This window comes from uncultured Aquitalea sp. (genome assembly GCF_945957525.1).
Taxonomy (GTDB): domain Bacteria; phylum Pseudomonadota; class Gammaproteobacteria; order Burkholderiales; family Chromobacteriaceae; genus Aquitalea.
In genome coordinates this window covers 57,672-168,786 of the sequence record NZ_CAMFLA010000008.1, presented here as the reverse complement: position 1 = coordinate 168,786, position 111,115 = coordinate 57,672, and the positions used below count along the sequence as shown (strand labels likewise).

Here is a 111,115-nt window from a genome sequence, read left to right as displayed (position 1 = left end):
TCGTAGTTGACGCGAGCGATGCGCAAAATGGGCGATCCTTCGGCCAACATCAGCGCCTGCGCCACTTCGCCGCGCGCCGCGGTGGGGAAAATGTCGAAACGCGAACGCCCGTAGCGGATGTCGTAAACCTGCTCGTACAAGCCGGTGAGCGAAGCGGAAAGGTCATAAGCCATGATGCCGGGAAAGCATTCCGGCTTCAGGTAATGCTCCACGTACAGCACCACCCGGCCGTCCAGACTGCGCACTCGGCGCAGTTGCAGTACGCGCGCCAGCGCCGGCATGCCCAGCAGTTGACTCACCTGCGGCGCGGCCACCATGCCCAGCGCCGATACCACGCGCGTGTCCACCTGCCGTCGCTGTCGCTCGGCCATTTGTTGAAAATGCACGCGAAACTGCGGGTTGTACTCCAGCCTCTCCGGCGCCACGAACCAGCCGCGCCGGTCCTCCCGGTAGATGCGTCCCTCGGCTTCCAAAGCCAGCAGGGCATCCTTCAAAGTGATGCGCGTGGTATCGAACAAACCGGACAAGGTACGCTCGGAAGGCAGCTTGCCACCGGCCGGCAACAGGCCACTGTCCATTTGTTGCAACAAAGATTGTCGTATTTTTGCGATTTGCGTTCGGTTGTTTTCCGTTTCCGTCATCTGGTCTAGCCCATGCTTTTGCTGGATGTTTTTTACTGTGTAGCAAAGCCGCGTGACATTGTGGTGACTGCAGGTCGGGATTAGACAACAAAGCGTCGGGCACAAGACTTCATCTAATAGACACGAAACTGAAACTTGCCGCTAACGCAGCCGTCATCTTCGCTGCCTAAGATCGCCCAGGTTGTATTGACCTAGTCCAAACGAAAGGGATGGAACATGAACAAGAAGCTGATGGCCAAGGTAGTGATCGGCGCACTGAGTCTGGGTGCATACACTGCGCACGCGCAGGATTTGAACAGCCTGATCCAGGCCGCGAAGAAGGAAGGCGAGCTGACCACCATCGCCCTGCCGCACGATTGGTGCGGTTACGGTGATCTGATCGCCGGCTTTAAAGCCAAGTACGGCATCAAGGTGAACGAACTGAACCCCGACGCAGGCTCCGGCGACGAAGTCGAAGCCATCAAGGCCAACAAGGGCAACAAGGGCCCGCAAGCCCCGGACGTGATCGACGTGGGCCTTTCCTTCGGCCCGCAAGCCAAGGACGCCGGTCTGATCCAGCCCTACAAGGTTTCCACCTGGAACAGCATCCCGGCCAACGTGAAGGACAAGGACGGCTACTGGTACGGCGACTACTACGGCGTGCTGGCGTTTGAAGTGAACACCGACATCATCAAGAAAGTGCCGAGCGACTGGGCCGATTTGCTGAAGCCGGAATACAAGAATGCCGTGGCCCTGGCTGGCGACCCGCGCACCGCCAACCAGGCCATCATGGGCGTGTACGCCGCTGGCCTGTCGCAAGCCAAGGGCGACGCCAACAAGGCCGCCGACGCCGGCCTGAAGTACTTTGCCCAACTGAACAAGAACGGCAACTTCGTGCCCGTGATCGGCAAGGCCGCCTCGCTGGCGCAAGGCACCACCCCCATCATCATCCGCTGGGACTACAACGCCCTCTCCGACCGCGACACCCTGAAGGGCAACCCGAAAGTGGCGGTAGTGGTACCGAAGACCGGCGTCGTGGCCGGTGTGTACGTGCAAGCCATCAGCGCTTACGCACCGCACCCGAACGCCGCCAAGCTGTGGATGGAATACCTGTACTCCGACGAAGGCCAACTGGGCTGGCTGAAGGGCTACTGCCACCCGAGCCGCTTCGCCGACCTGAACGCGCGCAAGAAAGTACCGGCTGACCTGCTGGCCAAGCTGCCGGCCGCCGCCAACTACAAGAACGCCGTGTTCCCGACGCTGGAACAGCAGGAGGTCTACAAGGCCGCCATCACCAAACAGTGGGACAGCGTCGTCGGCAGCAACGTCAAGTAAGCCGCCTCCCCGCCTTGGCCGTCGCGGCCCGGTTCGCCGGGCGCGGCGGCGTTCTTCACTACCCGACATACCATGACTCCCCGCCCCGGCGCGCCCGCGGGCAGCAGAGCATCATGCCCGTCTTCGGCCAACGGCCGACGGCGCGGCGAATGCCGCCGGGAGCAAACCAAACGAGGTTGTGCCGCAGATGGCCACATCATCTGAATCCTTACCGCAAGACCCGGCCTCCAGCCGAGGACAGACCCGCAAGGGGCTCACCCTGTCTTCGTTCAACTGGCTGGGCGTGCTGCCTTTCTTCCTGTTTGCGCTGATGTTTCTCATCCTGCCCACGCTGACCCTGATGGTGGGCGCGTTTCAGGACGCCAACGGGCATTTCACCCTGGCCAACATCGGCAAACTGTTCGACAGCAATATCCTTAGCGCTTATCAAATCAGCATTGAAGTCAGCGCGGCGTCCGCCTTGGGCGGCAGCGTGATCGGCATGCTGCTGGCGCTGGCCGCCATCCAGGGCGGCCTGCCGCAGTGGATCCGTCCCACGCTGATGACCTTCTCCGGCGTGGCTTCCAACTTTGCCGGCGTGCCGCTGTCCTTCGCCTTTCTCTCCACGCTGGGCCGCATGGGCCTGGTAACGGTGCTGCTGCGCACTTACGCCGATATCGATCTGTACGGCACGGGCTTCACCATCCTCAGCTTTCTCGGCCTCACCCTCACCTATCTGTATTTCCAGATTCCGCTGATGGTGCTGATCGTCACTCCGGCCATCGACGGCCTGCGCGCCGAGTGGCGCGAAGCCTGCGAAAGCCTGGGCGGCAGCGGTTTCCACTACTGGTGGCATATTGCGCTGCCCATTCTGTGGCCCAGCATTCTGGGCTCGGCGTTGCTATTGTTCGCCAACGCTTTCGGCGCTGTGGCCACGGCTTACGCCCTCACCGGCAGCTCACTCAATATCGTGCCCATCCTGCTGTACGCGCAGATTCGCGGCGACGTACTGCACGACCAGAACCTGGGTTACGCGCTGGCGCTGGGCATGGTGGTGATCACCGGTCTTTCCAACGCCGGTTACATCTGGCTGCGCAGCCGCGCTGAAAGGGGCCGCGAATGAAAACCTCACGCATCGGCGCCTGGGTGGCCATCGCCATCGGTACCCTTTACTTTCTGCTGCCGCTGATCGCCACTTTCGAGTTCAGTCTGAAGATGAACCGGGACGGCTACAGCTTCGAAGCCTACAAGGTGGTACTGTCCGACCCCGGCTTCCAGGCCACCTTCGGCTATTCCACCCTGATGGCGCTGCTGACCATCATCGTTGGCATCCTGCTGGTGGTGCCTACCGCCTACTGGATCCAGCTCAAGCTGCCGCGCCTGCGCCCTGTGGTGGAGTTCATCACCCTGATGCCGCTGGTGATTCCGGCCATCGTCATCGTGTTCGGCTACCTCAAGCTGTACAACAGCAGCTCCTGGCTGCCGCTCACCGGCAACGACCGCGCCACGGACTTCCTGCTGATGTGCAGCTATGTAACGCTGGCCCTGCCCTATCTCTACCGCTCCATCGACACCGGCCTGCGCGCCATCGACGTGCGCACGCTGACCGAGGCGGCGGAGAGCCTGGGCGCCAGCTGGCCCAACATCCTGTTCAAAGTGATCTTTCCCAATGTGAAATCGGCCATCCTGTCCGGCGCCTTCCTCACCTTTGCGGTGGTGATCGGCGAATTCACCATGGCCAGCCTGCTGGGCCGCCCGGCGTTCGGCCCCTATCTGCAGCTGATCGGCGCCAACCGCGCCTATGAGCCTTCGGCCCTGGCCATCATCGCCTTCCTGGTTACCTGGGCCTCCATGGGGCTGATCCAGGTATTCGCACGCAATGCCCGCGGCACGCGCAAAAGCGCCTGACGCAGCAGAAAAGAACGGAAAACATCATGGCATTCCTGACCATCGCCAACCTGCACAAGCGCTTCGACGACCACGTCGTGGTACACGACTTCAACATGAGCATCGAGCAAGGCGAGTTCATCACCTTCCTCGGCCCGTCTGGTTGCGGCAAGACCACCGTGCTGCGCATGATCGCCGGCTTTGAAACGCCCACCTCCGGCGCCATCACCGTGGGCAAGGACGACATCACCCATCTGTCGCCGCAAAAACGCGGCATCGGCATGGTGTTCCAGAGCTATGCGCTGTTCCCCAACATGAACGTCACCGACAACATCGCCTTCGGCCTGAAAATGCGCAAGCTTTCTTCGGCCGACATCAGCCGCAAAGTGGCCGAGGTGATCAAGTTGGTGGAGCTCAAGGGCAAGGAAAACCACTACCCCCACGAGTTGTCAGGCGGCCAGCGTCAGCGCGTGGCGCTGGCGCGCGCGCTGGTGGTGGAGCCGCGCATCCTGTTGCTGGACGAACCGCTGTCCGCGCTAGACGCCCGCATCCGCAAAAACCTGCGCGAGCAGATTCGCGACATTCAGCGCCGCCTGGGCCTGACCACCATCTTCGTCACCCACGACCAAGAAGAAGCGCTCACCATGTCCGACCGCATCTTCGTGATGAACCAGGGCCGGGTGGAGCAAGAAGGCCGCGCGGAAATGGTGTACACCCAGCCCGCCACCGAATTTGTCGCCCGTTTCATGGGCAACTACAACCTCCTGGGCGCGGCCGACGCGCACAAGCTGCTGGGGCTGGATATCCAGGGCCACATGGCCATCCGTCCGGAGTCCATTCACGTACTGGACGCTTCGGCCAACCAGGAAGGCGCGCTGGACGCCACCATCCGTCAGCACCAGCTGTTGGGCAGCATCATCCGTTATCAGGTGGAAAGCCAGGGCATCACCCTGCAGGTAGACCGTCTCAACCGCACTGCCAGCGACCTGATGCCGGCCGGCACCGCCGTCAAGCTGCAAATCAGCCGCGACGACATGCGGGAGGTGCGCTGATGCTGGCCATTTTCGATCTGGACGACACCCTCACCGACGGCGACAGCTCCAGCCTCTGGCTGCGCTTCATGGTGGAGCAAGGGTTGGCCGAAGCGGGCATGCTGCCGCGCGAGGCGGAAATGATGGCGGCCTACCGGCGCGGCGAGTTGCGCATGGAGGAGTACATGGATTTCACCCTGCAACCGATGAGCGGTCGCAGCGTGGCCGACATCGCCGAGTGGGTGGAGCGCTTCATCGAAGCCAAGATCGCCCCCATCGTGTTTCCGCAAGCACGCGAAACGCTGGCCCGCTATCGCAAGGAAGGCCGCAAGCTGCTGGTGATTTCCGCCACCGGCGAGCATCTGGTGGGGCCGGTATCCCGCTTCCTCGGCGCGGATGATTTCCTCGCCATTCAGCTGGAAACCGAAGCTGGCAGCTACACCGGCCGCACCACCGGCGTGATGACCTATCAGCATGGCAAGGTGATCCGCCTACAAGACTGGCTGGAACAGCATCAGGAGGACCTCAGCGGCAGCCATGGCTACAGCGACTCCATCAATGATGTGCCGCTGCTGGAGTGCGTGGACGTGGCGCATACTGTCAACGCGGACAGCAAACTGGCGGCTGTGGCGGCGCAACACGGCTGGACACAGTTGCACTGGACGCGCTAAGCGCAAGCAGCCAGCAAACAGAACAGCCCCGACGGGGCTGTTCTGTTTTGACATACGCCTGCTGAGCGTTAACGGTAGTGCTGCAACAGACGGGACAACCCGCCGCTGGATTGCAGCAGGCTGATGGCGTGATTAACCTCGGCCAGCGTCACCTGTCCCTTGCGCGACACCGCGCAGCGGGTGTTGTACTCGGCCACGGCCAGCCAGGGGTGCAATGGCGGCAGGCGCAAGCCGTGCGCCAGTTGATATTCCAGAAACTGCCGGGCAATCACCACATGCCCCAAATGACCGGCTTGCAGTTTGTGCAGATTGTCCAGCGCGGTGCGCGCATCGTCGCGCCAGTCGGTGCCGCCCAGTTCGCGCTCTAGCTCCGGGTAGGCGTAGCCCAGCAAAGTGCCCACGGCCTCGCCTTTCAGATCGGCCGGATGATGCGGCTCCGGCAGGCTCTTCAGCGTGAGCAGCACGTCTTCATTGCGCAAGAAAGGCTGGCTCCAGTCAAAAGGTCCTGGCAGCCACTCCGGCAGAGCCAGACACAGCAGGTCGGCCTGGCCGCTGCTCAATGCGGCCGTCAGGCGCTTGCGGGGCAACACCAGAAAGCGCGCCTCCCGCCCTAAGCGAGCGGCCAGATCGTAGCCCAGATCGCGCTTGATGCCGTCCTGCAACTCGCCGTTGCGAATCAGCGCCAGCGGCATCTCGCTGCTGTCGTCCAGCAAAACGGTGAGCGTAGCAGCCGAGGCCGGTATTGCCAGCAGCCCAGCCGCCGCCCAGATCACCACTCCCCGCATGCCGAGCATGTCTCCCCCTCGCATCCGATCCGCCAGAAACCGCCCGCAGCCGAAACCCGCCACCACCTGGAAACCGGCTCCATCGTGTTTGTGCGTCTGATATGCATCCCGCCGTTTGCGCCGCCTGCGTTCTACCGTGAACAGACTCTTCAGCCTAGACCATGGCCGCCGGCTCAGGGATGAAAACCGCCCCGCTCAAGGCACTTTTGATAACGGCCGTCCACCCTGCGGGCAAACCATTCGGTAGTGAGCTGGTGAGTGAACTTGGGGCTGACCAGCACAATCTGCGGAATGATCTGGCGCGGCGCGGCCTTGCCGGATTGCTCGGCCAGCGCAAACACCCGTTTGTAGGTTTCCGTCTGCGAGAAGCCACTGTATTTTTCCTGCTTCAAATCGCGGGTGATTTCGTCGCCGGACAAATGCAGGCGTGAAGCCTGGCCGAACAAGGCGCGCTGCGTGGCGCTCACCTCGCCGGACAACTCCCGGTTCATCTTGTTGTTGTACAGCATGATGTCGCCGTCCAGCGCCAGCTTTTGCCCCGACAGGCGCGCCACCGCCTGCTGGAAAGCAGCGTTGCGGCTGGCGTAGCGGCCGGCGTTGTAGTCGGCGAAGCGGTACACCATCTCCGGATAGTTCACCGCGTATTGCAGCAGAATGGCCGTGCCGAAATACACGCTGCCGCGCCGGGTAAACACTTCGTCGCGCAGATTGCCGTAGCTGTAGGGGTAAGGCCAGGCGCGAATATGCGTTTCGGCAAACGCCACGCTCACCTGCATCGGCCCGCCGTCGCGGATGGGATTCTTGTGTTCGAAGATGGTCTGGCCAAAAGGCAGCTCGCGGATCATGTCTTCATACAGCGCGTTCATCTGCCGCTTGGTGCGCAGCGCGTCCACCCGCTCTTTATAAGTGCGGCCATCCGGCGACTTCTTCAGCATGGCGGCGTCCACCACCACCGAAGGGATGAAATACTTCTGCCGCCGCTCTTCAATCTGCCCCCAAACGATTTTGGACAGATTCGGCACCACCGGGTCCGGGCTGAAATTGGACTCCTGCTCGGCCACGGCCATCACGGCGCAGTAAAACTGCGGCGTGTAGGGAATCTTGAGCGCGGTGAAAGCGTTGAAAATGTCGTTGTACCAGCCCTGCCGATCGGGAATGCCGCGAGGCAGCAATTTTTCCAGCAAGGCCTTGCCTTGTTGCTGGTTGGTATACGACGGCTGCTCGGGCACCGGCACCGGGGCTGGCTTGGGCACCGGCGCCGGTGCCGGCTGGGGAGTGGGCGCCGGCGGGGCGTTGCTGGTCTGGGCGTTCAACACCTGCGCCGCGCTGGCGGGGTTGGCCGAAGGGGCGGCAGGCTGGGACACAGGCGGTACGGCGTTGCTGGCGCAACCGGCCAGCGCCAGGACGGCGCAGGCCGTCAGTAAGCGTTGCATGACAGGAGTCCTTCAGACGCCCGGCCGCCAACGGCGGCGGCCGGATCAATGATTTCTGGCATTAGGGTGTTTGGGATGCGGCAGGATACCCTGGCTCAGCAAATGGAACACCAGCCAGCCCAGCGCGCACACGCCCACCACCACGGCAATGGCCAGCATCACCTTTACCAACAGCGCGAGGCGCGGCGAGTTCAGCATGCCGTCGCGACTGGCGCGCGCGGGACGCTCGGCCGGCCTGATTTGCGGCTCGGCTTCCACTGCCGCAAGCGGCGTGGCCAAAGGGAGCTCTGGCGCGTCTGCGGACGGGAGCATGGCGGGCGCATTGCCGCCAGCCAGCTCGGCAAACGCGACAGGCTCCGACGGTTTGGCCATGGCAGCGTCGCTCGCCGTCGCTTGGGCGGCAGCCGGTTGCGGTGAAGCGGCCTCGCCCATTTGCGCCAGCTTGCGACCCAGTCCGTCAAACAGCCCCAGCGGAGGCGGAGCTTCCAGCCCGGGGGATTTGTCGCGAATGATGCGCGCCTGCGCCAGCACGTACACCACGCACAGCGCCGGCACCACCACTTGCAAGGCCGGCGACTGGGTATTCACCCAGTCGGCGATCAGCGGGTCGCTGACGGCCAGCTGACCCGCCACCCAGCCCAAGAGCCCCGCGCCCGCCGGCACCAGCAAGGGGTAGTCGCCCAGTATTCGCGAGATGAACAGGCTGCCATACATCAGCAAAGGCACGCTGAGCAGCAGGCCCAGCACGAGAAACAGCACACTGCCCTGCGCGGCGGCAGCCAGCGCCACCACATTGTCCAGGCTCAGCACCAGATCAGCCATGACGATGACCGACACGGCGGACCACAAATGCCGGCTATCGGAAAACTGCCGGCCATCGCCATCATCGTCCTCGCCCAGCAGCAGCTTGATGGCGATGCTGATCAACAGCAGCGCGCCCACCAGCTTGAGCAGCGGCACTTGCAGTAGAAATCCCACCACCACCGTCAGCAGGACGCGCAGCAGGATGGCGAAGCCAGTGCCCAGCATCACCGCCTTGCCCATCAAGTGGCGCGGCAGCGAACGACAGGCCATGGCGATCACCAGCGCGTTGTCGCCGCTGAGAATCAAATCCAGAAAAAACACTTGCAGGGTCAGGCCCAGCATGTGCATCAGGCTATCCATTTCCATTCAGTTTCTTCTATCCAAGTCGAGGGGACAGACCATTCAATTGCCCAAAGCGCCGGCAATGCCCGCATACAAGCCGATCAGCGAGGTCAGCAAAAAAGCCGCGCCCAACACTGCGCCTTGCCAGCCATGCAGCCGGTGCCGTTCGGGCAGCGCGGTACGCGCCAGCCAGTACAGCACGCCCAGCACCATGGGCAGCATCACCGCGTTGAGCACAGCGGTGGCGATGGACAGCCTCACCAGACTGTAGCCGCTGGACACCAGCGCGGCGGCGGCGGCCAACATGAAAACGAAGGTACCGTAAAACCACGGGGCCTCGCGCGGGTGCTTCTCCAGCGCGTGATGCGAACCGGTAATCTCGCCCAGCGCCCAGGCCGCCGACAGGCACACCACGATGGTAGCCACCAGCGCGCCGCCGCTCAGCGCCAGCGCAAAAACGAAATGCCCGGTGCCGGGCCCCAGCACATGGGCGAAGGCCTCGGCGATTTCCGGCACGGTATCCAGCGTGAAACTGCCTCGGCCGGCAAACGCCGCCGCCGCAGCCACCAGAACGGCGGCGGTGATTACCTGGCACAGCACCGCGCCCAGCAAGGTATCCAGCCGCGCGGCGCGCAAATCGCTTTCGTCCAGCCCTTTGTCTATCAAGGCGGACTGCTGATAAAACACGGTCCAGGGCATGATGCTGGTGCCCAGATTGGCTGCCAGCAGATAGAGGTAATCGCGGTCATGCCAGGGCGCTTCGGCCAACTGTTGCCGCACCACGCCCCAATGCGGTTCGGCGCGCCAGGCCACCAGCAGGAAGGCCAGTTCGAACACGCCGAACACCATGGCGGCGCGCTCCACCGTGCGGTAGCTGCCGGTGCACACCATCGCGAGGATCATCAGCGACAGCAGCGACGCCGACTGCCACACCGGCACGCCGTAAATCTGCCCCACGCCGGCAAGCCCGCTCAGCTCGGTCACCAGCGCGCCAAAACAGCTGACCACCAGCATAGCGGTGGATGCGCCGGCCATGGCGCGGCCAAACCGCTCCAGCACCAGCTCGCTGTAGCCCTTGCCGGTGACCAGCGCCAACCGCACGGTCAGCTCCTGCACCAGATACATCAGCGGAATGATGAGAAACTGCAGCAGCAGCAGGCGGTAACCCCACTGCGCGCCGCTTTGCGCTGCCGTAATCACGCTGCCGGCGTCGGTATCCGCCAGCATCACCACCACCCCCGGCCCCAGCGTTGCAAGAAAGCGCTTGCACCGGGGCCAGACGATGCGGGGCATGGCCATGATGTCGCCGTTGGCCAGGGTCATGGTTTGCCCGAAGCCGGCCCGTTGCGGAAGTCGTGCAGCAAGGCGGAATCAGGCGACAGCAGCAAGGTGGGAGCCGAATCGGACAAGGCACCGCGATAGGTCTGCAAGGAACGGTAGAACTTGTAAAACTTCGGGTCCTTGCTGAAAGCCGCCGCCAGGATGCGGTTGGCCTCGGCGTCGCCCTCGCCGCGCGCGATGGCGCTCTGCTTCTGCGCCTCGGACAGGATGACCGTGCGCTCGCCATCCGCCTTGGCCTGGATTTCCTGCGCCCACTGCACGCCTTGCGCGCGCAGCTCCTTGGCTTCCTGCTGGCGGGCAGACTTCATGCGGTCGTAAATGGCCTGGCTGGTTTCCAGCGGTAGGTCGGCGCGATGCAGGCGCACCGCAGTCACCTCGATGCCCAGATGGCGCGCGCGCTCCGCCACATCCTGCTGGATCTGCATCACGATGTGGCCGCGCTCTTCGGACAACAGCGCCTTGAGCGGTACCTTGCCCAGACCACGCCGCAGCGAAGTGCTGACCAGCTGGGTGAGTTGCAGTTTGGCCTGATCCTCGGTGCGCAAAGCCTGATAGAACTGCAGCGGATTGGCGATGCGGTAGTGCGTGTAGGTTTCCACCTCCAAGCGCTTTTCATCGCCAAGGATGATCTGCTCCGGCGGCGGCGCCAGCGTCTGCAAGCGGGTATCGTAAAACTGCAGCGTATCCACCAGCGGCAGTTTGAACTTCAGGCCCGGCTCTTCATTGACATCGATAGGCGCGCCAAGACGGATCACCAGCGCCTTCTGCCCCTCGCCCAATGTGTAGATGGCGGAACTGGCCAGCCAGACAAGCCCCAGCGCGGCGGCAATGCCGACGCCTTTCCATTGGCTACTCATCAGCGGCCCTCCTTGACGTTCTTGCCCTTGTCCTGCAACTGCAACAACGGCAGCACGCTGCCGCCGTTCTTGCCGGAGGCGTCCACCACCACCTTGCTGGCTTTCTTCAATGCCTCGTCCATGCTGTCCAGATACAAGCGCCAAGCAGTAACGTCCTTGGCTTGGGCATAACTGCCGTATACCGAATCAAACCGCCGCGCCTCGCCCTCGGCCAGATTCACCACCTGGCTCTTGTACGCCTGTGCCTCCTGCAGGATGCGCGCCGCGTCGCCGCGCGCCTTGGGCAGGATGTCGTTGCTGTAGGCCTGCGCTTCGTTGCGGGCCCGTTCCTGATCGGCGCGGGCGCGTTGCACATCATTGAAAGCATCGATCACCGCAGCCGGCGGGTCCACCCGCTGCAACTGCACTTGCGTCACCAGAATGCCGCTTTGCGCCTCATCCAGCCGATCCTGCAACAGGAGGCGCGCCTCGTCCGCCACTTGCTGACGGCGGTTGGACATGGCGGCTTGAATGGGGGTGCGGGAAATCACTTCGCGCAGCGCGCTTTCCGCGGCGATGCGCAGCGAGGTTTCCGGATGACTGACTTTGAACAGAAACTGGCCGGCATCCTTGATGCGCCAGAACACGGCGCAATCGGCTTCGACGATGTTTTCATCGCCGGTCAGCATCTGTTTTTCGCGCGGGTCGGCCGAATCGGCGGCCGCGCCGTCATACAGATTGGCCAGCTTGAGCTGGTTGATCTGCGTCACCTTGGGCAGCACCACGCTCTCGAAAGGCCAGGGCAGGTGATAATGCAAACCGGCCTGTGTGGTATCCACCCACTTGCCCAGTCGCAACACTACGCCCTGCTCGTCCGGTTGCACCTTGTAAATACCGGACGCCACCCAACCCGCCAGCGCCAGCCCGCCCAGCAAAGCCAGCCCCTTGCCGCGCATGCCCATCAGTTCCAGCCAGTAATCCACCCGCTGCCGCACGCTCACGCGACGCGTCCCTGGCGTCGCCGCGGCCGAGGACGTTTCCGTCCGCTGTTCGCTCGTCATTGTTCTGCCCTGATTCATTCACGACGGTCATCATGCCGTCGGTCTTTAGTATTCAGCAACGCAGTCGCCCGCAATCGGATGACCTCGCCGCCAAACCGGCTTCGGCCAACCTTACAACCAGGTGGAAATCGCGATGCCGATGCCGGCCAGCGCCGACCCCACCGATCCGGTAAGCAGCCAGTGCTTGCGCGTCAGCGCGGTAATGGAAGCCAAGGCCACCGCAATCTGGATCAGCGTCATCGCCAGCGCCATGCGCTCGTGCGGGCGCAGTACGCGTTCCGACTCTTCATTCAGGCGGCGCGCCTCGGCCTGCAGGGCCTGCGCCTGTTTTTGCAGTTCGGCCCGCTGTTTTTCCTCTTTCGCGAGGTCTGCGGCAAAAGCTTCACGCTTGGCCGGATCAGTGACAATGGCCAAGGCCATTTGATCAATATGCGCTTTGGTGGATTTGGCCTGATAGTAGGCCCAGGCATCGGAAGCTTCCGACTGTTTGAGAATGCCCTGATTCTTGAGGAACAACGCTTCGTTCTGCGTTGCCCCGCTCTGATAACTGAAGATAGCGCCAATGGTGGCCAGGATCGCCGTCAACAAGGCGATCTTCTGCGCTATCTGGCTGCGTTCCGCTTCTTCTTCCAGCATTTTCTCGTGCATGCCGCTGATTTCGTACTCTTCTTCCGCCATCACACTCCCCCTTGCGCAAGCCCTTGCCGCGCCGGGCAATAGTGTGCTCGCCAAGCCAATGACATCACTCGGCATTATTGTGCGAGTTGTGTGACAGAGCGCTTTGCAACAGCCCGACGCCTATCAGCTCAATTTGATCAAATAATAATTGCGACGGTCGGCTTGCACCCGATAGACTCATCCGGTTCGCTTGCCGCGCTCGGCAGGCAGGACTGCCGGGACTCCATGCAGGGCATCCCTGATTGATCAGGAAGGATGGCCCTGCCAATCGTTTCATGTGATTTGCCAATGGCACTGAAGTGGCGGTTGCGCAAGACCTGAAGGTAATCGTGCTGCGGACTCGGAGGGCCGCAGGATTTCATCAGCTTCGTAACGGAATCAGTGGTATGACAGCACAACGCGTACATTCGTATTACAGCGCCACCCTTAATCAGCACATCCGCCATCCCCGCCTTGAAGGCGATGTGCGTGTCGACGTCGCCGTCATCGGCGGCGGTTTCACCGGCGTGGCCACCGCGCTGGAACTGGCGCAAAAAGGCATGAAAGTGGCGCTGGTGGAAGCCCAGCGCGTCGGCTGGGGCCAGTCCGGCCGCAACGGCGGCCAGGTTACCGGCAGCCTGTCGGGCGACGGCGCCATCCGCAAACAACTGGCGGCGCGCATCGGCGGCGATGCGGCCGACGACTTTGTCTGGCATCTGCGCTGGCGCGGACACGACATCATCCGCGAGCGCGTGGCCCGCTACGACATCCAGTGCGACCTCAAACACGGGCATCTGCACACTGCCTACACCCCCGGCCACTTGCGCGAACTGCGCCAGGCCTATGACGAAGGCTGCCGGCGCGGCATGAGCGCTCAGCTGGAATGGGTGGAAGCGCGCGACATTCCGCGCTTTCTCAACACCCCGCTCTATCACGGCGGCATTTACAACCGCAACAACATGCACCTGCACCCGCTCAATCTGTGCGTGGGCGAGGCAGCGGCATTGAGCGGTCTGGGCGGACTCATTTTTGAAGACTCGCCGGTGCTGGACATCATTCACGGCGACACGCCACAGATCGTCACCGCCCACGGCCGGGTGACCGCAAACCAGATCATGCTGGCCGGCGATGTCTATCACAAACTGGAGCGGCGCAAACTCAGCGGCATGATCTTCCCCGCCGCCGGCGGCATCATCGCCACCGCGCCGCTGGGAAAGTTGGCCGAAGAACTCAACCCGATGGACACGGCGGTGTACGACTGCCGCTTCGTACTGGATTACTACCGCATGACCGCAGACGGCCGCCTGCTGTTCGGCGGCGGGGCCAACTACTCCGGCAAGGAGTCGCGCGACATCGCTGCCGAGCTGCGCCCCTGCATCGAACGCACCTTCCCGCAGCTCAAGGGTGTGGACATCGACTTTGCCTGGAGCTGCAATATGGGCATCGTCATCAACCGCATTCCACAACTGGGCAAGCTCTCTCCCAATGTCTGGTACGCGCAAGGCTACTCTGGCCACGGCGTCGCCACCTCGCATATCGTCGGCGAAATCATGGCCAACGCCATCACCGGCCACATGGAGCGCTTCGACACCTTCCAGCTGTTCCGCCATGTGAGGGTGCCGCTGGGCGACCGTTTGGGCAACCCTCTGCTGGCGCTGGGCATGTGGTACTACCTGATGCTGGAAAACTTCCGCTGAAAGAAAACGACAGGGGATCAGGCGCGCCAAGCCGCGCCGCCCCTACCATCCGGCCGCCAACCCTGTTAGAATGCGCCGCACGCGGGCGTCGTATAATGGTAATACCCAAGCTTCCCAAGCTTGTGCCGTGGGTTCGATTCCCATCGCCCGCTCCACACCGAATTCCCGTAGATCCTTGATCTGCAAAAGAAAAAGCCAACCGTCACCGGTTGGCTTTTTTCTTGTCTGGTCGATATCTGGTCAGAGCGGGGTCAAGCCCATCTCCGCCTCAATTTGAGCAGCCGTCATCCCCGGATCGATGTTCTTGGATCATGATGCTGTTTGCCCGCCAACAGGCAAAATGTTACACTGCAGCATAAGATAACCCGTTGTTAAAGAAGGCTTTATCACTGCAACAAGCATTCCACACAGTCCAGCACGACCTCACCGCGCCCTCGCCCTTATCCCGTCAAAACCGGCAGTCAGCTGCTCAGCAGGTTTTTTATTCCCTGTTTATGCCGTTGCCCCTGAATTTTGCAGGATGTTGACGAAGCGATGCCTACCATGGCGAGACATGCCGTTTGCCGGAGTCCCGAGATGGTTTCGTCGCCTTTCCCGCGCTTGTTGCGCAAGCTGGTCCGCCCTGTTCTGCTGCTCGCCGCTTGTCTTCTGCTGGGCGCTTGCCTGAACCCCTTGCTGAATGCCGCCCGCCTGTCGCCGGAAGACCCGGCCCGCTGGCTGATCGACATTCTGCTGGGCATTCAGGTGTACAGCCTCTCCGTGTGGCTGGATCAGCGCTTCCGCCTTCGTCGCAACACAGATTCACTCAGGTAGCCATCAAGATGATCGCCGTCATCCTTGTCGTATTCATCGCGCAACTGGCGCACTACATCACTGAAGCTTGGCAGGAAATGCAAGCCGCCAAGCAAAGTGCCGAATCTCATCCGGCCAAAGCGCCCGCCTCGGTGCGGGATGTGCTTGCCGGCCCCGTGCGGCCGGGCAGCTTGCCTGCCCCGATGCGCGACAGCTTGTCCAGACTTTACCGCCAGGGCAGTTTGCGCGGCGTGGAGCTGCGCGATATCGCCCTGCAAAAGCGCGCCCTGCAACCCAACGAAGTGCTCTGCGTTTTTGAACCCTCCTCAGGCGTGGAACAGGCCGCCCTGCTGCCGGCCAAGGAACTGGACGGCTTTCTGCATCGTCTGGGCGCCGCTCCCCGGCACAGTTGACCCGTCCCCATGCCCGGCATGGGCACTTTCAGACGATTCGACCATCGAAGCGTGGTAACATCCGCTTTTCGCGTCTGATCGGCAAACCCATGCCCGGCGCGGCATTGGCGCCCTACCAACCCGCTTACGCATAGCCCCCGACACTACGCTCATGAAATGGAATTCCGGCCGGCTGTGGCTCCGCATCTCCGTTTACAGCTCGATCTGCGCGATCGGGCTGTTTGTACTGATCCAGTCCCTGCTGTTCTGGCAATTTGACGAAGGCGCCATTCGCCGCGCCTTGTCCACCTCATTGCAGGACATCCATCGCCAGGTCACGGTGGAGGGCAAGATCGCCCCCCGCCTGTTTCCCTCCCCCGGCGTCTCCATTCACCAGCTGAAAATCAGCGAGCCCGGCAGCAGCGCCGCGTTCGCCAGCATCGAAGAGCTGGACCTCTATCTGTCTTGGCTGCCGCTCATCACCGGCAACAAGGAAATCAAGGCCGTGGAGATGCATGGCGTTTCGGCCAACCTGGTGCGCACACCGGACAACACCCTGTCCATCTCCGACTTTCTGCTGCATCGTTCGCAAGGCGGCGTCAGCATGAAGCTGGACCGCTTGCAGGTGCGCGAAGCCACGCTGTTGTATTCCGACAGGGTTGCCGGCGCGGACCACAAGCTGGAAGACTTCAGCCTGGACGCCGACGAGCTGCGCGGCAACGCCACGCTCAGCGCCGGCGCCGTGCTGCAAAACGGCAAGCGCCCGGTGCGTCTGGCCATCAACACGCCGATGACCATCCAGGACGATCAGGTCAGCCTGGAAAAACTGGAGGCGGTAGCCATTTCCGAAGTACCGGGCCTTGGCGAGAGCAAATTTGCCGCCCTGGGACAGTACAAACTCAACTTCGCCACCTTGCAGACCACCGGCAAGGACCTCGAATTCAGTCTCACCAGCGAGCGACCGCAAAGCGAACTGGTGCTGAAAGTGCCGGAACTCAGCGCCAGTTTCAATGAAGTATCCATGCCCTCCGGCCATGTGCGCGGCAAGCTCAGCTATGCCCACAGCCAGTATCAGCTGGCCGCCGCCATGGACAACCTCAAGCTCACCGAGGGCGGCCTGTCGGCGGACAAACTCAACGGCAACTTCACATGGCAAGCCGGCGATACCCGGCTGGATTTCAAGATGGACGCCCCGCTGGCGCTAGCCGGCATGAAGGAATTGCGCATGCAACCCTTGCGCATGACAGCGACCGTCGCCACGCCGCTGCTGCCGCGCGGCAAACTGGTGGCCAATCTGGAAGGCGCGCTGGACGGCGACATGGACGAACCGCGTCTCAACCTGCGTGTGGGCGGCAAGCTGGATGGCTCGGACATGTCGGTCACCGTCAGCCAGTACGGCCTGATCAAGCCTCGCCATGAGGCCACCCTCTCCATCGGCAAGCTCGATCTCAACCGTTACCTGCCGGAAAGCAAGGGCGACCCGGTGGCGGTATTCCTCAATAACAAACCCATCCCGCTCGACTGGCTGGACTACTTCGACCTCACGGGCAAAGTGGCGGTAGGCGAACTGGCCATGGGCCGCTTCCGCATGAACAATGTCAGCACCAGCGTGCGCATCAATCCGCGCGAGCTGGAGCTGGACCAGATGTCGGCCGACATCTACGAGGGACGGCTGCAAGGCGATATCCTGCTGGCGCGACGCGACACGCCACATCTGGAAGTGAAGCAAACACTGAAGGACATGAACATCCAACCGCTGCTGGTGGATTTGCTCAGCTTCAACCGGCTGGAAGGCAAGGGCAACGGCAAAGTGGATATCAGCGCGGACGGCAAATCCTTCCTCGATTTGCGCAACACGCTGACCGGCGATGTGGAAACCAGTCTCAACAAAGGCGCGCTGACAGGTATCGACCTGGTAGCCGCGCTGAAAAACCTGCCGGGCGAACTGAAAGAATGGAACGCCAAGGCCTCTGCCGACCAGAAAACCACCTTCTCAACCCTGTCCACCGCCTTCCGTCTGGACAAGGGCATTGCTCGCAGCCAAGACATGCGCTTGGCTTCACAACTGGTGAACGTCAAGGGCAGCGGCAAGGTGGACCTTGTGCAAAGCATTGTCGACTACAGCATGGACGTGCAGGCCAACCCGCAGGCTTTCACCAAACTGAAGGACGTCAACATTCCGCTGAAAATCACCGGGCCGATCAATGCGCCGGTGTACGCGCTGGACTTTAACGCCATGGTGAAGGGCAAGAAAACCGAAGGCGAAAAGCAACAAGCCCTGAAACAGGAACTGAAAAAGCAGATCACCACCATCCTGCCCTAAACGGCGGATAGCGCATGAAAAGACAAGGCCGCCCACATGGGCGGCCTTGTCTTGTCGGCTGTCTCGCTCCCTGCCTGATTGGCCCGCAATCCGAATACCCCAAAGCTCAGCCTTCCAGAATCCTCGCCTCCGCCAGCGCCAGCTGCTCCGGCGTACCCAGCAACACCAGCACATCGCCGGATTCGATCTCAAAATCGCCGTCGAAATCCGTGCGCCGCACACTGTTGCGACGAATGGCCTTCACCTCCACCGACAAACCAGCCAGATCCAGCGCGCCCAGCGGGTGGCCAATGGCAAAAGCGCCTTCGCAAGCTTGCACGCTGAGCAGACGCGGCACGGTGGCCTCATCCAGCCCCTCCGCATCGTCCGATGCGCCGCGGAAGAAACCGCGGAACAGGTTGTAACGCTCCTCCCGCACCGAGCGGATACGGCGCAGCACGCGATTAAGCGGCACCCCCAACACCATCAGCGCCTGCGAGGCCAGCATCAAGCTGCCCTCCATCACCTCGGCCACCACTTCGTCGGCCCCAGCGCGACGCAACTGGTCGATATCGCTATCGTCTACCGTGCGCACAATCACCGGCAAATCAGGCCGGGCCGCCTGCACCGTATGCAGAATGCGCAGCGCGGCATGAGTATCGGCAAACGTCACCACCGCCACCTTGGCCCGCATCAGGCCCGCCGCCACCAATACCTCTTTCTTGCCGGCATCGCCAAACACCACCGGGTCGCCGGCTTCGCCCGCCTCGCGCACCCGCTCCGGGTCCATGTCCAGCGCAAAAAACGGAATATTCTCCGCCTCCATCAGCCGCGCCAGCGCCTGACCGCTGCGGCCATAACCGCAAATCAGCACATGGTCGCTCTTGCCCATGCTTTCCACCAGCAGGTGGTGCAGATTGAGCGCCTGCATCATCCAGTCCTGCTTCACCAGTTTGCGGGTGATCTTTTCACCATTCATGATGATGAAAGGCGCCGCCAGCATCGACAGCAAAATGGCGGCAATGGCCGCCTGCACCGTGACACCGGAAATCAGCCCCAGATTGCCGGACAAGGCGAGCAAGACAAAGCCGAATTCGCCGCCTTGCGCCAGCGCCAGCGCCGCCCGCATCGAATGATTGGGCTGATGGCCGAACAAACGCCCCAACCCGAACACGATGCCTACCTTGGCCACCAGCAGGATGAACAGCAATACAGCCACTTCGCCAAAGCTCTGATACAGCGCCGACAGCTGCAGCTTCATGCCTACGGTAACGAAGAAAAAGCCCAGCAGGATGTCGCGGAACGGCTTGATGTCCTCTTCCACCTGATAGCGGTATTCCGTTTCGGAAATCAGCATGCCGGCCACAAAAGCGCCCAACGCCAGCGACAGGCCGGACAGCTCGGTCAGCCAGGCCACGCCCAGCGTGATCAGCAACACATTGATCATGAACAGCTCGCCGGAGCGCTGGCGCGCCACCAGATGAAACCAGGGCCGCATCAAACGTTGGCCGAAGAACAACAACAGCGCCATCACCACCACCACTTTCACCGCCGCCAGCGCCAGATCCATGGCCAGCGTATCGCTGCCCCCGGCAAATGCCGGTAGCAGGATCAGCAACGGCACCACGGCGATGTCCTGAAACAACAGTACGCCGATAGCCAGCTGACCATGCGGCTGCGCCAGTTCCAGCCGCTCAGTCAGCAGCTTGCTCACGATGGCGGTGGAAGACATCGCCAGCGCGCCGCCCACGGCAACGCCTGCCAGCACGCTGCCGCTGATCCAGCCGATGGCGCCTGCCACCAGCAACATGGTGACCGCCACCTGGGCGAAACCAAGCCCGAATACCAGATGCCGCATGGCGCGCAGCTTGGGAAGAGAAAACTCCAGCCCGATGGTGAACATCATGAAGACAATGCCGATTTCGCCCAGAAATTGGGTCTCTTCTCCCTCAGGAATCAGACTCATCACACCCGGCCCAGCCAGAAAGCCCACCACCAGATAGCCCAGCATGGGGGGAACCTTCAAATACCGGCACAGCGTGACGGACAGCACGGCGGCCAGCAGGACCAGAACGATTGGGGCGAGCGAATGCATCGGCTAAAGGGACTCCCGCGGATGGAATTAAGGTATCTTGCTGCCGAAACCCAACAACGGCAGGGCTTGCGGCAGCGGGTCGGAGATCGGCAATCAGGAAAAGGTAACAGATGTTGACAGACAGGCAAGCAAAAGTTGCACCAGCTTTGCCTCCACCGATTATAACCTTTGATATACTTTTACCTTATGGAAAAAGCTCAATCGCCGTCGCGGCTCGACCTGGCCCGCGAGGTACTGCATACCGAAGCCGATGCGCTGCGCGCTCTGGCCGGCCGTCTCAACGGCGCCTTTCTCAATGCGGTGGACGCCATTCTCGCCTGCAAGGGACGCGTGGTGGTTACCGGCATGGGCAAATCCGGACACGTTGGCCGAAAGATCGCCGCCACGCTGGCCAGCACCGGCACGCCCGCCTTCTTCGTACATCCGGCCGAAGCCGCTCATGGCGATCTGGGCATGATCACCGCCAATGATGTGGTGATAGCCCTTTCCAATTCCGGCGAAGCCAACGAAGTGGTGGCCCTGCTGCCGGCACTCAAGCGCAAAGGCCTGCTGCTGATCGGCATGACCGGCAACGACCAGTCCGCGCTGGGCCGCGCCGCCGACATCTGGCTAGACTCCCATGTTGAGAAAGAGGCCTGCCCGCTGGGCTTGGCTCCCACCACCAGCACCACCGTGCAAATCGCGCTGGGCGACGCGCTGGCGGTCACGCTGCTGGACGCGCGCCAGTTCAGTCCGGAAGACTTCGCCCTTTCCCATCCCGGCGGCAGCCTCGGCCGCCGCCTGCTGGTGCATGTGCGCGACGTAATGCATACCGGCGATGAGCTGCCGCTGGTAGCGCTGGGCACACCGCTGAAGGAAGCCTTGCTGATCATGTCGCAAAAGCGTCTGGGCATGGTGACGGTGGCTGACGGCGACGGCAATATCCTCGGCATCTACACCGACGGCGACTTGCGCCGCACGCTGGAACGTTCCGGCAATATCTACGACCTCGCCATCGACGACGTCATGAGCCGCAATCCGCTCACCATCTCACAGGAAAAACTGGCTACCGAAGCCGTTCACCTGATGGAACAACGTCGCATCACCAGCCTCTTGGCGGTGAACGCGCAAGGCAAGCTCGCCGGCGTCGTGCACATGCACGACCTCTTCAAGGCCGGCATCGTCTAGCCCCGACCAAGGAAACCCATGCAAGCGCTGACCGAACAGGCCCGCAAGATCAAACTGCTCATCATGGATGTGGATGGCGTCATGACCGACGGCCGCATCTACTACAACGCCCAGGGCGAAGAGAGCAAATCCTTCTACGTACAGGACGGCCTTGGCCTCAAACTGTTGCAATCCACCGGCGTGAAACTGGCCATCATCTCCGGCCGCGCCGACCGCTGCGTAGAACACCGCGCACAAGCGCTGGGCATCGACTACTACTTCGGCGGCGTGAAAGACAAGCATGAAGCACTGAAAGAGCTGCTGAATCGCGCCGGCGTCACAGCCGAACAATGCGCCTTCATCGGCGACGATCTCATTGATCTGCCGGTACTGCGCCGGGTAGGCCTGGCCGTAGCCGTACCCGCCGCCCCTGCGCTGGTGCGCCAACACGCGCATTACGTCACGGGCTTCCCCGGCGGCCAGGGCGCGGTGCGCGAGCTTGCCGAGCTCATCATGCAAGCCCAGGGCACCTTCGACGCCATTGTCGACAGGTTTCTCGCATGATCCGCTCCCACAGGCTGTTTCCCATCCTGCTGGTGCTGCTCACCGGGCTGCTCACCGTCTGGCTGGACACCATCTCGCGCTGGGAACCCAACAAGCGCGAGCTTGATCCCAACAAGCCGGAATTCATCGCCGACGGCGTCAGCGCCACCCGCTTCACGCCGCAAGGCCAGCTGCAGGAAAGGCTGATCGCCAGCCGCATGTGGCAATACCCGGCCAAGAGCGACCTCTTTTTCGAACAACCGGATCTGCGCAGCTACAAGAACGGCACGCTCAGCTATCAGGCCATTGGCGAAACCGGTCGTTACAACAACAACACCAAGCAAGCCCTGTTCGACAAAAAAGTCACCCTGATCCAGCCTCCGGCCAACGGCAAGCCTGAAACCCGCGTCCTCACCAGCAATATGCAAGTGGACACCCTCAAGCATGTCGCGCGCTCGGCCGCGCCCACCCAGTTCTACTACGGTAAATCGAACGGCAGCGCGGTGGGTTTCATCTACCAGCAGCAAGAAGGTATTCTCAGCTTGCTGTCCCATGCAAAGGTCACATATGAAAAGAACTAGCCTCGCCCTGCTCGGCCTGCTGGCCGCCGGACTGACGCTGACCCAGCCGGCTCGCGCCGAAAAGGCCGACCGCGACAAACCCATTGAAATCACCGCCGACCGCGGCAACCTCGACCAGCAAAAAGGCGTTACCGTCTGGGAAGGCAATGTGGTGGTGATCCAGGGCACGCTCAAACTCAACTCGGATCGCGCCGTGGTCACCCAGGACAAACAAGGCAACCAGACCCTGCAGGCCACCGGCCGCATCGTCACCTTCCGGCAAAAGCTGGACAACAAGAATGAATGGGTTGAAGGCCAGTCCAGCCAGCTCGACTACAACACCGTGACCCACCTGGCGGTGCTCACCGGCAACGCGCGCGTCAAGCGCGGCAATGATCTGGTGATCGGCAATATCATCACCTACAACACGGAAACCGAGCTCTATGATGTGTCCAGCGGCCCCTCCCAAGGCCGCGTCACCGCCATCATCCAGCCCAAGCCCAAGGCCGACGCCTCCGCAGGCAACGCAGCCAAACCGGCAGGAAAACCCCAATGAGCGGCAGCAGCCTGTTGAAAGTGGAGCGCCTGAAAAAGCGCTTCAAAAAACGCACCGTAGTCCGTGATGTCGCGCTGGAAATCCGCAGCGGTGAAGTGGTCGGTCTGCTCGGCCCCAACGGCGCCGGCAAAACCACCAGCTTTTACATGATCGTGGGCCTGATCGGCGCCGATGAAGGCGACATTAGCCTGGACGGTTCCAGCATCACCCATCTGCCCATTCACCAGCGCGCGCGCATGGGGCTGGGCTACCTGCCGCAGGAGGCCTCCATCTTCCGCAAAATGACGGTGGAGGAAAACATCACCGCTGTGCTGGAAATCGCCGGCTTCAAGGGGGAAGCGCTGGAGCAGGAGCTGCAACTGCTGCTGGACGACCTCAACATCGCCCATCTGCGCGACAGCAACGCCCTCGCCCTCTCCGGCGGCGAGCGCCGTCGCGTGGAAATAGCCCGCGTGCTGGCCACCCGTCCGCGCTTCATCCTGCTGGACGAACCCTTCGCCGGCGTCGATCCCATCGCCGTGATCGACATCCAGAAGATCATCACTTTCCTGCAAGAGCGGGGCATCGGCGTCCTCATCACCGACCACAACGTCCGCGAAACCCTACGTATCTGCGACCGCGCCTACATCATCAGCGAAGGCTCGGTGCTGGCGTCCGGCGTACCGGAAGAGCTGGTCAACAACGAGAAAGTGCGCCAGGTTTACCTGGGTGAGCACTTCCACCTGTAAACCATGAAACAGACTCTCCAGCTCAGGGTTTCGCAGCAGCTCACCCTCACGCCGCAACTGCAGCAATCCATCAAATTGCTGCAGCTGTCCACGCTCGACCTGCAAGGCGAAGTGGAGCGTTTCCTGCTGGACAACCCCATGCTGGAACGCGCCGACGAAGGCGCTTCGGCCAACGCCTCCGGCGGCGATGCACCGGAAGCCGCGCCCGCCCGTGATGAGGCCCCGAGCAGCGAAAGCGATACCCACGACAGCCCGCAAGAAGGCGGCGGCAGCGAACTGATGGACTGGGGCCATGGCGGCGGCCACCGGCACGACGGCGACGACGAGTACGATCCCATGCTCAACGTGCCTTGCCCGGTCAGCCTGCGCGATCACCTTATCGCCCAACTGGGCGAGCTCACCCTGCCGCAGCGAGATCAGGCCATCGTCCAGTTGCTGATCGAAGAACTGGACGACGACGGCTTTCTCATCGTGGATATGGAAGAGCTGGCCAGCAATCTGCCGCTGGAGCTGGAAATCGACAGTGACGAACTCATGGTGGGCTTGCGCCTGCTGCAGCAGTTCGATCCTGCCGGCGTCGGCGCGCGCAGTCTCTCGGAATGCCTGCTGCAGCAGCTGGCACGTTTGCCGAAGGACGAACCGGGCTATGCGCTGGCGCGCGCCATCATCGCGGACCATCTCACCTTGCTGGGCAACCGCGACTACACCCGTCTCAAGCGCAGCCTCGGCGTGGACGACGAAGCCATCCGCCAGGCTCAGCAGCTGATTTCTCGACTCACCCCGCGTCCAGCCGCCGGTTTCGGCGGCGAAGATGTCCACTATGTCATTCCCGACGTCACCGTGCGCAAGCGCAAGGGTCGCTGGGTAGCGGAACTCAACAACGGCGCGGTGCCCCGCTTGCGCGTCAACCAGCTTTACGCCCAGATGCTGTCGGAAAACCGCAGCGGCGCGGGCGAGCTTGCCGGCCGTCTGCAAGAAGCAAAATGGCTGGTCAAAAACATCCAGCAGCGATTTGACACCATACTGAAAGTGTCGGAAGCTATAGTCGAAAGGCAGCAAGCGTTCTTTGAACATGGAGAAGTGGCCATGCGCCCCCTGATCCTGCGAGACATCGCAGACGAGCTCGGGCTGCATGAATCCACGGTTTCCCGGGTAACCACGCAAAAATACCTGCTGTGCCCGCGCGGCCTGTTCGAGCTGAAATACTTCTTCGGCAGCGCCCTTGAAACCGATAGCGGCGGAGAATGCTCCGCCACCGCGATCAAGGCGCACATCCGCCGCCTCATCGACGGCGAAAATCCCGCCAAGCCGCTCTCCGACAGCGCCATTGCCGACGAATTGGGCAAGCAGGGCATACAGGTTGCAAGACGTACCGTAGCCAAGTATCGTGAAGCCATGCAGATTCCGCCGGTCAATCTCCGCAAAGCCCTATAAAAGCTGCCATCAGCGACCAAGCATTCGTCTCCCGGCCACCCGACCGGGCAGTCAACACAAGAAGGAGTTAGGGTATGAACCTCAAAGTAACCGGTCTCCACCTCGAAGTAACCCCGTCCCTGCGCGAATACCTGGAAAGCAAGCTTGAACGCGTCACCCGTCACGTGGACCACGTTATCGACGTCGCCGTGACCCTGTCCGTGGACAAGCTGGTGCAGAAGGCCGAGGTTAATGTTCACCTGTCCGGCAAGGACATTCATGTAGAGGCAACCGACTCCGATATGTACGCCGCCATCGACGCGCTGATGGACAAGCTGGACCGCCAAGTGCTCAAGCACAAGGAAAAGCTGACCGAGCACCGCGCGGCCGGTCAGGGCCAAGGACAGCAGGAAGCTTCTGTCTGATCTTCCGCGTCTGACCACGGGAACCTTCGGGTTCCCGTTTTTATTTTCAGCAAGCCTTTTTCAGTGGACGAAAGGCAACGTAAAATGCACAGTAATCGCAACCTCCGTCGCAAGCGCATTCGTCTATGAGCCTGATCGGCAAAATCCTGAACCCGGAACACATCCTGATCGACCTGGATGTCACCAGCAAAAAACGCGTTTTCGAGCAGGTGGGACTGCTCATCGAAAACTCGCACGGCATCGCCCGCAGCGAAATCTTCGACTGTCTGTTCGCCCGCGAAAAGCTGGGCTCCACCGGTCTGGGTCAGGGCGTGGCCATTCCGCACGGACGGGCGCGCGGCCTGAAAGAGGCTGCCGGCATCTTCATCCGCCTGGCCAATCCCATTCCTTTCGATGCCCCGGACGGCAAGCCCGTGCAGAGCCTGTTCGTGCTGCTGGTGCCGGAACAGGCGACTGATTTGCACTTACAGGTACTGTCCGAACTGGCGCAGCTGTTCTCCAGCAAGCAATTGCGCGAGCAACTGCTGAGCGCCCCCGACCGTCAGTCGCTGTATCAGCTGCTGACCGGCTGGAGCCAACATGCCTAGCATCAGCGTCCGCAAGCTGTATCAGGACAACCAGCAAAAGCTGAACCTGACCTGGGTCGCCGGCACCGGCGGTGCCGACACCCCGATCGGCAACGATGAACAGCGCCCAACGCTGGCGCTGGTGGGCCATCTCAACTTCATCCACCCCAACCGCGTGCAGGTACTGGGCTTGGCCGAAGTGGACTACCTCAATCGACTGGAACAATCAGCCGCCAAAACCGCGCTGGACCAACTGTTCCACAAAACCATGTCGGTGGTGATGGTCGCCAATGGCCAACCGGTGCCCAAACTGCTGCGCGACTACTGCCACACCCACAACGTACCGCTGATGAGCACCCCGCTGGAAAGTCCTTACCTGATGGATGTGTTGCGCATCTATCTGGCGCGGGCGCTGGCGGTATCCACTGTGTTGCATGGCGTGTTCCTGGATGTGCTGGAAATCGGCGTGCTGATCATGGGCGATTCGGCCATGGGCAAGAGCGAGTTAGCGCTGGAGCTGATTTCCCGCGGCCACGGCCTTGTGGCCGACGATGCGGTGGAGCTGTACCGCATCGGACCGGAAATGCTGGAAGGCCGCTGCCCGCCCCTGCTGCGCGACTTTCTCGAAGTGCGCGGCTTGGGCATTCTGAACATCCGCACCATTTTCGGCGAAACCGCCGTTCGCCCGAAAAAAGTGCTCAAGCTGATCATCCATCTGGTGAAAGCCAACGACCAGGCCATGCAAGCGCTGGACCGGCTCAATATCCAGTCGGAAACGCAAGACATCATCGGCGTCACCGTGCGCAAAGTGGTGCTGCCTGTCGCCGCCGGCCGCAACCTGGCCGTGCTGGTGGAGGCCGCCGTGCGCAATTACATTCTGCAATTGCGCGGCATCGACAGCACCCGCGAGTTCATCGAGCGCCACACCAACTTCCTTCGGGATCAGGAACATGCGCCTGATATTGATTAGCGGCCTGTCCGGCTCCGGCAAATCCATCGCGCTGCGAGCGCTGGAAGACGCGGGCTTCTATTGTGTGGACAACCTGCCGGCCACCATGCTGAACGAAGCGATGTCGCTCTATGCCGATTACGGCTATGAACAAATCGCCATCAGTGTGGACACCCGCTCCAGCCCATCGCTGGGCGCGCTGCCACTGGAAATGGAAAAGCTGCGACAACAAGGCGCAGATGTGCGCTTGCTGTTTCTGGAAGCCAAGGCCGAAACGCTGGTCAAACGTTTTTCCGAAACACGCCGCCGTCATCCGCTCTCCGGTTCCGGCGCCACTGTCGAGGAGTGTATTCGCCTCGAGCAGGAGTTGCTGGCCAATATTCAGGAGATGGGTACCCGCATCGATACCAGCGACCTTTCGGCCAACGCCCTGAAAAGCTGGATCAAGGATCTGGTGGAAGCCGACAGCAGCCGACTGACCCTGCTTTTTGAATCCTTCGGTTTCAAACATGGCGTGCCGCTGGATGCGGATTTCGTCTTTGACGTCCGCTGCCTGCCCAATCCCTATTACGATGCCGCCTTGCGCCCCTTCACCGGCCGCGACCAACCCATCATCGATTTCTTCGCCGACAAGCCGCTGGTCGCTGAAATGGCGGAAGACATCCGCCGCATGGTCGCCAAATGGCTGCCGGAATTCAGCCGGGAAAACCGCAGCTACCTTACCGTTGCCGTCGGCTGCACCGGCGGTCAGCACCGATCGGTCTACATTACTGAATATCTGGGCAAAGCTTTTCAAGGCGAACAAGTGCTGGTGCGACACCGCCAGCTGTTCCGCGAAAGCTGAGCCCGCCGTCGCAGCGCACTGCCCTTCCCGGTCCGTCCAAGGCCGGTCCGGCAGAAACATCAACGCCAGCGGCGAAACCCATCCGTTGGAGCCTCGCATGATCCCACCCCGCACCGTTACCGTCGCACTCACCGGCGCATCCGGCCTGCCATATGGCCTGCGGCTGATCGAGTGTCTGATTTCCGCCGGTGTTCGCGTCTGGGTGCTCTACTCCCAGGCAGCCCAGGTCGTTGCCAAGCAGGAAATGGATATTGTCCTGCCCTCTCGCCCCTCTGAGGTGAAAGGCTGGCTGCAACAACGCACCAGCGCCGAAACTGGCATGCTGGAAGTCTATGGTCGGGAAGAATGGTTCGCACCGGCCGCATCCGGCTCCAACCCGCCCGACGCCATGGTGGTATGCCCCTGCTCCATGGGCGCGCTGGCCGCCATTGCTCAGGGCATGAGCGACAACCTGATCGAGCGCGCCGCGGATGTCTGCATCAAGGAACAGCGCAAGCTGGTGCTGGTGCCGCGTGAAACACCGCTGTCCGCCATTCATCTGGAAAACATGCTCAAGCTGGCCCGACTGGGCGTGGTGATTCTGCCGCCCGCGCCGGGCTTCTACACCCATCCGCAAACTGTCGGCGACATGGTGGATTTTGTCGTCGGTCGCGTAATGGATCAGATCAGCGTTCCTCATACGCTGACGCCTCGCTGGGGCGAATAGCCGGAGCCAAAAATGCGTGAACTGCCCCTGTTAAGCCTGGCCGCGCTGCGGCAACTGGAGACGTTGGCCGAAGAAGCCGGCCTGGACCTGATGCAACGCGCCGCTCGCGCCACGGCTGACTGGGTAATCAAGCACTATCCGGCCGGCTGCCGGATTCTGGTAGCCGCCGGGCCAGGCAACAACGGTGGTGACGCCTTGTTCGCCGCCTTGCTGCTGATGCACGAAGGCTTCAGCGTGGATGTGCTGGTGCCCGCCACGCCCTCCAGCACGGCAACCCGCGATGCGCTGCAAAAAATACGCGCTGAAGGCGGCATTCCCCTGATACGGTTGGCGGATGCCTATCCTCCGCCCGCCCTGATCATTGACGGCCTGTTCGGCATCGGTCTCGCCAGGCAGTTTGACGACGACTGGGCCGCGCTCATCCATCAGCTCAACCATCTGGGCGCGCCCATTCTGTCGCTGGATTGCCCCAGCGGGCTGGACGCCTGGACCGGCATGCCGCTCAACGCCGCCATCCACGCCCGCCACACCCTGACTTTTCTCTGCCACAAACCCGGCTTGTTCTTTGCCGCAGGGGCCGACCTCGCCGGACAAGTCGCCTTGGCCGCGCTGGACTGCCCTGCACACTTGTTGCCGCAGGCGGACGGCCTGATCAATCTGACCGATGCCAGCGCCCTGGCTCGCCCCAGAGACAGCCACAAGGGCCGCTTCGGCACCGTCGCGGTCATTGGCGGCAGCCGCGGTATGCTGGGCGCCGCCCTGCTGGCAGGACGCGCCGCTCTGGCCGGCGGCGCCGGCAAAGTACTTCTGCTGACGCTGGATGACCGATTGCCGGTGGACCCGGCTTGGCCTGAACTGATGATACAAACCACCAGCCAAACCAATGCGCTACCAGCCGCCGATGTGCTGGCCATCGGCCCTGGGCTGGGCCAGAGCGAGGCGGCGCGTCAAATGCTGATGCAGGCGCTGGACAGCACGCTGCCGCTGGTACTGGATGCCGATGCGCTCAACCTGTTGGCGGCGCACCCCTCCTTGCAAGCAAAATTGAATACCCGGCAAGCCGCTTCCATCCTGACACCCCACCCGACCGAAGCCGCCCGCCTGCTGCAGCAAGAAACCCGCGCCGTACAAAGCGATCGTCTTGCCGCGCTGAATGAGTTAACGCGGCGCTACCATTGCGCCGTGGTGCTGAAAGGCGCAGGCAGCCTGATCGGCCAGGCCGGCAAGCACTATCGGCTGAATACCGGCGGCGGACCTGCGCTGGCAGTAGCTGGTCAGGGCGATGTGCTGACCGGCCTGATCGCCGCCATGCTGGCCCAAGGGCTATCCGCAATCGATGCCGCCAGCCTGGCGGTAAAAATCCACGGCATGGCCGGCGACGCTTACGAGCAGGAACAAGGCGGCCCCATCGGCCTGACCGCCTCCGAAACCACCCATCGTTGCAGCGGCCTGCTCAACCGCATGCTGGCCAGCACGCCCTGACACAGCCGCTTTATTTGTATCCAGAATTCACATGACGGCAGCACGTCCCTGCCGCTAAAATATCGTTCTCTTCGCAGGAGTTCGATGTGCAGCAGCAGAAAAAAGCTTACTTTTTAGGACTTTCCGCCGTTTTGGCCTGGTCAACCGTCGCCACCGCCTTCAAGATCAGCCTCAGCTTCCTCTCCCCGGCGCAGCTTGTTTTGTATGCAAGCCTGGCTTCTTTGGCCAGTCTGACTACCATTTTGGCCGTGCAAGGCAGGTTGGCCGAACTCTGGCCGGCCATGCGCCGTCACTGGCGGCGCTCCCTCTTGCTGGGCGCCGTCAACCCGGTGCTCTACTACCTGATCCTGTTCAAGGCTTATTCGCTGTTGCCCGCCCAGGAGGCGCAAGCCATCAATTATACTTGGGCGCTTACCATGACCCTGCTGGCCGTGCCCGTGCTTGGGCAAGCCCTGCGCTTGCAAGACCTCGCCGCCGCGCTGGTTTGCTATCTTGGCGTACTGGTGATCGGCACCCACGGCCAGCTGTTCTCGCTGCACTTTTCCAACGTCAATGGCGTGCTGTACGCGCTAGCCTCAACCCTGCTGTGGGCAGGCTACTGGCTGATCAACACCAAAGATGAACGCGAGCCGGTCATCGGCCTGACGCTGAACTTCCTGCTGGCCCTGCCCCTGATCGGGCTTTGGTGCCTGTGGCAAGGCGAATTCAAAGCGGTTGCTTGGCAAGGACTGGCCGGCGCAGCCTATATCGGCGCGCTGGAAATGGGTTTCACCTTTGTCCTGTGGCTGGCGGCGATGAAGCTAACCGATAGCGCGGCCCGCATCGCCAACCTGATTTTCCTGTCGCCGCTACTGTCACTGCTGTTGATCCACTTCATCGTGGGTGAAGCCATCCTGCCCTCTACTCTGTTCGGTTTGGCATTGATTCTGGGGGGTTTGCTGTTGCAGAAAATCCCCATGCCGGGACAACGCTCCGCCAAGATGGAAACCGCCAGCACCTGAGACACCCCTCCCTGCCACAAGAAGCCCTCGCCCAAGCGGGATGCGGCCGCCTCGCTCTTCGTGAAATTGTCATGACCGGTGGTGACAGAACGCCCACCCGGTGCCAACATAGCCGAATCGAGAAGTGGCATTTCTCAGCCAGTCTTCCTAGGATTCAAGCAGGGCCATAGGGATAATTACATCAATGAAGAGTATCAAAACCAGACTGAGCATTTGGTTGATGGCGGGGGTGACGATCATCGTGGCGGCGACCGGGCTGATCAGCTACAGCCAGAACCGCCATCAGGATGAAGAAGACTACCTGGCCCAACGCAGCTCGCTGAAAGAACGCCTCTCCCTGTCTTTGCCCCACGGCGTGTGGCAGATGGACGATTCCTATACCCGACTCACCCTGGATGCCGAACTGGGATGGAGCTCGGTCGAGGCCATCCGCATCACGGGCGATGCCGGCTTGAATATCGGCCGCGCCCGCAGCGACAACGGCAGCCTGCGCGACATGGCCCCGTCGGAAACGCCCAAGGGCGACGATCAGCTGCAAATCCCCATTGTCTATCAGGGCCGGGAAAAGCTAGGCACCGCCACGGTCTATCTTTCCAAGGCTCAGCTGGAACACCGGCAGCTGGTGCACTTGCTGGAAATCCTGCTGGAAATCGTGGTGCTGGACGTGCTTATCTTCATAGCGATGACCTTCAACCTGAATCGCTTTGTCTTTGTGCCGCTCAAACAACTGCAGGATGCCTTGAACCAGGCCGCCAGCAGCGATGACGCAAAATCCAGCCGCATCTCCCAGCTGACCGATGACGAATTCGGCGCCGTGGCCCGCAGCTTCAACCGCATCGTCGACCGCATTTCGGCCGACCTTGCCATGCGAACGTCGGCCGAAGCGCAAGCCCGCCAGGAAAAGGACAACGCTGAAGAGGCCCTGCGGCAACTGGTGCAAACCCAGCAAACCCTGCTGGAAACGGAACGGCTGGCCTCGCTGGGCGGGCTTGTCGCCGGCGTTGCGCACGAAATCAACACCCCGGTTGGCATCACTCTGACCACCGCCTCGCACTTGGCCACCGCCACCCAGCACATCCATGACAAGCTGGATGAGGGCGCAGTGAAAAAGAGCGACTTCCAGTCCTACCTAGACACAGCCCATGAGTGCTGCGAGCTGATTCTCTCCAACGCGGAGCGCGCCGCCAACCTGATTCACAGTTTCAAGCAAGTGGCCGTAGATCAAACCAGCGAAATGCGGCGCGACTTCCAGCTCAACGATTACCTCAATGAAATTATCACGAGCTTACGACCGCGCTTCAAACGCGCGCAAACCGACATTCAAGTGAATTGTGAAAACGACATGCTGCTGGACAGCTACCCGGGGGCGCTGTCGCAAGTGGTGACCAACCTGGTAGTCAACGCGCTGGTTCATGGTTTTGATGAAAAGCCGGGTGGCGCGATCCGCATCGAGGCCGCCCGCGTTGCCGGCAATCAGGTGGGACTGACCATCCACGACAACGGCAAAGGCATCCCGCCCGAATATCTTGGCCGCATCTTCGACCCCTTCTTCACCACCAAACGCGGCAGCGGCGGCAGCGGCCTCGGCCTGCATATCGTCTACAACATCGTACGGCAACGTCTGGGGGGAACCATCGACGTCGCCAGCGAGCCGGGCAAAGGCACCACCTTCACCATCCTCATGCCCTGCATCGCACCGGAAAGACAGCACAAGGAGAACGTCAAATGAGCACTCCGCAGAACGAAGAAGACGACTGGCTGCTCGATGATGACCCTGCGGCGGAGACCCGGGAGGAGCAAGGCTTCGCCAAAAAGCCCTGGAAGATCCTGATTGTCGATGACGAGCCCGATGTGCACAGCGCCACCTCGCTCGCTATTCGCGATATCCGCTACAAGGAACGCAGGCTGGAACTGATGAGCGCCTTCACCGCGTCGGAGGCGGAGGCCCTGTTGCGCCAGCACCCGGACACCGCGCTCATCCTGCTGGACGTGGTCATGGAAACCGACGATGCCGGCCTGCGTCTAGCCCGCGCCATTCGCGACGATCTGCACAACAACGTCTCGCGCATTGTGCTGCGCACCGGCCAGCCAGGTCAGGCGCCGGAGCAGGAAGTCATCCTCAACTACGACATCAACGATTACAAGACCAAGACCGAGCTGACGGTGCAGAAGCTGTTCACTACCGTCATCGCCTCGCTGCGCGCCTACGAAAACCTGATCACCATCGAGAAAAACCGTCAGGGCTTGGCCAAGATTCTGGAAGGCGCGGCCGATCTCTACCAGATGCGTTCGCTGAAAGAGTTCGCCTCCGGCGTGCTCAAGCAGATCAGCGCCATTCTCGATGTAGGCACCGACGGCATCCTCTGCGTGGAAATCGCACCCGATCTCACCGGCCGGCCACAGCTGGAAATCCTCGCCGCCGCCGGCAACTACGAAAGCGTGCTGGAAACCGGCACGCTGGATGCCTACCCTGCGCTGGCGGACGCCATTTATCTGGCGCTGAAAGAGCGCAAAAGCCTGTACCAGCACCCCTTCGACGTGCTGTGCATCACTTCGCAGAACGGTCGCGTCTTCGCCGTGCACTTCTCGCCGCCATGGCCGCTGGACGATGTGGAGCGCGATCTGCTGGAAGTATTCTGCCAGCGCATCTCGTCGGCCTATGACAATCTGTATCTGTACAACCAGCTGCGCCACTCCCAGGAGGCCACGGTAGTAGCACTGGCGGCGCTGGCGGAGTACCGGGATACGGATACCGGTGCGCACGTGATGCGCGTGCAAAAACTGACTGACGCCATTGCGGAAGAAATCCGCCAGGCCGGCCATTATCCCGACCTGCTGACGGCGGAATTCATGGACATGGTCGGCATGGCGAGCATCTTGCACGATGTCGGCAAGGTTGGGACCCCGGATCACATCCTGTTCAAGCCAGGCCGCCTGGACCCGGAAGAGCGCCAAATCATGGAGCAGCACGCCGGCATCGGTGCGCAGATTCTGGCCAAGTCGGCCCAGATGGTGGAAGGTCAGAGTTATTTGTCGCTAGGCTCCGAGATAGCCGGTGGCCATCACGAGTACTTTGACGGCAGCGGGTACCCGCAAAAACTCAGCGGTCAAGCCATCCCCTTATCGGCCCGTATCGTGGCGGTGGTGGACGTGTTCGATGCCTTGTTGAACAAGCGCCCTTACAAAGAGCCTTGGCCTATGAATGAAACCATGGACTATATCCGCGGCCGCGCCGGCAGCCAGTTCGATCCGGTGGTGGTGGACGCGCTGATGCGTCTGATCGAGGAGGATCGCCTTCCCGTCAGTTTCAACGAAGACTAAGCCCGTGGAAGCCGTGCTTCGCCATAAAAAAACCGGATTGAAATCCGGTTTTTTTATTGTCCTGGCGCCTGCAAGGCCTACTTGCTCCGCATCAGGCCACGTAACCCATGACACTGACGAACTGGCAAGCGCTGCCCGCCAGTACGAACAGATGCCAGATACCGTGCCCATGACGGATCTTCTCATCATTGATAAACCAGTAAATGCCCACGCTGTAGATCACCCCGCCCAAGGCCAGCCAGAACAGGCCCCAAGGCTCCAGCCGCTCAACCAGCGGCACAATCGCCACCAGCACCAGCCAGCCCATCACCACATACAGGATCATGGACAGCACCCGGGTGCGACGCCCCAGCGTCAGCTCCTGGACAATGCCGAACAAAGCCAAGCCCCACACCAGTCCGAACAAGGTCCAGCCCCATGGGCCTTGCAGGGTTACCAGCGAAAACGGCGTGTAACTGCCGGCAATCAAGAGATAGATGGCCGAGTGATCGCACTTTTGCAGAATGGCCTTGGCCCTGCCCTTGACGCTGTGATACAGCGTCGACACCAGATACAGCAGCACCAGCGTGCCACCATACAAACTGAAACTGACAATCTTCCACGGATCGCCTTGCAAAGCGGCCACCACCACCAACCAGACCAGCGCGCCAACTGCGAGCAACGTGCCCGCCAAATGGCTCCAGCCATTGAATCTTTCACCGTAATACATATGCCTGCCTCGTCGCCTTGAATTCGTGCATCAGGATTGGTACATCGCGCACTTAGCGAGGTTCCCAGTTTGCCGAAGAAAATTCCTAGCGACCATGCGCCAACGCAAATGCGCGAGCGCATGAAAAAGGCGGGCTTGCGCCCGCCTTGTCAGTCCGGGCCACCCTTTCAGGCACCCAACGCTTTCAACACATTGCCGCGCACCACATCTACCGCTTGCGTGCCGTCGATCTTCACGTACTTGGGCGCTTTGGCGTCGCCGCTGGCGGCGCGCTGACCATAGAAACCCACCAGTACTTCGGTTTGCTCATGATAAACGGCCAAGCGCTTCTTGACGGTTTCTTCCTTGTCGTCGTCGCGCTGAATCAATTCTTCGCCAGTCACGTCATCCTTGCCAGCCACTTTGGGCGGGTTGAAAGCGATATGGTAAGTGCGGCCCGAAGCCACGTGCACGCGACGACCGGCCATGCGCTCAACAATGGCAGCGTCCGGCACATCGATTTCCACCACGTAGTCGATATCCACGCCGGCGGCGATCATGGCCTCGGCTTGCGGAATGGTGCGCGGGAAACCGTCAAACAGAAAGCCATTGGCGCAATCGGCTTCCGCGATGCGCTCTTTTACCAAGCCAATGATGATGTCGTCGCGCACAAGGCCGCCGGCATCCATGATGGCCTTGGCTTCCAGCCCCAGCGGGGTGCCGGCTTTTACAGCCGCGCGCAGCATGTCGCCGGTGGAGATTTGCGGGATGCCAAAAGCTTCACGGATGAAGTTGGCCTGGGTTCCCTTGCCGGCGCCCGGAGCGCCCAACAGAATCAATCGCATATTTACTCCCGTCAGTTTGTATGTCGTTTATGTCGATACTTTGTCTGACCGTCTCTCGCGGTCTGTTCGCTGGCGACGTCAAGCGCCGGCGAATATGGCGCGCACCCGCTCCAGGTCTTCCGGCGTATCCACGCCGGCAGCCGGAGCCTCGTCCACCGTGGCCACCATGATGGCGTGGCCGTGCCATAGCACGCGCAGCTGTTCGAGCGCCTCGAAGGTTTCCAGCGGCGCAGGGGCCAGCGAACTGTAAGTCTTGAGAAAACCAGCCTGATAGGCGTACATGCCGATGTGCCGCAACACGGGTAGGTCGGGCGGCAGCGCGTTCGTATCGTGTGCGAACGCGTCGCGAGCATAGGGAATGGGCGCGCGGCTGAAATACAGCGCGCGGCCAACGTGGTCCAGCACTACCTTGACCACATTGGGATTGAACATGTCGGCGGCCGCGTGAAAGGGGTGCGCCACCGTGGCCATCGGCACGCCGCTATCGGCCATCAGCCGGGCCAGGCGGTTTATCAGGGCCGGGTCGATCAGCGGCTCGTCGCCCTGCACGTTCACGACGATGCGGCCATCATCCCACGGCTGGGCAGCCACGACTTCGGCCAACCTGTCGGTGCCGCTGGCGTGGTCCGGGCGCGTCATGACCGCCTGTATGCCGTAACGGGCACAGGCGGTAAGAATATCAGGGTGATCCGTCGCCACCAGCACTTGACCGGCGGCGCTCTTCGCAGCCTGCTCGGCCACGCGCACCACCATCGGCTTGCCGCCGATGTCGGCCAGCGGCTTGCCCGGCAGACGGCTGGAGGCCATGCGGGCGGGGATCACCACACTGAACGGGGTCATTGAATCTCTTCTTCCGGTGCCAGCTCGCGGGCTTCGGCTTCCAGCATCATGGGGATGCCGTCACGGATCGGATAGGCCAGACGGTCGCCCTTGCAGATCAGCTCCTGGCGGGCCTTGTCGAATACCAGCGGGCCCTTGCACAGCGGGCAAACCAGAATGTCCAGAAATTTAGCGTCCATGTTGTATCTTCAGTTGCGTGAGTATCCAGTCGGCCAGATCAGGCTCCAACCGGGCCGTGACCGGCAAGACCCATAGTCTAGCACGCTGCGTCGCATCATGAATCACCGCCGACAATTTCACCGCGTCCTTGGCGGTCACCAGAATCGCGTCGGCATCCTCCGGCAAATCCGCGGCGCTGAAATCATGATGATCGGGAAAAGCCAACTCGCGCTGCGGTGCGATACCAAGCGCTTTCAAGGTGTCGAAAAAACGCTCCGGGTGGCCGATGCCGGCCATGGCGGTCACGCGCAAGGTGGAGAATGCGGAAGCAGGCCGAGAAGGGGTTCCTAGGTCCAGTGGATGCAGCCTGCCCGGCGTCAGCGACATGCCGAACACCGGCGGCATGCCGGGCTCACTGGCGAATGCAGGCGCACCGCCGCCATTGACCACCACAGCCTGCACGCTGCGCAGGCGCGATACCGGCTCGCGCAGCGGGCCGCCAGGCAACAGACGGCCATTGCCCACCCCCCGCCGGCCATCCAGTACGGCGATTTCCAGATCGCGCGCCAGCCGATAGTGTTGCAGGCCGTCGTCGGTGAGGATCAGCCGTAGCTCGGGGTGGCGCGCCAACAGCAGACGCCCGGCGGCCACGCGATCTCGCCCCACGGCCACCGGCGCGCCCGAAGCCGCCAGCAACAAAGGCTCGTCGCCCACCTCCTTCGGCAAACTGCCTCGCGACAACAACACCGGCGCAGCATGATTACCGCCGTAGCCTCGGCTGATGACGCCCACCGGCACGCCGGCAGCCTGAAACTGACGCAGGAGGGACAGGGTCAGCGGGGTTTTGCCCACCCCGCCCACATTAATGTTACCGATTACCACCACAGGCACCGGCAGCTTCTGCGCCCGCAACAGGCCTGCGCGATAGAGTCCACGCCGCAGGGCGGACAAGAGAGCAAACAGCCCTTCCAGCGGAGCCAGAAGGGCTGTCATCCACCACACTGGCTGATACCAGTGCCGTTCGATGCGTTGTGCTAAACCGCTCACTGGCTCGGCGTCTCCGTCGCGAAAGTCAGCTGGGTGAGGCCGGCGCTGCGCGCGGCCTCCATGACAGAAATCACGGATTGGTGCGTGGCGCGACCCGATGCGGCCACAATCACCACCGGGTCTTTTTTGCCGGCCGAGGCATCCTTGAGCTGCGCGACCAGCCCAGGCTTGTCGCCGGCCGCCAAGCGGTGGCCGTTCACCGACATTTCGCCGGTTTCCGCTACTTCCACCGTGATTTCAGTGGGCTTGTCCTGTACAGTCTCGCCCTGCGCGGTGGGCAGGTTGATCTTCATTTCCGAGAAACGGGAATAGGTAGTGGTCACCATCAGGAAAATCAGGATGACCAGCAATACGTCGATGAGCGGAATGAAGTTGATTTCCGGCTCTTCACGATGGCGTCCGCGACGAAAATCCATGCTGAGTTATCCGTGACCGTTGCTGCGTTCGCCGTGCACCACTTCCACCAGCTTCACGGCTTGCGACTCCATCTCCACCAGCAGGCTGTCGACGCGAGCGCGGAAATGGCGGTAGAACATCATGCTGGGAATAGCCACGATCAAGCCGAAAGCGGTGTTGTAAAGCGCGATGGAGATACCGTGCGCCAGCTGTTGCGGGTTGGTGCCACCGGGCGCTTGCGAGCCGAAGATCTCGATCATGCCGATCACGGTGCCCAGCAGCCCTAGGAGCGGCGCCATGGCGGCGATGGTGCCCAGCGTGGTCAGAAAGCGCTCCAGTTGATGCGCCACCACGCGGCCCTCGTCTTCGATGGCCTCTTTCATGACGTCGCGGCTGACGTTGACATTGCGCAAACCGGCGGCGAACAGGCGGCCCAGCGGGGAGTGATTGACCAGCTGATGCAATAATTCGCCGGACGCGCCAGCGCGGCGGTATTCGGACACGGTCTGGGCCAGCAGGCCTTCCGGCACGATCTGCGCGGCGCGCAAGCTGAAGAAGCGTTCGAAGATGATGGCCAGCGAAATCACCGAGGCCGTGATGATGGTCCAGATCGGCCAGCCGGCCGCTTCAATGATTGACCACACGAAACTTTCTCCACAAGGCTGTGCTAAACGCTAGACTTTAGCGGGTATCAGGGGTGCTCGGCAACCTTGGCTTGTTGGCGGGCCTTCTCTTTTTGAGCACATTGGCGCGCGGTTTTAAGTAATCCGCCTAAGCCGTGAATTTGTAAGGATTTTTTGCCGACATCCACAATATCTGTGGATAACTTTGTTGATAAGCTTGTGAAAAGCGGCGGCAAAACCCGCCAGACAAGCTTTCCGCTGCGAGTGCCCGCAAATTGGGCTTAAAACGCAACTTATTGATTTATATGGACATTCACTTGCGATATCAAACGCTATCGCATTGCATTGTCCGACAGTTTACAAGCGGCAAAATACTGAATCGCCGCTGTGGATGACTTGACAAACATGAATTTCAACAGTCCTGCGCAAGATGTCATCAGTGTCTCCTCGCTTAACAGGATGGCGCGCGACCTGCTCGAATCCGGCCTGCCCCCGATGTGGATAGGCGGAGAAATTTCCAACCTGACGCTGGCGGCCTCCGGCCACGCCTACTTTTCTCTGAAGGATGGCGGCGCTCAAGTGCGCTGCGTGATGTTCCGCCACAAAGTGTCGCTGCTGCCCTTCCGCTTGAGTGAGGGCCTGCAGGTGGAGCTCAAGGGCCTGGTGACATTGTACGAAGCCCGCGGGGATTTCCAGATCAATGTAGACACCGCCCGCGCCGCCGGCCTGGGCCGCCTCTACGAAGCCTTCGAGCGGCTGAAGCAGCAATTGGCGGCGGAGGGGCTGTTTGACAAGACGCGCAAGCGGCCGCTGCCCACGCATCCGGCCGCCATCGGCATCGTCACCTCGCCCGCCGCCGCCGCGCTGCGCGATGTGGTCACCACCCTGCGTCGCCGCATGCCCGGCATCCCGGTCATTCTCTACCCTGCGCAAGTGCAGGGCGACGGCTCGGCAAGGCAGTTGGCCGAAGCCATCGCCACCGCCGGCCGGCGGCGTGAGGTGGAAGTGCTGATCGTCTGCCGGGGAGGCGGCAGCATTGAAGACTTGTGGTCGTTCAATGAAGAAATCGTCGCCCGCGCCGTGGCGGCCTGCCCGATTCCCACCGTCAGCGGCGTTGGCCATGAAACCGACTTCACCATCTGCGACTTCGTCGCCGACCAGCGCGCCCCCACCCCCACCGCCGCCGCCGAACTGGTCTCGCCCAGTCGCGAGCAATTGCGACTGCAAGTGGACAACGCTCGCCGCCATCTGGAACGCGCGCTCTCGCGCCTGCTTACCGACAAGAGCCAGCGGCTGGACTTTCTCGCGCGCCGACTGGCGCACCCTGGCGAAAAGCTGCGCCAGCAGCAGCAGCAAGTGCAACAGGCACGCCTGCGCTTGAGCCGCCGCATGAACGAGCTCTTCGGCCAACGTCGTTGGGCGCTGCAGTTAGCCTCCACCCGGCTGGCGCGCCACCAACCCCGCCCTGCAGAAACCGCGCAAGCGCTGGAGCGACAGGCGCTGCGGCTGGCCCGCGCCGCCAGCCAGCAGCTGACCGAGCGTGTGCAAAAACTGCAGCGACTGGAGGCCACGCTGACCGCGCTCAATCCGGAGGCTGTGCTCAGCCGCGGTTACGCCATCGTGCAAAAGCGCAATGGTCAGGCCGTGAAATCGCCCGCAGATCTTACCCAGCGAGAACGCGTAGTACTGAGGTTGGCCGAAGGCGCTACGGAAGCGGTGGTGGATCACCCGGTAGGCGCGCAGCCTGAGCTGCCCTTCTAAGACGGGCCTTGGCACGCTGACTGCCTGGTCAGGCGTTCATACCGCCCCGGTTAAAACGGCGCCTGCGCAGGCCACACCGATGCGGAGAAACCGGCGATTTGCTTGACATGGGTCAATAAATCGCCAAGCATGATGTTCAAACAACCGTTTGAACCTGCCATGAAAATCACTCCCCGCTGGGTCAAGACCATCATCAACCTCTGGCCGCCCTTTCTCGGCGCCGGCATCAAGGTGTGCCATATCGCACCGGACTGGAAGCAGGTGGACGTCAGCCTGAAACTGGGCCTGACCAACCGCAACTACGTCGGCGTGCATTTCGGCGGCAGTCTGTACTCCATGACAGACCCCTTCTTCATGCTGATGCTGATGAACACGCTGGGAAAAGATTACTACGTGTGGGACAAGGCCGGCGCCATTGACTATCGCAAACCGGGCAAGGGCGTGGTGACGGCGAGCTTCCGTGTGAACGACGCATTATTGGACGACATCCGCGCCGCGACAGAGAACGGGGACAAATACTTGCCGGAACTGCAGGTGGATGTGGTGGACGAAAGCGGCGAAGTCGTCGCCACCGTACAAAAAACGCTATACATCAAACGCAAGAAAGGCCGCTGAAAGCGGCCTTTTTCACATATTTTCGAGCTGGCGATCCTGTCAATCGACAAAACCACAGAACACTTCGCGCATCATCTTCAGCACTTCCAGTGTGCGGATATCGCCCACCCGGTAGTAAACGCGGTTGGCGTCCTTGCGGGTGCGCAGCACGCCCTTGTCGCGCATGATGGCCAAATGCTGGGAGATGTTGCTCTGCGAGGTGCCGACTTGTTCAACAATGTCTTGCACACTCACTTCCTGGTCCCCCAGAACCGAAATGATCTTCAGACGCAGCGGATGCGACATGGCCTTCATGGCCCGCGATGTCTGCTCGATCTGATCGTCGTTGAACAGCAAGCTTCGCTCCTAAGATAGTAATTCGTATTTATATTGGTTTGACTACGGTACAATGGTACTGAAAAAAATCAACATTATCAAGAATTTCTAATATTCTGATTGTGGACATCATGAACCCCATTACACCGGTATTACTCCTCATCCTTGATGGCTTCGGCCATCGTCTCGAAGGCGACGACAACGCCATCCTCCACGCCGAAATGCCCGTCTGGCGCAAGCTGTGCAAGGATTTCCCCTATGGCGTGATCGATGCTTCCGAGGGCTTTGTCGGCCTCCCCGGCGGCCAGTTCGGCAACTCGGAAGTGGGGCATTTGAATATCGGTGCTGGACGGATTGTCCAACAAGACATCAGTCGCATCGACTGCGATATCGAGTCCGGCGACTTCGCCAAGAACCCCGTTTTGCAGCAAGCCATCGCCGCTTCGGCCAACGGTACGCTGCACATCATGGGCCTGCTGTCCGACGGCGGCGTGCACAGCCATGAAAACCATATCCACGCCCTGATCCGCGCCGCTCAGGCCGCAGGCGTGCCCCGCATTCTCGTACATGCTTTCCTGGATGGCCGGGACACGCCGCCGCGCAGCGCCGAGCTCTATCTGAAGCGCCTGGACGCCGTGCTGGCCGACTGCCCGAACGCGCGTCTGGTCGGCGTCACCGGCCGCTACTGGGCCATGGACCGCGATAAGCGCTGGGAGCGCGTAGAACCGGCTTACCGTTTGCTAGTGGAGGGCGAAGGCCTGCATCACGCCGACAGCGGCCTGGCCGCGCTGGCCGCCGCCTATGCCCGTGAGGAAAACGACGAATTTGTCTCCGCCACCGCCATCGGCGACAAGGCCTCGATGCAGGATGGCGATGTGGTGGTGTTCATGAACTTCCGCGCCGACCGCGCCCGCCAACTCAGCAGCGCCCTCACCGACCCGGCTTTCAACGGCTTTGCCGCGCGCCAACCCAAGCTGTCGCTGTTCGCCACCCTCACCTCTTACGGCGAGGCCTACAGCAACCCGGTAGCCTACCCGCCGCAGAAAATCAGCAACGGCTTCGGCGAATACCTCGCATCGCTGGGCCTGAACCAGTTGCGCATCGCCGAAACCGAAAAGTACCCGCACGTCACTTACTTCTTCAACGGCGGCGAAGAGCAGGTTTACCCGGGCGAAGACCGCATCTTGGTGCCGTCGCCCAAGGTGGCCACCTACGACCTGCAGCCGGAAATGAGCGCGGAGCAGGTTACCGACCATATCGTCGAAGCCATCGGTTCCGGCAAATACCACGCCATCATCTGCAACTACGCCAACGGCGACATGGTGGGCCACACCGGCAACTTCGCGGCGGCCGTCAAGGCGGTGGAAGCACTGGATCACTGCGTGGATCGTTGCGTGCAAGCCATGCGCGCCGCCGGCGGCGAAGTCATCATCACAGCCGACCACGGGAACTGCGAGCAAATGTACGACTCTGTGCACCACCAGCCCCACACCCAGCATACGCTGGACAAAGTGCCTTTCCTCTACGTTGGCCGAAAGGCGACCATAGAAGAAGGCGGCGCATTGCGCGACATCGCGCCTTCGCTGCTGGCCATGATGGGCTTGCCGCAACCGGCGGAAATGACGGGTCGCTCCTTGATCCGCTTCGCCTGATACGGCAGTCGGCATGCATAAAGGGCAGGCCCGTCCTGCCCTTCCATCGTTTCACCCTTTTGCCCGGGAATGGCATGAAACCGTATTTGTTGATCGCCCTTGTTTCCGGCCTGGCCCAGGCGGCCACGCCTTCCGCATCCACCGCACTGTCTACTGCGCCGCAACAGCAGAACCTGCAATCGGTGCGCAAGGAAATCGACAGCCTGAAAAAAGACCTCGCGCAGAAACAAGCGGTGCAGCAGGAAGCCAAGTCGGCCATCAAGGAATCGGAACAGGCCATCGCCCGCACCAATGCCGCGCTGGCCACGCTGGAAAACAAGCAGAGCGCCTCCGCCCAGCAACTTGCCGAGCTCAAAGCGCAGGTGCAGGCCACCCAGCACAAACTGGCAGAAACCCGTCAGCGGGTCGGCCAGATGCTGGCGCGTCAATACAAGAACGGCGAGCATGACGCGATGAAGCTCATGCTCAACCACGACGACCCCAATCAAACCTCGCGCGATCTGGTGTACTACCAGCATATCGCGCAAGCCCAGCAACAACTGGTGGCGCAACTGATCACCCACCAGCACGAACTGGAAGCCTTGTCTTTCCAGCTGGAGCAAGAACTGTCCCGCCTGGACAAACTGTCCAACAACAAAAGCAAAGAGAAGAACGCGCTGGTGCAAAGCAAAAGCGCCCAGCAGCAGCAAGTCAGCAAACTGACCTCCGACATCCAGGCTGGCCAGAGCCGGCTTACCAAACTGCAGGAAGACGAGAAACGCCTTACCAGCCTGATCGCCCAGATCAACAAGGAAATCGAACGCCGCCGCAAGGAAGCCGAACGCAAGGCGGCGGAAGAGCGCAAAGCCAAACAACTGGCCGCCCGCAAGGAAAACGAGCGTCGCCGCAAGTTGGCCGAAAGCGCCAAGAAACAAGGCAAACCGGTGCCTGAAGTAGCCAAAAAGCAAGTACCGGTGCCGGAAGACAAAACCGTTGACGATGTGGCGGACACCAGCGCGGCCGGTAAAGCGTTCGCCAGCCTGCAAGGCCGCATGAAAATGCCGGTGGCCGGCCAGCTGGCCGGTCGCTTTGGCGCAGCGCGCAGCGAAGGCACCTCCTGGAAGGGCGTCTTCATCCGCACCGCCGCCGGCCAACCCGTGCGCGCCGTGGCGGACGGCACCGTGGTTTACGCCGATGCGCTGCGCGGATTCGGCAACGCTGTCATCATTGACCACGGCGGCAACTACATGACCGTGTATACCGGATTGTCGGCTATCGGCCGCGCCAACGGCAGCAGCGTCAAGGCCGGCGACAGCATCGGCAGCACGGGAGCACTGGACAGCGGCGAAGCCGGCCTGTACTTTGAAATCCGACACATGGGACGACCTCTCAACCCGCAAGCCTGGGTACGCTAACACAGGCCCCGGAGACCAACATTCAACATGACTAGTCAACGCATGAAGAAACTGGCCTGGCTGTGCGCCGGCGCTTTTGCCGGCGCGGCGCTCACCCTGAGCGTACAGGCCTTCGCCGACAAAGAACCCACCGTTCTGCCACTGAACGAACTGCGCACGTTCGCCGAAGTGTTCGGCCGCATCAAGCAGGACTATGTCGAGCCGGTCGACGACAAGAAGCTGATCAACGAAGCCATCAAAGGCATGCTGACTGGCCTCGACCCGCACTCGGACTACATGGACGCTGAGGCCTTCAAGGAGCTGAAGGAAGGCACGCAGGGCGAATTCGGCGGACTCGGCATCGAGATCGGCGCAGAAGACGGCCTGGTGAAGGTGGTGGCGCCCATCGAAGACACGCCGGCGCAGAAGGCCGGCGTGAAGAGCGGCGACCTGATCGTCAAGATCGACGACACGCCGGTGCGCGGCCTTAGCCTCACCGACGCCGTCAAGCGCATGCGCGGCAAGCCGGGCACCAAGGTGACGCTGACCATCGCTCGCAAGACCGAGACCAAGCCGCTGGTAATCCCCATCACCCGCGCCGTCATCAAGACCAAGAGCGTCAAATACAAGCTGCTGGAACCGGGCTACGGCTATGTGCGCATTACCCAGTTCCAGGAACACACCATCGAGAATCTCGCCGATGGCGTAGCCGCGATGTACAAGGAAAACAAAGCCCCGCTCAAAGGCCTGGTGCTTGACCTGCGCGACGATCCGGGCGGTCTGCTGACCAGCGCCGTGGGCGTCTCCGCCGCCTTCCTGCCCAAGGATGCGCTGGTGGTGTACACCGAGGGCCGCACCGCCGACGCCAAGATGCGCCTTACCGCGAATCTGCAAAACTACAATCGCCCCGGCGTTGCCGACCCGCTGGCCAAGCTGCCTGATGCCACCCATCAGGTGCCGCTGGTAGTGCTGGTCAACGGTGGCTCGGCCTCCGCTTCCGAAATCGTGGCCGGCGCGCTACAGGATCACAAACGCGCTGTGCTGGTGGGTACGCAAACCTTCGGCAAAGGCTCGGTACAGTCCATCCTGCCGCTGGGCAACGCCGGCGGCATCAAGCTGACCACCGCGCGTTACTTCACCCCGAGCGGTCGCTCCATCCAGGCCAAGGGCATTGTGCCCGACGTGGTGGTGGAAGACGCCACCCTGACAGCGGCGGAGCAGGCCTTGCGCGTGCGCGAAGTTGATCTGGAAAACCACTTGTCCAATCCCAACGGCGATGAAAGCCCGGCCAAGGCCGCCAAGCCCGCAGCGGTGAAACCGGCAGCCCCGGCGGTGGTTCCGCCTGCGGCCCCGGCGTCGCCCAAGCCGGAGGACAAGAACGCCAAACCGGACAATCCGCGCGAACCCAACCCGAAAAACGACTACCAGCTGTCCCAGGCGTTGAACATCCTCAAGGTTCAGCAAATCATCACCAAGCCAGCCAACTGAGTCGAACGCTGCCCAAGCCCGTCCCCGCCCTGCCAGGACGGGCTTTCTCATTCGGCCCAACCCGGTTTTTCTGCCATTCTGGCGTCATTCCTGCTAGGCTTGACGCTTGGTTTTCCTTATTCCTTCTCGCAGGAGTTCACCGCAAGATGTTGAACCGGGAGTTCGTCCTCTCATTCCGGGAAGCCGCCCCTTACATTAATGCCTTCCGTGGCAAAACCTTTGTCCTCGCCGTCAGCGGCGAGGCTGTGATGGAAGGCGGCTTCAGCAAGCTGTCGCAGGATATCAACCTGCTGGTCAGCCTGGGGGTGCGCGTGGTGCTGGTGCACGGCATACGGCCGCAGATCGAAGCGCTGCTCAAACGCTTCGGCATCGCCAGAATGTTCCACAGCGACCGACGAGTGACCGACGCCAACACCATGGACATCGTCAAGCAGGCGGCCGGCGCCACCCGCTACGAAATTGAAGCGCAGCTGTCCATGGGCATGCACAACTCGCCGATGCACGGCGCGCATCTGCGCGTGGCGGGCGGCAACTTCATCACGGCCCAGCCGCTGGGCGTGCTGGACGGCGTGGACATGCAATACACGGGTCAAGTGCGCCGCATCGACACAGAAGCCATTCGAACCCGGCTGGAAGCCGGCGAACTGGTGCTGCTCTCCCCGGTGGGATTCTCGCTGACCGGCGAAGCCTTCAACCTCACCATGGAAGAAATGGCGGCACAGCTGGCTTCCGCATTGAAGGCCGAAAAACTGATTTTCGTCATCGAAGGTCGTGGCGTGGTCAATCCGGAAGGCGAGTTCGTCAGCACGCTCACCGCCCAGCAAGCGGAAAACCTGCTCAAGGCCGGCCATTTGCAGCGCGATGTCACCGCCTACCTGCCCTACGCCGTCAAGGCCACCCGCGACGGCATTCCCCGCGCGCATCTGGTCAGCCATCATGAAGACGGTTCGCTGCTGAGCGAGCTCTTCACCAGTGGCGGCACCGGCACCATGATCGCGCGCGACGCGCTGGTAAAAGTGCGCACCGCCACCATCGACGACATCGGCTCGATTCTCAACATTGTCCGCCCGCTGGAAGAAAAAGGCATTCTGGTCAGACGCAGCCGCGAGCACCTGGAAATGGACATCGCCCGCTACTCCGTACTGGAGCACGATGGCAAGATCTACGGCTGCGTCGCCATGCATCCCTTTCCAGAAGCCGGCATGGCCGAACTGGCCTGCCTGGCGGTGTCGTCGGAAAAACGCGAGCACGGCTTTGGCGAGTCTCTGCTGCACCATGTGGAATACAAGGCGCGCACCCAAGGCCTGAAAGCCTTGTTTGTACTCACTACGCAAACTGCCCACTGGTTCATCGAACGTGGGTTTGCCGAAGCGGACCGGGCCACACTGCCCATGGCGAAACAGGCCTTCTACAACCACCAGCGGCGCTCGAAAATCTTCGTCAAGCCGCTGTGAGCCGCGCTTTTCCACGCCGCCGCCAAGGTTGGAAGGCTGTCATGACTGTGACACAATACTGAAGTAAATTCAGTCCACCATTTTGCAAGGAATGGCAATGACAAGAACTGTCAATTGCGTGAAATTGGGTCGCGAGGCGGAGGGCCTCGACTTCCCGCCGCTGCCGGGCGAACTCGGCAAGCGCGTATTCGAAAACGTCTCCAAAGAAGCATGGCAAGGCTGGCTGCGTTATCAGACCATGCTGATCAATGAAAACCGTCTCAGCCTTGCCGATGCCCGCGCCCGCCAATATCTGGCGTCGCAAATGGAAGCGTACTTCTTCGGCCAAGGCGCCGAAGCGCCGGCGGGCTACACGCCGCCGCAAGCCTGATTCATCGAACCAAGCCCTCCTTGCGAGGGCTTTTTTATCGCAATCCGTTTTTGGGCAAGATCAACGTATGTCACAAACCCACGAGTTGCTGCTGAACCGCGAACTGGGCCAGATCGAATTCAACAAGCGCGTACTGGCCCAGGCCGAAGACGCCAGCCTGCCGCTGCTGGAGCGCCTCAAGTATCTGTGCATCGTATCGTCGAATCTGGATGAGTTCTTCGAGGTGCGCATCGCCTGGCTGAAGGAAACCGCCCAGCTGACACCGGACCGCATCCTGGCCGATGGCGCCACGCCTTTGCATGTACTGGATCAAGTATCCACCGCCAGTCATGAGCTGGTGCGCCGCCAGTACGCCATCATGAGCGATGTGCTGTTCCCGGCGCTGCGCCAAGAAGGCATCGTCTTCCTGCGCCGCAACGAATGGACCGAGCAGCAGCAAGAGTGGGTGAAAAACTTCTTCGCCAACGAACTCAAGCCCATCCTGACCCCCATCGGTCTGGACCCGTCGCACCCCTTCCCCAAGGTGTTGAACAAGTCGCTCAACTTCGCGGTGGAGCTGGATGGACGCGACGCCTTCGGCCGACAGTCCGGCATCGCCATCGTGCAGGCGCCTCGCATCCTGCCGCGCGTGATCAAGGTACCGCCGGAAGTATGCGGCGGCCATCCGCACACCTTCGTATTCCTCTCCTCCATCCTGCACTCGCATGTGCATGAGCTGTTCCTCGGCATGACAGTGAAGGGCTGCTACCAGTTCCGCGTCACCCGCGACAGCGAACTGACAGTGGAAGACGAAGACCTGAAAAACCTGCGCACCGCCCTGCAGGGCGAATTGCGACAGCGCCAGTTCGGCGACGCGGTGCGGCTGGAAATCGCCGACACCTGCCCGGCGCACATGGAAGAATTTCTGCTCACCCAGTTCAACCTGCAAAAGAAGGACGTTTACCGCGTCAACGGCCCGGTGAATCTGGTACGCCTGATGCAGGTGCCGGATCTGGTGGATCGTCCGGATCTGAAATTCCTGCCCTTCCTGCCTTCGCTGCCGGATGCGCTGAACAAGAAACTCCCCCTGTTCGACGCCATCCGCAAGAGCGACATCCTTTTGCACCACCCCTTCCAGAGCTTTCAGCCCGTCATCGACATGCTGAACCTGGCGGCTACCGACCCGCAGGTGGTGGCCATCAAGATGACCGTCTATCGCACCGGCACCGACTCTGTGCTGATGGAATCGCTCATTGCCGCCGCCCGCGCCGGCAAGCAGGTAACCGTGGTACTGGAGCTGATGGCGCGCTTCGACGAAGAAGCCAACATCAGCTGGGCCAGCCGGCTGGAAGACGCAGGCGCCCACGTGGTGTACGGCGTGTTCGGCTACAAGGTGCATGCCAAGATGCTAATGGTGATCCGCCGCGAAGAACACGGCTTGCGCCACTATGTGCACCTGGGCACCGGCAACTATCACCCGCGCACAGCCCGCTTCTATACAGACTTCGGCCTGCTGACCTGCAACGAAGAAATCGCCAGCGACGTCAACGACATCTTCGTGCAACTCACCGGCCTTGGGCGCGCCAGCCAGCTCAAACAGCTGTTCCAAAGCCCGTTCTCGCTGCACAGCATGCTGCTGGAAGCCATCGAGCGCGAAGTGGAGCACGCCCAGCAGGGCAAGCCGGCGCAGATCATCGGCAAGATGAACGCGCTGCTGGAGCCGCAAGTGATCCACGCGCTCTACCGCGCCAGCCAGGCCGGCGTAAAAATCCAGCTGATCGTGCGGGGCGTCTGCGCCTTGCGCCCCGGCGTGCAGGGCCTGTCTGACAACATCACCGTGCGCTCGGTGGTGGGTCGCTTTCTGGAACACCCCCGCGTCTATTACTTCCGCAACGATGGTGAAGAAAACGTCTTCATCGCCAGCGCGGACTGGATGGGGCGCAATCTGTTCCGCCGTATCGAAACCTGCGTGCCCATCCTTGATCCCAAAATCAAGCGCCGCGTGATCAAGGAAGCGCTTAAGCTGTATCTGGAGGACAACGTCAATGCTTGGGACATGCAGGCGGACGGCAGCTACAAACGCCATAGCAGCCGCGGCAAGGACCAGTGCGCGCAGATGATCTTACTGGAAGAGTACGCCCGCTGACAGCGGCATCCGGCCTTCGGCCAAGCTCTGACTCAAGCCTGGCGGCCATCCGATGGAACTCTCCTCGGATGGCCGCTTTCTTATGAGGCTGCAGCCTGTTCGCGCGACCTGGCCGCCATGCCTCCACTTGCGAACAGGTTCTCGTCTTCTTAATAGTCGCTGACTACACCTCGCAGAAACCCTGAGCCACGACGCGCCGATGCAGGCAGCACGACAAGGCGACGCAACGCAGGAGCAGGGGTGTTGTTAGCGGATCTTCATTCAGGAATAGACCTATGGAAGCTCTTGGATATGCCCTTGCCGGGTTGATGCTGCTGATCGGCCTTGCCGGCACGCTTTTCCCCGCCCTGCCCGGCCTGCCGCTGATGATGGGCGGCTTCCTGCTCTTGGGCTGGCTGGACAACTTCCAGCATCTGGGCAGCCTTTCACTCACCATTCTGGCGCTCATCACCTGCCTGGGCATGGCCGTGGACTTTATTGCCGGACTGCTCGGCGCCAAACTGACCGGCGCCAGCCGACAAGCCCTATGGGGCGCCTTCATCGGTAGTCTGGCGGGTATTTTCATGGGTCTTGTCGGCGTCATCATCGGCCCCTTGCTGGGCGCGATGATCGGCGAGTTTCTCGCCCGCCGCGATGCCTTTCAGGCCGGCAAAGTGGGATTGGGCACACTGATCGGTTTTCTGATCGGCACCGTCGCCAAAATCGGCTGCGCTTTTGCCATGCTGGCCACCGCCATCTTCGCGCTGGTCTGGTAGCAGGCTGCCCCCGACTGCCGCTTTTGGTAGAATCAGCCGGTTAACGAATGCAATGGATAAGTCATGGCTCAATACGTGATGTCGATGCTCCGCGTGAGCAAGGTGGTGCCGCCCAAGCGCCAGATCATCAAGGACATTTCCCTGTCCTTCTTCCCCGGCGCGAAAATCGGCCTGCTGGGTCTGAACGGCGCGGGTAAATCCACCGTGCTGAAAATCATGGCCGGGGTGGAAAAAGAATACGACGGCGAAGTGCAATGGCAGCCCAACCTCAATATCGGCTACCTGCCGCAAGAGCCGCAGTTGGACGCGGAAAAGACCGTGCGCGAAGAAGTGGAAAGCGGCATGGGCGAAGTGATGGGCGCGCAAAAGCGCCTGGAAGAGGTTTACGCCGCCTACGCCGACCCGGATGCCGACTTTGACGCCCTGGCGGAAGAACAGGCCCGCCTTGAAGCCATCATATCCGCCGGCGCCGGCGACAATGTCGAACTGCAACTGGAGCTGGCCGCCGACGCGCTGCGCCTTCCTCCTTGGGACGCCAAAATCGGCCCCCTGTCCGGTGGTGAGAAACGTCGCGTGGCGTTGTGCAAACTGCTGCTTTCCAAGCCCGACATGCTGTTGCTGGACGAACCCACCAACCACCTGGACGCCGAATCGGTCGAATGGCTGGAGCAATTCCTGGTGCGCTTCCCCGGCACCGTGGTGGCCGTTACCCACGATCGTTACTTCCTCGACAACGCCGCCGAATGGATTCTGGAACTGGACCGCGGCGAAGGCATTCCCTGGAAAGGCAACTACTCCGGCTGGCTAGAGCAGAAGGAAGCCCGTCTGGCGCAGGAAGCCCGTGGCGAAGCCGCCCGCCAGAAAGCCATGAAGCTGGAACTGGAATGGGTGCGTCAGAACCCCAAGGGCCGTCAGGCCAAATCCAAGGCGCGTATCGCCCGCTTCGAAGAACTGTCCAGCTACGAAACCCAAAAGCGCAACGAAACCCAGGAAATCTTCATTCCCGTGGCCGAACGCCTGGGCAATGAAGTGATCGAGTTCGACAACGTTTCCAAAGGCTTCGGCGATCGCCTGCTGATCGACAACCTCAGCTTCAAGGCCCCGCCGGGCGCCATCGTCGGCATCATCGGCCCCAACGGCGCCGGCAAGTCCACGCTGTTCAAGATGATCGCCGGCAAGGAGCAACCGGACAGCGGCAGCGTGAAGATCGGCCAGACCGTGCAAATGGCCTTCGTCGAGCAAAGCCGCGAAGGCCTGGACGGCGAGAAGACCGTCTTCGAAGACGTGGCCGCTGGCGCGGACATCCTCACGGTGGGCAAGTTTGAAATGTCCAGCCGCGCTTATCTTGGCCGCTTCAACTTCAAGGGCGCGGACCAGCAGAAAAAGGTCGGCATGCTGTCCGGCGGCGAACGCGGCCGTCTGCACCTGGCCAAGACCCTGCTTAAGGGCGGCAACGTATTGCTGCTGGACGAACCGTCAAACGACCTTGACGTGGAAACCCTGCGCGCACTGGAAGACGCCCTGCTGGAATACGCCGGCACCGTGTTCGTGATCTCCCACGACCGCTGGTTCCTCGACCGTATCGCCACCCACATTCTGGCGGCGGAAGGCGAATCGCAATGGACCTTCTTCGACGGCAACTATCAGGAATACGAAGCCGACAAGAAAAAACGCCTGGGCGAAGAAGGCGCCAAGCCCAAGCGTATCCGCTACAAGCCGATCACCCGCTGATCCGCCGCTGATCCGCCGCTGCCGCAGCAAAACAAAACCCCGGCGTGGCCGGGGTTTTATTTTTGTTTCAAGGCCCAAGGTTGGCCGAAGGGCTCACTCGTCCTGACTGTGAGTACCATCGCATAAGGGCTGGCCTGCCGTGCGTTTGCAACCACAGAAATAGACCGTGCCGCTCTGCTCCGCCGTGTACTTTACCGGCGAAAAATCCGACCCTTTGTGCGAACCGTCGCAAAACGGCTGGCTGTTGCTCTGGCCACAGGCACACCACCAGTAGTCCTGCCCCGCCTTGACCTCAACGGCGTAGGGAAAGTATTGCGGCGCGAAGGGTTTGTCTGACATGACGGACTCCTGATGCGGTGGGGGAGGTTTCAGCTTAGTTGGCCGAAGGCACTCTTCCAAACCGATTGTCTCCGTCCTGGCTCGGAAGCCTTGCCCGGTCAATGCTAGAATGACCCGCATGACTTTGCGCCGCTTTTTGTCCGCCATGCTGCTTTGCGGCCTTGCCGCTTGCAGCAGCGCGCCCTCCTATCCGCCCGCACCCGATGGTTTCTATCGCGTGCAACCGGGCGACACGCTCTACCGCATCGCGCTCAACAATAAACAAAGCGTCGGCAATCTGACGCGCTGGAACGGGCTGAAAGACGCGTCCAGCATCGAAGCGGGACAACTGTTGCGCATCCGGCCACCAGCCGCAACGGCCTCGGCCAGCAGCGGCAAACAGCCCCCCGCACCGCGCAAGGAAGCACCAACGCCCGCACCCAGCCGCAAACCACCGGTCGCCATTTCGCTGCAATGGCCGGCGCAAGGCAAACTGCTGTCGCGCTACGACGGCAGCCGCAGCAAGGGGATAGACATCGGCGGCGCCGCCGGCAGCCCGGTCAAGGCAGCCGCCGACGGCAAGGTGGCCTACGCGGGCAAAGGCATACGCGCCTACGGCAACCTGCTGATCATCAAGCACAACAACGATTACCTCACCGCCTACGCCCATAATCAGAATCTGCTGGTGAAGGAGGGCCAAAGCGTCAAGGCCGGCGACACCATCGCCACCCTCGGCCGCACCGGCGCCACCCGCGACCAGTTGCACTTCGAGCTGCGGCACCAGGGCCAGGCCATCGACCCGCTGCCCTATCTGCCGGCTCAATAACCCCGGGCCCGCTCCACCAGCCCGGCGGGCTTTTCTCCACGCACCAGCGCCGCCAGATTGGCGGTGATTTGAGAGACCGCCTCCTCCGGCAATGTCATGGCGGCGATATGCGGCGTCACCAGCACGGCCGGGTGCCGCCAGAGCGGATGAGAGACGGGCAGCGGTTCCTCACTGAACACATCCAGCAGGGCGCCTGCCAGGTGGCCGCGTTCCAGCAAGCCCAGCACGGCATTCTGATCCAGCTGCTCGCCCCGGCCGGCATTGATGATGAAGGCCCCCTTCGGCAAACCTTGCAGTCGGCGTTCATTCAGCAAACCACGCGTATCGGCCGTTGCCGGCAGGATATTCAGCAGGATGTCGCTATCGGCCAGCAGATCCTCCAGGCCGGTTTCCCCCTTACAGGCCGCAACGCCCTCCAGGGGCTTGCCGCTGCGACTCCACCCCCGCACCCGATAACCCAGCGTGGCCAGCCCCATCGCCACCTTGCCGCCGATCTCACCCAGACCCAGCACCCCGATGCGGGTTTGCGACGCAAGGCGTGCCGGCAATGGCCGCCACTGGGCCGCAGACTGCTGATGCTGGTACTCGCCCATGCGCCGTTGCGCATGCAGCACCCCGTACAAGGCATACTCCAGCATCTGCTGCGCCATGCCGGCATCCGTCAGCCGTACCACGGCGACAGACGATGGCAGATCGTCGCGGGCCATCAGCTTGTCCACTCCGGCGCCCAGCACGAATACGGCCTCCAGCCTGCGCATGCCGGCGAAAAAACCCGGCGGAGGCCCCCACACTACTGCATAGCGCACCGAGGCCGCATCCACAGGCTCCGGCCATACGCGCACTTCCCTGCCCGGCATGGCGCGGGACAGCAAAGCCTGGTAGACGTCCGCCTCTTGCGGCGCATAGAGATACAACATGGGGAATCCTTCCTGCCGCCGGAGCCGCCTGAAAACGGCCCGGCTTGATCATGAGCAAATCCGTTACAACGCGAACGGCTTGAATTCAGTGTCATAGTGTCGGACGATTAAGCACGTCCTGTCCATGCTCGCTCGCAGGTTCCTCATGCGCATACTGCCTACCCTGCTTCTGTTTCCGCTGCTGCCGCTGATACTGCTCACGGCCCCCGCCCGTGCCGCGGACACCACGGTGCGGATCGCCTTTGGCGAATCGCTGGAACCCTATATCAACCATGACGGGCAATCCGGTCTGGAGGTGGACATCATCCGTGCCGCACTGAGCGAACGCGGGCTGTTTCTCAAGCCGCTGACCGTATCCCAGCCTCGCCTAGGCAAGGCCTTGCTGCAGACCGATGTCGACGGCGTCGCCACCGTACTACCCGAGTCCTATCCGAAGGCGGCCTTCTCTGATGTTTACATTCACTATGAAGATGTCGCCATTGTGCTGGCCGACAGCCACATCCGGCTGGACAGCATTGCGGACCTTGCCCGTTACCGGGTGCTGGCGTTTCCCATGGCTCGCCAGTATCTCGGGCCGGAATTCGCCGCCATGGCCAACGCCAACCCCCGTTACGCGGAAGCCGCCAATCAAATAGACCAAAACCGTTTGCTCTATCGCGGCGCCATTGATGTTGTTGTGGCTGATCGCAATATTTTCGCCGGCATGGATCAGAAGCTTCGGCAAACCTATCTGGAATCACCGGCACTGGTTAAGGAATACCACCTGTTTGTCCGCATCCCCTATCGCATCGCTTTCAAGAACGACCGGCTGCGCAATGAATTTAATCAGGGTCTGCAAGCCATTCAGCGCAATGGCGTATATCAGAAACTGACCCGTCGCTTCCGCCTGCAAAGCGAAAGCAACTCGCCCATGGAAACACAGGCACCACCCCGTTGAAGTACAGCCGGCCCCTTGCCAGCGGCAGGGCTTTTGGACCACCATGCGGCTTTCGCGTTGCCGGATGGACCATGAACCTTCGCCATACTCCACTGCTGTTGGTTTCGCTGTTGCTGACCGCCTGCGCTACTGCGCCAACACCGCCGCCGATCGACACATCCAGCAGACCCGAACCCGTGCCGGTAGCGCCACCACAGCCAGACACGCCCCCACCAGCCATCCCCCCCGTGCCCGTGCAAGCAACGACTCCGACACGGCCCACCGTGCAGGAGGTTCCACCCCGCGCCATGGTGGAGCGGATGCTGCCGGCCAAGATCGCCGACCGCAAGGGTTGGACGGAAGATATCTACAATGCCTTCACCTATCTGAAGCTGCCGTTCACCGCGGATAACCTGTGCGCCGTCGGCGCGGTGATCGAACAGGAGTCCAGCTGGCAAAGCGACCCCAGCGTGCCCAATCTGCCCGCCATCGTTTGGGAGAAAATCGGCGAACGGGCGCATAAATACCTCGTGCCACTGCCGGTAGTAAAAGCGGCGCTGCTCAAGACCTCTCCCAACGGCCAAAGCTACAAAAGCCGCATCGACAACTTGCGCACCGAACGCGAAATGAACCTGCTGTTTGAGGACATGGCCGCGGAAGCCAGCAAGCTGGGCCTGCCGATGAACATGAAAAACCCCATCCGCACCGGCGGTCCCATGCAAGTGAGCGTTGAGTTTGCCGAAGCTCATGTAAAAGTCTGGCCCTATCCCTACCGCACCGGACAGAGCATTCGCAACGATGTCTTTACCCGTCAGGGCGGCGTGTATTTCGGCAGCGCCATCCTGCTGCAATACCCGGCGCCCTATTCCAACATGCTGTACCGTTTTGCTGACTTCAACGCCGGCCGCTACAGCAGTCGCAACGCAGCCTTCCAGCAAGCATTGACCCGCCTGGGCGGCGGCAAACTGGCACTGGACGGTGACTTGATGGACTACACCGGCGGCAAGGCGGACAGTAGCACCTACCGCGCCGCCCGCAAGCTGGCGACGCAGTTGAACATGCGCGATGCCGACATCTTGCGAGACCTGAAACAGGAAAAAGCCGCCAGCTTTGGTCAGAGCGAGCTGTATCGCAAGGCATTTGTCCTTGCAGACCAACGCTTCGGCCAACAGCCAAGAGAACGCCTGCCGCAAATTGATCTGGTCAGCCCCAAAATCACCCGCAAGCTCACCACAGAATGGTTCGCCAAACGGGTGGAGGGCCGCTATCAGGCTTGCCTTCAACGCATGCGGGCTTCCTGATCCTCACTGCCGTCTTTCGTTCTGGCGGGTGTGGGGTTCTGGTCTGATCGGAGAATCGCCAGGTCCAGCAAGACTTCGGTGGCCAGCTTGTCAAACAATGCAGCATGACGCGCTGCATACTTGTTGAGCAAACGTTGGCAATCCGGCATCGACCATAGCCAGCCTCCCCTCCTGCCCTGAAACAGCGAGTGATTGCGAAGCTGCAATGGGAGCGGCGGGCGCTCATCCTCAAAGCCCCAATAAAATGCCTCCCGGCCTTCCGTCACGAACGGCTGGCCGAACAGCTGCGCCACCGCCTCGTCGTAGCGGAGGGTGAAATCGATATGCTCTGTGCGCCAGGGTCCGTGCGGCCTGGGATGCCGGCATTCTATCCAGCAGTGATATTCGTCCAGATCCTGCAAATCCATCGCTTTTCTTAGCGCCGAACGCGACGGGGTAATCAGCAAGTAGCGCCCTTCCCCGCAATCCAGCACGCCACCACCCGCTCGGGCCTGATAGGGCTCGCCAGTGATCGCACGCAAGACCCGGGTTCCCACCAAGGCATAATCAGCACAGCGCCCTATCAGGCTGATTCCCCGCATGAGGAATGTCCGCTCCATCACTCCTTGCAAGGCCTGATCGATATCCCTCCGCATATCGGCGGTGAGCTTGTCGCCTCTTTTGCCCAGACGCAGCAACGCAGCAATTTTTTCCATGATTCCTTTTGAGGGAAAATTTCCCACAAAATGAACGTAATTCAAAGCAACGTCAAGCTAGGGAAAAGCCTAATGTGGCTTTAAGCCTTAATATTCGGCGTTTCCGCGACAACAAATCATTACAAGCGAGCGTGCGCCGCAGCGGGTCTTACGGCTTGGCCGTGGGCAAGAATGAAAAAACAGTATTGAAGACGGGAGCAACAAGAACGGGGTTTGAACAGAACACCAGCGAGTGAAACTACACACAATGACATGGCTGCGGCATGGCAAGCGTAAAAAGAAAAAAGGCACCGCAAAAGCAGTGCCTTTTTTCTTTAATCCTGGCGTCCCCACGGGGAATCGAACCCCGGCTACCGCCGTGAAAGGGCGGTGTTCTAACCGCTAAACTATAGGGACAGCTGGCGCACCCGGAGCGATTCGAACGCCCGACCCTTTGGTTCGTAGCCAAATACTCTATCCAACTGAGCTACGGGTGCGTTGTCTGGCGGAGAAAGAGGGATTCGAACCCTCGATACAGGTTTAAGCCCGTATGCTTCCTTAGCAGGGAAGTGCCTTCGACCACTCGGCCATTTCTCCGTTCAGAGGCCGCCATATTAAGCAAGGCAGCGACCCCTGTCAAGCGTTTGCCCTATTATTTTCAGGCAGGCTGATCCAGGCCGAAAACCTTGTGCAGAACGCGTACGCCCAGCTCCAGATACTTCTCATCCACCAGTACGGAAACCTTGATTTCCGAGGTAGAAATCATCTGGATGTTGATGCCTTCCTCAGCCAGCGTACGGAACATGGTGGAAGCCACGCCACAGTGCGAGCGCATGCCCACACCCACGATGGAGATCTTGGCGACCTTATCGTCCGCATCGATCTTTGCGGCACCGATATGGGTCTGCACTTCACGCAGAATCGACAGGGTGCGCTGGAACTCGCCGCGCGGCACAGTGAAGGAGAAGTCGGTGGTGCCGTTCTCGCCCACGTTCTGGATGATCATGTCCACTTCGATGTTGGCATCGGCGATGGGGCCCAGAATCTGGTAAGCGATGCCCGGCTTGTCCGGCACGCCCTTGACGTTGATGCGTGCTTCATTGCGGTCAAATGCGATGCCTGCGACTACAGCCTTTTCCATGTTTTCATCTTCCTCGAACGTGATCAGCGTGCCCTCGCCTTCATCCTCGAAACTGGAGAGCACACGCAGTCGTACTTTGTACTTGCCGGCGAATTCCACCGAACGGATCTGCAGCACCTTGCTGCCCAGCGAAGCCATCTCGATCATCTCTTCGAAAGTGATGGTCTTCAGGCGGCGCGCTTCAGGCACCACGCGCGGATCGGTGGTGTAAACCCCGTCAACGTCGGTGTAAATCTGGCATTCGTCAGCCTTCAGCGCGGCGGCAAGCGCCACGGCGGAAGTGTCTGAACCGCCGCGACCCAGCGTCGTGATGTTGCCGTTCTCGTCAATGCCTTGGAAACCGGCGACAACTACGACGGAACCTTGCGCCAGATCGCCGCGCATGGCCTCTTCGTCGATGGACTGGATACGGGCCTTGTTGTGGGCATCATCGGTGGTGACCCGAACCTGCCAGCCACAGTAGCTCTTCGCCTCAACGCCAATTTCCTTCAGCGCCATGGCCAAGAGGCCGATGGTGACTTGTTCGCCGGTAGAAATGATGACGTCGAGTTCTCTCGGGTCCGGATAATCCTGAATCTCTTTGGCCAGCGCGATCAGTCGGTTGGTTTCTCCACTCATGGCGGAGACCACCACCACGACATCATGTCCCTGCGCTTTCCATTTGGCGACACGGCGGGCAACATTCTTGATGCGCTCCGGGGAGCCCATCGAGGTACCGCCGTACTTCTGTACGATGAGTGCCATGCTTGCTTCTTATATAGAAAGGTTAATATGTCGGACTTCGATTCTGACCCGATACGTGTTCGGAATGCAAGACCATTGTTCGACAATGACCTGAGTCGCTGACGCAATGCAGCATCCCCGCGCTCGACTCCCCTTCTTTGGCAAGTCATTGCCAACATCAACCAGTCTTTGCAAGCACACAAACAAGCGCGCCCAAACAAGTCAACCCAAGTCAATACGCTCAGGACAGGTATAAATATTGGCGCGGCCGGGGCGGGCAAAACCGATCAGCGTCAACCCGTAACGCTCGGCCATCTCCACCGCCAGCGCCGTGGGCGCGGAAACCGCAGCCAGTATTTCTATGCCGGCGGCCACGGCCTTTTGCACCATTTCATAGCTGGCGCGGCTGGTCACCAGCGCGGCTCCGGCGCCGGCATCAGCCTTGCTGCGCCAACCAATCAGCTTGTCCAGCGCCACGTGACGGCCGACATCCTCGCGCACGGTGGCCAGCTCGCCGCCCGCGGTCAGCCACGCAGCGGCGTGGGTGCAACCGGTCTGCTCCGCCAGGGTTTGCCGAAGCGGCAGGTCGCTCAGCGCCTGGCTGATGGCGCGCATGTCGATGCTGGCGGTAAACGGCAATGCCGGCAGCGGACGAAACACTTCCGCCAGTTGCTCGACGCCGCACAAACCACAGCCCGTCCGCCCTGCCAGTTGACGCCTTCTTTCTTTCAAAGCGCTGAAACAGGAAGATGCCAACTCGACATGCACCTCGATGCCGCTGGCCACCGGCCGGATTTCGATATCGAAAATATCCCCCGGCTGCCTGGCAATGCCTTCGGCCAAGGTGAAACCCAGCGCGAAATCTTCCAAATCAGCCGGCGTGGCCATCATCACCACATGAGCGATGCCGTTGTACACCAGCGCTACGCCGGTTTCGCAGGCTAGCAGGTCTTGCGCAGCGGCAACAGCAGTGTCTTGTCGCCAGTGCTGCAGAGAGGCGGAACTCGCCACGGGCCAGCATGTCTTATCAGGTTCGGTCATCAATTGCTTTTTTAAACAAGTGGCTTTGTCAGAAGCTATTGGTAATAGCTTGCTTGCTTGGCAATAATAGCCAGTGAGGGAGACAAGATAATAGCCCGCAAGGATTCCGCCCCGCCATTGCCGGCCGCCAAGGCCGAGTCGTGGCACCGGGCGGCTTTCTCATCAGTTTCATCCCCATAACGCAGGAGACACCATGCAGGTCAATCGGCGGCAGTTCTTCAAGCTCTGCGCCGGCGGTATGGCAGGTTCCACTATTGCGACTCTGGGTTTTCTGCCTGAAAAGGCGCTGGCAGACGTGCGCAGCTACAAGCTGATGCGCGCCAGTGAAACCCGCAATACCTGTCCGTACTGTTCGGTCGGCTGTGGCATTTTGATGTACAGCCTGGGGGACGGCGCGAAAAACGCCAAGTCCGACATTTTCCACATCGAAGGCGATCCGGACCACCCGGTAAACCGCGGCGCGCTCTGTCCGAAAGGCGCAGGCCTGGTGGATTTCATCCACAGTCCCAATCGCCTCAAATACCCGGAAGTGCGCGAAGCCGGTTCCAATGAATGGAAACGCATCAGCTGGGATGAGGCCTTCGATCGTATCGCCCGTCACGTCAAAACAGACCGCGACGCCAACTTCATCGAGAAAAACGCGGACGGTGTTACCGTCAACCGCTGGCTCAGCACCGGTTTTCTCGCGGCCTCGGCCTCCAGCAACGAAGCAGGCTGGCTGACCCACAAATTCACCCGCAGCCTGGGCATGCTGGCTGTGGACAATCAGGCGCGTGTATGACACGGACCAACGGTGGCAAGTCTTGCCCCAACATTTGGTCGCGGTGCCATGACAAACCATTGGGTCGACATCAAGAACGCCAATCTCATCATCGTGATGGGCGGCAACGCGGCGGAAGCGCACCCGGTAGGGTTCCGCTGGGCCATTGAGGCCAAGACCCGCAATAAAGCCAAGCTGCTGGTCATCGACCCTCGCTTTACCCGCACCGCCTCTGTGGCGGACTTTTACGCGCCCATTCGCACCGGCACGGACATCACTTTGCTGTCCGGCGTGATCCGCTATTTGCTGGAAACCGGCAAGTACAACAAGGAATACACGCTCGCCTACACCAACGCCGCGCTGCTGGTGAATCCGGACTTCAAGTTCGACGACGGCTTGTTTAGCGGTTACAACGCAGAAAAACGCAGTTACGACAAATCCACCTGGACCTACCAGCTGGATGAAAAGGGCATCGCCAAGCGCGACGACACTCTCAGCGATCCCCGCTGTGTGATCAACCTGCTGAAAGCCCATGTGGCGCGCTATACGCCGGAAATGGTGGAAACCATCTGCGGTACACCCAAGGACGCATTCAAGGCCATCTGCGAGCACCTAGCGGAAACCAGCGCGCCGGACAAAACCACGTCTTTCCTGTACGCACTGGGCTGGACCCAGCACTCCATCGGCGCGCAGAACATCCGCACCATGGCCATGATCCAGCTGCTACTGGGCAATATGGGCATGGCCGGCGGCGGCATCAACGCCCTGCGCGGACACTCCAACATCCAGGGGCTCACCGACCTCGGCCTGCTGTCCACCAGCCTGCCGGGCTATATGACCATGCCCTCGGAAAAAGAGCCGACGCTGCAGGCCTATCTGGACAAATACACCAGCAAGCCGTTGGCCGAAGGCCAGATGAACTATTGGCAGAATTACCCCAAGTTCTTCGTCTCGATGATGAAGGCCATGTGGGGCGACAAAGCCACGGCCGACAACAACTGGGGCTACGACCTGCTACCGAAGTGGGACAAAGGCTATGACGTCCTGCAGTACTTCGAGTTGATGCACCAGGGCAAGGTGAACGGCTATTTCTGCCAGGGCTTCAATCCGGTTGCCTCCTTCCCCAACAAGAACAAGGTAGTGGAGTCGCTCTCCAAGCTGAAATTCCTGGTGATCATGGACCCGCTGGCAACGGAAACCTCCACCTTCTGGAAAAATCACGGCGAGCAAAACGACGTCAAGACGGCCGACATCAAGACCGAAGTCTTCCGTCTACCCACCACCTGCTTCGCCGAAGAAGACGGCGCCATCGTCAACTCCGGCCGCTGGCTGCAATGGCACTGGAAGGGCGCGGAACCGCCGGGCCAGGCCATTACCGACCCGCAAATCCTCGCCGGCATCTTCCTCAAACTCAAGGCGCTGTACGCCAAGGACGGCGGCAAGTTTCCGGACGCCATCAACAGCCTGTCTTGGGCTTATGGCGAACCGCACGAACCCAAGCCGGAAGAACTGGCCAAGGAGCTCAACGGCAAGGCGCTGGCAGATCTGCCCGATCCGAAAAACCCCGGCCAGTTCTTGGCGAAGAAAGGCGAACTGCTGCCCGGATTCGCCTTGCTGCAGGCCGACGGCTCAACGGCCTCTGGTTGCTGGATCTTCGCCGGCAGCTGGACGCAGGCCGGCAACCAGATGGCTCGCCGCGACAACAGCGACCCCTCCGGCCTGGGCAATACGCTGGGCTGGGCCTGGGCGTGGCCGGCCAACCGCCGCATCCTGTACAACCGCGCTTCCTGCAAACCGGACGGCACGCCATGGGACAAAGCCCGCACGCTGATCAAGTGGAACGGCGAGAAGTGGGGCGGCGTGGACGTGCCGGACTTCAAGGCCGACGAACCGCCGGGCACCGCCATGGCGCCGTTCATCATGCAGCCTGAAGGTCTGGGGCGTCTGTTTGCGTTGGACAAGATGGCCGAAGGCCCCTTCCCCGAGCATTACGAACCCTTCGAGACGCCGCTGGGCACCAACCCGCTGCATCCCAAAGTGGTATCGAATCCGGCCGCCCGTCTGTTCAAGGGCGACAAGGAGCAAATGGGCAAGCACGAGGACTTCCCGTACGCGGCCACCACCTACCGCCTGACCGAGCACTTCCACTACTGGACCAAGCATGCACGCCTCAACGCCATCATGCAGCCGGAACAGTTCGTGGAAATCGGCGAGGAGTTGGCGCAGGAGAAAGGCATTGCGCACGGCGACATGGTCAAGGTGTCCTCCAAACGGGGCTACATCAAGGCCAAGGCCGTGGTGACCAAGCGCATCAAGGCGCTCAACATCAACGGCAAGAAAGTGCATCACGTGGGCATTCCGATTCACTGGGGCTATGAGGGCGTGGCCAAGAAAGGCTTTATCGCCAATACGCTGACGCCGTTCGTCGGCGACGCCAACACCCAGACGCCGGAATTCAAGTCCTTCCTTGTCAACGTTGAGAAAGCCTAAGGAGCGGCCATGTCACTGCAATCGCAAGATATCCTGCGTCGCTCCGCCAGCCCCACCCAGCCTCCCATTGCGCGCGAGCACAAGGAGGAAGTGGCCAAGCTGATCGACGTCACCACCTGCATCGGCTGCAAGGCCTGCCAGGTGGCGTGTTCGGAATGGAACGACCTGCGGGACGAGATCGGCAGCAATGTCGGCGTCTACGACAACCCTGCGGACCTGACCGCCGAAAGCTGGACCGTGATGCGCTACAGCGAAGTGGAGCAGAACGGCAAGCTGGAATGGTTGATCCGCAAGGACGGCTGCATGCACTGCGCCGACCCCGGCTGCCTGAAGGCCTGTCCGTCGCCGGGCGCCATCATCCAGTACGCCAACGGCATCGTGGACTTCCAGTCAGAGCACTGCATCGGCTGCGGCTACTGCATCTCGGGCTGTCCGTTCAATGTTCCGCGCATCAACGCCAAGGACAACAAGGCCTACAAGTGCACTTTGTGTTCCGACCGAGTGAGCGTGGGACAGGAACCGGCCTGCGTGAAAACCTGCCCCACCGGCGCCATCCGCTTCGGTAGCAAGGAAGCGATGAAGGAGTACGCCGCCGAGCGCGTGGGCGAGCTGAAAACCCGCGGTTTCGACCAGGCCGGTCTGTACGATCCGGCTGGGGTGGGCGGTACGCACGTGATGTACGTGCTGCACCACGCCGATCAGCCCGAGCTGTATCACGGGCTGAAGAAGGACCCGGAAATCAGCCCGGTGGTCAACCTGTGGAAAGGCATCCTCAAGCCGCTCTCCACCATCGGTCTGGCCGCATCGGTGCTATTCGGCTTCTTCCACTACATCGGCGTCGGCCCCAACAAGGCTGAAGAAGACGAGGAGGAAAAGGCATGAGCAAGGAAAAGCTGATAAAGCGCTATAGCGCCGCGGAACGCATCAACCACTGGATTGTGGCTGTGTGTTTCGTGTTGCTGGCCATTTCCGGCCTGGCCTTCTTCTACCCGGCCTTCTTCTGGCTGACGGGCGTGTTCGGCACACCGCAGCTGGCACGCATCGTACATCCCTTCGTGGGCGTGCTGATGTTCCTCGGCTTTGCCCGCCAGTTCCTGCGCTACTGGCATCACAACTTCATCGACAAGGAAGACATCAAGTGGATGAAGTCCGTGAAGACGGTGCTGGCTGGTCATGAGGTGGGCGATATCGGCAAGTACAACGGCGGGCAGAAGGCGATGTTCTGGATGATGACCGGCTGCTTGCTGGTGCTCATCTGCACCGGCATCGTCATCTGGCGGCCCTACTTTGCCTATTACTTCCCCATCCCGCTGATCCGCGTCGCCTTGCTGCTGCATGCCTGGAGCGCGCTGGCGCTGATCGCCGGCATCATCGTGCACGTGTATGCGGCCCTGTGGGTGCGCGGCACCATTCGCGCGATGGTGGAAGGCGTGGTCACGCATGCCTGGGCAAAGAAGCATCATCCGCGTTGGTATCGTGAAATGACGGAGGGCAAGAACAAGCCATGAGCATCCGTATCGTGCCCGCCGACAGTCTCGGCGACACGCGGCAGGCCAGCAGCCTGGACATTGCGCCCTTGCTGCTGCCGGCCTCCGGCGGCCTGTATCGCCAGCGCGCCGCCCGTCTTGGCGCGTTGGCGGTTGGCCATCCGATGGAGGCCTTCCTGCGTTTTGCCGCAGCGCTGGTGACAGCGCAAGCCGATGTGGCAACGCGTCACACTGTTGCCCTGCCTGCTCGCGACGACTACTTCCGCCAATGCGCCGAACATGGCTTGCCGCCGCTGGGCGCGCAGGCCTGGCCGCGCGACCCGGTCTGGCAACACATGCTGCGCGACCTGTGCGACCAGCTTGGGCAAAGCATGCAAGGCCCAGCCGCCATCGTGGCGCACCTGTTGGCCGAAGAGCCCGCCGAGATGCTGGAGCGCCAGGCGCAGCAACTGCTGAACGGCGAGTGGGCCGCGGTGGGCGCCGATCGCGCGCCCTTCATCTGGGCCGCCTTGTCGGTGTACTTCAGCCAGTTGGCCAGCCAATTGCACATCCACGCGGTTGCGGAACCCGACAGCGCCCGTCACCTGTGCCCGGTGTGCGGCAGCTCGCCAGTAGCCAGCGTGGTGCGCCAGGGCGCGGAAAGCGGTTTGCGTTACTTGCATTGCAGCCTGTGCGAAAGCGACTGGCATCTGGTGCGCTCCACCTGCAGCAATTGCGAGTCGTCGAAAGACCTCGGTTACTGGACGCTGGACGACAAGGAAGCCGCTGTCAGGGCGGAAACCTGCGGTGATTGCCATGGTTATCTGAAGATCATCTACCTGGACAAGGACCGCGAGGCCGACCCGGTGGCGGATGATCTGGCTAGTCTGCCGCTGGATGCCCGCATCGAGGAGGAAGGTTTCTTCCGCAGCGGACTCAACCCCTTGCTGTTCCCAGGCTGAATGATCCCGCTTCTGTCCAAGCCGGCCTTCGCCGGCTTTTTTCATGTCTGCCGCTGTCTTTTTGAATGAACCGTTTATCAACCTGACAACAGTTGTAATAAATAAAGCCAACTCTTTCACCCCCGCTTATTTGCATCCTCAATGACGAGCAACTACAAACAAGACGGGGGGTTGTGAAATTTCAGACTATTGCCAAGCAATTGCCTACAAATGGCATTGACGTAACCGACCGGCAGGCAAGACAGCACTGCCGGCATCCACCTCCCGGCGCCGCGCATGCGTCGTCTCTGGCAAACAGCGAATACCGGGAGAGTGTCCATGGCCAAAACCATCCTCATCGTCGACGATTCCTACAGCCTGCGGCTGGTCGTCAAAATGACGCTGGAGGGAGCCGGCTACGAAGTGATTGCCGCCGCCGACGGACAGCAGGCGCTGGACATGCTGGATGGCCGCAAGATCCATCTCATCCTGTCTGACGTCAATATGCCAGTGATGGACGGACTGACCCTGCTTGGCCACATCAAGCAACACCCCGACTACAAGTTCACCCCTGTCATCATGCTGACCACCGAGGCCAGCCAGGACATGAAGCAGCGCGGCCAGCAGGCCGGCGCGCGCGGTTGGCTGGTGAAGCCTTTCGAGCCGCCGCAGCTGCTGACCACCATCGGCAAACTCATCCTGCCCTGAGACGCGCCATGACCACCACGCTGCCGCTGGAAGGCGACCTCAACATCTACACGGCTAGCCAGTTGCGCCAGAGGTTGGCCGAAGCGCTGGCCGCCACCGACGACCTGACGCTCGATCTGTCGCAGGTGGGCGAATTCGATACCGCCTGCGCCCAGGTGCTGGTATGGCTGACCCAAGAAGCGCAACGGCGGGGCAAAACCGTGCGCATGTCCGCGCCCAGCCCCGGCGTCAGTCAGTTCGTCGCGCTGATGGGACTCGGCCGCTTGCTGCCGCAACTGGAGGCCGCGCATGAATCTTGAACAAGCCATGCAGATTTTCCTGCAAGAGTCCGCCGAGTTGCTGGATGACATGGAGCGGATTCTGCTGGATGCCGAAGCGGACACCATCGACGACGAGCAGCTGGGCGCGCTGTTTCGCGCCATGCACACCATCAAGGGCTCGGCCGGACTGTTCGGCCTGGATGACATGGTGGCCTTCACCCATCAGGCGGAAAACCTGCTGGATCTGCTGCGCAGCCATGAAATCAGCCTCAACGACGAACTGAGCGGCCTGCTGCTGCGCTGTCACGACCACGTCAAGGCGCAGCTTGCTGTCATTGCCGGACAGCCGCCGCAAGGAAGTGAGAACAGCGCCGAGCTGCTGAGCGAAATTGCCGACTATCTGGCGCGACACCACGCGCCGACATCCGTTGGCGACACCGTCTTTGCCCAAGAACATGAGCCGCCTGCCGCCGAAACCGGGGAGCCGCGCCAATGGTTGCTGTCTTTGCGTTTTGGCCCCGACATGCTGCGCAACGGCATGGATCCGGCATCCTTCATCCGCTATCTCGCCACCCTGGGAAGCGTGGCGCAAATCGCCGCGCTCATGCCGGGTTTGCCGCAAGACGGCAGCTACGACCCGGAAACCAACTACTTGTGGCTGGAAGCCTTGTTCACCACTGCGGTGGATGAAGTGCAACTATCCGAAGTATTCGAATTCGCCCGCGAAGACAGCGCCATTTTTCTCACCCCGGCAGACAAGCTGGCCGAGGGCTGCGACAAAGCGCTGCAAGGCCTTGATGACGCCGGACGGCGCGAGATCATCGCAGTGTGGCGCGGCTGGGGGCTGCCCGTATCGGCGGATATCCTCTGCGATCCGCCCCCAGCCGCGCTAGCCGCCACGGAAACCGCGCCGGTCGCCGCGACGCAAGACACCCCGTCAGGCGAACCCGTGGAAACCGCCAAACCGCAAGCGGAGCCCCGCAGCGGCATCGCCAAACCGATGGACAACAAGTTTATCAAGGTGGAAGCCGGCAAGCTCGACAACCTGATCAACCTCATTGGCGAGCTAGTGATCGCCGGCGCTGCCGCCAACCTGATGGCCAGGCGCTCCGGGCAGAGTCCGCTGGTGGAATCCACCATGGTGATCGCCAACCTCATCGAGCAGATCCGCGCCGAGACACTGTCGATGCGCATGGTGCAGATCGGCGAGATCTTCAGCCGCTTCCCGCGCGTGGTACGCGATGTATCGAAAGAACTCAACAAGCAGATCAAGCTGGTGATTTCCGGGGCGGAAACCGAGCTGGACAAATCCATGGTGGAAAAACTGGGCGATCCGCTGATGCACATCGTGCGCAACGCCATCGATCACGGCATCGAATCGCTGGAAACCCGTCGCGCCAACGGCAAACCGGATGAAGGCCGCGTATGGCTCAACGCCTACCATGAGTCCGGCAGCGTGGTGATTGAAGTGGCCGATGACGGCGGTGGGCTCTCGCGCGAGCGCATTCTGGCCAAGGCGGTGGAACGCGGCGTGGTAAGCCCGGACGCCATGTTGGCCGAACAGGACATCTACCGGCTGATCTTTGAGCCGGGTTTCTCCACCGCCCCCATCGTCACCAACCTTTCCGGGCGAGGCGTCGGGCTAGACGTCGTGAAAAAGAGCATCGAGCAGCTACGCGGCAGTCTGGAGATCGATACCGAAGCCGGGCTGGGCACCACCTTCCGCCTGCGTCTGCCGCTGACGCTGGCCATCATCGATGGCTTTCTGGTGGAAATCGGTCGCTCCACCTTCGTCATCCCGCTGGAAACCGTTATCGAGTGCATGGAGCTGCCGGCCGAGCTGGCCGCCGATGCCGGCAAGAATTGTCTGGATCTGCGCGGCGAAGCGCTGCCGCTCTTGCACCTGCGCCGCTTCCTCGATTTGCCGGGCGAGCCCGGCCGCCGACGCAATATCGTCGTGGTAAAAAGCGGCGACGCCAAGGCGGGGCTGGTGGTGGATGCGCTGCAGGGCGAATTCCAGACCGTCATCAAACCGCTGGGCAGTCTGTTCCGCCATCTCAAAGCCATCAGCGGTTCCACCATTCTGGGCACCGGCGACGTGGCATTGATTCTGGACGTGCCGGCACTGATCCAGCATGCCGCCCAGCAAGAAGCCGAGCACTACTCGCTCAATCGCGAGCTGACACAACAAGCGCATCGCGCATCGCCGGCGCTACCGACAACAACACAAGACAGCCAATCGGGGAATCTCTCATGAGCAACGGAAAACCCATGGGCGTGGCCGCCCGCCTCGGGCTGGGCTTCGCCAGCCTGATTGCCCTGCTGCTGGCCTGCGTGCTGACAGCTGCCTACAGCTTCAGTCTGGTGGACGAAGGTCTGCAAGACATGAAAGTGAACGACGAGGAGGCGCGCTTGGCCGCCACGCTGGTCTCCACCACGCAGGAGCTGCGCATCGCCTATCGCAACGTGATCATTTTCCTGGACAACCAGGATATCGCCAGCGCCGACGAGAAATACAACGACGCCAAACGGCGCTATCTGGATGCGGAGAAAGAGCTCAGTTACCGCATACAGAACGAGGCCAAAACCTCGCCTCGCGAGCGCGAACTGATGAGCCAGGTGCTGAATCAGCGCCCGGGTGCTTTCGCCGTGATGGACAAGGCAGAGAAGCTGGGCGTGGCCAACCACAATGAGGAAGCCACCACGGTGATGAAAAACGAGGTCATCGCGCCCATGAACCGGTTGGTGGACCTGCTCAATACGCTGCACGACGTCAAGCTGCGCATGAACGAACAAGCGCGGCAGGACGCCATGCGCACCTACCAGCAGGCCCGGCTGGTGATGATCGCCCTGTCAGCCATAGCCATCGCGCTGGGCATTGCGCTTGCTGTGCTGATCACGCGCCGACTGGTGCGCACGCTGGGGGGCGAACCACACTATGTGGCGGAAGTCATGCATGAGATTGCTGCCGGCAACCTGATGCTGCAGCTGCAGCTCAAGCATGGCGACAGCGACAGCATGATGAGCTCGGTGGCGCAGATGGTGGAAAAACTGCGCAACATCATGAGCGAGGTGAAAAGCGGCGCGGACAACCTCTCCTCCGCCGCCCAACAACTCAACGCCACCTCGCAATCCCTGTCGCAATCGGCCAGCGAATCCGCCGCCGGCATCGAGGAAACCACCTCCTCCATTGAGGAGATGTCCTCCTCCATCAACCAGACCAACGATAACGCTCGCGTCACCGAAGGCATTGCCCTGAAAGCCGCGCGCGAAGCCGAAGAAGGCGGCGAAGCCGTTCGGCAAACCGTATCGGCCATGCGCCAGATCGCCGACAAGATCGGCATCGTCGACGATATTGCCTATCAGACCAATCTGCTGGCGCTCAACGCCGCCATCGAAGCCGCCCGTGCCGGCGAACACGGCAAGGGCTTCGCCGTTGTCGCGGCGGAAGTGCGCAAGCTGGCTGAACGCAGCCAGATAGCCGCCCAGGAAATCAGCGCAGTGGCCGGCGGTAGCGTAGGGTTGGCCGAACGGGCCGGCCGGTTGCTGGAGGAAATGGTGCGCTCCAGCTCGCGCACCGCCGATCTGGTGCAGGAAATCGCCGCCGCCTCCAACGAGCAGGCCAGCGGCGTCAGCCAGATCAACGCCGCCATCCAGCAATTGAACAACACCACGCAGCAAAACGCCTCCGCCAGCGAAGAACTGGCCTCCACGGCGGAAGAAATGAGCAGCCAGGCGGAAAACCTGCAAGATCTGATGACCTTCTTCCGCGTGGGCGACCAACGCCGCTACTCGCCCGTCTCGCATCACGGCCATGGCAGTCACGGCGGCATGCACGCCTCGCACGCCGCTCATCGCTTTGTGCCGGACAGTCAGGGCCAGAGCGGGCTGGACGAGTCGGACTTCATCCGCTTCTAGGACGGCTAGCCATGGGCGCACTCAACTACTGGCGCAAGCAGGCCGCAGCGCAACCTGCCGCCGGCCCCGCCGAAAGGATAGGCCAGTACCTGACCTTCCGCTTGGGCGAGGACGCTTTCGGCATCAGCATTCTTGCCGTGCGCGAAATTCTGGAATACCAGCCCCTGACCCCCGTGCCGCGCATGCCCCCCTATCTGCGCGGGGTGCTGAATCTGCGCGGCGCGGTGGTGCCGGTCATCGACCTGGCCCTGTGCTTTGGTCAGAGCGCCACCGATGTGCGGCGGCGCACTTGCATTGTGATTGTCGACGCGCCCCTGCCCGGGCAGAACCGCGATATCGGCGTACTGGTGGATGAAGTGCATGCCGTGATTGATGTGGCCGAGGACGCCATCGAACCCGCCCCGCTGCTGGGGCGTCATGTGCCGGCAGACTTCATCGCCGGCATGGCGCGGCGCGAGCAAGGTTTTACCGTGCTGTTGCGCGTGGAGCGGGCGCTGTCGCTGGACGACATGCACAGCCTGTTTGCCGGCCTTGATCCGGCAAACCACGAGCAAGGAGAGACGCATGAGCCCGTCGATTTCCTCTGACGCCCTGCTGCCAGACATCGGCCAGTACCTCACCTTTCAGGCCGCAGGCGAAAGCTTTGCCATCGGCATCCTCTCCATCAAGGAGATCCTCGAATACGCGCGCCTGACCACGGTGCCGCAAATGCCCGCCTTCGTCTGTGGCGTGATGAACCTGCGCGGCACGGTCGTGCCGGTGATCGACCTCGCGCAGCGTCTGGCCCGCGCGCCCACCCAGCCCGGCCGGCGCAGCTGCATCGTCATCGTCGAAGTGCGCTCGGAAGAACAGATCCAATACATCGGGGTGCTGGTGGATGTGGTGCATGAGGTGCTGGGCATCGCCGATGTGGACATGCTGCCCGCACCGGCCTTTGGCAGTCGCCTGCGAGCCGATTTCATCAAACACATGGCCCGCACGGCCAAGGGCTTTGTGGTGGTACTGGATATCGACAAGGCCTTGTCGATAGACGAAATGGCCCTGCTGTCGCAACAGGCCGGCCGAGAACCGGCGGACAGCCTGGGCATGATGGACTAGATTTGGAACTGGCCGCCGTGCTGCTGACCGACGACACCTTCTCCCGCTTCAGCCTGTGGATGCGCGAACGCACCGGCGTCCATCTGCCGCCCAGCAAGAAGCCGCTGCTGATGCAAAGACTGGGCAAGCGCCTGCGGGCAAGAAGCCTGGACAGTTACGAAGACTATTTCGAGGTGTTGCGCCAGCAGGAAGAAGAACAGGAACGGCAGATCGCAGTCGACCTGCTGACCACGCACGAAACATCGTTTTTCCGGGAGCCCGCGCACTTTGCCTGGCTGGAAAGCCTGCTGCAAGACTGGCCCGCCGGCACGCCGCTGTCGCTCTGGTGCGCGGCGGCATCCACCGGCGAGGAAGTATGGAGCCTGGCGATGACGCTGGCTGACAACCTGTCGGGCCAAACCGCCTGGCAGGTATTGGCCAGCGATGTCAGCCTCGCCTGCCTGGAACAGGCCCGTCGCGGGCACTACGCCCTGGAGCGTTGCGGCGGCATTGGACAGGAGCGCTTGCGCCGCCACTGCCTCAAGGGAGTGGAGAAGCAGGCCGGCAGCATGCTGATCGGCAAGGCATTGCGGCAGCGCGTGTTGTTCCGCTGTATCAATCTAGATCAGCCGCTGCCGCCCATCGGGCCTTTCCGCGTGATTTTCATGCGCAATGTGCTGATTTATTTCGACCCGGCCACCAAGAACAAGGTGGTGAGACAGGCGACTGCCCAGTTAGCCTCCGGCGGTTTTCTGGTGGTAAGCCACTCGGAAAGCCTTTACGGACTGCAAGAGGAGCTGAAGCTGGTGGCTCCCGGCGTTTACCGGAAACCGTGATGAACACGACAACACGACAGGAAGTGTTTCTGCATCCGGGAGACTGGCACTTCGGCGGGCGGGAAACCGTGATCCGCACCCTGCTGGGCTCTTGCGTATCCATCACGCTGTGGCACCCGCGTTTGCTGGTGGGCGGCATGTGCCACTACTTGCTGGCTCGCCGCAACGACCGGCAGGAAACGCGGTTTTCCGGCCGCTACGGCGACGAGGCCATGCTGCTGATGCTGCGCGAAGTGCTGGCCACCGGCCGCCCGTTGAAGGAGTTCAAGGCCAAGCTGATCGGCGGCGCAGCAGTGTTGTCCAGCATAGAACGCGACCTGCCGGCCCACGACGTGCCGGCGCGCAACATCGACATGGCGCGCTCTCTGGCGCAACAGTTGGGCTTGTCGGTACAGGCGGAGGACCTGGGCGGCAATAGCCCGCGCGTGGTGCTGTTTGATGTGGAGTCGGGCGATGTCTGGGTCAAACAATCGCAGGAGAGCGAGTTGGCCGAAGCCGCGCCCTCGAAAACAACAAGGAAAAAAACATGACCATCAAGGTAATGATCGTCGATGATTCCGCCGTGGTGCGGCAAGTACTGACGGAAGTCTTCAGCGCCACTTCCGACATTCAGGTAAGCGACGTGGCGATGGACCCGATCGTGGCCATGGACAAGATGAAACAGCGCTGGCCCGACGTTATCGTGCTGGACGTGGAAATGCCGCGCATGGACGGCATCACCTTTCTCAAGCAATTGATGAGCAGCCACCCCACACCGGTAGTCATCTGCTCATCGCTCACCCAGAAAGGCACCGACATCAGCATGCAGGCGCTGGCCGCCGGCGCGGTGGAAGTGATCGCCAAGCCCACTTCGGGGGTGAAACAGTTCCTGCAAGAAAGCAACAACCTGTTGGTGCAAGCCGTGCGCGGCGCGGCCGCCGCCCGCATGTCGCGCGTGCGCAGCCTGCCGGCCACCCCGATCGAGACCCGCCCCAAACTGTCGGCCGACGCCATCCTGACCGCGCCTACCGGGCAACAAATGTTCCAGACCACCGAACGCATCGTCGCCATCGGCACCTCCACCGGCGGCACGCAAGCGCTGGAAACCATTCTCACCAAATTGCCCCGCACCTGCCCCGGCCTCGCCATCGTGCAGCACATGCCGGAGAAGTTCACCGCCTCCTTCGCCGACCGTCTCAACCGGCTGTCGGAGATCGAGGTGAAAGAAGCCGCCACCGGCGACCGCATCCTGCCCGGCCGCGCGCTGATCGCTCCTGGCGGCAAGCACATGATGATCAAACGCAGCGGCGCTTTCTATCAGGTGGAAGTGGTGGACGGCCCGCTGGTGAGCCGCCACAAACCCTCGGTGGACGTGCTGTTTCGCTCCGCCGCCAAGTTCGCCGGCAAGAACGCCACCGGCGTCATCATGACCGGCATGGGCGACGACGGCGCCAAGGGCCTGAAGGAAATGCACGACGCGGGCGCACACACCATCGCCCAGGATGAGGACAGCTGCGTGGTGTTTGGCATGCCGAAAGAAGCCATCAAGCTGGGCGCGGCCGACGAAGTGATGCCGCTGGACATGATCACCAAGGCCATCTGCCGCTGACCGGAAACCAAGGAGCACTTTATGCAGTTCGCCGACCTACAGGATGTGCTGATCATCGACGACAGCGCCCTGCACCGACAGGTGGCCGCCGATATCTGCGCCGACATCGGATTCAAAAGCATCCGCCATGCCGCCAATGGCGACGAAGGCCTATCCATGATCCGTCAGCAAATGCCCCATCTGGTGTTGCTGGATCTGGAAATGCCCAAGGTGGACGGTGTACAGGTGATGCAGCAGCTGGCGGCGGAAAACCTGCAGCCGCACATCATCGTCACCTCAGGCAAGGACTACCTGCTGATTTCCACTGTCGAGCTGATGGGCCGCAGCCTGGGCCTGCCAGTGCTTGGCGGGCTGAAAAAGCCACTCAAAACAGCTGAACTGCAAGACCTGCTGCAACGGCTTTACGCCATCAGCGGCGCGCAGGAGAAAGAGCTGGATCTGTGCGAAGAAACCGATATCCGCGTAGCGCTGGACGAAGGCCACATCATCCCCTACTACCAGCCCAAGGTCAGTCTGCACGGCGGCTTGTTGAAAGGCGCTGAAATGCTGGCGCGCTGGAAGCATCCAGAACAGGGCATCATCCCGCCAGCACGCTTCATTCCGGTGATCGAAAGCAATGGCTGGACCACGGAGCTGACGCTGAAGATGCTGGAGCACGGTCTGGCGCAGTGGCAGGACTGGGCGCGGCGCGGGCTGCGCCTGCCGCTATCCATCAACCTGTCGGCGGTATCGCTGAAGGGCAATACCCTGATTTCCGAGATCGAAGGCCGCTTGCGCAAAAGCCATGTGCCGCCGCGCTTCATCATTTTTGAAATCACGGAAACCGCCATTGCGGAAAATCTGGCGGAGGCCATCGGCATCGCCGCGCGGCTGCGGCTGGGCGGCATGGGCTTGTCCATCGATGACTTCGGCACCGGCTTCGCTACCTTGCAGCAGCTGACGCGCTTCCCCTTCACCGAGCTCAAGATCGACCAGTCGCTGGTTACCTCGGTGGCCGACAAACCGCATCTGGAGGCCATTCTCAACAGCGTGATTGAATTGGCCAGCCGCATGCAGCTCACCACGGTAGCCGAGGGCATCGAAACCACCACCGACCTCGATTTCATGCATCACCGCGGCTGCCTGATGGGCCAGGGGTACTACATTGCCAAACCGATGCCGGCCGACAATTTCACCGGCTGGGTGAAAGAACGAATGCAGCAACGTCATGAACCGACCGCACCCGCCTCAGGCACGGAAGAGCCCTCAGGCAGTTAAGCCCCGCTCAGAAAGGTCTGCCGATAAGCGGGCCTTTCCGCCGCCTTTTCGAGCCGGCATGCCCCGCTCGCAAAGCCTGAGTCTTGGCTCAGGGCAAGCGCCATAACGGTGGCTCATCCATCAGTGCGATCTGCTCGCGCAAAGACAGAATTTGCTCTTCCCAGAAGCGGCCGCCGGCAAACCAGGGAAACGCCGCCGGAAAGGCCGGGTCATGCCAGCGACGCGCCAGCCAGGCGCCGTAGTGGATCAGCCGCAAAGTGCGCAAGGCCTCCACCAGATGCAACTCACGCAGATCAAACTCGCAGAAGTCCTCGTAGCCGGCCAGCACATCCGCCAGCTGGCCGGCGCGTTCCTCGCGCTCGCCCGACAACAGCATCCATAAATCCTGTACCGCCGGCCCCATGCGGCTATCGTCAAAATCGACAAAGTGTGGGCCATCATCCGTCCACAGCATGTTGCCCACATGACAATCGCCATGCAGACGACGCATGCGCAGCGCGCCGGCGCGGTCATAACAGCGGTGCACGCCATCCAGCGCCTGTTGCGCCACTCCCCGGTACACCTCTTTCAGTTCGGGCGGCAAGGTGGCGGTGGACATCAGGAACGCCAGCGGCTCCTCGCCAAAACTGGCGATATCCAGCGTGGGCCGCGCCACATACGCCGCCGTATCGCCCAGGGCATGAATGCGACCCAGAAAGCGTCCTATCCACTCCAGCGTGGCCGGGTCGCCCAGCTCCGGCACCCTGCCGCCGCGCCGGGGAAACAAGGCGAAACGATAGCCGCCGCTGTGATGCAGCGTGGCCCCATTCAGCGTCAGCGGCGGCACCACCGGGATCTCCCTTTCGGCCAACTGCAAACTGAAAGCGTGCTCTTCCAGGATTTGCGTGTCGCTCCAGCGCGCCGGCCGATAAAACTTGGCCACGATGGGCGGACCTTCCTCCATGCCCACCTGGTAAACACGGTTCTCGTAACTGTTGAGCGCAAGCAGGCTGCCAGAAGCGCACAAGCCGGTGGATTCCACCGCGTCCAGCAGGGTATCCGGCGTCAGGCCGGCAAAGGGGGGCGTCAGGTTTTCTGTCATGCCGGCATTATACGATTTGTGCTCGCCGCGATCCCTTTTCCCACTATTCTCGTCTAGCATATGATTAATATATGTTAAAAATTTTTACGGCATCATATTGAAAAAGGCGTCGCCGCCCGGCGTCCCCCGCCACAGAAAGGAGGCTCACAATGTCGATTCGCCCTGAAGAGAAGACCGGCTCCGCCCCGCTGCTGGCCTTGCCCGAACAGATCGCCAACTCCACCGTGGACGGCTGGTCCTGCCTCAATCGCGCCTTGCACCGCCGTCCCTGCCCCTTGCCGGCCAATCGCTTGGGCTTTTTACGTCATGTGATAAGCTGGCTGCTGGGCAATGCCTTCCTTGTGGCTTTGCTATACCTGCTGTACCGATACTCTCGCTACTGAACATTCCATGCCGCTCAGATCCCTGTACAGCCGCCTGCCCTCCGTGGACAGGCTGCTTGCCCATCCTCTTGTCGAACGCATCATCGACCGCCACGGCAGCGCGGCGCTTACCGAAGCCGTGCGCCAGACCCTTGACGAAGCCCGCCGCCACATCCGCGACCACCAAGCCCTGCCGGCATGGGCGGACGATGAACAACTGATACGGCTGGCCAGCAAGAAAGTCAGTGCGCGCCAGCACCTGAAAATGCGGCCGGTCTACAACCTTACCGGCACCGTACTGCACACCAATCTGGGCCGCGCCCCCATGGCAGAACAGGCCATTGCCGCCGTGGAAGCGGCAATGCGCGAAGCCGTGACGCTGGAATACGATGTGGACGATGCCGGTCGCGGCCATCGCGACAACGCCGTCAGCGAACTCTTGCGCGAGATCACCGGCGCGGAAGCCGCCTGCGTGGTCAACAACAACGCTGCTGCGGTGCTGATTCTACTGTCAACCGTGGCCGCCGGCCGCGAGGTGATCGTCTCCCGCGGTGAGCTGGTGGAAATCGGCGGCGCCTTCCGCATGCCGGACGTAATGCGTCAGGCCGGCTGCAAACTGGTGGAAGTGGGCGCCACCAACCGCACCCACCTGCGCGACTACGAGCAAGCCATTACCGATGACACCGCCCTGCTGATGAAAGTGCACACCAGCAACTACAGCATCGAGGGCTTCACTCACAGCGTGAGCGAGAACGAACTGGCAACGCTGGCGCGGGCGCGCGGACTGCCGGTCGCCACCGATCTGGGTTCCGGCGCGCTGACCGACCTGGCGGCCTGGGGCCTGCCGGCCGAACCCATGCCGCAAAAGATGATCGCCGACGGCATCGACCTCATCACCTTCTCCGGCGACAAGCTGCTGGGCGGCCCGCAAGCCGGCCTCATCATCGGCCGCAAAGCGTGGATAGACAAAATTCAGAAGCACCCGCTCAAACGCGCCCTGCGCTGCGACAAGATGACGCTGGCCGCGCTGGAAGCCACCTTGCGGCTCTACCTGCAACCGGACAGGTTGGCCGAAGACTTGCCCACGTTGCGCCGCCTGACCCGCGCGCAAGACGCCATTCGCGCCACGGCGGAACGTCTGCTCCCCGCGCTGGCAGCCTTCGCCGGGGCGGAATACCAGCTGGAAAGCGCGCCCTGCCTGTCGCAAATCGGCAGCGGCTCCTTACCGGTGGACCGGCTGCCAAGCTGGGGGATCGCCATTGCGCCGCTGGATGGACGCGGCGGCACGCTGGAAAAGCTGGCCGAAAGATTGCGCCGGCGGCCTAGCCCGGTCATCGGCCGCCTGAACGACGGCAAACTGTGGCTGGACATGCGTTGCATGGAAGACGAAGACGGGCTGCTGCGCAATCTGCGCGATACCGACTAGCTTAGCCGATCCTGCATGACAGCCCGCCGCAAGCGGGCTGCGCATCCGCGGGCACCGCAGGCCCAGAGCTCAACCGCCCGACCCTAGCCGTGCCACCGTCCCCAGGCAAAAATCAGGCACAGGGCCGCCAGCGCCCACACCAGCGTGGCCGCGCCCAGCGTTAGCGGCAAAGGCAGACGCTCCGCCAGCCAGTACACGGTAAACAAATACAGAAAATACGGTATCAACGACCACATGCCGAACAGCACGGTGGTTTTCAACTCGTGCGCCGAACGTTCGCTGCCGACAATCCAGTGTGCGATCAGGGCAAAGGTGGGAAACAGGGGCACCAGGCCGGCAATATAGTAATTGCGGCTGCGGGACAGCACACTGATGAGCAGCACCGCCAGCGCGCCGAGCAGGGACTTGAGAAACAACGCCACCATGGGCTCCGCAGGAAAAAGCGCATTGTGGCACAGCCCAATCCACCGAGTAAGGCATGCTGCCAACACAGTTTTACCTTTCTTGACATCCGCTGACAGGGCTTGGGTTTATGCTGTTTTCGACAGCGCGCGCTCGGATTTCGATGCCTCTGAAATCTGACGCTGGCGATGTTTTCAAGTGTACCTGCCCCTTTCCGCCCGGCATTTTCGCCGGGCGTTTTTCATGCCTCCCCCCTGTCTCCCCCCCTGCCTTTCTAGCCCTGATTGCGGATCATTCTTGTTATTGTTTTTATTTACCAAAAAAATACCATCAATTAATAAAAACTTAAGCCAGCTATGGCATACTGCGCCATCAACCCGTATTGCCGATAATTAAAAACATGACTGCACACACTCACCCCGCCCACCGAGAAACCGTCGATGCCGCCTCGCGGGACAAAGCCGCGCGCCGCAGCATCATCGTCAGCATCTGGGTCAATCTGCTGCTGTCCATTGCCCAAGTGGTCATCGGCGTCTTCGCCAAATCCCAGGCCTTGATCGCCGACGGTATTCACACCCTGTCGGACCTGGTAGCGGATTTCGTCGTGCTGCTGGCCGGCTATCAAAGCCGCAAAGCGCCCGACGCCGATCATCAATACGGCCATCAACGCTACGAAAACGCCGCCTCGCTGGTGCTGGGCATGCTGCTGCTGGTTGTCGGGGTGGGCATGCTGTGGTCAGCGGCAGTGAAATTCCACGACCCCGCCTCCATCCCCACCGTGCACAGTATCGCGCTGTGGGTTGCATTGGGCGCGCTGGTGGCCAAGGAAGGTCTATTCCGCTTCATGCTGGCCGTCGCCGAGCGCGTGCGCTCTAGCATGCTGGTGGCCAACGCATGGCATGCCCGTTCCGATGCCGCCTCCTCGCTGGTGGTGGCCATCGGCATCGTGGGCAACCTGATGGGTTACCCCATTCTTGACCCCATTGCCGCGCTGATTGTCGGTTTGCTGGTCACCAAGATGGGCTGGAGCTTTACCTGGAATTCGCTGCACGACCTGATGGACCGCGCGGCAGACGAAGAAGAAAGCGAAGCCATTCGGCAAACCTTGCTGGGCACGCCCGGTGTCGCCTCCCTGCACGATCTGCGCACCCGCAAGATGGGCGACCTCATTCAAGTGGACGTGCATCTGGAAGTGGACGGTTCCATTAATGTCTTTGCGGCGCACGATATTGCCGAGGCGGCTCGCAAGCGAGTGATGGACAGCCACCACGTGCTGGACGTCATGACCCACATTGACCCGGTGGGTCTGGAAGAGCCGCGCTGACGCCATGATTTTCGCCACCGCCGGCCATGTAGACCACGGCAAAACCACCCTGCTGCACGCGCTGACCGGACAAAACGCCGACCGGCTGCCGGAAGAAAAAAAGCGCGGCATGACCATAGACCTCGGCTATGCCTACCTGCCCTTGCCCGATGGACGCACGCTGGGTTTTATCGACGTGCCCGGGCACGAAAAATTCCTCGGCAACATGCTCGCTGGCATGGGCGGCATCCGTCATGCCCTGCTGGTAGTGGCCGCCGACGACGGCCCCATGCCGCAAACCCGCGAGCATCTGGACATCATCCGCCTGCTGGGCATCCCCGGCCTGACACTGATCATCACCAAAGCCGACCGGGCCGGACAGGATCAGCTTGAACAGGTGCAGGTAGCCCTGCGCGCCCTGCTGACAGGCAGTCGCCACCAAGACGCGCCGTGTTTTGTGGTGGACAGCCTGTCGGGGAGCGGCATCGATGGGCTACGGCAACATCTGGCGGCGCTGAGCGATGATCAAGAACAGCGCGGCGGACGATTCCGCCTTGCCGTCGACCGCGCCTTTACCCTCAGCGGCGCCGGCTTGGTAGTCACCGGCACGGCGCTCTCCGGCAAGGTTGCAGTTGGCGATACGCTTTTTCTGTCGCCGGACAACCGGCCAGTGCGGGTGCGGGGCCTGCATGCGCAAAATGCCGCCGCCGCCGAAGGTCGCGCCGGACAACGGCTTGCGATTAACATCAGCGGCGATGTGGAAAAAAGCGCTATCAGACGCGGCGATTGCTTGCTCTCACAGACGGCGCCCACGCCGTCGCTACGGCTCACCGTCGAACTGGAAACATTGAGCACCCTGTCGCACTGGCAAAGCGCGCACGTCCATCACGCCGCAGGTCATGTCGTCGGCCGCATCGCACTGCTGGAATCGTCAGACGCTGCTCCCAACCAAACCGTACTGGCCGAACTGGCGCTGGAGCAACCATTGATGTTGGCCGAAGGCGACCGCATTATTCTGCGCGACGCCAGCGCACGGCACACGCTGGGCGCGGCCACCGTGCAAGAGCTGCACCCGCCTGTGCGCGGCAAGCGCCGGCCAGAACGGCTCGACTATCTGCGCCAGCTTGCCGCAGCCAGCGGCGCTGCCGCCCGTTTGCGCCTACAAAGCGCCGACCACACCCTGGAATGCGACACCTTGGGCTGGGCGCTGCAACTGACCGACCCGCAGCTGAAACAGCAACTAAACGAAGCCGGCCTCATCCAGGCCGGCAAACAGCTCTTCGAGCAGACACGCTGGCGCGCCATGCAAGACCGCTTGCTGGAAAAACTGGCCGTATTGCACCAGCACCAGCCGGATCAACTTGGCGCCAGTCGCGGCCGCTTGCGCCGTCTTGCCTTGCCGCAAGAAACCGACGCTACCCTCAACCGGCTGGTTGACGACATGTTGGCCGAAGGCCGGCTCAAACAAACCCGGGGCTGGCTGCATCTGCCGGAGCATTCCGTCAGCTTCACCACGGAAGAATCGACACGCTGGCAGGCTGTTGAAACCTGCTTCGCAGGCCAGCAGGATGCCTTGTGGGTGAGGGATATAGCCAGCGCGCTTGCGCTGGACGAGCAGGAAACCAGAACGCTGCTGACAAAAGCCGCGCGCTTGGGGCATGTCAGCGCCATTGTGCCGGATCGCTACCTGCACTCCGCCGCCGTGGCACACATGGCCAGCATCGTCCGTCAGCTGGCGCAAAGCCACGGTTACGCGGATGCTGCCGGCTTCCGCAACCAGATCGGCACAGGACGCAAACTGGCCATCCAGATTCTGGAGTTTTTTGACCGCAGCGGCTTCACCCGCCGAGCCGGCGACCGGCACTTCCTGCGGGAAGCCTTGCTCTTCGGCCAACAGGAACAAGCCGCACCCTGAGCTTTGGCGGAGGTCGGCGACGCGGTATACTGCCGGCTTCCCAAAGGAAGAGACTCGCCCCCGGTGGGGCGGCCGGTCTTCAAAACCGGATGGGGCCGCCAGCGGTCCCGGGTGGGTTCGACTCCCATTCTCTTCCGCCATCAGCAAGCCGAACAAAGCCACATAAAACCAGCCAAAGCCAAGCTACAGAAACGTTTTCAGCCAATCCAATCAGGTAGCGATTAGGCTTCCTGCGGCTTCGCGCGGCGTCAAAATTCGCACATATTTCGCACAAATCTGCGCACATTGCTCCACGCCCTACCCCACTCAATGACAATGTAGTAACTTAACAGCTACCACCACCGGAGCTGACTTCCTGGCTACGGATTTCTTTCCTCTTGTGCGTGCAGTAGTTTCATATAGGTTGCAGACCTTATTTGAAACCACATATTTACACATACAGCACAAGAGAAAACAAATAACACTTTCAAAAAGAGTCTTAAGTGAATTTTCTTGTTTTTATCTTCGACATACTAACTGGCGGATTCATAAAAAACATTCTTTCCAAACTGGGAATCCAGTCAGGGGTAATAGCCTTATTTTTCAACTAGCACTATTTATACTATTTCTTTTCATAATAAAAACATTAAATAGCTAGTCATACAACTCAACCATTTTAATGCCCGCTATCGGCCAAATGCAGACATCGACTATCTGCTTGGTTTTAGATAGAGAAATAACGAAAAATGAAATTTTCTAGATATCAATTTAAGACGTGAGGATGGGATGACCTTTCGCCAGAGAATTGCAGAAGAACTTAGTCAGCAGGGGATGAAATTCTTCAGAGAGACAGTATGGAGTTCCTCTTTACAAAGAGTTGATTTACCACGGGTCAGAAAACTTCTCGCAACAAATGGATTTGAGGCGGTCGATGTTACGCTTTTCTCGCCAATGGATGACTCCGCGTTTCGCATGCGTTGGGCAACTCACTATCTGGCCGACGGTCAATGTGTCTCAGCAATGGTTCAAGTTCCGATTCTCAAAAATAGCAACCACTTAAAGCTAACCTTTGGGTATCCGGATAAAGACACGCGAGAAAGCAGCCGGCCGAAGATGATCGTCGTTGCTAATGCACTTCGATTGGTTTTTGGCGTCCCCGTCGCGCGAGAACTCATACAAATCACTTTGTTTGGTGAAAATGAAGAGCCTACGACTCAGTCTGATGAGGGATTCGCGTCAGTTTTCGACACACAAGAAATTAACCTTTTCAACGATCCCGCTATTGAAGACGCGGCACTGATTCACCTTCCAGAAGAAGCGGCCTTTCTTTTGGATAAGGCATTTGGTCAAGCTTATCCTGGCGAACGATTTATATTGATGTGGTTGGCGTTTGAAACAATTATTAATGCAGTTATTGCCAATGGAAGAAACGGGCAAAAGCGTGAGGCATATTTTAGAGGTGAACTCGGCTCAGATATTGCCAATGCCGAGGTACATCGCCTTTTCAAGTTGCGTTGCGATCTTTTTAAAGAAGGGCGGTTAATTAATTCTAATAGTATTGAAGATGATTGCTGGGCTCTCTATGCTGCATTGCAGCTCGCCGTAATGAAAGAATCAGAATTGCGTCGTGCGTTTCTATCAGGATTCGAACTGAAAGCTAAGGAAAGAGAAGCCGCGAGAATAGCATAATCGCCCGTCGTCCGCTTCCGGCCAAGAGCAGACGCTATCTGGGCTACAGAAAACACTCGAATCAATCAGCCGCTAGAAATCAAATGAGGGACGCATGCTACCCGATGAAAATAAATTAGGCCCACAAAAAGATACTATAGCTGGCAGTATCTTTCTGGTAGTTGGTTTATTAATATTTATTATAGGCTACTTGTTTGTGATGGCCGACTTTGATATGTGGGGAAAGTCTGGCTTGGCAAATAGCATTGCATTTGGAGGGGGGGGCTTTATTTTTGACATCCATCGGGTTGCTGTGCCTATATAGAGGTTCATGTTATTTGATAGGAACTGCAGAGGCAATCCAAACCAAAAAATTCAAACCAATTGGTGCTTTAATCTTCTCTCTCGCGCCTACTCTTAAGGTCGCAATGATGATTATCGATAACAATCCAGTGCTGGCAAAAAATCACCCATATTTTCACCCTGCTTTTTGCCATACCTGCCAATTCGACCGACAACGATAGTGATCGTCAAGCCAATAATCATCACTGCATTGTTTGTCGTTAAAAAATCCTCCTTCCACGTACTTCCATGGAACGCGAAGTATATCAATGCAAGCATTGCTGTGGATATTGAAATCCCAACGGCAATATCCTTCAATACCTCTCCAACATTAATTTTCACTCAAGCCTCTTTCTATTAAATATGAAAAACCGGTGGGGATATACCCCCCTCAAACAGAGGGTGCAGCACCCAGCCGCAAACCGCATCCATTAACAATTAAGTGGCTGGGCAATAATTACATGGCTGCTATAGATTTTTCTTGATGCACTATTAATACTCATGCCCATCAGCATCGCGACCTGCATCTCGCGCACCATCGGCACTATTAGCGTACTCGCTAGCGGCACCTGTGCTCGAACCGTTATGATCACTTACGCTTCGTCCAACTTAACTTACACCACCTGAAGAGTACTGTGGATCGCCGTGATACATCCCATCATCATTCGCATAACCGGAAATCGCTTTATTTGCGCTATAGCCCACGGTAAGTCCTACACCATAACCGATAGCTGGGTTCCCACCTGTCACACCATCATATTGCAGAATGCCGCAGCAGACCGAGTCGCAATAAAAAAACGCCCTATCCGGCGTTCTCGCTTTTCCTACCGTACTACTGCCCGGTGGGCTGGTAATCGTTGAACTGGATCACCTCATCACCCAGCCACTCGTTGACCTCCATGAACCTGATCTGCAGCGGGCGGATTTCGTTATGGTAGAACACCTCCCTCGCCTTGCCGATGTCGCCAAAGCCACCCGAGTTCTGCGGGATGATGCCCAGTCGGAGAAATGCGTCGAACCCAGTCCGAACACCCCGCCACCTGCACCAAGTGACTGGGCAAGCCAAGCGGATAACGCTCTGACTGTCCGCCATACCGCAACACTTGGCTGGCAAGATAGAATTTTCTGACCTCAATAACGTGGACTTCATCCATGAGCCACACCGCCCCGCCCGCGCAATATGGTTCCGATCTGGCCGGTCTCATCGCCGGCTATGCCTTTAGCGAAGGTCGGCCCGGCGAGCCGCTGGACTCTGAGCAGGCCGCACTCTGGCTGCGGCAGCCTGTTCACGGCGAGTTCATCTGGTTGCATTTCAATCTTGCCAATGTGGCGGCCGAGCGCTGGATGCGGACGCATCTGACATTGCCGGAGGCCTTCTATGAAGCCCATCGCGGCGGTTCGCGCTCCACCCGCATTGAGCAGACTGACGGGCAGCTGCTGGCCGTCATCAACGATGTTGCCTTCAGCTTTGATCTGACTTCGTCAGATATCGCCACGCTCTGGGTACATGTGGATGAACGCGTGCTGGTAACGACCCGCATCAAGCCTTTGCACTCGGCGGATCAGCTCCGCGCCGCAGTGAAGTACGGCGAGGCTTTCGACTCTACGATCAATCTGCTGGTGCATCTGCTGCAGGACCAGGCCGATGTACTGACGCGGGTGGTTCGGCAAACCAGCGTCAAGGTAGACGCTGTGGAGGATCACCTGCTGGCGCATCGTCTGCAGGATCACCGCGCCGAACTGGCCAATCTGCGACGAGTGCTGGTGCGCTTCCAACGCTTGCTGGCCCCTGAGCCCGCAGCGCTGTTCCGTCTGTTGAACAAGCCACCGCGCTGGGTACGGGAAAGCGACCTGCAAGACCTGCGGGAGTCAACGGAAGAATTTGCACTGGTGCTGAATGATCTGGCGGGCCTGGTAGAACGAATCAAGCTGCTGCAGGAAGAACTGGCCGCCAAACTCAACGAGCAGACCAACCGCACGCTATTCACCCTCACCATCGTCACGGTGCTGGCTCTGCCCATCAACATCGTCGCCGGCTTCTTTGGCATGAATGTAGGGGGTGTCCCGCTTTCCAACCATCCGCACGGCTTCTGGATACTGGTGCTGCTGGTGGCCAGTTTCACTGGCCTTGCCGGCTGGTGGGCGTTTCGCCGACAGCAAGGCTGAGGACGCATAGCATGCTTTATCTTGCGGACAACTAGTCATACCATACGACTTTGTCCTGACTGCGACCGTTATCGTGCTGCAACGCTTCTTTGTCATGCTTTTGAGCGCCCTCTCCGCCTTCTGCGGCTTTATCAGTCTGGCCAAGGGTCTGTCCATCTGGGTGTTGGGCGAAAACGTCGGCCCGGTCTGGGAAAAGTCCTCTCGTGCGCTGGTGGTGGGCGACAACAGGCTGGGCAACTCTCCCGGGCTGGTGGAGTGGGTATGGGCAGCCTTGCCGCACGGCCCGGTGCCCGCCGTATTGTCCGGCGGCTTTCTTCTCACTCTGGCCTGGATCATCTACCGGCTTGGCAAACCGGCGCGAGGGTAATTCCGCATAGCCAAGCGCCCCGCCGGCGGCTTTAATGCAGGCAGTTTCACAACACTCCGCTGACGGAGACCCTGCAGCCATGAGAGTCGGCCTTTTCATCCCCTGTTACGTCAACGAACTGTTCCCCCATGTCGGCATGGCCACACTGGAGCTGCTGGAGAGCTACGGCTGCGAAGTGGTGTTTCCGATGGAACAGTCCTGCTGCGGCCAGCCCATGGCCAATAATGGCGACAGCAAAGGCGCTTGCGCCGCCGCGCAGCGCTTCACCAGCATCTTCCGCGACTTTGACTATGTGGTAGCGCCCTCGGGCAGTTGCGTGGCGCACGTCACCCACCATTTCGACTGGTATCTGGCCGGCGACAGCGACTACCAGTCGCTCAAGCCCAAGGTGTTCGAGATCATCGAATTCCTGCAGGACGTGCTGAAGGTGGAAGGTTTGCCGAAGCCGGTGTATTTCCCACACAAGGTATCCATCCATCAAAGCTGCCATGGCCTGCGCGAACTGCATCACGCAGCGCCGTCCGAGCTGATGATTCCTTTCCACTCCCGGCTGGAGCGTATTCTGGCGCTGGTGGACGGCATCACCGTGCTCAAGCCGGAACGCCGCGATGAGTGCTGCGGTTTTGGCGGCACCTTCTGCGTGGATGAACCGGAACTGTCCACCGCCATGGGCGAGGATCGCATCGCCCAGCACGAGGCCACCGGCGCGGAGTTCATCGTCGGCGCCGACCCATCCTGCCTGATGCACATGGGCGGCATCATCCGTCACAAGGGCAGGAATATCCGTCCGCTGCACATCGTGGAAATCCTCACAGGGAGGGGGGCGACATGAAGGACGACAGCATTCGCCACCCGGAAGCCGCGGCAGCCTTTCTGGCTGATCGCGAGCAAGCGCGCTGGCACGACAGCGCCATCTGGTGGGTAAGACAGAAGCGCGACGCGCAAGCGTCGCAACTGCCTGAGTGGGAAGCCCTGCGCGAACTGGCGCGCACCATCAAGGCGCACACTCTGTCCCGGCTGGACGACTACCTGCGACAGTTTGAGGAAAAAGCCGCCGCCAACGGGGTTACCGTACACTGGGCCGCGGATGCCGAAGAGCACAACCGCATCGTGCACGGCATCCTGGCTGCCCGTCAGGTAAAAAAGCTGGTGAAATCCAAGTCCATGCTTACCGAAGAGTGCGGGCTGAACCCCTACCTTGAGCAGCGCGGCATTGAGGTGATTGATACCGACCTTGGCGAACGCATCGTGCAATTGCGTCACGAACCGCCCAGTCATATCGTCATGCCCGCCATCCACCTGAAGAAAGAGCAGATCTCTGAGCTGTTCCATCAGGAGCTGGGCACCGAGGCCGGCAACAACGACCCGACCTACCTCACCCATGCGGCCCGCGCCAACTTGCGAGAACACTTTCTGACCGCCGACGCCGGGCTCACCGGCGTCAATTTCGGCATTGCCGAAACCGGCGGCGTGGTGGTGTGCACCAATGAAGGCAATGCCGATCTCGGCACCAGCCTGCCGCCCATTCACATTGCCAGCATGGGTCTGGAAAAACTGATCCCAAAGCTGGAGCATCTGGGCGTGTTTACCCGTTTGCTGGCGCGTTCCGCCATCGGCTCGCCGGTCACCACCTATACCTCGCATTTTCATCAAGCCCGACCGGGCGGTGAAATGCATATCGTCATCGTCGACAACGGCCGGAGCGAGATTCTCGGCAGCGACGATTTCTTCCAGAGCCTGCGCTGCATCCGTTGCGGCGCCTGCATGAACACCTGTCCGGTATACCGGCGCAGCAGCGGTTTCAGCTATAGCTACATCATCCCCGGCCCCATCGGCTCCACGCTGGGGCCCAGTCGCGACATCCGCAAGCACGCCAGCATGGCGTTCGCCTGCAGCACCTGCGGCTCTTGCTCCAATGTCTGCCCGGTAAAAATCAACCTGCACGAACAGCTGGTACTGCACCGCAAGCGCGCCTGGGACGCAGGCGCGGTGCCGACCGGCAAGAAAATGGGCCTGATGGCCATGCGCTTTCTTACCCGCCACCCGGCGCTGTTTGATTTGTCCGGCAAGGTGATGCGCAAAGTGGTGCCCATCCTGCCGGAAGGCCTCACCCGCCAGAGCGCTTGGAGTCGCGCCGGGCGCGACTTGCCGGAAATGCCGGAACAGAGCTTCAAGGAAATGTACCGCCGCCGAGAGGAGAAAAACTGATGAGCAGCCGCGACGCCATTCTGGAGCGCATCCGCCGCCATCGCCCGCAAGGGCCGGACCTACCGGACATCCACGCAGTGTCTTTTATCCGTTTCGAACAACCGCTAGCAGCCTTTGCCGCGCTGATCCGCCAATTGGGCGGCGATGCGGTGGAGCTGGCCGAGGGGCAGAGCGTGCGCGAGCTGGTGGCGGAACGTTGGCCGAAGGCCGGCCGCACGGTGGACATTACCGGGGCGGATCATGAAGAAGCTGCGACCCCGCATGACTGGCAGGATGTGGATATCGCCATCGTGCCGGGCGATCTGGCGGTGGCGGAAAACGCCGCGGTATGGGTCAGCCACCCCGATAACCGCTTCCGCTCATTGTATTTTCTCACCCAGAAACTGGTGATGGTGGTGCCCAAGGCGAATATCGTCGACACCATGCGCGACGCCTACGCGCGCGTTCGCATCACCGAACACGGCTTTGGCAGCTTCATCGCTGGCTCGTCCCGCACCGCGGACATCGAACAGAGCCTGGTGATGGGCGCGCACGGCGCCATGGCCGCCTTGGTGATTTTTGTGTGAAACCTGCTGCATGGAGAGTGTCAGCGACTGGCATTCATCGCTTCCCAGCCCCGCAAGGGGCTGTTTTTTTGTCTGGGCCCCGCCAGACGCCCAGGACCAAAACCTGATGGCGCAACGCGCATCGGCAAGGCAAACAAAAACCCGCGGATTGCGGGTTTTATCTGGCGCGGCGAATACACTCAAGGCGTTTCGACTGGTCTGGCATTGCAAAAGGGGCAAGACGGATCCCCGCAGCCCATGCCGTACTTTTGCAACAGGGCATGAATGCGGGCGCTGCGAGCCTGATCATCCTGCGTGACGGCACCAATACCGGGAGCTGCCGCGGATCGCACCACCACACTGCCCTCGACACCCGCCCCGGCTTGGGCCGTGAGGGGAGCCAACAGCGCACCGCTACCCAACAAGGGCAAGGCCATCAATGCGGAACCACGACGAAAACACGACATGATCACTCCTTCGGCAAACCTTGTTGATATCACCCCGCCAGCCTTGGGCCGGATTTAACGCGCCGACTCTACCTTATAGCGCGGCGGCAGCAACAAGGCCGGAACCTCGCGCTTCTGTTTGCGGCTGCGACGCGAGCCGGTCTGATCCACCTTTTTCAGGCCTTCACCGTCCTTTTCTTTGGGCGGCGTCATGATCATGGCGGAAGCCGGCTTGCCGCGCCCCTCGCCGCTGTTCTGACGATGGGAGGGGGACGGCGTCGGCGCGGGGGACGGTGCGGCAGGACGCATGGCGGCGGGCCAGAAGCCTTCCACCAGTTGGGGTTTCAACGTCTGGCGCGTCAGTTTTTCGATCGCTTCCAACTGACGGGTTTCATCCGCCGCCATCAGGGAAATGGCCACCCCGCTGGCGCCGGCGCGACCGGTCCGGCCAATGCGGTGCACATAGTCTTCCGGCGAATTGGGCAGCTCGAAATTGACGACGAACGGCAACTCCGAAATATCCAAGCCCCGCGCGGCCACATCGGTAGCCACCAGTACGCGCAGACTGCCTTCCTTGAAGGCGGACAGGGTTTCCAGACGCGCCCCCTGAGCTTTGTCGCCGTGGATGGCCTCCACGGACAGACCGTCGCGTTTCAGATCACGCGCCAGCTGGTCGGCGCTGAGCTTGGTCTTGCAAAACACGATCACCTGGCTCATGTCGCGCTGACGGATGAGATGGCTCAACAAATGGCGCTTGCGGAAGCCATCCACCGAGTACACCACTTGCTCCACTTGCTCGTTGGTGGCGTTCTGGCGAGCGACTTCGACCGTTTGCGGGTCCTTCATGAAGTCGGCAGCCAGACGCTTGATCTCCGGCGCGAAGGTCGCGGAGAACAACAGCGTTTGGCGCTCCTTGGGCAGCATGCCCATGATCTTGCGGATGTCCTGGATGAAGCCCATATCCAGCATGCGGTCGGCCTCGTCCAGCACCAGCACGTCCACTTTGTTCAATTGCACCGTTTTCTGCTGGATATGATCCAGCAGGCGGCCCGGCGTGGCGATGAGGATTTCCACGCCACGGCGCAGCTCCTGCACTTGCGGGTCCATATTCATGCCGCCAAACACGGTGGTGGCTCGCAGGGGCAGATACTTGGTGTAGGTGCGCACATTGACGCCGATCTGGTCGGCCAGCTCGCGCGTCGGCGACAACACCAGCGCGCGCACCGGGTGCATGGCCGGAGAAACGCTGGTATTGGCGAATTTTTTCAGGCGTTCCAGGATGGGCAGCATGAAGGCGGCAGTCTTGCCGGTGCCGGTTTGGGCGGCGGCAAGCAGATCTCGGCCGCTCAGCACCAGCGGGATGGCCTTGGCCTGGATGGGCGTGGGCTCGCTATAGCCCTGCTCTTCAATGGCCCGCAGAATCTCGGGAGACAACCCGAGTTCGGAAAACAGCATGTGATACTCCTGCAATCGGTTGGACGTTGCGTTGGCCCCAGCCATCGTCACGCCCGGTATTCATAAACATGCCGCTCCACAAACGGCAACGCCGCCCTATGATGGGCGGCGGCTGCGGAGCGCTTACATGTGATTGGCGACGCTGATCAACAAGATCACGAACAGCCATAGCAGCGCAGAGCGCCACACCAGGCCCACGGCGCTTTTGAGGAAGCCCGGGTCCGCTTCGTCGCCCAGCCCCAATTCGGGGCGGAACTTGACCGTGTAGTCCTGTCGCAACGGGTCGCCCAGCCTTACGCCCAATGCGCCGGCGGCAGATGCCAGCAAGATGCCGTTAGCGTAATTGCCCCAGGTTCTGGCCTGGGAGCGCCAACAGTAAATGGCGTCTTCAAAATCACCCATCACGGCAAAGCTGGCAGCGGTCAGTCGCACCGGCAGCCAGTCCAGCCAAGCGCTTGCGCTGGCGGCAAAGCGACCGAAACGGTCCTCCTGCACATTGCGCGCGCCCCACTTCTGGCCCAGCATCACCGCCACGCGGTACAACACCGCCCCGGCAGGCCCAGGCAACACAACAAACCAGAACATCGTACCGAATACATGGCGGTAGCTGTCCAGCACGCCCTGCTCGATGGAGAGGCGCGAGATTTCGCTGACCGTCAGTTCGGAGGTCGCCTGCCCGGTCCAGCCCGACAAGGCTCGACGAGCATCAAGATCCTGTCCCTGGTTCAACGCCAGGGAAATCTCTGAAAACGCGCTGGAGAAATGGCGAAACCCCATGGTGAGATACAGCACGACCACATTCCAGGCCAGGCCCAGCAGGGGGTGAGCGGCATGCAGCGCGTAATACACCAGCAAGCTGATCAAGACCGGCGGCAATACGGCCACCATCCACGCCAATACACCATGCCGGTTGGAGCCGGCATTGAGATTGCGTTCGAGATGATTGGCGTAACGGGTGAACGCATGCCACACGCGATTGCGGTTGCCAAGCGGGCGGAGCTGTTCGAGCGCCAGTGCGAAAATCAAGGAAATCAGGGTCATCGGATTCTGGATGGTGGTTTTCTCAGGCCCAGTGGCGAAGATACCACAATCAAAGCCGCATCGCCCACCTTATCGGGGAAGCAAACGCAGGAGAGACAGGGAAGGGGCGGTAAGAAAATCAGGCGGAACCGAGGAAACGCTGCCCGCTGATACCAGCAGGCTGCACGCCATCCTTGCCGTAGCTGAGTGTGGCGGAAGCCGCTTGCCGCAAAACGCAAAGCGCATCCTCCACATGACTGAGACGGTCGGCAATATAGCGACCATTCAACTCGTTGATGCTTTGCGCGCGATGCACACCGTCCTCCAACGCCACCCAGGCGTCGCGGGCGGCTGGCTTGTCCGCCAGCCAGATATAAACCGTGTCGCTATCAGAGAGGCCCAACTCTTTCATCAGCAAACCGCGCTGCTGGGACTGTCCCGCCAACTCGTCAAGCAAGCGGCTCTTGCTGTCGGCCAGCGGCTCAAGCAACTCCGTACTGCCATTGATCATGGCCTGTTGCTCTTGCTGCAAGACTTGCACCAGCAGGCTGACGTGATCGGCTTCCTGCTGGCACAGGAGGACAAACTGCTGTTCTAGGCGTTCGGCGGGCATCTTGAAGGCTACCGGAATGCGTTACTGGCCCAACAGTTCCCGCGCGGAGGCGATCAGGCTGTCGGCAATCTTTTCCGGGTTGACTGAGAAATTGCCAGATGCGATGGCGGACTTGATGGAAGCCACCTTGGCAGCATCGAACGAGCTCTCGCCCGACTGCTGGGCGACGGCGCTCAGGCTGCTGGCAAACGGATTGATCTCTACGCTGTCGGTCGGAGCAGTTGCGGCCGTAGAGGTCTTGGAAGCAGCGTCCCGCTTGGCCAGCTTGTTCTGGCCCGCGTAGGCGCTGATGGCGCTGCCCGAGTTGTCGATCTTCATGGAAGGGCCTTCCAAAATGAAATTGGGGGTGGATTACCGTTATTATCGGTCGAAAACGCCGACTCTTGAACTATTTTATTTTTAATAAACAACACGAACGCTGCCATCGGGCTGGACCATGCCTCTTACCACCCTGCCTGACTGCATGCGTACCGATACCGCTTCCCCGGCCGCGGCGTTGCCTGCGGCAATACCCTCCGCCACGACAGAAAAATCGTCTCCGCCCGCCAGTACCTTGACCGGCTGATTGGCGCGCACGACAAACGGTGCTCTCACCATGAAGTTGCGCAGCCAGGCACCGGCAGGAGCGCCGCTGCGCATGGTCTGCCCCACCACCAGCGCCGCTTCGCCCAGCACATTGCGCCCCAGCGACGGATTGGGCAGCTCAACCAGCTTGATATCGCTTTCCTGCAACACTTCGCCAGCCGTCACGCTGCGAGTCAGGACCAGTCCCATTTTTTTCTCGCTTATCGTCACCGGCAGGCGCAAGGTCCAGCCTGCTGCGGCGCACTGGATCACTACCGCCGTATTGCCTGAGGCAACAGCCGGGTCAGCCCAGGCAACCGTGGGTCTGGCGCAGACAGGCAGGGCCAGGCGGCGATCGAGCTGCCCCAGCTTATAGCTGGCCGGGCGCTGCGCCAGCTCTTGCTGGACAAACTTGTCCGCCAGTTTTTCCAGTTGCGCCATGTCCTGGCCGGCAGCCATCGCCAGGCTCGGCCACAGCAGCGCCAACATCAAAAAAACAGGTGATTTCATGGCGGCATTGTAACCGACATGCCCCCCTGCCTGCATTTGGTGATTGACAGAAGCGCATGCTCTTCAAATAATCGTTTGAATAGAGTCCATGCTCTATCAAAAAAACAATACTCACCAGAAGCAGGTCAACCTTGTCGAGGCAGACAACACATGAAAACAGCGATGAAACTCGCCGCTGCGGCAGCGCTTGCGCTCGCCGCCGGCGCCAGCCAGGCATACAGCAATATCTATTTCTTTGGCGATAGCCTGAGCGATGTCGGCGCCTTCGGCGGACAGCTCTATCCCGTGGGCGGCACGGTAATCACCCTGCCCGCCAACGCACGCTGGACAATGGGTTACGGCAATAACTGGACTGACGTGCTGGCTGGGCACTATGGTTTCAAATCGGTTGCCAACAATCCGCTGAACACTACCACCAGCAGCACGGGCAACAACTATGCGCAGGGCGGGGCCCAAGCACAATCGGGCGTCAAGGCGGAAACGGTGGGGCCGGGCGGTTTGACCATCCAGGAATTGTCTGATCAGGTCACCCACTATCTGCAACAAACCGGCGGCAAGGCCGATCCGAACGCGGTGTATACCGTCTGGATCGGCGGCAATGACGTTAACGCCGCCATCGGCACCGGCAGCACCACCCAGGCGGCTACCGTCATCACCAATGCGGCGACGCAAACGGTGACTTACGTCGCCGCGCTGCAACAGGCTGGGGCGAAGATCATCGTCGTGCCCAATCTGCCCGACATTTCCACAACCCCCTCCTCTGTCTATGGCGCCATCAAGGCCTTTGCCGACAGCGCGGGCGCATCGACAACCCAGCGCAACAACGCCATTGGCGCGGCCTGGGCCGTAATGAGCAGCGTACCGTCCAGCAGCGCCAACCGCGATGCCTTGATTCAGCAGGCACTGGTGGCCGCCAATAACCAGCTGGGTGGTTCGGCTGCCGGCCTGAGCGCCCTGCAGTCCACCTACAGCACGGTCTCCAGTAGCCTGGCGCAACTGAGCAGCAACTACAACCTGCTGGTGGATAACGACATCAATGCGGTAAATCCTCACGGCGTGGTTCGCGCCAATATGGCGCTGCTGATTCAGGAGATTTCGGCCAACCCTGGCAAATACGGTTTCACCAATGTGGCGGGTTCGGCTTGTCTTGACGCGCTGGTGTGCCCGTCCGCCACCTATGCGCAGTCTTATATTTTCACGGATGGTCTGCACCCGACGCCTGCGGCGCATCAGATTGTGGGCGACTACGTCTACAGCCTGCTGCAAGCGCCCTACTTTGCCGGAGCGGTTGCCGAAAGCGGCATGGCCAATGCCCGTCAGCTCGGCCAGACGCTGGATGGCCGCTACCAGGCCCTGCGCGCCAAGAAACGTGATGTGGGCAGCGTCAGCGCCTTTGTCGATGGCGCCTTCAGCAGCGACAAGTCCGGCAATGACAGTTACTCCGCCAAACCCAAGGGCCAGCTGTATACCGTCGGCCTGGACTTCCAGGCTACCGAGAACGCCAGTTTCGGCTTCGCCATGTCTCACCAGTTGGGCAAGACCGACATCGCCAGTACCGGGGCCGGCGGCTCGGTGGACGATCGCACCACGCTAGTGACCCTGCTGGCCAGTTACAACGGCGGCAACTGGTGGCTGGATTCCGATCTGCACATCGGCAGCGGCGAACTGGACACCACGCGCAACGTGACGCTGGGCTCCACCACGCTGGGGGTTGGCGGCAACGCCAGCCAGCGCCAGTTTGGCATCCGCGCACAGGGCGGCTACCAGTTCCCGCTGGGTAATTTCCACACAGGCCCTATCGCGGGCCTTGAGCATGAAAGCATCAAGCTTTCCAACTTTACCGATGGCGGCGTCACCAGCAACGGCTTGCATTACAGCGACCAGAACTTCAGCTCTACCATCGGCCGCGTCGGCTGGCAGCTGGACACCACTATCGGCGAGTACAGCCCCTACGCGAAGGTGGCTTACGCGCACCAGTTCGACCAGAGCGACCGCACCATCACTACCGGCCTGAGCACCACAACCGGTGACTGGACGGTGAATCTGGGCAAACCGGCTAGCAACTGGATGGAATGGACCATGGGCGTGAATGCCAACTTCGGCAAGAACCTCTCCGCCTGGGCCCAACTGACCGCCACCTCTGGCAACAAGGGCGGCAATCAGACCTCGGGCAACGTGGGTCTGGCCCTGGCATTCTGAGCGGCAATCGCCAAAACAAAACAGGCTCCGCAAGGAGCCTGTTTTTCATGGTTGGCCGAAGAGAAACCCATCGCCCCAGCCGTAGCGCGCTCAGACTGCGGCCAGCGTCTCCTCGATGAAGGCCTTTACGCGCGGCGCATCCGCGTCAAACACCACCACTTTTTGCGGCAGCGCTTCAATACCGTCGAAACCGTCCGGACGCGGCGGATCTCGGTCCAGCGCTTCACGGATGGTATCGGCGAATTTGGCCGGCAAAGCGGTTTCCAGGCAGACCACGATTTCGCCCGGCAGACGCGCTTCACGCGCCACCTTGATGCCGTCGGCGGTATGGGTATCCACCACCACGCCGTCTTCTGCGTCCACGGTGCGGATGGTGGCCAGACGGTCGGCATGACTGCTCTTGCCGGAGACGAAGCCGAAGGCGTCGCGGGCTTCGGCCAACTTGTCGGACAGGTCGAAACCTTCGCCGGACTCCACCTTGCGCCACAACGCCTTGACGGCATCGCCGTCGCGGCCCACCAGATCGAACACGAAGCGCTCGAAATTGGAGGCCTTGGAAATATCCATGGACGGGCTGGAGGTAACGTAGGTGTTGGCGGTGCCGCGCGGACGATAAGCGCCGGTGCGGAAAAATTCGTCCAGCACGTCGTTTTCGTTGGTGGCAACAATCAGGCGCGCCACCGGCAAGCCCATCTGGCGGGCGATATGGCCGGCGCAGACATTGCCGAAGTTGCCCGAAGGCACGCAGAAGCTCACCTGCTGATCATTGTTTTCCGTGGCGTTGAAATAGCCTTTGAAGTAGTACACCACTTGCGCCACCACACGCGCCCAATTGATGGAGTTGACGGTGCCGATGTCGTACTTGGCCTTGAAGGCGTGATCGTTCTGTACCGCCTTCACGATGTCCTGACAGTCGTCGAACATGCCGCGAATGGCGATGTTGTGAATATTAGCGTCCTGCAGGCTGTACATTTGCGCCCGCTGGAAGGGGCTCATCAGGCCATCCGGACTCAGCATGAACACCTGGATGCCCCGCTTGCCGCGCATGGCGTATTCCGCCGCGCTGCCGGTATCGCCGGAAGTAGCGCCCAGGATATTGAGCTGGCGGCCCTTGCGCGCCAGCACGTACTCAAACAGATTGCCCAACAACTGCATGGCCATGTCTTTGAACGCCAGCGTCGGGCCGTTGGAGAGTTCGAGAATGGCGATGCCGTCCTGCAGGGTTTTGACCGGCGTGATGTCGTCGGTGCCGAAGGCGGCGCGGGTATAGGTGCGTTGCACGATGTCGCGCAAGTCGCCTTCCGGAATGTCGGTGGCAAACAGGCGGATGATCTCGAACGCCAGCTCGGCGTAAGACAAGCCGCGCCAGGCGTCCAGCTGGGCGCGGCTGATTTGCGGGTAGCTTTCCGGCAGCGCCAGGCCGCCATCCGGCGCAAGGCCCATGAGCAGGATGTCGCTGAAGGATTGCGGGGCCATGCCGCCGCGAGTGCTGATGTACTTCATGGTGGGTTCAACCTGTTGGTGCAAGGACGTCGGGCGCTTATTCGGCGTTGTCCGGCTGCAGGTACTCCGCACAGGCGGCCGAGGCTTCGGCCAAGCGCTTCTTGCCGCGCGGATCATCTTTCTTGATCTGGCCGCTGAGCACCGCCATCACCTCTTCCGAGCTGAAGGTGTTGGCCAGGTGCTCGCTGGCGCACTGACAGTATTTCTGCACCTGCGCTTCGGCGTGATCGCCGGAAGCATCGGGCAACGGCGTGCGCTTGATGCAGCTGCGCAGCAAGAAACCCTGCAGCAGATTATGCTGCCCGGGCGTCAGCGGCGTGGCGCTCAGCGATTGTGTCGCCATGGCGCAGGCCAGACCGAGGCTGCCAAACCAGTACTTGCTCATTCCCTGTCGCCGGACCGCGCGCGGCGGCCCGTCCTCGCTTGAGTTAGTTGCTCAGTTCTTCCATGCGCAGGCGCACTACCTTGCCTTCGACGCTTTCCAGCGCTTCGATGGCGGCGATGGCCTGATTGATGGCCTGTTCCTGCACCCGATGGGTCAGGATCACCACTTCGGCGTTGCCTTCCGACAGCGAACCCTTCTGGATGACAGCCTCGATGGAAATGCCGCTTTCGGCCAGCAGACGGGTGATGTTGGCCAGCACGCCGGCACGATCGGCCGCGCCAATGCGCAGATAGTAGGAGCTGACCACGTCTTCGATCGGCAGAATGCGCAGATCTTGCAATTGATCCGGCTGGAAGGCCAGATGCGGCACGCGATGCTCCGGGTCGGCTGTCAGCAGACGGGTAACGTCGACAATGTCGGCCACCACGGCCGAGGCAGTGGGCAGCGCGCCCGCGCCCGGGCCGTAGTGCAGGGTCTGACCAACGGCGTCGCCCTTGGCCAGCACGGCGTTCATGACGCCGTTGACGTTGGCGATCAGCTGGCTTTCCGGAATCAGCGTCGGATGCACGCGCAGCTCCACGCCCGCGTCGGTGCGACGGGTCAGGCCCAGCAGCTTGACGCGGTAGCCGAGCTCTTCGGCATACTTGATGTCGCGACCATCCAGCTTGCTGATGCCTTCCAGATAACACTTGTCGAACTGCATAGGAATGCCGAACGCCAGCGCCGCCATGATGGTGAGCTTGTGGCCGGCGTCGTGGCCTTCGATATCGAAGGTGGGGTCCGCTTCGGCATAACCCAGACGCTGGGCTTCGGCCAACACTTCAGCGAAGCTGGCGCCCTTCTCGCGCATCTCGGTCAGGATGAAGTTGGAGGTGCCGTTGATGATGCCGGCAATCCACTCGATGCGGTTGGCCGACAGGCCTTCGCGCAGGGCCTTGATGATGGGGATGCCGCCGGCAACGGCCGCTTCGAAGGCCACCATCACGCCGCGCTCCTGCGCCTTGGCGAAGATTTCATTGCCGTGCACGGCCAGCAATTTCTTGTTGGCGGTAACGACGTGCTTGCCGTTTTCGATGGCTTTGAGCACCAGGTCCTTGGCGATGGTGTCACCACCGATCAGCTCCACCACGATGTCCACGTCAGGGTTGTTCACCACTTGCAGGGCGTCGTCCACCACGACGACGTCCGGGCCCACCACCTCCTGGGCGCGAGCCACATCGCGGTTGGCGGCCATCAGCACGCGAATCGGGCGACCGGCGCGGCGGCTGATTTCTTCCGCGTTGCGCTTCAATACGGTGGCGGTACCGCCACCGACAGTCCCCACGCCCATCAGGCCAATATTGATCGGCTTCATGTCAATCTCCTGTGAATCTCTATTATTTATGTCCCGGGCCTACGGCCTCCTTGAAAACGGACCCGAATCCGCTTTCAGGGGTGTCGTCGGGCAAAAGGGGCAGGCTCGCAGCCTGCCCCCGTACAGTCAAGTTCAAGCGGTGCCGTGACGCTGGCGATAGCGTTCGAGGAAACGGGCAACGCGCCCGATGGCCTCGATCAGGTCGTCAGAGTTAGGAAGGAATACCACGCGGAAGTGATCCGGCGCAATCCAGTTGAACCCTGTGCCTTGCACCAGCAACACTTTCTCTTCTTGCAGGAGTTCAAGGATGAACTGCTGGTCGTCCGCAATCGGGTATAGCTTGGGGTCCAGTCGCGGGAAGAGATAGAGCGCGCCCTGCGGCTTGACGCATGTGACGCCGGGGATGTCGGTCAGCAGCTTGTGGGCAAGGTCGCGCTGGCGGGCGAGACGGCCGCCGGCCATCACCAGATCATCAATGCTCTGATAGCCGCCCAGCGCCGTCTGGATGGCGAACTGCGCCGGCACGTTGGCACACAGACGCATGGAGGCCAGCATGTTCAGGCCTTCGATGTAGTCGCGTGCGTGCTTTTTCTCGCCGGACAGGATCATCCAGCCCGCACGATAACCACAGGCGCGGTAGTTCTTGGACAAACCGTTGAACGTGGCGACAAACAGGTCCGGCGCCAGCGATGCCAGCGAGGTGTGCTTCACCTCGTCGTACAGCACCTTGTCGTAGATTTCATCGGCAAACACGATCAACTGGTGCTGGCGGGCTACCTCGATGATCTGCTGCAACAGCGCCGGCGGGTAGACCGCGCCGGTGGGGTTGTTGGGGTTGATGACCACGATGGCGCGGGTGGACGGGGTGATCTTGGCGCGGATGTCTTCGATGCTGGGAAACCAGCCCTGCTCTTCATCGCACAGGTAGTGCACAGCCTTGCCGCCGGCCAGACTCACCGCGGCGGTCCACAGTGGGTAGTCCGGCGCGGGCACCAGCACTTCGTCGCCGTTGTCCAGCAGGGCCTGCATGGACATCACGATCAGCTCGGAAACGCCGTTGCCGATGATGATGTCGTCCATGGACACATTGGGCAGATGCTTTTCCTGCGCGTAATGCATGATGGCCTTGCGCGCTGCGAACAGGCCCTTGGAATCGGAATAGCCGGAGGCGGCCGACAGGTTGCTGATCACGTCCTCGATGATTTCATCGGGCGCGAAAAAGCCGAACGGGGCCGGGTTGCCGATGTTCAGCTTGATGATGCGATGGCCTTCGTCTTCCATGCGCTTGGCGTGCTCAAGCACCGGGCCGCGAATGTCGTAGCAGACGTTGGCGAGTTTCTGCGATTTGTGTACTGGCTGCATGGTGGCCTGTTTTTCCATGGCTGGCCGCCCGCCCGATGGGGTGGCGTTTTTCCGGCGGCGCGGTTTGTTGTCTTTCATGGTTGTCCCTGGGAACCGGCTCAAGGCCTTGCAATTCAGCGGTAGGCGGAACGAAAACCTCCGTGAAAGCACTGCGCCTGCAAAGCATGCGCATTTTCAGGGAGGGCCTCTCTGCTTCGTCACCTTTGCGCGGCAGATTTGAAACCGGTTCTTTGTCTGTCCCGGTCGTGAGCGGACAGCCCCGCCCCTCAACTAATTAGGTCAGGTTATAATCCTATCCCAAATCCGTGGTGCACTGCATGATGATCTTCAGCCGCAGTCGCGCCGCCGGCAGACACCCTCTGGCAAGGACACCCACACCATGAAAATGCATCAGGCCCTGGGCTTGGGAAAGAACCTGTTCACCGGCTACGGTACAGGCCATGTCTTGATCAACGGCGAACAGCACGACGGCCACCTGCTGGTGGCGCCGGACAGCGTGACTGCCTGGGACACCGATGGTTTCGACACGCTGGAAGAACGCCACTTCAGCGCCATTCTGGCGCTGCAGCCGGAGGTGGTGCTGTTTGGCTCGGGCGCCAGCCTGCGCTTCGTGCATCCGCGCCTCTACGCCGCGCTGACCAATGCCGGTATCGGTGTGGATGTCATGGATACGCAAGCCGCTTGCCGCACTTTCAATATCTTGATGGCGGAAGACCGCCGGGTGGTGGCGGCCTTGCTGGCCCTCTAGACCCCTGCCCCAAATCACTCGTGCGATGCATCATGCAAAACGCCGTTCAGCTTGTCGCGTGAACGGCGTTTTTGTTTTTCGAGTGTAAAGCGCGCCCAGAGCCAGGTTGGCCGAAGGCCGCGCAGGGCGCGCTCAGGCGGCGGTTTCGCCGCCAAACTGCTCGTAAGCTTGCAGGGCTTCCGCCGCCGTCATCAAGGATGGACCGCCGCCCATGTACACCGCCACTTGCAGCATTTCCATGAATTCGGCGCGGCTGCAACCCAGATCCACCAGCGCCTTGGCGTGAAAGGCCAGGCAGCCCTGACAGCGGTTGGCGATGCCGATGGCCATGGCGATCAGCTCTTTGGTCTTGTTGCTGAGCGCGGCGTCGGCGTGCGCGGCGCGGCTCATCTGGCCGAAGCCCTTCATGGTTTCCGGGATTTCCTTGCGGAAGTCCGCGAGGGTAGCGCCAAGATCCGCAGCCAGTTGCTTGTAGTCGTGACTCATGTCCAGCTCCTCAGTTAAAATCTGATTTTATATTATATATTTTTATATATTGTGTCAACGCAGCGCCTGCGCTCTCACAAAAAAAGCCGCCCGGGCAAACCGTGGCGGCGTTTTGTCAGCCAGAGAAACAGTCAGCTTACAGCAGGCTTTTGCCCAGCAAGGCCAGCAACAGCAGGGCGATCAGCATCAGCAGGAAGTTTTGTCGTTTCTGCTCGCGCATCAGCTGTATATAACCTTGCACCAAGAGATCGCTGTTGGCCGAAGACAGGGCCTCGTTGAGCTTGCGCGGCAGAGTGGGCAAGGTGGTGGCCCATTGCGGCGCTTCGTTCTTCAGGGTGCGCAACATGCCGCGCCAACCGATCTGCTCGTTCATCCACTTGGTAAGGAAGGGCTTGGCCGTGGCCCACAGGTCGAGGTTGGGGTCCAACTGGCGTCCGAGGCCTTCAATATTGAGCAGCGTCTTTTGCAGCAATACCAGTTGCGGCTGGATCTCCACATTGAAACGACGGCTGGTTTCAAACAAGCGCAGCAGCACCATGCCGAAAGAAATCTCCGACAACGGCTTCTCGAAAATGGGTTCGCACACGGTGCGCACGGCCGATTCCAGCTCTTCGGCTCGGGTATCCTTGGGCACCCAGCCGGATTCGATATGCGCCGTCGCCACGCGATGGTAGTCGCGATTGAAGAAAGCGAGAAAGTTCACCGCCAGATAGTGCTTGTCCGACTCGGTCAGGCTACCGACGATGCCGAAATCCAGTGCGATATAGCGGCCATCTTCGGCCACGAAAATATTGCCCGGATGCATGTCGGCATGGAAAAAGCCGTGGCGGAACACCTGGGTGAAGAAAATCTCCACGCCAAAACGCGACAGCTTCGCCATGTCCACGCCCTGTTCGCGCAGGCGGTCCACTTGCCCTACCGGCGTACCGTGCATCCACTCCAGCGTCAGCACTTGCCGCGAGGTGTAGTCGTAAAACACTTCCGGCACGATCAGCATGTCCGAGCCGGTGAAGTTGCGCCGCAGCTGACTGGCATTGGCCGCCTCATGCATCATGTCCAGCTCGTCGTGCAGGTATTTGTCGAACTCGGCCACCACTTCGCGCGGCTTGAGGCGCTTGCCGTCGATGAAGAACTTCTCCACCCAGCCCGCCAGCGTCGCCATCAGGGCCAGATCCTGCTCGATCACCGGCTGGATGCCAGGACGCAGCACTTTGACCGCCACCTCGCGCCCCTTGCCGCCATCGGGGCCGCGCAGCCAAGCTTTATGCACCTGCGCCACGCTGGCGCTGGCCACCGGGGTGTTGTCGAAATCGAGATACAGCGCGTCAACAGGCTTGCCCAAGCTTTGTTCGATTACCTGCCGCGCCAGCAAACCATCAAAAGGCGGCACCCGGTCTTGCAAACGGGCCAGCTCATTGGCGTAGTCAGGCGGCAGCAGATCGCGGCGGGTGGACAGCACCTGGCCGAATTTGACGAAGATGGGGCCCAGGCTTTCCAGCGCCATGCGCACCCGCGCCGGCAGCGGCTGGCTCAGATCACGGCGCAGCGGGCACCAGCCAAACAGCTTGTGCACGAAACCCAGCCGGGAATGGCCGGCGAAGAATTCGTCCAGGCCATAGCGATAAAAGGTGGAAACGATTTTGCTGAAACGGGAAATCCGCATGATGAGGAGGCTGTGCCCTTATTCCTTGTTGCCGGCCAGCGCGGCTTCCAGCCGCGCCAGACGCTTGTCCAGCCGCGCAGCGTCATCGCGCAGCGCATCGACGTTCTTGATGAAGCTTTCTACCTGATGACGACCAGCCAGCATGGGCGCTTCTTCGCGCAGATGCTCAATCCAGCTTTCGGCCAACCTCCAGCCGATCTCACCCTTGATGCCGAGCAGGCCGCGCGCCATGCTCTGCAGACGATTGGCGGCCACATCGCCCACCACGCGGGACAAATCCTCCACCGCATCCCATTGCAAACGGGCCAGCAGCCGTCCCACCGCCATGCCCAGCTCGGCATCGCCTTCTATCGTCACATCGCCCAGCGCAGCTTCCTTGCCTTGCAAGGCGGACAGCGCCGCGCCATGGCGCAGGCGGATAACAGCCTCCGGCTGGCCTTCACAAGCGGCCAGCCAGCCTTGGTCCGTCACCACGCCGGTCAGCGCGGCCGGCGGCAGCACGATACCGACGCGCCTGCCGGCATGGCGAGCCAGCTCAGCGCGCAGCGCAGGCTGCTGCCCCAGCAGATGATTGAATACTGCGATGCGCACTCGCATGAATACAGGCTCCTGATTTCCCGCGCTCAGTGGCGCAGCCGGGCAAACAGCAAATTCACGCCCAGCAAGACAAACAACGCGCCGCACAGCTGATCCAGCCGACGGGTCACCCCGCCGCGCTTCAGCCATTGGCCAAGCCGGGCCGCCATCACCGCCAGTATCAGACACCAGACAAGGCCCGTGGCGACAAAACAAAAACCCAGCAGCAGAAAGGACGCCGCGCCCGCGCCCGGCCTCACGAACTGCGGCAAGAAGGCGAGGAAAAACAGCGCCACTTTGGGATTGAACAGATTGGTGAAGAAAGCCTCGCGCAGTACTTTGCCCGGCGCGGCCCTGGCCGGCGTTGCGACGCCGGCTGCTACGCTCGCGCCCGAGGCCCGCAGCATGCGCACGCCCAACCACATCAGATAAGCCGCGCCCATCAGCTTCACCACCATGAAGGCCATGGCGGAGGTGGCCAACACGGCGGACAAGCCAAAAGCGGCCAGCACGGTGTGCCCCACGCTGCCCAGGGCAATGCCCAAGGCCGACAGCATGCCGGCGCGCCGCCCTTGCGCTGTGCTGCGCCCCAGAATGAAAAAGGTGTCCGGGCCGGGGGTGAGATTCAGCAGCGCCCCGGCGGCAACGAAGGCCCACAGATTGGTGATGCCGTCGAGCGCGCCCATGATCAGACCTTGTAGCCCTTGTGTAAGGCCACCACACCGCCAGTCATGTTGTGGTAATCCACCTTGCCGAAGCCGGCTTCCTTCATCATGGCTTTGAGGGTTTCCTGATCCGGGTGCATGCGGATGGACTCAGCCAGATACTGATAGCTCTCCGGATCGCCCGCCACCAGCTTGCCCATCACCGGCAAGGCCTTGAAAGAGTAAAAATCGTAAAAAGGCGACAGCGGTTTCCACACTTTGGAAAACTCCAGCACCATCAGTTTGCCGCCCGGTTTGAGCACGCGGTTCATCTCTTTGAGCGCCGCGTCCTTGTGGGTCATGTTGCGCAGACCGAAAGCCACCGACACCGCGTCGAAGTAGTTGTCCGGGAAGGGCAGCTTTTCCGCATCGGCCAATGACACCGGCAGGATGACGCCTTCGTCCAGCAGACGATCACGGCCCACGGTAAGCATGGAGCTGTTGATGTCGGTCAGCCACACTTCGCCGCTCTTTCCCACCCGCTTGGCCCAACCGCGCGCCAGGTCGCCGGTGCCGCCGGCGATATCCAGCACCTTGTCGCCGGCTTTCACGCCGGAGGTGGTGAGGGTGAAATGCTTCCAGACGCGATGCAGACCTCCCGACATCAGGTCGTTCATCACATCGTACTTGTTGGCCACGGAGTGGAATACCTCGGCCACTTTGCCGGCTTTTTCGCTCTCGCCGACAGTCTTGAAACCGAAATGAGTGGTCTTGTCCATGCTTACTCCCTGCTCGCGCCGGCGGCGGCGAGCCGATTCAGATAATCCTGCCAATGATGTTCCTGGTTCGCGCCCAGTTCATACAGGTACGACCAGCTGTAAAGGCCACTGTCGTGGCCATCGTCGAAGGTAATCTTCAGCGCGTAATGCCCCACCGGCTCCAGTGCCGTGATGCCGACGCTGCGCTTGCCCACCTGCAGCACCTCCTGTCCGGCGCCGTGACCGCGCACTTCGGCCGACGGGGAATACACCCGCAGGAACTCCGCGGGCAGGGAAAATCGCGCGCCATCGTCGAAGGCGATTTCCAGCGTGCGCGACAAGGCGTGCAATACGATGTCTTGGGGGGAGGCAGTGCCGGTCATGAGATCCTCAAGCGTCCTTGCGTTCCAGCAACATGGCGTCGCCATAGCTGAAGAAGCGGTATTGCTGCTCAACCGCGTGGCGGTAGGCGTCGAAAATTTCCTCGTAGCCGGCAAAAGCCGACACCAGCATCATCAGCGTAGATTTGGGCAGATGGAAATTGGTCAGCAGCCTATCCACCACATTGAAGCGGTAGCCCGGCGTGATGAAGATATCGGTTTCGCCGCGGCCGGCGCACAAGACGCCGCCTCGCGCGGCGGATTCCAGCGCGCGCATGCTGGTGGTGCCCACCGCCATCACCTTGCGGCCTTGCCCCCTGGCGGCGGTGATCAGTTGCAGCGTGCGCTCCGGCACTTCATAGATTTCGCTGTGCATCTTGTGCTCGGCGATGTTTTCCACCCGCACCGGCTGGAAGGTGCCGGCGCCCACGTGCAGGGTGACATAGGCCAGCTCCACGCCCCGGACGCGCAGCGCTTCCAGCATGGCGTCGGTGAAATGCAGGCCGGCGGTGGGCGCGGCCACGGCGCCCTTCTCACGGGCATAGACTGTCTGATAGCGCTCGTCGTCGTCCTCGGCCGCGCTTCTCTCTATATAAGGCGGCAGCGGCAGCTTGCCCGACGCGTCCAGAATGTCGAACAGATTGTCTTCCGCCAGAAAGCGCAGCTTGAAGAGTTCACCGGCGCGCTCCACCATTTCGGCTTCCCAGCGTTCGGCAAACAGGATGCGCGAGCCCGGCTTTGGGGACTTGGACGCCCGCACATGAGCCAGCGCCGTGTGATCGTCCAGTACGCGTTCCACTAGCGCCTCCACCTTGCCGCCGCTGGCCTTCTCGCCGAACAACCGCGCCTTGATCACGCGGGTGTCGTTGAACACCATGACGTCGCCCGGCTGGGTCAGGGAAAGAAAATCGGCGAACTGGCGGTCTTCGAGCGACGTGCCCCGGACGTGCAGCAGGCGGCTGCTGCCGCGCTCGGCAGGCGGGTGCTGGGCGATGAGCGCCTCGGGCAGGTGGTAATCGAAATCGGAAAGCTGCATGGAACACACCGGAATCTAAACCGGCAAATTATACCCGCGCGGCCGCAAGGCGGCACGGACTTGTTCCGCAACAGTGAAATTTGAGCAGGATCAACAGCTGGTTGTGAGGGTTTGTAAAAAATTTGCCAACAGAAAAAAACGGGTCCACTCTAGTGCTTTCGCTCGAAACGACGGGCTTTCCCGGCAGCTTTCCGCTACCGGTTCAAATATCAAACATCCGTTTGAAAAGTCACAAAAGCTAGACATCTTGCTGCGAATTGCGGCAAACTCGCGCCCATGTTGAATTCAGGAGCTCAGCTTTGACCGGAAAAATCCTCGTGCTGCACGGACCCAACCTCAATCTGCTCGGGACACGGGAACCACAGCACTACGGCCGGGATACGCTTGAATCCATCAACCAGCAGCTGGCCGCCCAAGCGGCCGCGGCCGGTTATGAACTGCAGGCGCTGCAAAGCAACGCCGAACACATTCTGATCGATCGCGTTCATGCCTGTCTGACCGACGGCACCGCGTTCATCATCATCAATCCCGCAGCCTTCACCCATACCAGCGTTGCCTTGCGCGACGCCATTTCCGGCGTGAAGGTGCCGTTCATAGAAGTCCACCTCTCAAACGTCCACGCCCGCGAACCCTTCCGCCATCATTCGTACTTTTCCGATCTGGCGGTTGGCGTGATTTGCGGTCTGGGCGCTCAGGGCTATGAACTGGCGCTTGCGCACGCCATCCGGCGCTTGTCCGCGCAAGACTGACCCCACAACAAATAATCCCGTCCAAAGGATAGCCATGGATCTGCGTAAACTGAAAAAACTGATCGATCTCGTCGAGGAATCCGGCATTGCCGAACTCGAGGTGACCGAAGGGGAAGAAAAAGTTCGCATCACCCGCGTTTCCGCCAACGCTCATATGGCCTACGCCCAGCCGATGACCGTTGCCCAACTGCCGGCCGCGCCCGCCGCCGCTCCTGCTGCAGCCGCTCCGGCCGCAGCCGCCGCGCCCGCCCCCGCCGACAACAAGAACGCGCTGAAATCCCCGATGGTAGGCACCTTCTACCGCTCGCCCGGCCCGGACGCCAAGGCGTTTGTTGAAGTGGGTCAGAGCGTCAGCGCCGGCGATACGCTGTGCATCATCGAAGCCATGAAGCTGATGAATGAAATCGAGGCCGATCGTTCCGGCGTGGTGAAAGCCATTCTGGTTGAAAACGGCCAGCCGGTGGAATACGGCGAGCCGCTGTTCATCATCGAGTGATTCTCTCTGACAGACGCCAGAGATGACAGGGGCACGACTCGCGTCGGTGCCCCTGTTGCTTGACGCGCCACCCAACGGACGTCCTTATCATGTTTGAAAAGATTCTTATCGCCAATCGCGGTGAAATCGCGCTGCGCATCCAGCGCGCCTGCCGCGAAATGGGCATCAAGACCGTGGTCGTGCACTCCGAGGCAGACCGCGAAGCCAAATACGTGAAGCTGGCGGACGAATCGGTCTGCATCGGGCCGGCCCCCTCCGCCAAGAGCTATCTGAATGTGCCGGCGCTGATTGCCGCCGCCGAAGTCACCGACGCCCAGGCCATTCACCCCGGCTACGGCTTTTTGTCGGAAAACGCCGACTTTGCCGAACGCGTGGAAGAATCCGGCTTCGTCTTCATCGGTCCCCGTCCGGAAACCATCCGCCTTATGGGCGACAAGGTATCCGCCAAAGACGCCATGATCGCCGCCGGCGTGCCTTGCGTGCCCGGCTCCGACGGCGCACTGCCGGATGATCCGGCCGCCATCGTCAAGATCGCCAAGAAGATCGGCTTCCCGGTCATCATCAAAGCCGCCGGTGGCGGCGGCGGTCGCGGCATGCGCGTGGTGCACACCGAAGGTGCCTTGATCAGCTCGGTGCAGATGACCCGCACCGAAGCCGGCGCGGCCTTCGGCAATCCCACCGTTTACATGGAAAAATTCCTGCAGCAGCCGCGTCACATCGAAATCCAGGTGCTGGCCGACGAGTACGGGAACGCCATCTATCTGGGCGAGCGCGACTGCTCCATGCAGCGCCGCCACCAGAAAATCATTGAAGAAGCGCCTGCGCCCGGCATCACCGACGAGCAGCGCGAACGCATTGGCCGCGCCTGCGCGGAAGCTTGCTCCCGCATCGGCTATCGCGGCGCCGGCACTTTTGAGTTTCTCTACGAAAACGGCGAGTTCTACTTCATCGAGATGAACACCCGCGTGCAAGTGGAGCATCCGGTATCCGAATTGATTACCGGCGTGGATATCGTGCAGGAGCAGATCCGCATCGCCGCCGGCGAAAAGCTGCGCTACAAGCAAAGCGACATCGTGCTGCGCGGCCATGCCATGGAGTGCCGCATCAACGCTGAAGACCCGTTCACCTTCGTGCCCTCCCCGGGCAAGATCGAGAGCTACCATCCGGCAGGCGGCCCCGGCATCCGCATCGACTCGCACATCTATCAGGGTTATACCGTGCCGCCGCACTATGACTCCATGGTGGGCAAACTGATCGCCTTCGGCGACACCCGCGACCAGGCCATGGCCCGCATGCGCGTGGCGCTGTCCGAGATTTCCATCTCCGGTATCAAGACCAACATCCCCCTGCATCAGGAGCTCTTCATGGATGCGGCCTTCCAGCGTGGCGGCACCAGCATCCATTATCTGGAAGAGCGCCTGTCGCAGATGAAGAAAGGAAGCGAATAATGGCCTGGCTGCAAGCCACCATCGACGCCGACAGCAGCGTGGCCGAGCGCTTCGCCGACGCCCTGATGGATGCCGGCGCGCTGTCCACCGCCATTGAAGACGCCTTTGCCGGTACCGACCAAGAAGAGCCCATCTTCGGCGAACCCGGCGAACCGGTAGACCGGCTCTGGAGCCGCAGCCGCATCATCACCCTGTTTGATGAAGCGGCCGACGTGGCGTTGCTGATCGCGGCGGCGGCCAATGAATGCAGACTGCCGCTGCCGACCTGGCGCGTGGAAAAGGTGGCCGAGCAGGACTGGGTGCGCCTGACACAATCCCAGTTCGAGCCCATTCGCATTTCCGATCGCCTGTGGATCACCCCCACTTGGCATGAAGCGCCGGCTCCCGAGGCCATCAATCTGCAACTGGACCCGGGCCTTGCCTTCGGCACCGGCAGCCATCCCACCACGCGTCTGTGCCTGCAATGGCTGGACGCCGGCATCAAGGGCGGCGAAAGCGTGCTGGATTACGGCTGCGGCTCCGGCATCCTGGCCATCGCCGCACTGAAGCTGGGCGCGGGCTCCGCGCTGGGCGTGGACATTGATCCACAAGCTGTTCGTTCCAGTCTGGACAACGCCGAGCAGAACCATGTCACGGCCAGTTTCTGCCTGCCGGACGAGAATCCGGCGCAAGAATACGACGTGGTGCTGGCCAATATTCTGGCCAATCCGTTGCGCATGCTTGGCCAGCTACTGGCGAGCCATGTCAAAACCGGTGGTAGAATCGTGCTTTCCGGCATCCTCGCCGAACAGGCCACCGAGCTTTCCGCCATTTACGCACAATGGTTCGACATGGACCCGCCTGTGTTCGACGAAGGATGGACAAGACTGACAGGAACCCGACGCGCCAACGTATGACGTATACGACCCAGTGCCCCAACTGCCAAACCCGATTCAAGGTTAACGACGCACAGTTGTCCGCCGCCAACGGCCTGGTCCGTTGCGGGCGCTGCACCCACGTCTTCAAAGCGCCGGATCATTTCGTCAGTCCGGAGCCGCCCCCCGCGCCGGCACCCCTCCCTCCGTCCGCTCCCGTGGAGACACCGCCTCCCGCACCCGCTCTCCAGCACGACGCGGCCCCCGCCGCCGATCCGGCGGATGATTTCGAGCTGGAAATGCCGGATTTCGACCCCGGCGCCGCACAGGACGCCGCGGAAGAATCTCCGCTGACCACACCGCAGGAAGAACCCGTCGCGCCTTCGGCCAACAGTGAAGCCGAAGAA

At 61.1% G+C, this 111,115-nt stretch carries 112 protein-coding genes and 5 tRNA genes (2 of these 117 only partly in view); 72 read left to right on the top strand and 45 right to left on the bottom strand.

Annotated features, from left to right (window positions below):
- Positions 1 to 641: the 5' portion of a UTRA domain-containing protein gene (locus tag Q0P52_RS09985; protein WP_293761394.1), read on the bottom strand. The gene continues 115 nt to the left of window position 1, outside the view; 641 of the gene's 756 nt are visible here — the first part of the coding sequence; the start codon lies at positions 639 to 641; the stop codon falls past the left edge of the window.
- A 216-nt stretch (positions 642 to 857) separates the two neighbouring features.
- Here Q0P52_RS09985 and Q0P52_RS09980 point away from each other — a divergent pair, with 216 nt between their 5' ends.
- The 5 genes from Q0P52_RS09980 to Q0P52_RS09960 all read left to right on the top strand — a co-directional run bounded on the left by Q0P52_RS09980 (position 858) and on the right by Q0P52_RS09960 (position 5,523).
- Entirely contained in the window at positions 858 to 1,955 is a 1,098-nt protein-coding gene (locus Q0P52_RS09980) for an ABC transporter substrate-binding protein (RefSeq protein ID WP_293761391.1), read from the top strand.
- Positions 1,956 to 2,142: 187 nt separating this feature from the next.
- Entirely contained in the window at positions 2,143 to 3,057 is a 915-nt protein-coding gene (locus tag Q0P52_RS09975; protein WP_293761389.1) for an ABC transporter permease subunit, read from the top strand.
- Positions 3,054 to 3,842, top strand: a complete 789-nt coding sequence (locus Q0P52_RS09970) for an ABC transporter permease (protein WP_293761386.1) — start codon at positions 3,054 to 3,056, stop codon at positions 3,840 to 3,842. Before Q0P52_RS09975 ends, Q0P52_RS09970 begins: the two co-directional genes overlap by 4 nt.
- Positions 3,843 to 3,868: 26 nt before the next feature.
- A complete protein-coding gene (locus tag Q0P52_RS09965; protein WP_293761383.1) occupies positions 3,869 to 4,873 on the top strand; it encodes an ABC transporter ATP-binding protein in 1,005 nt (334 codons plus the stop codon).
- Positions 4,873 to 5,523, top strand: a complete 651-nt coding sequence (locus Q0P52_RS09960; RefSeq protein WP_293761380.1) for an HAD family hydrolase — start codon at positions 4,873 to 4,875, stop codon at positions 5,521 to 5,523. The genes Q0P52_RS09965 and Q0P52_RS09960 overlap by 1 nt, the downstream gene beginning before the upstream one ends.
- Before the next feature lie 68 nt (positions 5,524 to 5,591).
- On the opposite strand, the gene Q0P52_RS09955 is transcribed toward Q0P52_RS09960, so the two are convergent.
- The 7 genes from Q0P52_RS09955 to Q0P52_RS09925 form a co-directional block, all read right to left on the bottom strand.
- A complete protein-coding gene (locus Q0P52_RS09955) occupies positions 5,592 to 6,317 on the bottom strand; it encodes a transporter substrate-binding domain-containing protein (protein WP_293761378.1) in 726 nt (241 codons plus the stop codon).
- 164 nt (positions 6,318 to 6,481) lie between these two features.
- A complete protein-coding gene (locus Q0P52_RS09950) occupies positions 6,482 to 7,741 on the bottom strand; it encodes a DUF1615 domain-containing protein (protein ID WP_293761376.1) in 1,260 nt (419 codons plus the stop codon).
- 45 nt (positions 7,742 to 7,786) lie between these two features.
- Positions 7,787 to 8,911: a YjbE family putative metal transport protein gene (locus tag Q0P52_RS09945; protein WP_293761374.1), complete on the bottom strand. Its 1,125-nt coding sequence runs from the start codon at positions 8,909 to 8,911 to the stop codon at positions 7,787 to 7,789.
- 36 nt (positions 8,912 to 8,947) lie between these two features.
- Entirely contained in the window at positions 8,948 to 10,210 is a 1,263-nt protein-coding gene (locus Q0P52_RS09940) for a divalent metal cation transporter (protein WP_293761371.1), read from the bottom strand.
- Positions 10,207 to 11,085, bottom strand: a complete 879-nt coding sequence (locus tag Q0P52_RS09935) for a protease modulator HflC (RefSeq protein WP_293761368.1) — start codon at positions 11,083 to 11,085, stop codon at positions 10,207 to 10,209. Before Q0P52_RS09935 ends, Q0P52_RS09940 begins: the two co-directional genes overlap by 4 nt.
- Positions 11,085 to 12,065, bottom strand: coding sequence for an FtsH protease activity modulator HflK (hflK, locus tag Q0P52_RS09930; protein ID WP_293761367.1), 981 nt, complete (start codon positions 12,063 to 12,065; stop codon positions 11,085 to 11,087). Before hflK ends, Q0P52_RS09935 begins: the two co-directional genes overlap by 1 nt.
- 171 nt (positions 12,066 to 12,236) lie before the next feature.
- Positions 12,237 to 12,803 (bottom strand): DUF4337 domain-containing protein, encoded by a 567-nt coding sequence (locus tag Q0P52_RS09925; RefSeq protein ID WP_293761364.1) that lies wholly within the window; start codon positions 12,801 to 12,803, stop codon positions 12,237 to 12,239.
- A 386-nt stretch (positions 12,804 to 13,189) separates the two neighbouring features.
- Between Q0P52_RS09925 and Q0P52_RS09920 the strand changes: the two genes are divergently transcribed.
- From Q0P52_RS09920 to Q0P52_RS09900, 5 genes are all read left to right on the top strand, one after another.
- Complete coding sequence (locus tag Q0P52_RS09920) at positions 13,190 to 14,479, top strand: FAD-binding oxidoreductase (RefSeq protein WP_366062153.1); 1,290 nt, start codon at positions 13,190 to 13,192, stop codon at positions 14,477 to 14,479.
- Positions 14,480 to 14,560: 81 nt separating this feature from the next.
- Positions 14,561 to 14,634, top strand: a tRNA-Gly gene (locus tag Q0P52_RS09915).
- A gap of 421 nt (positions 14,635 to 15,055) precedes the next feature.
- Positions 15,056 to 15,292, top strand: coding sequence for a hypothetical protein (locus Q0P52_RS09910; RefSeq protein ID WP_293761361.1), 237 nt, complete (start codon positions 15,056 to 15,058; stop codon positions 15,290 to 15,292).
- Positions 15,293 to 15,300: 8 nt separating this feature from the next.
- On the top strand, positions 15,301 to 15,684 hold the full coding sequence (locus Q0P52_RS09905) for a hypothetical protein (protein WP_293761359.1): 384 nt from the start codon (positions 15,301 to 15,303) through the stop codon (positions 15,682 to 15,684).
- 151 nt (positions 15,685 to 15,835) lie between these two features.
- Positions 15,836 to 17,986: an AsmA family protein gene (locus tag Q0P52_RS09900; protein ID WP_293761357.1), complete on the top strand. Its 2,151-nt coding sequence runs from the start codon at positions 15,836 to 15,838 to the stop codon at positions 17,984 to 17,986.
- A gap of 106 nt (positions 17,987 to 18,092) precedes the next feature.
- On the opposite strand, the gene Q0P52_RS09895 is transcribed toward Q0P52_RS09900, so the two are convergent.
- Complete coding sequence (locus tag Q0P52_RS09895; protein WP_293761354.1) at positions 18,093 to 20,060, bottom strand: monovalent cation:proton antiporter family protein; 1,968 nt, start codon at positions 20,058 to 20,060, stop codon at positions 18,093 to 18,095.
- A gap of 186 nt (positions 20,061 to 20,246) precedes the next feature.
- Here Q0P52_RS09895 and Q0P52_RS09890 point away from each other — a divergent pair, with 186 nt between their 5' ends.
- The 15 genes from Q0P52_RS09890 to Q0P52_RS09820 all read left to right on the top strand — a co-directional run bounded on the left by Q0P52_RS09890 (position 20,247) and on the right by Q0P52_RS09820 (position 34,300).
- On the top strand, positions 20,247 to 21,227 hold the full coding sequence (locus Q0P52_RS09890; protein WP_293761352.1) for a KpsF/GutQ family sugar-phosphate isomerase: 981 nt from the start codon (positions 20,247 to 20,249) through the stop codon (positions 21,225 to 21,227).
- A gap of 18 nt (positions 21,228 to 21,245) precedes the next feature.
- Positions 21,246 to 21,770: an HAD-IIIA family hydrolase gene (locus tag Q0P52_RS09885; RefSeq protein WP_293761350.1), complete on the top strand. Its 525-nt coding sequence runs from the start codon at positions 21,246 to 21,248 to the stop codon at positions 21,768 to 21,770.
- A complete protein-coding gene (lptC, locus tag Q0P52_RS09880; protein ID WP_293761348.1) occupies positions 21,767 to 22,330 on the top strand; it encodes an LPS export ABC transporter periplasmic protein LptC in 564 nt (187 codons plus the stop codon). Before Q0P52_RS09885 ends, lptC begins: the two co-directional genes overlap by 4 nt.
- Positions 22,317 to 22,865 carry a lipopolysaccharide transport periplasmic protein LptA gene (gene lptA, locus Q0P52_RS09875; RefSeq protein ID WP_293761346.1) on the top strand — a complete coding sequence of 183 codons (549 nt, stop codon included), beginning with the start codon at positions 22,317 to 22,319 and terminating at the stop codon, positions 22,863 to 22,865. Before lptC ends, lptA begins: the two co-directional genes overlap by 14 nt.
- On the top strand, positions 22,862 to 23,593 hold the full coding sequence (gene lptB / locus Q0P52_RS09870) for an LPS export ABC transporter ATP-binding protein (protein WP_293761344.1): 732 nt from the start codon (positions 22,862 to 22,864) through the stop codon (positions 23,591 to 23,593). Before lptA ends, lptB begins: the two co-directional genes overlap by 4 nt.
- A gap of 3 nt (positions 23,594 to 23,596) precedes the next feature.
- Entirely contained in the window at positions 23,597 to 25,027 is a 1,431-nt protein-coding gene (locus tag Q0P52_RS09865; RefSeq protein WP_293761343.1) for an RNA polymerase factor sigma-54, read from the top strand.
- Between the two features lie 74 nt (positions 25,028 to 25,101).
- Positions 25,102 to 25,431 carry a ribosome-associated translation inhibitor RaiA gene (gene raiA / locus Q0P52_RS09860; protein ID WP_293761341.1) on the top strand — a complete coding sequence of 110 codons (330 nt, stop codon included), beginning with the start codon at positions 25,102 to 25,104 and terminating at the stop codon, positions 25,429 to 25,431.
- A 125-nt stretch (positions 25,432 to 25,556) separates the two neighbouring features.
- A complete protein-coding gene (gene ptsN, locus Q0P52_RS09855; protein ID WP_293761339.1) occupies positions 25,557 to 26,018 on the top strand; it encodes a PTS IIA-like nitrogen regulatory protein PtsN in 462 nt (153 codons plus the stop codon).
- A complete protein-coding gene (gene hprK, locus Q0P52_RS09850; protein WP_293761337.1) occupies positions 26,011 to 26,967 on the top strand; it encodes an HPr(Ser) kinase/phosphatase in 957 nt (318 codons plus the stop codon). Before ptsN ends, hprK begins: the two co-directional genes overlap by 8 nt.
- Positions 26,948 to 27,790, top strand: coding sequence for an RNase adapter RapZ (gene rapZ / locus Q0P52_RS09845; protein WP_293761336.1), 843 nt, complete (start codon positions 26,948 to 26,950; stop codon positions 27,788 to 27,790). The genes hprK and rapZ overlap by 20 nt, the downstream gene beginning before the upstream one ends.
- A 97-nt stretch (positions 27,791 to 27,887) precedes the next feature.
- The gene (locus tag Q0P52_RS09840) at positions 27,888 to 28,496 is read left to right on the top strand and encodes a flavin prenyltransferase UbiX (RefSeq protein ID WP_293761335.1); all 609 of its coding nucleotides are present in this window, start codon (positions 27,888 to 27,890) and stop codon (positions 28,494 to 28,496) included.
- Between the two features lie 12 nt (positions 28,497 to 28,508).
- Positions 28,509 to 29,978 carry an NAD(P)H-hydrate dehydratase gene (locus Q0P52_RS09835; RefSeq protein WP_293761333.1) on the top strand — a complete coding sequence of 490 codons (1,470 nt, stop codon included), beginning with the start codon at positions 28,509 to 28,511 and terminating at the stop codon, positions 29,976 to 29,978.
- A gap of 86 nt (positions 29,979 to 30,064) precedes the next feature.
- Positions 30,065 to 30,979, top strand: a complete 915-nt coding sequence (locus Q0P52_RS09830; protein ID WP_293761331.1) for a DMT family transporter — start codon at positions 30,065 to 30,067, stop codon at positions 30,977 to 30,979.
- A gap of 184 nt (positions 30,980 to 31,163) precedes the next feature.
- On the top strand, positions 31,164 to 32,708 hold the full coding sequence (locus Q0P52_RS09825; RefSeq protein ID WP_293761329.1) for a HAMP domain-containing sensor histidine kinase: 1,545 nt from the start codon (positions 31,164 to 31,166) through the stop codon (positions 32,706 to 32,708).
- Positions 32,705 to 34,300, top strand: a complete 1,596-nt coding sequence (locus Q0P52_RS09820; protein ID WP_293761327.1) for a DUF3369 domain-containing protein — start codon at positions 32,705 to 32,707, stop codon at positions 34,298 to 34,300. Before Q0P52_RS09825 ends, Q0P52_RS09820 begins: the two co-directional genes overlap by 4 nt.
- A gap of 91 nt (positions 34,301 to 34,391) precedes the next feature.
- Here Q0P52_RS09820 and Q0P52_RS09815 read toward each other — a convergent pair whose 3' ends face one another.
- The 7 genes from Q0P52_RS09815 to Q0P52_RS09785 all read right to left on the bottom strand — a co-directional run bounded on the left by Q0P52_RS09815 (position 34,392) and on the right by Q0P52_RS09785 (position 38,919).
- The gene (locus tag Q0P52_RS09815; RefSeq protein ID WP_293761326.1) at positions 34,392 to 35,009 is read right to left on the bottom strand and encodes a hemolysin III family protein; all 618 of its coding nucleotides are present in this window, start codon (positions 35,007 to 35,009) and stop codon (positions 34,392 to 34,394) included.
- Between the two features lie 167 nt (positions 35,010 to 35,176).
- A complete protein-coding gene (gene adk / locus Q0P52_RS09810) occupies positions 35,177 to 35,833 on the bottom strand; it encodes an adenylate kinase (RefSeq protein ID WP_293761324.1) in 657 nt (218 codons plus the stop codon).
- A gap of 78 nt (positions 35,834 to 35,911) precedes the next feature.
- A complete protein-coding gene (kdsB, locus tag Q0P52_RS09805; protein WP_293761322.1) occupies positions 35,912 to 36,673 on the bottom strand; it encodes a 3-deoxy-manno-octulosonate cytidylyltransferase in 762 nt (253 codons plus the stop codon).
- Complete coding sequence (locus Q0P52_RS09800; RefSeq protein ID WP_293761320.1) at positions 36,670 to 36,852, bottom strand: Trm112 family protein; 183 nt, start codon at positions 36,850 to 36,852, stop codon at positions 36,670 to 36,672. Before Q0P52_RS09800 ends, kdsB begins: the two co-directional genes overlap by 4 nt.
- Positions 36,842 to 37,825 (bottom strand): tetraacyldisaccharide 4'-kinase, encoded by a 984-nt coding sequence (gene lpxK, locus Q0P52_RS09795; protein ID WP_293761489.1) that lies wholly within the window; start codon positions 37,823 to 37,825, stop codon positions 36,842 to 36,844. The genes Q0P52_RS09800 and lpxK overlap by 11 nt, the downstream gene beginning before the upstream one ends.
- A gap of 50 nt (positions 37,826 to 37,875) precedes the next feature.
- The gene (locus Q0P52_RS09790; RefSeq protein ID WP_293761318.1) at positions 37,876 to 38,295 is read right to left on the bottom strand and encodes a biopolymer transporter ExbD; all 420 of its coding nucleotides are present in this window, start codon (positions 38,293 to 38,295) and stop codon (positions 37,876 to 37,878) included.
- A 6-nt stretch (positions 38,296 to 38,301) separates the two neighbouring features.
- A complete protein-coding gene (locus Q0P52_RS09785) occupies positions 38,302 to 38,919 on the bottom strand; it encodes a MotA/TolQ/ExbB proton channel family protein (protein WP_293761316.1) in 618 nt (205 codons plus the stop codon).
- Between the two features lie 384 nt (positions 38,920 to 39,303).
- Between Q0P52_RS09785 and xseA the strand changes: the two genes are divergently transcribed.
- Both xseA and Q0P52_RS09775 read left to right on the top strand, forming a co-directional pair.
- On the top strand, positions 39,304 to 40,659 hold the full coding sequence (xseA, locus tag Q0P52_RS09780; RefSeq protein WP_293761314.1) for an exodeoxyribonuclease VII large subunit: 1,356 nt from the start codon (positions 39,304 to 39,306) through the stop codon (positions 40,657 to 40,659).
- A gap of 159 nt (positions 40,660 to 40,818) precedes the next feature.
- Positions 40,819 to 41,274 carry a DUF4442 domain-containing protein gene (locus Q0P52_RS09775; RefSeq protein WP_293761311.1) on the top strand — a complete coding sequence of 152 codons (456 nt, stop codon included), beginning with the start codon at positions 40,819 to 40,821 and terminating at the stop codon, positions 41,272 to 41,274.
- A 39-nt stretch (positions 41,275 to 41,313) separates the two neighbouring features.
- Here the strand turns inward: Q0P52_RS09775 and Q0P52_RS09770 are convergent, their stop codons facing one another.
- Complete coding sequence (locus tag Q0P52_RS09770) at positions 41,314 to 41,610, bottom strand: metalloregulator ArsR/SmtB family transcription factor (protein WP_293761308.1); 297 nt, start codon at positions 41,608 to 41,610, stop codon at positions 41,314 to 41,316.
- Between the two features lie 110 nt (positions 41,611 to 41,720).
- On the opposite strand from Q0P52_RS09770, the gene gpmI reads away from it, so the two are divergent.
- The 8 genes from gpmI (at position 41,721) to ettA (ending at position 52,537) form a co-directional block, all read left to right on the top strand.
- Entirely contained in the window at positions 41,721 to 43,241 is a 1,521-nt protein-coding gene (gene gpmI / locus Q0P52_RS09765; RefSeq protein WP_293761305.1) for a 2,3-bisphosphoglycerate-independent phosphoglycerate mutase, read from the top strand.
- Between the two features lie 74 nt (positions 43,242 to 43,315).
- Positions 43,316 to 44,635 carry a peptidoglycan DD-metalloendopeptidase family protein gene (locus Q0P52_RS09760; RefSeq protein WP_293761302.1) on the top strand — a complete coding sequence of 440 codons (1,320 nt, stop codon included), beginning with the start codon at positions 43,316 to 43,318 and terminating at the stop codon, positions 44,633 to 44,635.
- Positions 44,636 to 44,662: 27 nt separating this feature from the next.
- Complete coding sequence (locus Q0P52_RS09755; RefSeq protein WP_293761299.1) at positions 44,663 to 46,102, top strand: S41 family peptidase; 1,440 nt, start codon at positions 44,663 to 44,665, stop codon at positions 46,100 to 46,102.
- 146 nt (positions 46,103 to 46,248) lie between these two features.
- Positions 46,249 to 47,556: an amino-acid N-acetyltransferase gene (gene argA / locus Q0P52_RS09750; RefSeq protein WP_293761296.1), complete on the top strand. Its 1,308-nt coding sequence runs from the start codon at positions 46,249 to 46,251 to the stop codon at positions 47,554 to 47,556.
- Between the two features lie 97 nt (positions 47,557 to 47,653).
- Positions 47,654 to 47,926: an oxidative damage protection protein gene (locus Q0P52_RS09745; RefSeq protein ID WP_293761292.1), complete on the top strand. Its 273-nt coding sequence runs from the start codon at positions 47,654 to 47,656 to the stop codon at positions 47,924 to 47,926.
- Positions 47,927 to 47,993: 67 nt separating this feature from the next.
- A complete protein-coding gene (gene ppk1, locus Q0P52_RS09740; protein ID WP_293761289.1) occupies positions 47,994 to 50,051 on the top strand; it encodes a polyphosphate kinase 1 in 2,058 nt (685 codons plus the stop codon).
- Positions 50,052 to 50,326: 275 nt separating this feature from the next.
- On the top strand, positions 50,327 to 50,806 hold the full coding sequence (locus Q0P52_RS09735; protein ID WP_293761286.1) for a DUF456 family protein: 480 nt from the start codon (positions 50,327 to 50,329) through the stop codon (positions 50,804 to 50,806).
- 63 nt (positions 50,807 to 50,869) lie between these two features.
- Positions 50,870 to 52,537: an energy-dependent translational throttle protein EttA gene (gene ettA / locus Q0P52_RS09730; protein WP_293761283.1), complete on the top strand. Its 1,668-nt coding sequence runs from the start codon at positions 50,870 to 50,872 to the stop codon at positions 52,535 to 52,537.
- A gap of 93 nt (positions 52,538 to 52,630) precedes the next feature.
- Here ettA and Q0P52_RS09725 read toward each other — a convergent pair whose 3' ends face one another.
- Entirely contained in the window at positions 52,631 to 52,876 is a 246-nt protein-coding gene (locus Q0P52_RS09725; RefSeq protein ID WP_293761280.1) for a CDGSH iron-sulfur domain-containing protein, read from the bottom strand.
- A 109-nt stretch (positions 52,877 to 52,985) separates the two neighbouring features.
- Between Q0P52_RS09725 and Q0P52_RS09720 the strand changes: the two genes are divergently transcribed.
- Entirely contained in the window at positions 52,986 to 53,681 is a 696-nt protein-coding gene (locus tag Q0P52_RS09720; protein ID WP_293761277.1) for a peptidoglycan DD-metalloendopeptidase family protein, read from the top strand.
- On the opposite strand, the gene Q0P52_RS09715 is transcribed toward Q0P52_RS09720, so the two are convergent.
- Positions 53,675 to 54,598 carry a glyoxylate/hydroxypyruvate reductase A gene (locus tag Q0P52_RS09715; protein WP_293761274.1) on the bottom strand — a complete coding sequence of 308 codons (924 nt, stop codon included), beginning with the start codon at positions 54,596 to 54,598 and terminating at the stop codon, positions 53,675 to 53,677. The two genes, Q0P52_RS09720 and Q0P52_RS09715, sit on opposite strands and share 7 nt — an antisense overlap.
- 145 nt (positions 54,599 to 54,743) lie before the next feature.
- Between Q0P52_RS09715 and Q0P52_RS09710 the strand changes: the two genes are divergently transcribed.
- Together Q0P52_RS09710 and Q0P52_RS09705 are read left to right on the top strand one after the other, a co-directional pair.
- Positions 54,744 to 55,535 (top strand): transporter substrate-binding domain-containing protein, encoded by a 792-nt coding sequence (locus tag Q0P52_RS09710; RefSeq protein ID WP_293761271.1) that lies wholly within the window; start codon positions 54,744 to 54,746, stop codon positions 55,533 to 55,535.
- Positions 55,536 to 55,798: 263 nt separating this feature from the next.
- Complete coding sequence (locus tag Q0P52_RS09705; RefSeq protein ID WP_293761269.1) at positions 55,799 to 56,815, top strand: DUF1615 domain-containing protein; 1,017 nt, start codon at positions 55,799 to 55,801, stop codon at positions 56,813 to 56,815.
- Here Q0P52_RS09705 and Q0P52_RS09700 read toward each other — a convergent pair.
- Entirely contained in the window at positions 56,794 to 57,510 is a 717-nt protein-coding gene (locus tag Q0P52_RS09700; RefSeq protein ID WP_293761266.1) for a hypothetical protein, read from the bottom strand. The two genes, Q0P52_RS09705 and Q0P52_RS09700, sit on opposite strands and share 22 nt — an antisense overlap.
- A gap of 8 nt (positions 57,511 to 57,518) precedes the next feature.
- Between Q0P52_RS09700 and Q0P52_RS09695 the strand changes: the two genes are divergently transcribed.
- Positions 57,519 to 57,746 carry a hypothetical protein gene (locus Q0P52_RS09695; protein ID WP_293761263.1) on the top strand — a complete coding sequence of 76 codons (228 nt, stop codon included), beginning with the start codon at positions 57,519 to 57,521 and terminating at the stop codon, positions 57,744 to 57,746.
- A gap of 85 nt (positions 57,747 to 57,831) precedes the next feature.
- Here the strand turns inward: Q0P52_RS09695 and Q0P52_RS09690 are convergent.
- The 5 genes from Q0P52_RS09690 to fdhD all read right to left on the bottom strand — a co-directional run bounded on the left by Q0P52_RS09690 (position 57,832) and on the right by fdhD (position 60,394).
- Positions 57,832 to 57,906: transfer RNA gene (locus Q0P52_RS09690), tRNA-Glu, on the bottom strand.
- A gap of 3 nt (positions 57,907 to 57,909) precedes the next feature.
- Positions 57,910 to 57,986 (bottom strand) — tRNA-Arg (locus Q0P52_RS09685).
- Positions 57,987 to 57,992: 6 nt separating this feature from the next.
- Positions 57,993 to 58,086, bottom strand: a tRNA-Ser gene (locus Q0P52_RS09680).
- Positions 58,087 to 58,147: 61 nt separating this feature from the next.
- On the bottom strand, positions 58,148 to 59,374 hold the full coding sequence (locus Q0P52_RS09675) for an aspartate kinase (protein WP_293761260.1): 1,227 nt from the start codon (positions 59,372 to 59,374) through the stop codon (positions 58,148 to 58,150).
- Positions 59,375 to 59,575: 201 nt separating this feature from the next.
- Positions 59,576 to 60,394: a formate dehydrogenase accessory sulfurtransferase FdhD gene (fdhD, locus tag Q0P52_RS09670; RefSeq protein WP_293761257.1), complete on the bottom strand. Its 819-nt coding sequence runs from the start codon at positions 60,392 to 60,394 to the stop codon at positions 59,576 to 59,578.
- Positions 60,395 to 60,587: 193 nt separating this feature from the next.
- Here fdhD and fdnG point away from each other — a divergent pair, with 193 nt between their 5' ends.
- From fdnG to Q0P52_RS09600, 14 genes are all read left to right on the top strand, one after another.
- On the top strand, positions 60,588 to 63,644 hold the full coding sequence (gene fdnG / locus Q0P52_RS09665) for a formate dehydrogenase-N subunit alpha (RefSeq protein ID WP_293761254.1): 3,057 nt from the start codon (positions 60,588 to 60,590) through the stop codon (positions 63,642 to 63,644).
- A 9-nt stretch (positions 63,645 to 63,653) separates the two neighbouring features.
- Positions 63,654 to 64,526: a formate dehydrogenase subunit beta gene (fdxH, locus tag Q0P52_RS09660; RefSeq protein WP_293761251.1), complete on the top strand. Its 873-nt coding sequence runs from the start codon at positions 63,654 to 63,656 to the stop codon at positions 64,524 to 64,526.
- Positions 64,523 to 65,152, top strand: a complete 630-nt coding sequence (locus Q0P52_RS09655; RefSeq protein WP_293761248.1) for a formate dehydrogenase subunit gamma — start codon at positions 64,523 to 64,525, stop codon at positions 65,150 to 65,152. Before fdxH ends, Q0P52_RS09655 begins: the two co-directional genes overlap by 4 nt.
- Complete coding sequence (fdhE, locus tag Q0P52_RS09650) at positions 65,149 to 66,072, top strand: formate dehydrogenase accessory protein FdhE (protein ID WP_293761246.1); 924 nt, start codon at positions 65,149 to 65,151, stop codon at positions 66,070 to 66,072. Before Q0P52_RS09655 ends, fdhE begins: the two co-directional genes overlap by 4 nt.
- Positions 66,073 to 66,390: 318 nt before the next feature.
- On the top strand, positions 66,391 to 66,759 hold the full coding sequence (locus Q0P52_RS09645) for a response regulator (protein WP_293761243.1): 369 nt from the start codon (positions 66,391 to 66,393) through the stop codon (positions 66,757 to 66,759).
- Positions 66,760 to 66,767: 8 nt separating this feature from the next.
- The gene (locus Q0P52_RS09640) at positions 66,768 to 67,058 is read left to right on the top strand and encodes an STAS domain-containing protein (RefSeq protein WP_293761241.1); all 291 of its coding nucleotides are present in this window, start codon (positions 66,768 to 66,770) and stop codon (positions 67,056 to 67,058) included.
- Positions 67,048 to 69,276: a chemotaxis protein CheA gene (locus Q0P52_RS09635; protein ID WP_293761238.1), complete on the top strand. Its 2,229-nt coding sequence runs from the start codon at positions 67,048 to 67,050 to the stop codon at positions 69,274 to 69,276. Before Q0P52_RS09640 ends, Q0P52_RS09635 begins: the two co-directional genes overlap by 11 nt.
- Complete coding sequence (locus Q0P52_RS09630; protein WP_293761235.1) at positions 69,273 to 70,937, top strand: methyl-accepting chemotaxis protein; 1,665 nt, start codon at positions 69,273 to 69,275, stop codon at positions 70,935 to 70,937. The genes Q0P52_RS09635 and Q0P52_RS09630 overlap by 4 nt, the downstream gene beginning before the upstream one ends.
- An 11-nt stretch (positions 70,938 to 70,948) precedes the next feature.
- Complete coding sequence (locus Q0P52_RS09625) at positions 70,949 to 71,524, top strand: chemotaxis protein CheW (protein ID WP_293761232.1); 576 nt, start codon at positions 70,949 to 70,951, stop codon at positions 71,522 to 71,524.
- Entirely contained in the window at positions 71,502 to 72,035 is a 534-nt protein-coding gene (locus tag Q0P52_RS09620) for a chemotaxis protein CheW (RefSeq protein WP_293761229.1), read from the top strand. Before Q0P52_RS09625 ends, Q0P52_RS09620 begins: the two co-directional genes overlap by 23 nt.
- Before the next feature lie 2 nt (positions 72,036 to 72,037).
- On the top strand, positions 72,038 to 72,850 hold the full coding sequence (locus tag Q0P52_RS09615; protein WP_293761226.1) for a CheR family methyltransferase: 813 nt from the start codon (positions 72,038 to 72,040) through the stop codon (positions 72,848 to 72,850).
- The gene (locus Q0P52_RS09610; protein ID WP_293761223.1) at positions 72,850 to 73,380 is read left to right on the top strand and encodes a chemotaxis protein CheD; all 531 of its coding nucleotides are present in this window, start codon (positions 72,850 to 72,852) and stop codon (positions 73,378 to 73,380) included. Before Q0P52_RS09615 ends, Q0P52_RS09610 begins: the two co-directional genes overlap by 1 nt.
- Entirely contained in the window at positions 73,377 to 74,438 is a 1,062-nt protein-coding gene (locus tag Q0P52_RS09605) for a chemotaxis response regulator protein-glutamate methylesterase (protein ID WP_293761220.1), read from the top strand. The genes Q0P52_RS09610 and Q0P52_RS09605 overlap by 4 nt, the downstream gene beginning before the upstream one ends.
- A gap of 21 nt (positions 74,439 to 74,459) precedes the next feature.
- A complete protein-coding gene (locus tag Q0P52_RS09600) occupies positions 74,460 to 75,695 on the top strand; it encodes an EAL domain-containing response regulator (protein WP_293761217.1) in 1,236 nt (411 codons plus the stop codon).
- An 88-nt stretch (positions 75,696 to 75,783) separates the two neighbouring features.
- Here the strand turns inward: Q0P52_RS09600 and Q0P52_RS09595 are convergent, their stop codons facing one another.
- Positions 75,784 to 76,776 (bottom strand): serine/threonine protein kinase, encoded by a 993-nt coding sequence (locus Q0P52_RS09595; protein ID WP_293761214.1) that lies wholly within the window; start codon positions 76,774 to 76,776, stop codon positions 75,784 to 75,786.
- Positions 76,777 to 76,925: 149 nt separating this feature from the next.
- Between Q0P52_RS09595 and Q0P52_RS09590 the strand changes: the two genes are divergently transcribed.
- Together Q0P52_RS09590 and selA are read left to right on the top strand one after the other, a co-directional pair.
- Complete coding sequence (locus Q0P52_RS09590; protein ID WP_293761210.1) at positions 76,926 to 77,159, top strand: hypothetical protein; 234 nt, start codon at positions 76,926 to 76,928, stop codon at positions 77,157 to 77,159.
- A gap of 7 nt (positions 77,160 to 77,166) precedes the next feature.
- On the top strand, positions 77,167 to 78,564 hold the full coding sequence (gene selA / locus Q0P52_RS09585; protein ID WP_293761207.1) for an L-seryl-tRNA(Sec) selenium transferase: 1,398 nt from the start codon (positions 77,167 to 77,169) through the stop codon (positions 78,562 to 78,564).
- Positions 78,565 to 78,647: 83 nt separating this feature from the next.
- Here selA and Q0P52_RS09580 read toward each other — a convergent pair whose 3' ends face one another.
- Positions 78,648 to 78,989 carry a GlpM family protein gene (locus tag Q0P52_RS09580; protein ID WP_293761204.1) on the bottom strand — a complete coding sequence of 114 codons (342 nt, stop codon included), beginning with the start codon at positions 78,987 to 78,989 and terminating at the stop codon, positions 78,648 to 78,650.
- A gap of 377 nt (positions 78,990 to 79,366) precedes the next feature.
- Here Q0P52_RS09580 and Q0P52_RS09575 point away from each other — a divergent pair, with 377 nt between their 5' ends.
- From Q0P52_RS09575 to Q0P52_RS09555, 5 genes are all read left to right on the top strand, one after another.
- The gene (locus tag Q0P52_RS09575) at positions 79,367 to 80,290 is read left to right on the top strand and encodes a cation diffusion facilitator family transporter (RefSeq protein WP_293761201.1); all 924 of its coding nucleotides are present in this window, start codon (positions 79,367 to 79,369) and stop codon (positions 80,288 to 80,290) included.
- A 4-nt stretch (positions 80,291 to 80,294) separates the two neighbouring features.
- Complete coding sequence (selB, locus tag Q0P52_RS09570; RefSeq protein ID WP_293761198.1) at positions 80,295 to 82,184, top strand: selenocysteine-specific translation elongation factor; 1,890 nt, start codon at positions 80,295 to 80,297, stop codon at positions 82,182 to 82,184.
- A 45-nt stretch (positions 82,185 to 82,229) separates the two neighbouring features.
- Positions 82,230 to 82,324: transfer RNA gene (locus tag Q0P52_RS09565), tRNA-Sec, on the top strand.
- 625 nt (positions 82,325 to 82,949) lie between these two features.
- Entirely contained in the window at positions 82,950 to 83,852 is a 903-nt protein-coding gene (locus tag Q0P52_RS09560) for a hypothetical protein (protein WP_293761195.1), read from the top strand.
- A gap of 94 nt (positions 83,853 to 83,946) precedes the next feature.
- The gene (locus Q0P52_RS09555) at positions 83,947 to 84,156 is read left to right on the top strand and encodes a hypothetical protein (RefSeq protein ID WP_293761192.1); all 210 of its coding nucleotides are present in this window, start codon (positions 83,947 to 83,949) and stop codon (positions 84,154 to 84,156) included.
- 110 nt (positions 84,157 to 84,266) lie between these two features.
- Here Q0P52_RS09555 and Q0P52_RS09550 read toward each other — a convergent pair whose 3' ends face one another.
- Positions 84,267 to 84,515, bottom strand: coding sequence for a hypothetical protein (locus tag Q0P52_RS09550; protein ID WP_293761189.1), 249 nt, complete (start codon positions 84,513 to 84,515; stop codon positions 84,267 to 84,269).
- 810 nt (positions 84,516 to 85,325) lie between these two features.
- Between Q0P52_RS09550 and Q0P52_RS09545 the strand changes: the two genes are divergently transcribed.
- The 5 genes from Q0P52_RS09545 (at position 85,326) to Q0P52_RS09525 (ending at position 89,480) form a co-directional block, all read left to right on the top strand.
- Positions 85,326 to 86,339, top strand: a complete 1,014-nt coding sequence (locus tag Q0P52_RS09545) for a transporter (RefSeq protein WP_293761186.1) — start codon at positions 85,326 to 85,328, stop codon at positions 86,337 to 86,339.
- 94 nt (positions 86,340 to 86,433) lie between these two features.
- On the top strand, positions 86,434 to 86,706 hold the full coding sequence (locus Q0P52_RS09540; RefSeq protein WP_293761183.1) for a hypothetical protein: 273 nt from the start codon (positions 86,434 to 86,436) through the stop codon (positions 86,704 to 86,706).
- 79 nt (positions 86,707 to 86,785) lie between these two features.
- The gene (locus Q0P52_RS09535) at positions 86,786 to 87,538 is read left to right on the top strand and encodes a (Fe-S)-binding protein (RefSeq protein WP_293761180.1); all 753 of its coding nucleotides are present in this window, start codon (positions 86,786 to 86,788) and stop codon (positions 87,536 to 87,538) included.
- Positions 87,535 to 88,914 (top strand): lactate utilization protein B, encoded by a 1,380-nt coding sequence (locus tag Q0P52_RS09530; protein ID WP_293761178.1) that lies wholly within the window; start codon positions 87,535 to 87,537, stop codon positions 88,912 to 88,914. Before Q0P52_RS09535 ends, Q0P52_RS09530 begins: the two co-directional genes overlap by 4 nt.
- Complete coding sequence (locus tag Q0P52_RS09525; RefSeq protein WP_293761175.1) at positions 88,914 to 89,480, top strand: LUD domain-containing protein; 567 nt, start codon at positions 88,914 to 88,916, stop codon at positions 89,478 to 89,480. Before Q0P52_RS09530 ends, Q0P52_RS09525 begins: the two co-directional genes overlap by 1 nt.
- Positions 89,481 to 89,659: 179 nt before the next feature.
- Here Q0P52_RS09525 and Q0P52_RS09520 read toward each other — a convergent pair whose 3' ends face one another.
- From Q0P52_RS09520 to flgA, 6 genes are all read right to left on the bottom strand, one after another.
- Positions 89,660 to 89,926 carry a hypothetical protein gene (locus Q0P52_RS09520; protein ID WP_293761172.1) on the bottom strand — a complete coding sequence of 89 codons (267 nt, stop codon included), beginning with the start codon at positions 89,924 to 89,926 and terminating at the stop codon, positions 89,660 to 89,662.
- A 54-nt stretch (positions 89,927 to 89,980) separates the two neighbouring features.
- Positions 89,981 to 91,360, bottom strand: coding sequence for a DEAD/DEAH box helicase (locus Q0P52_RS09515; protein WP_293761169.1), 1,380 nt, complete (start codon positions 91,358 to 91,360; stop codon positions 89,981 to 89,983).
- Positions 91,361 to 91,483: 123 nt separating this feature from the next.
- Positions 91,484 to 92,401 carry a CobD/CbiB family protein gene (locus Q0P52_RS09510; RefSeq protein ID WP_293761167.1) on the bottom strand — a complete coding sequence of 306 codons (918 nt, stop codon included), beginning with the start codon at positions 92,399 to 92,401 and terminating at the stop codon, positions 91,484 to 91,486.
- A 118-nt stretch (positions 92,402 to 92,519) separates the two neighbouring features.
- Positions 92,520 to 92,993: a flagellar protein FlgN gene (locus Q0P52_RS09505; RefSeq protein WP_293761164.1), complete on the bottom strand. Its 474-nt coding sequence runs from the start codon at positions 92,991 to 92,993 to the stop codon at positions 92,520 to 92,522.
- Between the two features lie 21 nt (positions 92,994 to 93,014).
- Positions 93,015 to 93,311 (bottom strand): flagellar biosynthesis anti-sigma factor FlgM, encoded by a 297-nt coding sequence (gene flgM, locus Q0P52_RS09500; protein WP_293761161.1) that lies wholly within the window; start codon positions 93,309 to 93,311, stop codon positions 93,015 to 93,017.
- An 81-nt stretch (positions 93,312 to 93,392) separates the two neighbouring features.
- Positions 93,393 to 94,067 carry a flagellar basal body P-ring formation chaperone FlgA gene (gene flgA, locus Q0P52_RS09495; RefSeq protein WP_293761158.1) on the bottom strand — a complete coding sequence of 225 codons (675 nt, stop codon included), beginning with the start codon at positions 94,065 to 94,067 and terminating at the stop codon, positions 93,393 to 93,395.
- A 162-nt stretch (positions 94,068 to 94,229) separates the two neighbouring features.
- On the opposite strand from flgA, the gene Q0P52_RS09490 reads away from it, so the two are divergent.
- A complete protein-coding gene (locus Q0P52_RS09490; RefSeq protein WP_293761154.1) occupies positions 94,230 to 96,266 on the top strand; it encodes an autotransporter domain-containing protein in 2,037 nt (678 codons plus the stop codon).
- 90 nt (positions 96,267 to 96,356) lie between these two features.
- Here Q0P52_RS09490 and thrC read toward each other — a convergent pair whose 3' ends face one another.
- The 4 genes from thrC to Q0P52_RS09470 all read right to left on the bottom strand — a co-directional run bounded on the left by thrC (position 96,357) and on the right by Q0P52_RS09470 (position 100,870).
- Positions 96,357 to 97,769, bottom strand: coding sequence for a threonine synthase (gene thrC / locus Q0P52_RS09485; RefSeq protein WP_293761152.1), 1,413 nt, complete (start codon positions 97,767 to 97,769; stop codon positions 96,357 to 96,359).
- Between the two features lie 37 nt (positions 97,770 to 97,806).
- Entirely contained in the window at positions 97,807 to 98,154 is a 348-nt protein-coding gene (locus tag Q0P52_RS09480; protein WP_293761150.1) for a hypothetical protein, read from the bottom strand.
- Positions 98,155 to 98,197: 43 nt separating this feature from the next.
- On the bottom strand, positions 98,198 to 99,508 hold the full coding sequence (locus Q0P52_RS09475) for a homoserine dehydrogenase (protein WP_293761148.1): 1,311 nt from the start codon (positions 99,506 to 99,508) through the stop codon (positions 98,198 to 98,200).
- A gap of 132 nt (positions 99,509 to 99,640) precedes the next feature.
- Positions 99,641 to 100,870 (bottom strand): pyridoxal phosphate-dependent aminotransferase, encoded by a 1,230-nt coding sequence (locus Q0P52_RS09470; RefSeq protein ID WP_293761487.1) that lies wholly within the window; start codon positions 100,868 to 100,870, stop codon positions 99,641 to 99,643.
- Positions 100,871 to 101,249: 379 nt separating this feature from the next.
- Between Q0P52_RS09470 and Q0P52_RS09465 the strand changes: the two genes are divergently transcribed.
- The gene (locus Q0P52_RS09465; protein ID WP_293761145.1) at positions 101,250 to 101,618 is read left to right on the top strand and encodes an Mth938-like domain-containing protein; all 369 of its coding nucleotides are present in this window, start codon (positions 101,250 to 101,252) and stop codon (positions 101,616 to 101,618) included.
- Between the two features lie 132 nt (positions 101,619 to 101,750).
- On the opposite strand, the gene Q0P52_RS09460 is transcribed toward Q0P52_RS09465, so the two are convergent.
- The 7 genes from Q0P52_RS09460 to queA all read right to left on the bottom strand — a co-directional run bounded on the left by Q0P52_RS09460 (position 101,751) and on the right by queA (position 107,161).
- Positions 101,751 to 102,104: a carboxymuconolactone decarboxylase family protein gene (locus Q0P52_RS09460; protein ID WP_293761142.1), complete on the bottom strand. Its 354-nt coding sequence runs from the start codon at positions 102,102 to 102,104 to the stop codon at positions 101,751 to 101,753.
- Positions 102,105 to 102,240: 136 nt separating this feature from the next.
- A complete protein-coding gene (gene ubiB / locus Q0P52_RS09455; protein ID WP_293761140.1) occupies positions 102,241 to 103,767 on the bottom strand; it encodes a ubiquinone biosynthesis regulatory protein kinase UbiB in 1,527 nt (508 codons plus the stop codon).
- 18 nt (positions 103,768 to 103,785) lie between these two features.
- Positions 103,786 to 104,364 carry an SCP2 sterol-binding domain-containing protein gene (locus tag Q0P52_RS09450; RefSeq protein ID WP_293761138.1) on the bottom strand — a complete coding sequence of 193 codons (579 nt, stop codon included), beginning with the start codon at positions 104,362 to 104,364 and terminating at the stop codon, positions 103,786 to 103,788.
- Between the two features lie 26 nt (positions 104,365 to 104,390).
- A complete protein-coding gene (locus tag Q0P52_RS09445; protein ID WP_293761136.1) occupies positions 104,391 to 105,029 on the bottom strand; it encodes a LysE family translocator in 639 nt (212 codons plus the stop codon).
- A 2-nt stretch (positions 105,030 to 105,031) separates the two neighbouring features.
- Positions 105,032 to 105,766: a bifunctional demethylmenaquinone methyltransferase/2-methoxy-6-polyprenyl-1,4-benzoquinol methylase UbiE gene (gene ubiE, locus Q0P52_RS09440; RefSeq protein ID WP_293761133.1), complete on the bottom strand. Its 735-nt coding sequence runs from the start codon at positions 105,764 to 105,766 to the stop codon at positions 105,032 to 105,034.
- A 2-nt stretch (positions 105,767 to 105,768) separates the two neighbouring features.
- Positions 105,769 to 106,128 carry a DUF971 domain-containing protein gene (locus tag Q0P52_RS09435; protein WP_293761131.1) on the bottom strand — a complete coding sequence of 120 codons (360 nt, stop codon included), beginning with the start codon at positions 106,126 to 106,128 and terminating at the stop codon, positions 105,769 to 105,771.
- Between the two features lie 7 nt (positions 106,129 to 106,135).
- Entirely contained in the window at positions 106,136 to 107,161 is a 1,026-nt protein-coding gene (gene queA, locus Q0P52_RS09430; protein WP_293761128.1) for a tRNA preQ1(34) S-adenosylmethionine ribosyltransferase-isomerase QueA, read from the bottom strand.
- Positions 107,162 to 107,460: 299 nt separating this feature from the next.
- On the opposite strand from queA, the gene aroQ reads away from it, so the two are divergent.
- The 5 genes from aroQ to Q0P52_RS09405 form a co-directional block, all read left to right on the top strand.
- Positions 107,461 to 107,910, top strand: a complete 450-nt coding sequence (gene aroQ / locus Q0P52_RS09425) for a type II 3-dehydroquinate dehydratase (protein ID WP_293761125.1) — start codon at positions 107,461 to 107,463, stop codon at positions 107,908 to 107,910.
- A gap of 34 nt (positions 107,911 to 107,944) precedes the next feature.
- On the top strand, positions 107,945 to 108,406 hold the full coding sequence (gene accB, locus Q0P52_RS09420; protein WP_293761122.1) for an acetyl-CoA carboxylase biotin carboxyl carrier protein: 462 nt from the start codon (positions 107,945 to 107,947) through the stop codon (positions 108,404 to 108,406).
- An 89-nt stretch (positions 108,407 to 108,495) separates the two neighbouring features.
- Positions 108,496 to 109,854: an acetyl-CoA carboxylase biotin carboxylase subunit gene (gene accC / locus Q0P52_RS09415; RefSeq protein ID WP_293761119.1), complete on the top strand. Its 1,359-nt coding sequence runs from the start codon at positions 108,496 to 108,498 to the stop codon at positions 109,852 to 109,854.
- Positions 109,854 to 110,750 (top strand): 50S ribosomal protein L11 methyltransferase, encoded by an 897-nt coding sequence (prmA, locus tag Q0P52_RS09410; RefSeq protein ID WP_293761116.1) that lies wholly within the window; start codon positions 109,854 to 109,856, stop codon positions 110,748 to 110,750. Before accC ends, prmA begins: the two co-directional genes overlap by 1 nt.
- Positions 110,747 to 111,115, top strand: the start of a protein-coding gene (locus Q0P52_RS09405) for a DUF3426 domain-containing protein (protein WP_293761113.1). 774 nt of this gene lie beyond the right edge of the window; the window shows 369 of its 1,143 coding nt (coding positions 1-369); it begins with the start codon at positions 110,747 to 110,749; the stop codon falls past the right edge of the window. The genes prmA and Q0P52_RS09405 overlap by 4 nt, the downstream gene beginning before the upstream one ends.

What these genes read in the sequence shown, in the direction of transcription:
- Q0P52_RS09965 (WP_293761383.1), top strand. Translation starts at nt 3,869, where the DNA reads ATGGCATTCCTGACCATCGCCAACCTGCACAAGCGCTTCGACGACCAC.
- Q0P52_RS09950 (WP_293761376.1), bottom strand. Translation starts at nt 7,741, where the DNA reads ATGCAACGCTTACTGACGGCCTGCGCCGTCCTGGCGCTGGCCGGTTGC.
- Q0P52_RS09865 (WP_293761343.1), top strand. Translation starts at nt 23,597, where the DNA reads ATGAAACAGACTCTCCAGCTCAGGGTTTCGCAGCAGCTCACCCTCACG.
- Q0P52_RS09450 (WP_293761138.1), bottom strand. Translation starts at nt 104,364, where the DNA reads ATGCGAGTGCGCATCGCAGTATTCAATCATCTGCTGGGGCAGCAGCCT.
- Q0P52_RS09905 (WP_293761359.1), top strand. Translation starts at nt 15,301, where the DNA reads ATGATCGCCGTCATCCTTGTCGTATTCATCGCGCAACTGGCGCACTAC.
- selB (WP_293761198.1), top strand. Translation starts at nt 80,295, where the DNA reads ATGATTTTCGCCACCGCCGGCCATGTAGACCACGGCAAAACCACCCTG.
- Q0P52_RS09460 (WP_293761142.1), bottom strand. Translation starts at nt 102,104, where the DNA reads ATGAGTCACGACTACAAGCAACTGGCTGCGGATCTTGGCGCTACCCTC.
- Q0P52_RS09910 (WP_293761361.1), top strand. Translation starts at nt 15,056, where the DNA reads ATGGTTTCGTCGCCTTTCCCGCGCTTGTTGCGCAAGCTGGTCCGCCCT.
- Q0P52_RS09635 (WP_293761238.1), top strand. Translation starts at nt 67,048, where the DNA reads ATGAATCTTGAACAAGCCATGCAGATTTTCCTGCAAGAGTCCGCCGAG.
- Q0P52_RS09820 (WP_293761327.1), top strand. Translation starts at nt 32,705, where the DNA reads ATGAGCACTCCGCAGAACGAAGAAGACGACTGGCTGCTCGATGATGAC.
- Q0P52_RS09525 (WP_293761175.1), top strand. Translation starts at nt 88,914, where the DNA reads ATGAGCAGCCGCGACGCCATTCTGGAGCGCATCCGCCGCCATCGCCCG.
- hprK (WP_293761337.1), top strand. Translation starts at nt 26,011, where the DNA reads ATGCCTAGCATCAGCGTCCGCAAGCTGTATCAGGACAACCAGCAAAAG.
- Q0P52_RS09625 (WP_293761232.1), top strand. Translation starts at nt 70,949, where the DNA reads ATGGGCGCACTCAACTACTGGCGCAAGCAGGCCGCAGCGCAACCTGCC.
- Q0P52_RS09510 (WP_293761167.1), bottom strand. Translation starts at nt 92,401, where the DNA reads ATGACCCTGATTTCCTTGATTTTCGCACTGGCGCTCGAACAGCTCCGC.
- Q0P52_RS09790 (WP_293761318.1), bottom strand. Translation starts at nt 38,295, where the DNA reads ATGGATTTTCGTCGCGGACGCCATCGTGAAGAGCCGGAAATCAACTTC.
- Q0P52_RS09975 (WP_293761389.1), top strand. Translation starts at nt 2,143, where the DNA reads ATGGCCACATCATCTGAATCCTTACCGCAAGACCCGGCCTCCAGCCGA.
- Q0P52_RS09900 (WP_293761357.1), top strand. Translation starts at nt 15,836, where the DNA reads ATGAAATGGAATTCCGGCCGGCTGTGGCTCCGCATCTCCGTTTACAGC.
- Q0P52_RS09515 (WP_293761169.1), bottom strand. Translation starts at nt 91,360, where the DNA reads ATGCTGTTTTCCGAACTCGGGTTGTCTCCCGAGATTCTGCGGGCCATT.
- Q0P52_RS09475 (WP_293761148.1), bottom strand. Translation starts at nt 99,508, where the DNA reads ATGAAGCCGATCAATATTGGCCTGATGGGCGTGGGGACTGTCGGTGGC.
- fdxH (WP_293761251.1), top strand. Translation starts at nt 63,654, where the DNA reads ATGTCACTGCAATCGCAAGATATCCTGCGTCGCTCCGCCAGCCCCACC.
- ubiB (WP_293761140.1), bottom strand. Translation starts at nt 103,767, where the DNA reads ATGCGGATTTCCCGTTTCAGCAAAATCGTTTCCACCTTTTATCGCTAT.
- adk (WP_293761324.1), bottom strand. Translation starts at nt 35,833, where the DNA reads ATGCGATTGATTCTGTTGGGCGCTCCGGGCGCCGGCAAGGGAACCCAG.
- accB (WP_293761122.1), top strand. Translation starts at nt 107,945, where the DNA reads ATGGATCTGCGTAAACTGAAAAAACTGATCGATCTCGTCGAGGAATCC.
- Q0P52_RS09920 (WP_366062153.1), top strand. Translation starts at nt 13,190, where the DNA reads ATGACAGCACAACGCGTACATTCGTATTACAGCGCCACCCTTAATCAG.
- Q0P52_RS09945 (WP_293761374.1), bottom strand. Translation starts at nt 8,911, where the DNA reads ATGGAAATGGATAGCCTGATGCACATGCTGGGCCTGACCCTGCAAGTG.
- Q0P52_RS09620 (WP_293761229.1), top strand. Translation starts at nt 71,502, where the DNA reads ATGAGCCCGTCGATTTCCTCTGACGCCCTGCTGCCAGACATCGGCCAG.
- lptB (WP_293761344.1), top strand. Translation starts at nt 22,862, where the DNA reads ATGAGCGGCAGCAGCCTGTTGAAAGTGGAGCGCCTGAAAAAGCGCTTC.
- ettA (WP_293761283.1), top strand. Translation starts at nt 50,870, where the DNA reads ATGGCTCAATACGTGATGTCGATGCTCCGCGTGAGCAAGGTGGTGCCG.
- ubiE (WP_293761133.1), bottom strand. Translation starts at nt 105,766, where the DNA reads ATGGACAAGACCACTCATTTCGGTTTCAAGACTGTCGGCGAGAGCGAA.
- Q0P52_RS09580 (WP_293761204.1), bottom strand. Translation starts at nt 78,989, where the DNA reads ATGGTGGCGTTGTTTCTCAAGTCCCTGCTCGGCGCGCTGGCGGTGCTG.
- queA (WP_293761128.1), bottom strand. Translation starts at nt 107,161, where the DNA reads ATGCAGCTTTCCGATTTCGATTACCACCTGCCCGAGGCGCTCATCGCC.
- Q0P52_RS09725 (WP_293761280.1), bottom strand. Translation starts at nt 52,876, where the DNA reads ATGTCAGACAAACCCTTCGCGCCGCAATACTTTCCCTACGCCGTTGAG.
- prmA (WP_293761116.1), top strand. Translation starts at nt 109,854, where the DNA reads ATGGCCTGGCTGCAAGCCACCATCGACGCCGACAGCAGCGTGGCCGAG.
- ptsN (WP_293761339.1), top strand. Translation starts at nt 25,557, where the DNA reads ATGAGCCTGATCGGCAAAATCCTGAACCCGGAACACATCCTGATCGAC.
- Q0P52_RS09505 (WP_293761164.1), bottom strand. Translation starts at nt 92,993, where the DNA reads ATGCCCGCCGAACGCCTAGAACAGCAGTTTGTCCTCCTGTGCCAGCAG.
- Q0P52_RS09435 (WP_293761131.1), bottom strand. Translation starts at nt 106,128, where the DNA reads ATGACCGGCACTGCCTCCCCCCAAGACATCGTATTGCACGCCTTGTCG.
- Q0P52_RS09645 (WP_293761243.1), top strand. Translation starts at nt 66,391, where the DNA reads ATGGCCAAAACCATCCTCATCGTCGACGATTCCTACAGCCTGCGGCTG.
- Q0P52_RS09610 (WP_293761223.1), top strand. Translation starts at nt 72,850, where the DNA reads ATGAACACGACAACACGACAGGAAGTGTTTCTGCATCCGGGAGACTGG.
- Q0P52_RS09960 (WP_293761380.1), top strand. Translation starts at nt 4,873, where the DNA reads ATGCTGGCCATTTTCGATCTGGACGACACCCTCACCGACGGCGACAGC.
- Q0P52_RS09955 (WP_293761378.1), bottom strand. Translation starts at nt 6,317, where the DNA reads ATGCTCGGCATGCGGGGAGTGGTGATCTGGGCGGCGGCTGGGCTGCTG.
- Q0P52_RS09605 (WP_293761220.1), top strand. Translation starts at nt 73,377, where the DNA reads ATGACCATCAAGGTAATGATCGTCGATGATTCCGCCGTGGTGCGGCAA.
- lptC (WP_293761348.1), top strand. Translation starts at nt 21,767, where the DNA reads ATGATCCGCTCCCACAGGCTGTTTCCCATCCTGCTGGTGCTGCTCACC.
- Q0P52_RS09490 (WP_293761154.1), top strand. Translation starts at nt 94,230, where the DNA reads ATGAAACTCGCCGCTGCGGCAGCGCTTGCGCTCGCCGCCGGCGCCAGC.
- gpmI (WP_293761305.1), top strand. Translation starts at nt 41,721, where the DNA reads ATGAACCCCATTACACCGGTATTACTCCTCATCCTTGATGGCTTCGGC.
- thrC (WP_293761152.1), bottom strand. Translation starts at nt 97,769, where the DNA reads ATGAAGTACATCAGCACTCGCGGCGGCATGGCCCCGCAATCCTTCAGC.
- Q0P52_RS09760 (WP_293761302.1), top strand. Translation starts at nt 43,316, where the DNA reads ATGAAACCGTATTTGTTGATCGCCCTTGTTTCCGGCCTGGCCCAGGCG.
- Q0P52_RS09980 (WP_293761391.1), top strand. Translation starts at nt 858, where the DNA reads ATGAACAAGAAGCTGATGGCCAAGGTAGTGATCGGCGCACTGAGTCTG.
- Q0P52_RS09970 (WP_293761386.1), top strand. Translation starts at nt 3,054, where the DNA reads ATGAAAACCTCACGCATCGGCGCCTGGGTGGCCATCGCCATCGGTACC.
- Q0P52_RS09825 (WP_293761329.1), top strand. Translation starts at nt 31,164, where the DNA reads ATGAAGAGTATCAAAACCAGACTGAGCATTTGGTTGATGGCGGGGGTG.
- Q0P52_RS09715 (WP_293761274.1), bottom strand. Translation starts at nt 54,598, where the DNA reads ATGTTGTATCTCTATGCGCCGCAAGAGGCGGACGTCTACCAGGCTTTG.
- Q0P52_RS09720 (WP_293761277.1), top strand. Translation starts at nt 52,986, where the DNA reads ATGACCCGCATGACTTTGCGCCGCTTTTTGTCCGCCATGCTGCTTTGC.
- Q0P52_RS09890 (WP_293761352.1), top strand. Translation starts at nt 20,247, where the DNA reads ATGGAAAAAGCTCAATCGCCGTCGCGGCTCGACCTGGCCCGCGAGGTA.
- xseA (WP_293761314.1), top strand. Translation starts at nt 39,304, where the DNA reads ATGAATTTCAACAGTCCTGCGCAAGATGTCATCAGTGTCTCCTCGCTT.
- argA (WP_293761296.1), top strand. Translation starts at nt 46,249, where the DNA reads ATGTTGAACCGGGAGTTCGTCCTCTCATTCCGGGAAGCCGCCCCTTAC.
- Q0P52_RS09555 (WP_293761192.1), top strand. Translation starts at nt 83,947, where the DNA reads ATGCTACCCGATGAAAATAAATTAGGCCCACAAAAAGATACTATAGCT.
- Q0P52_RS09940 (WP_293761371.1), bottom strand. Translation starts at nt 10,210, where the DNA reads ATGACCCTGGCCAACGGCGACATCATGGCCATGCCCCGCATCGTCTGG.
- Q0P52_RS09840 (WP_293761335.1), top strand. Translation starts at nt 27,888, where the DNA reads ATGATCCCACCCCGCACCGTTACCGTCGCACTCACCGGCGCATCCGGC.
- raiA (WP_293761341.1), top strand. Translation starts at nt 25,102, where the DNA reads ATGAACCTCAAAGTAACCGGTCTCCACCTCGAAGTAACCCCGTCCCTG.
- Q0P52_RS09800 (WP_293761320.1), bottom strand. Translation starts at nt 36,852, where the DNA reads ATGGACGCTAAATTTCTGGACATTCTGGTTTGCCCGCTGTGCAAGGGC.
- Q0P52_RS09575 (WP_293761201.1), top strand. Translation starts at nt 79,367, where the DNA reads ATGACTGCACACACTCACCCCGCCCACCGAGAAACCGTCGATGCCGCC.
- Q0P52_RS09925 (WP_293761364.1), bottom strand. Translation starts at nt 12,803, where the DNA reads ATGGCGGAAGAAGAGTACGAAATCAGCGGCATGCACGAGAAAATGCTG.
- Q0P52_RS09885 (WP_293761350.1), top strand. Translation starts at nt 21,246, where the DNA reads ATGCAAGCGCTGACCGAACAGGCCCGCAAGATCAAACTGCTCATCATG.
- rapZ (WP_293761336.1), top strand. Translation starts at nt 26,948, where the DNA reads ATGCGCCTGATATTGATTAGCGGCCTGTCCGGCTCCGGCAAATCCATC.
- Q0P52_RS09630 (WP_293761235.1), top strand. Translation starts at nt 69,273, where the DNA reads ATGAGCAACGGAAAACCCATGGGCGTGGCCGCCCGCCTCGGGCTGGGC.
- Q0P52_RS09530 (WP_293761178.1), top strand. Translation starts at nt 87,535, where the DNA reads ATGAAGGACGACAGCATTCGCCACCCGGAAGCCGCGGCAGCCTTTCTG.
- lpxK (WP_293761489.1), bottom strand. Translation starts at nt 37,825, where the DNA reads ATGACAGCCCTTCTGGCTCCGCTGGAAGGGCTGTTTGCTCTCTTGTCC.
- Q0P52_RS09895 (WP_293761354.1), bottom strand. Translation starts at nt 20,060, where the DNA reads ATGCATTCGCTCGCCCCAATCGTTCTGGTCCTGCTGGCCGCCGTGCTG.
- Q0P52_RS09775 (WP_293761311.1), top strand. Translation starts at nt 40,819, where the DNA reads ATGAAAATCACTCCCCGCTGGGTCAAGACCATCATCAACCTCTGGCCG.
- flgM (WP_293761161.1), bottom strand. Translation starts at nt 93,311, where the DNA reads ATGAAGATCGACAACTCGGGCAGCGCCATCAGCGCCTACGCGGGCCAG.
- Q0P52_RS09710 (WP_293761271.1), top strand. Translation starts at nt 54,744, where the DNA reads ATGCGCATACTGCCTACCCTGCTTCTGTTTCCGCTGCTGCCGCTGATA.
- Q0P52_RS09935 (WP_293761368.1), bottom strand. Translation starts at nt 11,085, where the DNA reads ATGAGTAGCCAATGGAAAGGCGTCGGCATTGCCGCCGCGCTGGGGCTT.
- Q0P52_RS09835 (WP_293761333.1), top strand. Translation starts at nt 28,509, where the DNA reads ATGCGTGAACTGCCCCTGTTAAGCCTGGCCGCGCTGCGGCAACTGGAG.
- Q0P52_RS09655 (WP_293761248.1), top strand. Translation starts at nt 64,523, where the DNA reads ATGAGCAAGGAAAAGCTGATAAAGCGCTATAGCGCCGCGGAACGCATC.
- selA (WP_293761207.1), top strand. Translation starts at nt 77,167, where the DNA reads ATGCCGCTCAGATCCCTGTACAGCCGCCTGCCCTCCGTGGACAGGCTG.
- fdhE (WP_293761246.1), top strand. Translation starts at nt 65,149, where the DNA reads ATGAGCATCCGTATCGTGCCCGCCGACAGTCTCGGCGACACGCGGCAG.
- Q0P52_RS09735 (WP_293761286.1), top strand. Translation starts at nt 50,327, where the DNA reads ATGGAAGCTCTTGGATATGCCCTTGCCGGGTTGATGCTGCTGATCGGC.
- Q0P52_RS09590 (WP_293761210.1), top strand. Translation starts at nt 76,926, where the DNA reads ATGTCGATTCGCCCTGAAGAGAAGACCGGCTCCGCCCCGCTGCTGGCC.
- Q0P52_RS09520 (WP_293761172.1), bottom strand. Translation starts at nt 89,926, where the DNA reads ATGTCGTGTTTTCGTCGTGGTTCCGCATTGATGGCCTTGCCCTTGTTG.
- Q0P52_RS09470 (WP_293761487.1), bottom strand. Translation starts at nt 100,870, where the DNA reads ATGCAGCCAGTACACAAATCGCAGAAACTCGCCAACGTCTGCTACGAC.
- Q0P52_RS09480 (WP_293761150.1), bottom strand. Translation starts at nt 98,154, where the DNA reads ATGAGCAAGTACTGGTTTGGCAGCCTCGGTCTGGCCTGCGCCATGGCG.
- Q0P52_RS09535 (WP_293761180.1), top strand. Translation starts at nt 86,786, where the DNA reads ATGAGAGTCGGCCTTTTCATCCCCTGTTACGTCAACGAACTGTTCCCC.
- Q0P52_RS09465 (WP_293761145.1), top strand. Translation starts at nt 101,250, where the DNA reads ATGAAAATGCATCAGGCCCTGGGCTTGGGAAAGAACCTGTTCACCGGC.
- Q0P52_RS09545 (WP_293761186.1), top strand. Translation starts at nt 85,326, where the DNA reads ATGAGCCACACCGCCCCGCCCGCGCAATATGGTTCCGATCTGGCCGGT.
- accC (WP_293761119.1), top strand. Translation starts at nt 108,496, where the DNA reads ATGTTTGAAAAGATTCTTATCGCCAATCGCGGTGAAATCGCGCTGCGC.
- Q0P52_RS09445 (WP_293761136.1), bottom strand. Translation starts at nt 105,029, where the DNA reads ATGGGCGCGCTCGACGGCATCACCAATCTGTGGGCCTTCGTTGCCGCC.
- ppk1 (WP_293761289.1), top strand. Translation starts at nt 47,994, where the DNA reads ATGTCACAAACCCACGAGTTGCTGCTGAACCGCGAACTGGGCCAGATC.
- kdsB (WP_293761322.1), bottom strand. Translation starts at nt 36,673, where the DNA reads ATGACCCCGTTCAGTGTGGTGATCCCCGCCCGCATGGCCTCCAGCCGT.
- flgA (WP_293761158.1), bottom strand. Translation starts at nt 94,067, where the DNA reads ATGAAATCACCTGTTTTTTTGATGTTGGCGCTGCTGTGGCCGAGCCTG.
- Q0P52_RS09745 (WP_293761292.1), top strand. Translation starts at nt 47,654, where the DNA reads ATGACAAGAACTGTCAATTGCGTGAAATTGGGTCGCGAGGCGGAGGGC.
- Q0P52_RS09595 (WP_293761214.1), bottom strand. Translation starts at nt 76,776, where the DNA reads ATGACAGAAAACCTGACGCCCCCCTTTGCCGGCCTGACGCCGGATACC.
- fdhD (WP_293761257.1), bottom strand. Translation starts at nt 60,394, where the DNA reads ATGACCGAACCTGATAAGACATGCTGGCCCGTGGCGAGTTCCGCCTCT.
- Q0P52_RS09560 (WP_293761195.1), top strand. Translation starts at nt 82,950, where the DNA reads ATGACCTTTCGCCAGAGAATTGCAGAAGAACTTAGTCAGCAGGGGATG.
- Q0P52_RS09540 (WP_293761183.1), top strand. Translation starts at nt 86,434, where the DNA reads ATGCTTTTGAGCGCCCTCTCCGCCTTCTGCGGCTTTATCAGTCTGGCC.
- lptA (WP_293761346.1), top strand. Translation starts at nt 22,317, where the DNA reads ATGAAAAGAACTAGCCTCGCCCTGCTCGGCCTGCTGGCCGCCGGACTG.
- Q0P52_RS09700 (WP_293761266.1), bottom strand. Translation starts at nt 57,510, where the DNA reads ATGGAAAAAATTGCTGCGTTGCTGCGTCTGGGCAAAAGAGGCGACAAG.
- Q0P52_RS09640 (WP_293761241.1), top strand. Translation starts at nt 66,768, where the DNA reads ATGACCACCACGCTGCCGCTGGAAGGCGACCTCAACATCTACACGGCT.
- Q0P52_RS09755 (WP_293761299.1), top strand. Translation starts at nt 44,663, where the DNA reads ATGACTAGTCAACGCATGAAGAAACTGGCCTGGCTGTGCGCCGGCGCT.
- Q0P52_RS09675 (WP_293761260.1), bottom strand. Translation starts at nt 59,374, where the DNA reads ATGGCACTCATCGTACAGAAGTACGGCGGTACCTCGATGGGCTCCCCG.
- Q0P52_RS09815 (WP_293761326.1), bottom strand. Translation starts at nt 35,009, where the DNA reads ATGTATTACGGTGAAAGATTCAATGGCTGGAGCCATTTGGCGGGCACG.
- Q0P52_RS09600 (WP_293761217.1), top strand. Translation starts at nt 74,460, where the DNA reads ATGCAGTTCGCCGACCTACAGGATGTGCTGATCATCGACGACAGCGCC.